At 38.0% G+C, this 115343-nt stretch carries 110 protein-coding genes, 2 tRNA genes, 3 rRNA genes and 2 pseudogenes (2 of these 117 cut by a window edge); 65 read left to right on the forward strand and 52 right to left on the reverse strand.

The window, feature by feature from the left end; all coding sequences use genetic code 11:
- From AA637_RS05780 to AA637_RS05800, 5 genes are all read right to left on the reverse strand, one after another.
- Positions 1 to 182, reverse strand: the start of a protein-coding gene (locus tag AA637_RS05780; RefSeq protein WP_446684265.1) for a CapA family protein. It extends 1018 nt beyond the left edge of the window; the window shows 182 of its 1200 coding nt (coding positions 1–182); its start codon is at positions 180 to 182; its stop codon lies beyond the left edge, outside the window.
- Between the two features lie 59 nt (positions 183 to 241).
- Positions 242 to 988, reverse strand: a complete 747-nt coding sequence (locus AA637_RS05785) for a YebC/PmpR family DNA-binding transcriptional regulator (protein WP_446684266.1) — start codon at positions 986 to 988, stop codon at positions 242 to 244.
- 359 nt (positions 989 to 1347) lie between these two features.
- Complete coding sequence (locus tag AA637_RS05790) at positions 1348 to 2658, reverse strand: hypothetical protein (protein ID WP_446684267.1); 1311 nt, start codon at positions 2656 to 2658, stop codon at positions 1348 to 1350.
- Between the two features lie 219 nt (positions 2659 to 2877).
- Positions 2878 to 4092: a tyrosine--tRNA ligase gene (tyrS, locus tag AA637_RS05795; RefSeq protein WP_446684268.1), complete on the reverse strand. Its 1215-nt coding sequence runs from the start codon at positions 4090 to 4092 to the stop codon at positions 2878 to 2880.
- Between the two features lie 125 nt (positions 4093 to 4217).
- A complete protein-coding gene (locus tag AA637_RS05800) occupies positions 4218 to 5552 on the reverse strand; it encodes a histidine phosphatase family protein (protein ID WP_446684269.1) in 1335 nt (444 codons plus the stop codon).
- A 177-nt stretch (positions 5553 to 5729) separates the two neighbouring features.
- On the opposite strand from AA637_RS05800, the gene AA637_RS05805 reads away from it, so the two are divergent.
- From AA637_RS05805 to AA637_RS05830, 6 genes are all read left to right on the forward strand, one after another.
- Positions 5730 to 6284 carry a response regulator gene (locus AA637_RS05805; RefSeq protein ID WP_446684270.1) on the forward strand — a complete coding sequence of 185 codons (555 nt, stop codon included), beginning with the start codon at positions 5730 to 5732 and terminating at the stop codon, positions 6282 to 6284.
- Between the two features lie 256 nt (positions 6285 to 6540).
- A complete protein-coding gene (locus AA637_RS05810) occupies positions 6541 to 7572 on the forward strand; it encodes an AI-2E family transporter (protein ID WP_446684271.1) in 1032 nt (343 codons plus the stop codon).
- A gap of 180 nt (positions 7573 to 7752) precedes the next feature.
- Entirely contained in the window at positions 7753 to 8685 is a 933-nt protein-coding gene (locus AA637_RS05815) for a LysR family transcriptional regulator (RefSeq protein ID WP_446684272.1), read from the forward strand.
- A gap of 153 nt (positions 8686 to 8838) precedes the next feature.
- On the forward strand, positions 8839 to 10650 hold the full coding sequence (locus tag AA637_RS05820) for an NAD(P)H-quinone oxidoreductase subunit F (RefSeq protein WP_446684539.1): 1812 nt from the start codon (positions 8839 to 8841) through the stop codon (positions 10648 to 10650).
- A 158-nt stretch (positions 10651 to 10808) separates the two neighbouring features.
- A complete protein-coding gene (locus tag AA637_RS05825; protein WP_446684273.1) occupies positions 10809 to 12242 on the forward strand; it encodes an NADH-quinone oxidoreductase subunit M in 1434 nt (477 codons plus the stop codon).
- Between the two features lie 273 nt (positions 12243 to 12515).
- Positions 12516 to 13808: a CO2 hydration protein gene (locus AA637_RS05830; RefSeq protein ID WP_446684274.1), complete on the forward strand. Its 1293-nt coding sequence runs from the start codon at positions 12516 to 12518 to the stop codon at positions 13806 to 13808.
- Between the two features lie 154 nt (positions 13809 to 13962).
- Here AA637_RS05830 and cobS read toward each other — a convergent pair whose 3' ends face one another.
- Positions 13963 to 14721 (reverse strand): adenosylcobinamide-GDP ribazoletransferase, encoded by a 759-nt coding sequence (cobS, locus tag AA637_RS05835; protein WP_446684275.1) that lies wholly within the window; start codon positions 14719 to 14721, stop codon positions 13963 to 13965.
- Between the two features lie 444 nt (positions 14722 to 15165).
- Here cobS and AA637_RS05840 point away from each other — a divergent pair, with 444 nt between their 5' ends.
- From AA637_RS05840 to AA637_RS05850, 3 genes are all read left to right on the forward strand, one after another.
- Complete coding sequence (locus AA637_RS05840) at positions 15166 to 15609, forward strand: hypothetical protein (protein WP_446684276.1); 444 nt, start codon at positions 15166 to 15168, stop codon at positions 15607 to 15609.
- Positions 15610 to 15712: 103 nt separating this feature from the next.
- Positions 15713 to 16810 (forward strand): tRNA guanosine(34) transglycosylase Tgt, encoded by a 1098-nt coding sequence (gene tgt, locus AA637_RS05845; protein WP_069791351.1) that lies wholly within the window; start codon positions 15713 to 15715, stop codon positions 16808 to 16810.
- A 363-nt stretch (positions 16811 to 17173) separates the two neighbouring features.
- Positions 17174 to 17464, forward strand: coding sequence for a hypothetical protein (locus AA637_RS05850; RefSeq protein ID WP_069791350.1), 291 nt, complete (start codon positions 17174 to 17176; stop codon positions 17462 to 17464).
- A gap of 53 nt (positions 17465 to 17517) precedes the next feature.
- Here the strand turns inward: AA637_RS05850 and larB are convergent, their stop codons facing one another.
- Complete coding sequence (gene larB, locus AA637_RS05855) at positions 17518 to 18288, reverse strand: nickel pincer cofactor biosynthesis protein LarB (RefSeq protein WP_446684540.1); 771 nt, start codon at positions 18286 to 18288, stop codon at positions 17518 to 17520.
- Positions 18289 to 18355: 67 nt separating this feature from the next.
- Between larB and AA637_RS05860 the strand changes: the two genes are divergently transcribed.
- On the forward strand, positions 18356 to 19267 hold the full coding sequence (locus AA637_RS05860) for a histone deacetylase family protein (RefSeq protein ID WP_446684277.1): 912 nt from the start codon (positions 18356 to 18358) through the stop codon (positions 19265 to 19267).
- Positions 19268 to 19460: 193 nt separating this feature from the next.
- Here AA637_RS05860 and dusA read toward each other — a convergent pair whose 3' ends face one another.
- On the reverse strand, positions 19461 to 20450 hold the full coding sequence (gene dusA, locus AA637_RS05865; RefSeq protein WP_446684278.1) for a tRNA dihydrouridine(20/20a) synthase DusA: 990 nt from the start codon (positions 20448 to 20450) through the stop codon (positions 19461 to 19463).
- Positions 20451 to 20552: 102 nt separating this feature from the next.
- On the opposite strand from dusA, the gene ebsA reads away from it, so the two are divergent.
- A complete protein-coding gene (gene ebsA / locus AA637_RS05870) occupies positions 20553 to 20933 on the forward strand; it encodes a type IV pilus biogenesis protein EbsA (protein ID WP_069790900.1) in 381 nt (126 codons plus the stop codon).
- Between the two features lie 15 nt (positions 20934 to 20948).
- On the opposite strand, the gene mreC is transcribed toward ebsA, so the two are convergent.
- Positions 20949 to 21689 carry a rod shape-determining protein MreC gene (gene mreC / locus AA637_RS05875; protein WP_446684279.1) on the reverse strand — a complete coding sequence of 247 codons (741 nt, stop codon included), beginning with the start codon at positions 21687 to 21689 and terminating at the stop codon, positions 20949 to 20951.
- A 232-nt stretch (positions 21690 to 21921) separates the two neighbouring features.
- Positions 21922 to 22962: a rod shape-determining protein gene (locus AA637_RS05880; protein ID WP_069790902.1), complete on the reverse strand. Its 1041-nt coding sequence runs from the start codon at positions 22960 to 22962 to the stop codon at positions 21922 to 21924.
- Positions 22963 to 23191: 229 nt separating this feature from the next.
- Between AA637_RS05880 and cysK the strand changes: the two genes are divergently transcribed.
- From cysK to petE, 4 genes are all read left to right on the forward strand, one after another.
- Positions 23192 to 24127: a cysteine synthase A gene (cysK, locus tag AA637_RS05885; RefSeq protein ID WP_446684280.1), complete on the forward strand. Its 936-nt coding sequence runs from the start codon at positions 23192 to 23194 to the stop codon at positions 24125 to 24127.
- 123 nt (positions 24128 to 24250) lie between these two features.
- Positions 24251 to 24943, forward strand: a complete 693-nt coding sequence (locus AA637_RS05890; RefSeq protein WP_446684281.1) for a DnaJ domain-containing protein — start codon at positions 24251 to 24253, stop codon at positions 24941 to 24943.
- 85 nt (positions 24944 to 25028) lie between these two features.
- The gene (locus AA637_RS05895; protein WP_446684282.1) at positions 25029 to 25478 is read left to right on the forward strand and encodes a hypothetical protein; all 450 of its coding nucleotides are present in this window, start codon (positions 25029 to 25031) and stop codon (positions 25476 to 25478) included.
- 149 nt (positions 25479 to 25627) lie between these two features.
- Positions 25628 to 25999, forward strand: coding sequence for a plastocyanin (gene petE, locus AA637_RS05900; protein WP_446684283.1), 372 nt, complete (start codon positions 25628 to 25630; stop codon positions 25997 to 25999).
- A 52-nt stretch (positions 26000 to 26051) separates the two neighbouring features.
- Here the strand turns inward: petE and AA637_RS05905 are convergent, their stop codons facing one another.
- Positions 26052 to 26756: a response regulator transcription factor gene (locus AA637_RS05905; protein WP_446684284.1), complete on the reverse strand. Its 705-nt coding sequence runs from the start codon at positions 26754 to 26756 to the stop codon at positions 26052 to 26054.
- A 222-nt stretch (positions 26757 to 26978) separates the two neighbouring features.
- On the opposite strand from AA637_RS05905, the gene AA637_RS05910 reads away from it, so the two are divergent.
- Together AA637_RS05910 and AA637_RS05915 are read left to right on the forward strand one after the other, a co-directional pair.
- On the forward strand, positions 26979 to 28214 hold the full coding sequence (locus AA637_RS05910; protein ID WP_446684285.1) for a lipid-A-disaccharide synthase-related protein: 1236 nt from the start codon (positions 26979 to 26981) through the stop codon (positions 28212 to 28214).
- 17 nt (positions 28215 to 28231) lie between these two features.
- Entirely contained in the window at positions 28232 to 29053 is an 822-nt protein-coding gene (locus tag AA637_RS05915) for a pentapeptide repeat-containing protein (RefSeq protein WP_446684286.1), read from the forward strand.
- 234 nt (positions 29054 to 29287) lie between these two features.
- On the opposite strand, the gene AA637_RS05920 is transcribed toward AA637_RS05915, so the two are convergent.
- The 3 genes from AA637_RS05920 to AA637_RS05930 are packed head-to-tail and all read right to left on the reverse strand — an operon-like array spanning position 29288 to position 31368.
- Positions 29288 to 30031 carry a hypothetical protein gene (locus tag AA637_RS05920; protein WP_446684287.1) on the reverse strand — a complete coding sequence of 248 codons (744 nt, stop codon included), beginning with the start codon at positions 30029 to 30031 and terminating at the stop codon, positions 29288 to 29290.
- Between the two features lie 49 nt (positions 30032 to 30080).
- Positions 30081 to 30542: a M67 family metallopeptidase gene (locus tag AA637_RS05925; RefSeq protein WP_446684288.1), complete on the reverse strand. Its 462-nt coding sequence runs from the start codon at positions 30540 to 30542 to the stop codon at positions 30081 to 30083.
- A 4-nt stretch (positions 30543 to 30546) separates the two neighbouring features.
- On the reverse strand, positions 30547 to 31368 hold the full coding sequence (locus tag AA637_RS05930; RefSeq protein ID WP_446684289.1) for a biotin--[acetyl-CoA-carboxylase] ligase: 822 nt from the start codon (positions 31366 to 31368) through the stop codon (positions 30547 to 30549).
- A 93-nt stretch (positions 31369 to 31461) separates the two neighbouring features.
- Between AA637_RS05930 and AA637_RS05935 the strand changes: the two genes are divergently transcribed.
- The 3 genes from AA637_RS05935 (at position 31462) to AA637_RS05945 (ending at position 33260) form a co-directional block, all read left to right on the forward strand.
- Entirely contained in the window at positions 31462 to 31932 is a 471-nt protein-coding gene (locus tag AA637_RS05935; protein WP_446684290.1) for a DUF3038 domain-containing protein, read from the forward strand.
- Complete coding sequence (cutA, locus tag AA637_RS05940) at positions 31922 to 32254, forward strand: divalent-cation tolerance protein CutA (RefSeq protein ID WP_446684291.1); 333 nt, start codon at positions 31922 to 31924, stop codon at positions 32252 to 32254. Before AA637_RS05935 ends, cutA begins: the two co-directional genes overlap by 11 nt.
- Positions 32255 to 32342: 88 nt before the next feature.
- Positions 32343 to 33260 carry a ParA family protein gene (locus AA637_RS05945; RefSeq protein ID WP_446684292.1) on the forward strand — a complete coding sequence of 306 codons (918 nt, stop codon included), beginning with the start codon at positions 32343 to 32345 and terminating at the stop codon, positions 33258 to 33260.
- Positions 33261 to 33321: 61 nt separating this feature from the next.
- Here the strand turns inward: AA637_RS05945 and AA637_RS05950 are convergent, their stop codons facing one another.
- A complete protein-coding gene (locus tag AA637_RS05950) occupies positions 33322 to 33684 on the reverse strand; it encodes a hypothetical protein (protein WP_446684293.1) in 363 nt (120 codons plus the stop codon).
- Positions 33685 to 33766: 82 nt separating this feature from the next.
- Here AA637_RS05950 and AA637_RS05955 point away from each other — a divergent pair, with 82 nt between their 5' ends.
- The 3 genes from AA637_RS05955 to AA637_RS05965 all read left to right on the forward strand — a co-directional run bounded on the left by AA637_RS05955 (position 33767) and on the right by AA637_RS05965 (position 37037).
- Positions 33767 to 34051, forward strand: a complete 285-nt coding sequence (locus tag AA637_RS05955; RefSeq protein WP_446684294.1) for a DUF427 domain-containing protein — start codon at positions 33767 to 33769, stop codon at positions 34049 to 34051.
- Positions 34041 to 35228, forward strand: a complete 1188-nt coding sequence (locus AA637_RS05960; RefSeq protein ID WP_446684295.1) for a DUF58 domain-containing protein — start codon at positions 34041 to 34043, stop codon at positions 35226 to 35228. The genes AA637_RS05955 and AA637_RS05960 overlap by 11 nt, the downstream gene beginning before the upstream one ends.
- Positions 35229 to 35381: 153 nt before the next feature.
- A complete protein-coding gene (locus tag AA637_RS05965; protein WP_446684296.1) occupies positions 35382 to 37037 on the forward strand; it encodes an iron uptake porin in 1656 nt (551 codons plus the stop codon).
- 70 nt (positions 37038 to 37107) lie between these two features.
- Here AA637_RS05965 and AA637_RS05970 read toward each other — a convergent pair whose 3' ends face one another.
- The gene (locus AA637_RS05970) at positions 37108 to 38217 is read right to left on the reverse strand and encodes a metallophosphoesterase family protein (protein WP_446684297.1); all 1110 of its coding nucleotides are present in this window, start codon (positions 38215 to 38217) and stop codon (positions 37108 to 37110) included.
- Between the two features lie 218 nt (positions 38218 to 38435).
- Here AA637_RS05970 and AA637_RS05975 point away from each other — a divergent pair, with 218 nt between their 5' ends.
- From AA637_RS05975 to rimI, 7 genes are all read left to right on the forward strand, one after another.
- Complete coding sequence (locus AA637_RS05975) at positions 38436 to 39287, forward strand: sulfurtransferase (RefSeq protein ID WP_446684298.1); 852 nt, start codon at positions 38436 to 38438, stop codon at positions 39285 to 39287.
- Positions 39288 to 40213: 926 nt separating this feature from the next.
- Positions 40214 to 40738 (forward strand): LabA-like NYN domain-containing protein, encoded by a 525-nt coding sequence (locus tag AA637_RS05980; protein ID WP_069790930.1) that lies wholly within the window; start codon positions 40214 to 40216, stop codon positions 40736 to 40738.
- A 281-nt stretch (positions 40739 to 41019) separates the two neighbouring features.
- Positions 41020 to 41361, forward strand: coding sequence for a ribbon-helix-helix domain-containing protein (locus AA637_RS05985; RefSeq protein ID WP_446684299.1), 342 nt, complete (start codon positions 41020 to 41022; stop codon positions 41359 to 41361).
- Positions 41362 to 41404: 43 nt separating this feature from the next.
- Positions 41405 to 42928 carry a stress-responsive protein Ycf46 gene (gene ycf46 / locus AA637_RS05990; protein WP_446684300.1) on the forward strand — a complete coding sequence of 508 codons (1524 nt, stop codon included), beginning with the start codon at positions 41405 to 41407 and terminating at the stop codon, positions 42926 to 42928.
- A gap of 146 nt (positions 42929 to 43074) precedes the next feature.
- On the forward strand, positions 43075 to 43425 hold the full coding sequence (locus AA637_RS05995; protein WP_069790924.1) for a DUF1257 domain-containing protein: 351 nt from the start codon (positions 43075 to 43077) through the stop codon (positions 43423 to 43425).
- A gap of 122 nt (positions 43426 to 43547) precedes the next feature.
- Positions 43548 to 44444 (forward strand): ABC transporter ATP-binding protein, encoded by an 897-nt coding sequence (locus AA637_RS06000; protein ID WP_446684301.1) that lies wholly within the window; start codon positions 43548 to 43550, stop codon positions 44442 to 44444.
- A 67-nt stretch (positions 44445 to 44511) separates the two neighbouring features.
- Positions 44512 to 44976, forward strand: a complete 465-nt coding sequence (gene rimI, locus AA637_RS06005) for a ribosomal protein S18-alanine N-acetyltransferase (protein WP_446684302.1) — start codon at positions 44512 to 44514, stop codon at positions 44974 to 44976.
- A gap of 17 nt (positions 44977 to 44993) precedes the next feature.
- On the opposite strand, the gene rpsR is transcribed toward rimI, so the two are convergent.
- Positions 44994 to 45209: a 30S ribosomal protein S18 gene (rpsR, locus tag AA637_RS06010; RefSeq protein WP_069790927.1), complete on the reverse strand. Its 216-nt coding sequence runs from the start codon at positions 45207 to 45209 to the stop codon at positions 44994 to 44996.
- Positions 45210 to 45267: 58 nt separating this feature from the next.
- Positions 45268 to 45462: a 50S ribosomal protein L33 gene (gene rpmG / locus AA637_RS06015; protein WP_071891713.1), complete on the reverse strand. Its 195-nt coding sequence runs from the start codon at positions 45460 to 45462 to the stop codon at positions 45268 to 45270.
- Between the two features lie 220 nt (positions 45463 to 45682).
- Between rpmG and AA637_RS06020 the strand changes: the two genes are divergently transcribed.
- From AA637_RS06020 to rrf, 7 genes are all read left to right on the forward strand, one after another.
- On the forward strand, positions 45683 to 47152 hold the full coding sequence (locus tag AA637_RS06020; RefSeq protein ID WP_446684303.1) for a TldD/PmbA family protein: 1470 nt from the start codon (positions 45683 to 45685) through the stop codon (positions 47150 to 47152).
- A gap of 134 nt (positions 47153 to 47286) precedes the next feature.
- Positions 47287 to 48144 (forward strand): carbohydrate ABC transporter permease, encoded by an 858-nt coding sequence (locus tag AA637_RS06025; protein ID WP_446684304.1) that lies wholly within the window; start codon positions 47287 to 47289, stop codon positions 48142 to 48144.
- 439 nt (positions 48145 to 48583) lie between these two features.
- Positions 48584 to 50073: ribosomal RNA gene (locus AA637_RS06030) — 16S ribosomal RNA — on the forward strand.
- Between the two features lie 74 nt (positions 50074 to 50147).
- A tRNA-Ile gene (locus tag AA637_RS06035) sits at positions 50148 to 50221 on the forward strand.
- A gap of 5 nt (positions 50222 to 50226) precedes the next feature.
- Positions 50227 to 50299: transfer RNA gene (locus AA637_RS06040), tRNA-Ala, on the forward strand.
- A 117-nt stretch (positions 50300 to 50416) separates the two neighbouring features.
- Positions 50417 to 53194: ribosomal RNA gene (locus AA637_RS06045) — 23S ribosomal RNA — on the forward strand.
- 60 nt (positions 53195 to 53254) lie between these two features.
- Positions 53255 to 53372, forward strand: a 5S ribosomal RNA gene (gene rrf / locus AA637_RS06050).
- Together the 16S, 23S and 5S rRNA genes with 2 tRNA genes alongside form the textbook arrangement of a ribosomal RNA operon.
- A 50-nt stretch (positions 53373 to 53422) precedes the next feature.
- On the opposite strand, the gene AA637_RS06055 is transcribed toward rrf, so the two are convergent.
- Positions 53423 to 54115 (reverse strand): response regulator transcription factor, encoded by a 693-nt coding sequence (locus tag AA637_RS06055; protein ID WP_069790581.1) that lies wholly within the window; start codon positions 54113 to 54115, stop codon positions 53423 to 53425.
- A 513-nt stretch (positions 54116 to 54628) separates the two neighbouring features.
- On the opposite strand from AA637_RS06055, the gene AA637_RS06060 reads away from it, so the two are divergent.
- Positions 54629 to 54847: a chlorophyll a/b-binding protein gene (locus tag AA637_RS06060; protein WP_069790582.1), complete on the forward strand. Its 219-nt coding sequence runs from the start codon at positions 54629 to 54631 to the stop codon at positions 54845 to 54847.
- 108 nt (positions 54848 to 54955) lie between these two features.
- Here AA637_RS06060 and AA637_RS06065 read toward each other — a convergent pair whose 3' ends face one another.
- A complete protein-coding gene (locus AA637_RS06065) occupies positions 54956 to 55879 on the reverse strand; it encodes an NAD(+) kinase (protein WP_069790583.1) in 924 nt (307 codons plus the stop codon).
- Positions 55880 to 56074: 195 nt separating this feature from the next.
- Between AA637_RS06065 and ovoA the strand changes: the two genes are divergently transcribed.
- On the forward strand, positions 56075 to 57406 hold the full coding sequence (ovoA, locus tag AA637_RS06070; protein WP_446684541.1) for a 5-histidylcysteine sulfoxide synthase: 1332 nt from the start codon (positions 56075 to 56077) through the stop codon (positions 57404 to 57406).
- Positions 57407 to 57433: 27 nt separating this feature from the next.
- Here the strand turns inward: ovoA and AA637_RS06075 are convergent, their stop codons facing one another.
- On the reverse strand, positions 57434 to 58654 hold the full coding sequence (locus AA637_RS06075) for a glutathione S-transferase family protein (protein ID WP_446684305.1): 1221 nt from the start codon (positions 58652 to 58654) through the stop codon (positions 57434 to 57436).
- 202 nt (positions 58655 to 58856) lie between these two features.
- Here AA637_RS06075 and AA637_RS06080 point away from each other — a divergent pair, with 202 nt between their 5' ends.
- Positions 58857 to 61031 (forward strand): glutamine synthetase III family protein, encoded by a 2175-nt coding sequence (locus tag AA637_RS06080; protein ID WP_446684306.1) that lies wholly within the window; start codon positions 58857 to 58859, stop codon positions 61029 to 61031.
- Positions 61032 to 61198: 167 nt separating this feature from the next.
- On the opposite strand, the gene AA637_RS06085 is transcribed toward AA637_RS06080, so the two are convergent.
- Positions 61199 to 61771, reverse strand: coding sequence for a redoxin family protein (locus tag AA637_RS06085; RefSeq protein WP_446684307.1), 573 nt, complete (start codon positions 61769 to 61771; stop codon positions 61199 to 61201).
- A 233-nt stretch (positions 61772 to 62004) separates the two neighbouring features.
- On the opposite strand from AA637_RS06085, the gene AA637_RS06090 reads away from it, so the two are divergent.
- The gene (locus tag AA637_RS06090; protein ID WP_446684308.1) at positions 62005 to 62427 is read left to right on the forward strand and encodes a Fur family transcriptional regulator; all 423 of its coding nucleotides are present in this window, start codon (positions 62005 to 62007) and stop codon (positions 62425 to 62427) included.
- Between the two features lie 65 nt (positions 62428 to 62492).
- Positions 62493 to 62897, forward strand: a complete 405-nt coding sequence (locus AA637_RS06095; RefSeq protein WP_446684309.1) for a DUF1824 family protein — start codon at positions 62493 to 62495, stop codon at positions 62895 to 62897.
- A gap of 60 nt (positions 62898 to 62957) precedes the next feature.
- Here AA637_RS06095 and AA637_RS06100 read toward each other — a convergent pair whose 3' ends face one another.
- Together AA637_RS06100 and AA637_RS06105 are read right to left on the reverse strand one after the other, a co-directional pair.
- Positions 62958 to 63260 (reverse strand): DUF1232 domain-containing protein, encoded by a 303-nt coding sequence (locus AA637_RS06100; protein ID WP_446684310.1) that lies wholly within the window; start codon positions 63258 to 63260, stop codon positions 62958 to 62960.
- Positions 63261 to 63400: 140 nt separating this feature from the next.
- A complete protein-coding gene (locus tag AA637_RS06105) occupies positions 63401 to 63805 on the reverse strand; it encodes an NIL domain-containing protein (protein WP_069790593.1) in 405 nt (134 codons plus the stop codon).
- 57 nt (positions 63806 to 63862) lie between these two features.
- On the opposite strand from AA637_RS06105, the gene AA637_RS06110 reads away from it, so the two are divergent.
- Positions 63863 to 64423, forward strand: a complete 561-nt coding sequence (locus tag AA637_RS06110) for a thioredoxin family protein (protein WP_446684311.1) — start codon at positions 63863 to 63865, stop codon at positions 64421 to 64423.
- A 376-nt stretch (positions 64424 to 64799) separates the two neighbouring features.
- Positions 64800 to 67079: a glycosyltransferase 61 family protein gene (locus AA637_RS06115; protein WP_446684312.1), complete on the forward strand. Its 2280-nt coding sequence runs from the start codon at positions 64800 to 64802 to the stop codon at positions 67077 to 67079.
- On the opposite strand, the pseudogene AA637_RS06120 reads toward AA637_RS06115, so the two are convergent.
- From AA637_RS06120 to AA637_RS06135, 4 genes and pseudogenes are all read right to left on the reverse strand, one after another.
- Positions 67076 to 68085 (reverse strand): annotated as a pseudogene (locus AA637_RS06120) (sulfate/molybdate ABC transporter ATP-binding protein). The gene AA637_RS06115 and the pseudogene AA637_RS06120 overlap by 4 nt on opposite strands.
- 64 nt (positions 68086 to 68149) lie before the next feature.
- Positions 68150 to 68967: pseudogene (gene cysT, locus AA637_RS06125) on the reverse strand (sulfate ABC transporter permease subunit CysT).
- Positions 68968 to 69239: 272 nt separating this feature from the next.
- On the reverse strand, positions 69240 to 69425 hold the full coding sequence (locus tag AA637_RS06130) for an NIL domain-containing protein (protein WP_446684313.1): 186 nt from the start codon (positions 69423 to 69425) through the stop codon (positions 69240 to 69242).
- A 140-nt stretch (positions 69426 to 69565) separates the two neighbouring features.
- Complete coding sequence (locus AA637_RS06135; protein ID WP_446684314.1) at positions 69566 to 69898, reverse strand: substrate-binding domain-containing protein; 333 nt, start codon at positions 69896 to 69898, stop codon at positions 69566 to 69568.
- Between the two features lie 92 nt (positions 69899 to 69990).
- Here AA637_RS06135 and AA637_RS06140 point away from each other — a divergent pair, with 92 nt between their 5' ends.
- Positions 69991 to 70746 (forward strand): sulfite exporter TauE/SafE family protein, encoded by a 756-nt coding sequence (locus tag AA637_RS06140; protein ID WP_446684315.1) that lies wholly within the window; start codon positions 69991 to 69993, stop codon positions 70744 to 70746.
- A gap of 115 nt (positions 70747 to 70861) precedes the next feature.
- Positions 70862 to 71650 (forward strand): Crp/Fnr family transcriptional regulator, encoded by a 789-nt coding sequence (locus AA637_RS06145; protein ID WP_446684316.1) that lies wholly within the window; start codon positions 70862 to 70864, stop codon positions 71648 to 71650.
- A gap of 123 nt (positions 71651 to 71773) precedes the next feature.
- Here the strand turns inward: AA637_RS06145 and speA are convergent, their stop codons facing one another.
- Genes speA through AA637_RS06160 form a run of 3 tightly spaced genes read right to left on the reverse strand, consistent with a single transcriptional unit; the run spans position 71774 to position 75330 of the window.
- The gene (speA, locus tag AA637_RS06150; protein ID WP_446684317.1) at positions 71774 to 73699 is read right to left on the reverse strand and encodes a biosynthetic arginine decarboxylase; all 1926 of its coding nucleotides are present in this window, start codon (positions 73697 to 73699) and stop codon (positions 71774 to 71776) included.
- Between the two features lie 55 nt (positions 73700 to 73754).
- Positions 73755 to 74783: a 23S rRNA (adenine(2503)-C(2))-methyltransferase RlmN gene (gene rlmN, locus AA637_RS06155; protein ID WP_446684318.1), complete on the reverse strand. Its 1029-nt coding sequence runs from the start codon at positions 74781 to 74783 to the stop codon at positions 73755 to 73757.
- A 13-nt stretch (positions 74784 to 74796) separates the two neighbouring features.
- Positions 74797 to 75330 (reverse strand): SH3 domain-containing protein, encoded by a 534-nt coding sequence (locus AA637_RS06160; RefSeq protein WP_446684319.1) that lies wholly within the window; start codon positions 75328 to 75330, stop codon positions 74797 to 74799.
- A 527-nt stretch (positions 75331 to 75857) separates the two neighbouring features.
- Between AA637_RS06160 and AA637_RS06165 the strand changes: the two genes are divergently transcribed.
- The 5 genes from AA637_RS06165 (at position 75858) to AA637_RS06185 (ending at position 79758) form a co-directional block, all read left to right on the forward strand.
- Positions 75858 to 76181, forward strand: coding sequence for a thioredoxin family protein (locus tag AA637_RS06165; RefSeq protein WP_069790605.1), 324 nt, complete (start codon positions 75858 to 75860; stop codon positions 76179 to 76181).
- Between the two features lie 122 nt (positions 76182 to 76303).
- Positions 76304 to 77494, forward strand: a complete 1191-nt coding sequence (locus AA637_RS06170) for an LL-diaminopimelate aminotransferase (protein WP_446684320.1) — start codon at positions 76304 to 76306, stop codon at positions 77492 to 77494.
- 97 nt (positions 77495 to 77591) lie between these two features.
- Positions 77592 to 77720: a photosystem II protein Y gene (locus AA637_RS06175; RefSeq protein WP_069790607.1), complete on the forward strand. Its 129-nt coding sequence runs from the start codon at positions 77592 to 77594 to the stop codon at positions 77718 to 77720.
- 203 nt (positions 77721 to 77923) lie between these two features.
- A complete protein-coding gene (gene mnmE, locus AA637_RS06180) occupies positions 77924 to 79300 on the forward strand; it encodes a tRNA uridine-5-carboxymethylaminomethyl(34) synthesis GTPase MnmE (RefSeq protein WP_446684321.1) in 1377 nt (458 codons plus the stop codon).
- 212 nt (positions 79301 to 79512) lie between these two features.
- On the forward strand, positions 79513 to 79758 hold the full coding sequence (locus AA637_RS06185) for a DUF7219 family protein (RefSeq protein ID WP_446684322.1): 246 nt from the start codon (positions 79513 to 79515) through the stop codon (positions 79756 to 79758).
- On the opposite strand, the gene AA637_RS06190 is transcribed toward AA637_RS06185, so the two are convergent.
- From AA637_RS06190 to AA637_RS06205, 4 genes are all read right to left on the reverse strand, one after another.
- The gene (locus tag AA637_RS06190) at positions 79686 to 80069 is read right to left on the reverse strand and encodes a hypothetical protein (RefSeq protein ID WP_446684323.1); all 384 of its coding nucleotides are present in this window, start codon (positions 80067 to 80069) and stop codon (positions 79686 to 79688) included. The genes AA637_RS06185 and AA637_RS06190 overlap by 73 nt on opposite strands.
- 111 nt (positions 80070 to 80180) lie before the next feature.
- A complete protein-coding gene (locus AA637_RS06195) occupies positions 80181 to 81050 on the reverse strand; it encodes a phycobilisome rod-core linker polypeptide (RefSeq protein ID WP_446684324.1) in 870 nt (289 codons plus the stop codon).
- A 484-nt stretch (positions 81051 to 81534) separates the two neighbouring features.
- The gene (locus AA637_RS06200) at positions 81535 to 84030 is read right to left on the reverse strand and encodes an EAL domain-containing protein (RefSeq protein WP_446684325.1); all 2496 of its coding nucleotides are present in this window, start codon (positions 84028 to 84030) and stop codon (positions 81535 to 81537) included.
- Between the two features lie 235 nt (positions 84031 to 84265).
- Positions 84266 to 85360 carry a class I SAM-dependent methyltransferase gene (locus tag AA637_RS06205; RefSeq protein ID WP_446684326.1) on the reverse strand — a complete coding sequence of 365 codons (1095 nt, stop codon included), beginning with the start codon at positions 85358 to 85360 and terminating at the stop codon, positions 84266 to 84268.
- A gap of 275 nt (positions 85361 to 85635) precedes the next feature.
- Here AA637_RS06205 and AA637_RS06210 point away from each other — a divergent pair, with 275 nt between their 5' ends.
- Entirely contained in the window at positions 85636 to 86439 is an 804-nt protein-coding gene (locus AA637_RS06210) for a S1 family peptidase (RefSeq protein ID WP_446684327.1), read from the forward strand.
- A gap of 90 nt (positions 86440 to 86529) precedes the next feature.
- On the opposite strand, the gene AA637_RS06215 is transcribed toward AA637_RS06210, so the two are convergent.
- The 3 genes from AA637_RS06215 to accD all read right to left on the reverse strand — a co-directional run bounded on the left by AA637_RS06215 (position 86530) and on the right by accD (position 90943).
- Complete coding sequence (locus AA637_RS06215; protein ID WP_446684328.1) at positions 86530 to 88335, reverse strand: SLC13 family permease; 1806 nt, start codon at positions 88333 to 88335, stop codon at positions 86530 to 86532.
- A 454-nt stretch (positions 88336 to 88789) separates the two neighbouring features.
- Positions 88790 to 89929, reverse strand: a complete 1140-nt coding sequence (locus AA637_RS06220; protein WP_446684329.1) for a glycoside hydrolase family 10 protein — start codon at positions 89927 to 89929, stop codon at positions 88790 to 88792.
- A gap of 81 nt (positions 89930 to 90010) precedes the next feature.
- The gene (gene accD / locus AA637_RS06225; protein WP_446684330.1) at positions 90011 to 90943 is read right to left on the reverse strand and encodes an acetyl-CoA carboxylase, carboxyltransferase subunit beta; all 933 of its coding nucleotides are present in this window, start codon (positions 90941 to 90943) and stop codon (positions 90011 to 90013) included.
- A 236-nt stretch (positions 90944 to 91179) separates the two neighbouring features.
- Between accD and AA637_RS06230 the strand changes: the two genes are divergently transcribed.
- The gene (locus AA637_RS06230; protein ID WP_446684331.1) at positions 91180 to 92235 is read left to right on the forward strand and encodes a CobW family GTP-binding protein; all 1056 of its coding nucleotides are present in this window, start codon (positions 91180 to 91182) and stop codon (positions 92233 to 92235) included.
- A gap of 95 nt (positions 92236 to 92330) precedes the next feature.
- Here AA637_RS06230 and fumC read toward each other — a convergent pair whose 3' ends face one another.
- Entirely contained in the window at positions 92331 to 93737 is a 1407-nt protein-coding gene (gene fumC / locus AA637_RS06235; RefSeq protein ID WP_446684332.1) for a class II fumarate hydratase, read from the reverse strand.
- Positions 93738 to 93838: 101 nt separating this feature from the next.
- Complete coding sequence (locus AA637_RS06240) at positions 93839 to 93985, reverse strand: hypothetical protein (protein ID WP_446684333.1); 147 nt, start codon at positions 93983 to 93985, stop codon at positions 93839 to 93841.
- 87 nt (positions 93986 to 94072) lie between these two features.
- Here AA637_RS06240 and AA637_RS06245 point away from each other — a divergent pair, with 87 nt between their 5' ends.
- Positions 94073 to 95425 (forward strand): (Fe-S)-binding protein, encoded by a 1353-nt coding sequence (locus tag AA637_RS06245; protein WP_446684334.1) that lies wholly within the window; start codon positions 94073 to 94075, stop codon positions 95423 to 95425.
- 182 nt (positions 95426 to 95607) lie between these two features.
- On the opposite strand, the gene AA637_RS06250 is transcribed toward AA637_RS06245, so the two are convergent.
- Both AA637_RS06250 and AA637_RS06255 read right to left on the reverse strand, forming a co-directional pair.
- Positions 95608 to 96897 carry a M16 family metallopeptidase gene (locus tag AA637_RS06250; RefSeq protein ID WP_446684335.1) on the reverse strand — a complete coding sequence of 430 codons (1290 nt, stop codon included), beginning with the start codon at positions 96895 to 96897 and terminating at the stop codon, positions 95608 to 95610.
- Positions 96898 to 96979: 82 nt separating this feature from the next.
- The gene (locus AA637_RS06255) at positions 96980 to 97435 is read right to left on the reverse strand and encodes an SH3 domain-containing protein (protein ID WP_446684336.1); all 456 of its coding nucleotides are present in this window, start codon (positions 97433 to 97435) and stop codon (positions 96980 to 96982) included.
- A gap of 265 nt (positions 97436 to 97700) precedes the next feature.
- Here AA637_RS06255 and AA637_RS06260 point away from each other — a divergent pair, with 265 nt between their 5' ends.
- The 3 genes from AA637_RS06260 (at position 97701) to AA637_RS06270 (ending at position 99542) form a co-directional block, all read left to right on the forward strand.
- Positions 97701 to 97991 carry a phycobilisome linker polypeptide gene (locus AA637_RS06260; RefSeq protein WP_446684337.1) on the forward strand — a complete coding sequence of 97 codons (291 nt, stop codon included), beginning with the start codon at positions 97701 to 97703 and terminating at the stop codon, positions 97989 to 97991.
- A gap of 43 nt (positions 97992 to 98034) precedes the next feature.
- Positions 98035 to 99246, forward strand: coding sequence for a ferredoxin--NADP reductase (petH, locus tag AA637_RS06265; protein WP_446684338.1), 1212 nt, complete (start codon positions 98035 to 98037; stop codon positions 99244 to 99246).
- Positions 99247 to 99353: 107 nt separating this feature from the next.
- Entirely contained in the window at positions 99354 to 99542 is a 189-nt protein-coding gene (locus AA637_RS06270; protein ID WP_446684542.1) for an NAD(P)H dehydrogenase subunit NdhS, read from the forward strand.
- A gap of 100 nt (positions 99543 to 99642) precedes the next feature.
- Here AA637_RS06270 and AA637_RS06275 read toward each other — a convergent pair whose 3' ends face one another.
- From AA637_RS06275 to AA637_RS06290, 4 genes are all read right to left on the reverse strand, one after another.
- Positions 99643 to 100812: a pyridoxal phosphate-dependent aminotransferase gene (locus tag AA637_RS06275; protein ID WP_446684339.1), complete on the reverse strand. Its 1170-nt coding sequence runs from the start codon at positions 100810 to 100812 to the stop codon at positions 99643 to 99645.
- A gap of 134 nt (positions 100813 to 100946) precedes the next feature.
- Positions 100947 to 102428, reverse strand: a complete 1482-nt coding sequence (locus tag AA637_RS06280; RefSeq protein WP_446684340.1) for an alpha-amylase — start codon at positions 102426 to 102428, stop codon at positions 100947 to 100949.
- An 81-nt stretch (positions 102429 to 102509) separates the two neighbouring features.
- A complete protein-coding gene (locus AA637_RS06285; RefSeq protein ID WP_069790624.1) occupies positions 102510 to 102788 on the reverse strand; it encodes a YiaA/YiaB family inner membrane protein in 279 nt (92 codons plus the stop codon).
- A gap of 189 nt (positions 102789 to 102977) precedes the next feature.
- Positions 102978 to 103310: a hypothetical protein gene (locus AA637_RS06290; RefSeq protein ID WP_446684341.1), complete on the reverse strand. Its 333-nt coding sequence runs from the start codon at positions 103308 to 103310 to the stop codon at positions 102978 to 102980.
- A 60-nt stretch (positions 103311 to 103370) separates the two neighbouring features.
- On the opposite strand from AA637_RS06290, the gene aat reads away from it, so the two are divergent.
- Entirely contained in the window at positions 103371 to 103943 is a 573-nt protein-coding gene (gene aat, locus AA637_RS06295) for a leucyl/phenylalanyl-tRNA--protein transferase (protein WP_446684342.1), read from the forward strand.
- Between the two features lie 177 nt (positions 103944 to 104120).
- Here the strand turns inward: aat and trpA are convergent, their stop codons facing one another.
- From trpA to ndhL, 3 genes are all read right to left on the reverse strand, one after another.
- Positions 104121 to 104915 (reverse strand): tryptophan synthase subunit alpha, encoded by a 795-nt coding sequence (gene trpA, locus AA637_RS06300; protein WP_446684343.1) that lies wholly within the window; start codon positions 104913 to 104915, stop codon positions 104121 to 104123.
- Between the two features lie 68 nt (positions 104916 to 104983).
- Entirely contained in the window at positions 104984 to 105274 is a 291-nt protein-coding gene (locus AA637_RS06305) for a DUF3007 family protein (protein ID WP_446684344.1), read from the reverse strand.
- A gap of 18 nt (positions 105275 to 105292) precedes the next feature.
- The gene (gene ndhL / locus AA637_RS06310) at positions 105293 to 105544 is read right to left on the reverse strand and encodes an NAD(P)H-quinone oxidoreductase subunit L (protein WP_069790631.1); all 252 of its coding nucleotides are present in this window, start codon (positions 105542 to 105544) and stop codon (positions 105293 to 105295) included.
- Positions 105545 to 105696: 152 nt separating this feature from the next.
- Between ndhL and petG the strand changes: the two genes are divergently transcribed.
- From petG to AA637_RS06325, 3 genes are all read left to right on the forward strand, one after another.
- Positions 105697 to 105813, forward strand: a complete 117-nt coding sequence (gene petG / locus AA637_RS06315) for a cytochrome b6-f complex subunit V (protein WP_069790632.1) — start codon at positions 105697 to 105699, stop codon at positions 105811 to 105813.
- Positions 105814 to 105933: 120 nt separating this feature from the next.
- The gene (glgA, locus tag AA637_RS06320; protein WP_446684345.1) at positions 105934 to 107358 is read left to right on the forward strand and encodes a glycogen synthase GlgA; all 1425 of its coding nucleotides are present in this window, start codon (positions 105934 to 105936) and stop codon (positions 107356 to 107358) included.
- Positions 107359 to 107434: 76 nt separating this feature from the next.
- A complete protein-coding gene (locus AA637_RS06325) occupies positions 107435 to 108037 on the forward strand; it encodes an L-threonylcarbamoyladenylate synthase (RefSeq protein WP_446684346.1) in 603 nt (200 codons plus the stop codon).
- A 23-nt stretch (positions 108038 to 108060) separates the two neighbouring features.
- Here AA637_RS06325 and AA637_RS06330 read toward each other — a convergent pair whose 3' ends face one another.
- Positions 108061 to 108777, reverse strand: a complete 717-nt coding sequence (locus AA637_RS06330) for a WecB/TagA/CpsF family glycosyltransferase (RefSeq protein ID WP_446684347.1) — start codon at positions 108775 to 108777, stop codon at positions 108061 to 108063.
- Positions 108778 to 108965: 188 nt separating this feature from the next.
- On the opposite strand from AA637_RS06330, the gene fbp reads away from it, so the two are divergent.
- Entirely contained in the window at positions 108966 to 110006 is a 1041-nt protein-coding gene (gene fbp / locus AA637_RS06335) for a class 1 fructose-bisphosphatase (RefSeq protein WP_446684348.1), read from the forward strand.
- A gap of 248 nt (positions 110007 to 110254) precedes the next feature.
- The gene (gene mgsA, locus AA637_RS06340) at positions 110255 to 111544 is read left to right on the forward strand and encodes a methylglyoxal synthase (protein WP_446684349.1); all 1290 of its coding nucleotides are present in this window, start codon (positions 110255 to 110257) and stop codon (positions 111542 to 111544) included.
- Positions 111545 to 111603: 59 nt separating this feature from the next.
- On the opposite strand, the gene AA637_RS06345 is transcribed toward mgsA, so the two are convergent.
- Entirely contained in the window at positions 111604 to 112284 is a 681-nt protein-coding gene (locus AA637_RS06345; protein WP_446684350.1) for an ATP-dependent Zn protease, read from the reverse strand.
- A 203-nt stretch (positions 112285 to 112487) separates the two neighbouring features.
- Between AA637_RS06345 and AA637_RS06350 the strand changes: the two genes are divergently transcribed.
- Positions 112488 to 113378, forward strand: coding sequence for an alpha/beta fold hydrolase (locus AA637_RS06350; protein WP_446684351.1), 891 nt, complete (start codon positions 112488 to 112490; stop codon positions 113376 to 113378).
- Here the strand turns inward: AA637_RS06350 and AA637_RS06355 are convergent.
- The gene (locus tag AA637_RS06355; protein ID WP_069790640.1) at positions 113375 to 113944 is read right to left on the reverse strand and encodes a DUF3611 family protein; all 570 of its coding nucleotides are present in this window, start codon (positions 113942 to 113944) and stop codon (positions 113375 to 113377) included. The genes AA637_RS06350 and AA637_RS06355 overlap by 4 nt on opposite strands.
- Before the next feature lie 331 nt (positions 113945 to 114275).
- Between AA637_RS06355 and tig the strand changes: the two genes are divergently transcribed.
- Positions 114276 to 115343, forward strand: partial view of a trigger factor gene (tig, locus tag AA637_RS06360; protein ID WP_446684352.1) — the 5' portion only. 315 nt of this gene lie beyond the right edge of the window; only the first 1068 of its 1383 coding nucleotides appear in the window; the start codon lies at positions 114276 to 114278; the stop codon falls past the right edge of the window.

Raw genomic sequence — 115343 nt, forward strand, 5'->3', positions numbered from 1 at the left:
CTTATATCGATAAAATTATCTGCTTTTGTACTATCTAGGGGTATGGGGGCAAGATTTTTTTTGGGATTTTGAGCGAATACATCGGTTTGATTGATATTGGGTTTGACAGACTCTGCTTTTACGTTACTACTAAAGCTACTAAATAATAAAGCAATACAGATAAAAGAAAATTTTTTAATCATCTTAGTGAGGTATTTTTTTGAAGCAAAATATCCCTTATTCTAAGCAAAATTTTCGATAATTATTCATCATCAATTAATTCAAAATTAGCGGTCACATTTTGGATATCATCTAGGGATTCTAAAGCATCCATTAATCTTAATAAATATTTCGTTTGTTCGGGATCATTTATCTCTACAAAATTATTAGGTATCCAACGTAATTCTGCTTCTTTGACTAAAAAATTATCCCTTAATTGTTGATTAAGATTTTCTAAATTAGCTACTTCAGTAAAAATTTCTGCCCCTTGATAATCTTCCTCGTCAATGATTTCATAACTTTGGGCATCAGCTTCGAGGGATACTTCTAATAGTTTATCCTCGTCAATTTCTCCTTCCAATAGTACCACCCCTTTATGGTCAAACATCCAACTCACACAACCCGTTTCCCCTAAGTTGCCCCCGTTTTTACTAAAGGCTTCTCTCACATCCGCTGCGGTGCGATTACGATTATCGGTTAGGGCTTCAATTAGTACCGCAACGCCCCCAATGCCATACCCTTCGTAGCGGATTTCCTCTAGGTTGGCTTCGCCATCATTATAAGTACCAGCACCCTTGGCGATCGCCCTTTCAATGTTATCATTAGGTATCCCTGCTGCCTTGGCTTTTTCTACCGCCGTGCGTAGCTGAAAATTACCATCAATATCAGCAATGCCGTTACGGGCTGCCACAATAATCGCCCGAGAAAGTTGGGTAAAAGTCTTACCCTTTTTTGCATCTACCCTTGCCTTTTGTCTTTTGATATTTGCCCACTTACTATGCCCTGCCATAACTATTTAACTATTAATTTGAATAACATTAAAAATGGATAATTAACTATTAAAAATATTATTTCATATATTATTCATCTTTCAAACTAGAATAATAATCTTGACTGTTTAATTTTAAAATCAATAAAAAGTCAAAATATTATTAGCTAAAATTCTGATAAATAGGAAAGGTAAAATTTAAAATAGTTAAGCACTTTAAGTAAAATTATTATTAACGCACCACAATTAATTTTATCAATTAATGGTAAATAGGTTGGTGAAATTAATTATAGATTTTATTTCACTCAGACTTTTATAAAGAAGGGCAAGGGGCTTATGTTCCTTATTATTCCTTGCCCAAATCGATTTAATTATAGATGCTACTCGAGTGTCTCATCACCATTAGAAACTACCTCCATTTCCTGATCGTCAACGGGTGGCACATCAATAATTTCTTCGGTAATAATTTCCTCTAAAGATTTATTTTCTTTTTCTGGATTAACTTCATTCTCTTCACTTAAAACATTATCAATTATTTCATCAACAAAATCCTCTACTTCTGTATTTTCTTCCCCTAATGTTTCCTCCTCAGAAATAGCATTATCTTCCTTTGAAACTGTATGTTTCTCTTCTACTTTTTCATCTTCAACCTGTCCCTGTTCAATTATAGAATTAGCTTCATCCTCTTTACCTTTTACTTTCTCCGAAATAGGTTCATCTTTTGCAATGTTTTGTTCAACAATTTCATCCTCTTCTACTATAGATTCAGGAGATGGAACATAAGAAGGAATAGTAATAACTTTTGCCTTATTTAAACTAATTTTATCGGTCATTAATTTAGATAAAGTATCCTTAATTTTAGTATCATAATTAATTACTCTTACAGTGCTATTAAAAGAGTTTTTAATCACATCACCACGGTCATCAATAAACTCTAATTTTACCCAGTTTTCCCCCTTATTAAAACCAGTTAAATAAATAGGTTGCCATGTATCTAATAAAAAAGTTTCCCCATTGACAGTTACCCGAATACGCCAATCTTGAATACCATCATCCTGACTTTCTTGGGCTACTAGGTGTAAAGGGGCGTTGGTAAGATAAAAGTCAAGCATAATAGGCTCTGCACCATAGTTTCCTTGGGGACGACTGTAGGTTAAGAGGGGTTGACTACCAGAGGGGTTATTGTCTTCTGTGGGGGTAAAAACATGGAAGGTAGTTTGGGCATAGGCCTCTGAATTTTTAAAACTTTCATGCCATGGGCGAGAAGCAAAAACCCTAATGGTATGGGTGCCGGGGGCTAAATCAGACAAAATTAGAGGCTCATCGATATTATATACGGCTTGATAGGGTTGATCATCAAGGAAAAAGTGTAAATGGGGCCCCATCTGCAATTCTTCATTTTTAAAAATATCTAACCCGTTTATTTCTAGTTTTACCTCAGCGGTAGTGGTGGAAAGAATTTGGTCATTACTAGGGCTAATGATACTAACTTGGGGTTGTTTTGAGAGGAAAGTTTTGTTTAATTCTTGAATTAATTTTGGGGGGGCAACCTCGGCTATATTATCAACTTTGGGAATGGGAGCATTGTTGGTGTTAAATGCTTGGACGCTATCAATAGTATCGTTACAACTGCTGAGCATGATACTGAGGAAAAAAATGATCAAGCAGGATAATATTTTTTTAATAACCATATTCCATATATATATTAGTCTTCGCTTCTATAATAATGCCCTGTTTACCATGTAGCGAAAATTTTACTTTTTTTTCATTAACTAGAATTCTTCGCCAATCTATCGTTAAGATTAACGATAATTTAAGTTTTTTGATAGAAAATATTTATTTTACTTAAAGCAAAAAATAATAATAATTCTTGTTTTATAGGGACTTAGAATATTGTGTCCCTATGTTTTTTATTTAACTAAACGAATAAACTTTTTCTTACCTACTTGTAAAATTTTGTTTTCCAAATCTTGGCTATTTTCTACTGTTAAATTAGGGTCAGAAATGCGATCGCCCTCTAGGCGTACACTACCCCCCTGAATCTGTCTTCTACCATCACCGCTACTACTTACCAACCCAGCAGCATTAAGGATATAAAACAACTTAGCAGGGAATTCTACCGAACTAAGGGAAAACTCAGGCACTGCTTCGGCGTTCGCCATATTTTGCTGTTTTACCAAGTCCACTGCCGTTTTTTGAGCCGCTAAAGCCGACTCCCTGCCGTGATATTGAGCCACAATTTCCACCGCCAACATTTTTTGTGCCTCCCGTGGATTTTCTGGAATATCACTCAAAGATAAATCTGTCAACAACTCAAAATAATTTTGTAACAAAGAATCAGGGGTTTTTTCCAACTTAGAATACATCGATAAAGCATCCTCCTTTAAACCCACATAATTATTTAAAGATTTAGACATCTTTTGCTCCCCATCCGTACCAATTAAAATCGGTAAAAGTACCCCAAACTGAGGTTTTTTACCAAAATATTTTTGCAAATCGCGACCCACTGCAATGTTAAACTTTTGATCAGTACCCCCCAATTCCACATCCGCATCCACCGCCACAGAATCATAACCCTGCATCAAAGGATATAAAAACTCATGGAGATAGATAGGAGTTTCTTGGGTATAACGATTATTAAAACCCTCTTTTGCCAACATCTGCTGTACCGTCATAGTAGCCAAAAGCTCTTGAATTTTGCCCAAATCAAGGCCAGAAAGCCACTCCGAATTGTAACGAATCTCCAAACGCCCGGAAGTATCAAAATCAAGGATAGGGCGTAATTGATTGAGGTAAGTTTCCGCATTTTCCTTCACCTGCTGAGGAGTTAACTGCTTTCTTACCTTATCTTTTCCCGTAGGATCTCCAATTTGAGCGGTAAAATCCCCTATAATTACAACGGCGGTATGTCCTTGATCTTGAAAAGCCCTTAACTTACGAAAAGGGATACTATGTCCTAAGTGTAGATCCGTTCCTGTGGGATCAATCCCTAATTTTACCCGCAAAGGATTACTAGATTTTAAACATAATTGTTCTAAATTATCATCCATAGAATCAGAATCAGGTTGATTAGGAAAAACATCACTAACCCCCCGATGTAACCACAAAAAATTATCAGTCGTCATTATCTATATATTTTTTCTATAAAATTTCTACACTTCAAAACTCATATAAATTGGGCTTTGTTACCTCCACCCAACTTACCAATTATCGATTAATTGTCAATTATCCATTATCAATTATCAATTAATTACAGCGCCCCTGCCGCCGTTTGATCAAAAACACCCCCCAAATGGTTAGTTAAATTAACAGCCTGTAAAACAGGCATACCATCAACCCCTTGAGGATAATCCACCACCGTCACAGCGCCATTACCCTGCTTAATATTCCAGAAATTACTCGCCTGTAAACCCAAAAGATAACAAATAATCACCTTATTAATAGCATCATGGGCAACGACAATTCCTGTCTTACTCTGACTAGCATCTAAATTTTCCCTAACAACTTCTTGCCAAGCCTCAATAGCCCTATCCCATACCTGTTGTAAATTTTCTCCTTCAGGCATCTGCACCGTTTCAGGCTTATCCTTCCACTCTTGTAATAAGCCAGGATAATCCGCCTCAATTTCGGCTTCTAGTTTTCCTTCCCATAAACCATGGGAAATTTCCTCAAGATCTTTTTTAGTACTTAAATTAACATCAGGGTGGTGTTGTAAAATAATTTCCGCAGTTTCCTTGGGGCGAGAAAGAGGGCTAGTCACCCCAAAATCAATGGATACATCCTTGAGAAACTCCCCAGCTTTTTGGGCTTGTTTTTTACCATTCTCATTAAGAGGAATATCCTTAACCCCTTGGAAACGAGACATTCTATTCCATTCCGTTTCCCCATGACGTACCAACAACAAACGTAAAACCGCACCTTCTTGGGGACGAAAATCAGGAATAGGAGTACCCAAATGGGCAGTTTGATTTAAAGATTCTAATTGAACAGGATCTCCAAAATTACCTGTAAAATTAAGAACATTAATACAACAATTAGACTGCTGAATACTGTGATAATGACTAGCAGGAATACCCAAGGCACTCATTAATAAACAACGGTTAATGCCATTATGTGCCGCAATAAAAATAGTTTCTCCTTGATGCTTGGGAATAATCACTCGCCAAAATTCTTGGGCTTGAGCATATAAATTCAATACAGGATAAAACTCCTTCCCATCAACCTCCATTTTCAACTCATGGGGTTTTTCTTTCCAAGTTTTATATTCTTCGGGAAATTGTTGTTTAACATCTTCCTTTTTCCATTTTTCCCAAAGGGGTAGATTAATCTCTTTTAATTTTTCTAATACAGTCAAACTGGGATTATGTTCATTGGCTTCCCTAATAATATTAGCGGTTTCGGTTGCTCTTTGGAGGGGGCTACTATAAAAACCGGCAAAATTAACTTTACTAAGAGTTTGTCCTAGTAATTCAGCTTGTTTACGTCCTTTTTCTGTGATGACTGATTCATCACAGCGCCCCTGAATCATCCTTTGTGCATTGTAGCTACTTTGCCCATGACGAACTATGATTACACGAGTAGTCATTACTATATTATTTTATGTATATTGAATAGGTTGATTGTTAGTCAGTGGCTATTATATAGCAAGGACAACCACGGTAAAAGTTAAATGCTCAAGGATTTAATTGTGTTTTGTCGCTCTGGTTTTTGATAAACTTAATAAAGTTTGAACATAGCTATCAAAAAAAGGAGTTCAGTTATTGTGGCAAATCGTACAATTTTAGTCATTGATGACAGTATGGTAATTAGACGTACTGTAAAGGATATGTTACCTCCAGGAAAGTTTGATGTGGTTGAGGCAAAGGATGGTTTACAGGGTATGGAATTGTTAAAAACCACGAAGCCTCAAATAATTATGTTAGATTTTTTCTTACCTAAAATGAGTGGTTGGGATGTGTATCAAGAAATTCAAAAAAACCCTCATTTCAGAGCAATTCCTCTTTTGTTAATGTCTGGAAGAAAGGACGAAGTAACTGACAAAATTCCTGAACCTTTTGAATATTTTGCCTTTTTAGAAAAACCTTTCGACCAAAAACAGTTGGTACAAGGTATTCGGGATTCCATGGAAAGATCTAAAAAATTGGCTCAAGTATTGCAACAGTCAGCACCTCAAAAGTCTTCCACTGCAACGGATTCTGGGGATGATGCAGATACAGCCCAATTAAATGCACGAGTTGCCCATTTAGAAGCGGAAGTCGATAAGTTGAAAAAACAAATTAATCAGTTAGTAGGATTTATTAAGAAAAAATTAAGCTAATTTTTCATCTGATTTGATGATATTGTGTTTGACGATGTTTAATTTTATTCACCCTAACAATGACTTTTAATAACTCCTTTTTTTTCATTCTGAAGGTATTTGTAATTTCTGGGATAATCTCATTTATTATTAAATATGTTCTCAGTAATTTCGATTTACTTAGTCAAACACAGTTCGCTTTACCCATAGTTTTTGTCCCTACTATCGTCGTATTTTTGCTTTTAGTTTATCGAACTATAAATAAAGGTTAATAGCCATGAATTTTGCAAAATGGGTAAGTTTTTCCCTTGTTATTATTTTAATTTATATTATTTGGCAGGTTAAACAATTACTCTTGTTGGCATTAACCGCAATAGTTTTGGCAATTAGTCTTAATATTTTGATAATTCAAATGGGACGTTTTGGCTTAAAAAGAAAATATGCTGTCCCTTTATCTATTTTTTGTTTATTAGGAACTATTTTTTTATTTGGTAGTTTGGTTGTCCCTTCTTTAATTACTCAATTTGAGGAGTTATCTAAGTTAGTTCCAAAGGGAATTGATAAGTTAATATTAGAGTTAAATAATTTAAGAGATAGTCTTTCTTTAGATGTTGTTAATGCTTTACCTAATTTAGACCAGCTTTTATCTCAATTACAACCCATTTTAAATGAGTTAATAAGTAGAGGGTTTAATTTTGTTTCAGGATTTTTAGGGATTTTATTAAGTAGTTTGTTATTGTTAGCTTTAACTTTAATGATCTTGGTAGAGCCTCTTCCTTATCGTAATGGTTTTATTCGTTTATTTCCTCAATTTTATCGTCATCGTATGGATAAAATTTTGATCTATTGCGAGAATGATTTACAGGAGTGGTTAACGGATACTTTAATTAGAATTTTTAGTGCTATTATTTTAAGTTCTTTTGTGCTATTTATTTTTGGTATTCCCCTTGTTTGGGTTCAAGGTTTTTTGGCTGGTTTTTTGGTTTTAATTCCCTATGTTGGCCCTAGCATTAGTGTAATTTCTCCCATGGCGATCGCATTTATAACATCATCATGGAAACCATGGTTTATCCTAATATTTTATATTATCATCTATCAAATAATTGAATATACAATTTTACCTAAAGTAAGAAAACATAGAGTTATATTATCTCCTGCAAATGTCATTATTGGAGAGGTTTTTTTTGGCAGTTTGTTAGGTATATTGGGTTTATTTTTAGCCTTACCCCTCACCATTATTTCTCAAATTTTTGTCAAAGAAATTTTAATCAAAGATATTTTAGATAAAATTAATCACTCAGATTCTTAAGCCATTAAGTCAAAATAATTACTCACCCCCATCACTACAAGTTTTCATCACATTTTACATATCAATTTTCTTAATCAGTAGCATCATAAACAAAAATCTATTTGAAATACACTACCATTGACAAAAATCTATCGTAACCATTATCATTGACTTATATTATTAAAGGTTTGGAGGATTATTTTGATTCATGCAACCTTGCACCAATTAGAAGTCTTTGAAACCGTTGCCCGTTTGCAAAGTTTCACCAAGGCAGCCGAGGAATTGTCTATTAAACAACCAACGGTATCAAGTCAGATAAAACAGTTAACTCAAACGGTAGGATTACCATTATTTGAGCAAATAGGAAAACAACTTTATTTGACAAATGCTGGGGAAGAATTATTAAATACTTGCCATGAGATTTTTGCAAGACTTGATAATTTTGAGATGACAGTGGCTGATTTAAAGGGTGTAAAGGAAGGAAAACTATGTTTAACAGTCGTTACCACAGGAAAATATTTTGTTCCTCGTTTATTAGGCTCTTTTTGCCAACTTTATCCTCATGTAGATATATCTTTACAAGTTACCAATCATCAACAAATCCATCAAAGAATGTTGGACAATAAAGATGATTTATATATCCTCAGTAAACCCCCTGAAGATATTGATTTGGAAAGATATGCTTTCTTAGATAATCCTCTGGTGGTGGTGGCTCCAAAAAATCATATTTTAAGCAATCAAAAAAATATTTCTTTAGAGGAATTACAACCTTTTCCTTTTATTTTAAGGGAGATTGGTTCTAATACTAGAAAGGTAATTCAAAAAATATTTGATGATAACAAATTGAATATTCAAGTACGCCTAGAATTAGGCAGTAATGAGGCTATTAAACAAGCTATTATGGGCGGTTTAGGGCTTTCAGTGCTTTCTAAGCATACTTTAACTTCTAGTTGTTATGAAGAATTATGTATTTTGGATGTGAAAAATTTTCCCATTCAAGAAAGTTGGTATGTCACCTATTTATCAGGCAAAAAACTATCAGTAGTAGCTAAAACTTTTTTAGATTATCTTATTGCTGAAAGCATTAATTATACTGCTGAAAAACAATTTAATTTAGCCCACACTCATGGTTAATAGCTTTCTTTATTAAAGTAATGTATAGCGTTTATTTTTTATTTTTTAAATGGCAAAAAAAGTAAATAAAATGACACCTATTGCATGATAAGAGTTTTTAATTTATAGACTAAAAATTGTTAAATATTATTTTCAAAATTTATAACTACTAACATCATGGACTTTTTCAAGGATACTATTTGGTTTATTCCTTGCTATACCCTTATAGGGGGAATTGTAGCTTTATTGTGGTCACCTGGTATTATTCGTCAAACAGGTTCGCGCCCTGCCGGTTATGTGAATTTGTTAATGACTTCTTTGGCATTTCTTCACAGTGTCATCGCTTTGTATCAAATATGGGATATTCCGCCCCAAGATATTCGTTTTGTGTGGTTACAGGCGGCAGACTTAACTATCTCTTTTGATATACGGGTGTCTGCTGTCAGTGTGGGGGCTTTGGTGTTAATTACGGGGTTGAATGTATTATCGCAATTGTATGCGGTGGGATATTTGGAGATGGATTGGAGTTGGGCGAGATTTTTCGCTTTGATGGGATTTTTTGAGGCGGGAATGGGTGGTTTAGCTTTATGTAATTCTCTGTTTTTCAGTTATGTATATCTGGAAATTCTCACCCTCGGTACTTATTTGTTAGTGGGTTTTTGGTTTGCCCAACCTCTGGTAGTTTCTGGGGCAAGGGATGCTTTTTGGACAAAAAGGGTAGGGGATATTTTACTATTAATGAGCGTAATTGCTTTGTATCCTCTCTCGAAAACATGGAATTACACTGATTTAGGCATCTGGGCAAAGACGGCAGATATTAACCCTACTATCATAACTGTACTATGTTTTGGTTTGATCGCCGGACCTTTGGCAAAATGCGCCCAAATCCCTTTACAGTTGTGGCTTGATGAGGCGATGGAAGGGCCTTTACCTGCTTCTATTTTGCGTAATTCTATCGTAGTGGCGACGGGGGCTTATGTATTGATTCAGTTACAGCCTGTGTTGGAGTTATCTCCCATTGCTTCGGAGACTGTATTAGTAATTGGTAGTGTGACGGCGGTATTGGCGAGTTTAATTGCGATCGCACAGGTTGACCTAAAAAGAATCCTGTCCTATACTGTAAGTGCTTATATGGGCTTGGTGTTTATTGCGGTAGGTACAGACCATCCTCAAACTGCTTTACTGTTGATTGTGGTATATGCGATCGCCATGGCGCTATTATATACCAGTATGGGGGCGATTATCCTCAATAGTATCACCCAAGATGTTACTCAGTTGGGCGGTTTGTGGTCCCGTCGTCCTTTTTGTGGTATTGGTTTATTAGTGGGAATGGTAGCGTTAACCTCCATGCCACCTTTTGGGGGATTTTGGATACTAAGTCGTTTGGCGGTGGAAGTAAGTTTTCCCCTGATGGTGATAATTGCGCTGGTAAATGGTTTGACGGCTTTTAGCTTGATGAGGGTTTTTTGTCTTGTTTTTCTGGAAGAAGCAAAACAAATGTCCATGCGTAGCCCAGAAGTTTTATGGCCGATGATAATTCCTATGATGATTTTAATGGGGTATGCCTTACATTTACCCTTGATTTTTGATCAATTTAACTTAATTACATTGAATCTCAATACAGGGATTACTTTAGCTATTTTTACTATCATTGGTATTATTTCTTCCGCTGTTATTTACACCAGAAAATCATCTGATTCTATTATTAATTTAGTACCCCAATCAATCCAAAAATTATTTGCTAATGATTTGTATATTCAAGACATCTATAAAGTAACCATTATTGCTCTGGTAAATTCCACCGCAAAAGTGGCTAGTTGGTGTGATAAATACATTGTGGATGGGGTTGTTAACTTAGTGGGTATTACCACCCTTTTCGGGGGACAAACTTTAAAATACAGTACGTCTGGACAATCTCAGTTATATATATTTTCTATCCTTTTAGGATTGGTATTTGTCGCCCTTATCTTTGGTTTATCAGTTTAAGACCCCCTAACCCCCCAGAATTGATTTATAAATATCACAACTTTTCTAGTTATTAGTGACAATTTTAAATTAAGTTCCCCCCTTATTAAGGGGGGCTAGGGGGGATCAAAATCTTTCATTATCCATTATCAATTTGAAATTATCCATTAATAAAATCCATGTTAAACTTATTAGTAATAATTCCCATAATAGGGGCGATCGCCCTTGGAATCTCAGCAAATATATTCAAAGGAAAACAGAGCCAAAATATAGCTTTAATTTCCGCCATTATTACCTTAATAACCAGCCTTTATATTGGTTATAATTTCGATTATGCTAGTAACCAATTACAATATCAAACCCTATATGAATGGTTGCCCTTTGTCGGCTTAAATTACGTAAGTGCGATCGATGGTTTATCATTACCTCTAGTAATCTTAAACTGCCTTCTAATCACCCTTGCCATCTATAGCAGTGAATCAGGTACAAAAACCCTCACCAAACCCACCCTATATTATATCCTCATTCTACTCCTCACCTCCTGCGTCAACGGTGCATTAATCGCCCAAAACCTACTCCTATTCTTCATCTTTTATGAAGTCAAATTAGTACCCATTTATTTATTAATATCCATCTGGGGAAACAAAAAAGGAAGCTACGCAGCAACAAAATATCTACTTTACACCGCCTTTTCAGGTATTTTTGTATTAACAGGCTTCCTTGCCCTTGTATTCCTTAGCGACATCAACAGTTTCGACTACAACAACATCCAAACTAATCTTCTGCCCCTCGCCAAACAAATCATTATCCTCATTACCATTGTTATCGGCTTCGCCATCAAAATCCCTATTATTCCCCTCCATACATGGCTGCCCGATGCTTACACCGAATCATCAACCCCCGTATCCATGTTACTAGGGGGTATCGTCTCCAAACTAGGCACCTATGGCTTAATCCGTTTTGGCTTAGGATTATTCCCCGAAACATGGGTAAATATTACCCCCTACCTTGCCATCCTCGCCGTCATTAGTGCCATTTATGCCTCCCTCATCGCCATCTCCCAAACCGACATCAAGAGGATGATAGCCTATGCCTCCATCGCCCATATCAACTTTGTTGTTTTAGCTATCGCTGCCGCTACCGACTTATCCATCGTAGGGGCAATTACTCAAATGTTTGCCCATGGTTTAATCGTCGCCCTCCTTTTCCACCTAGCAGGAATCCTCGAAGACAAAACCAACACCCGTGACATTAACCAACTCCATGGCTTAATGAATCCCTACCGAGGTTTACCTTTTGTGGGAGGTTTGATGATTACCGCTGTCATGGCAAGTGCAGGAATCCCCGGCATGGTAGGATTTGTGGGCGAATTTCTTACCTTTCAAGGTAGTTTTAGTGTCTTCCCCATCTATACCCTTATCTGTCTCATTGCCACTGGTTTAACCGCCGTTTACTTTGTTATTCTCCTTAATCAAGTCTTTTTTGGACGTATGGATAACACCACAGGCTACCTCGCCAAAGTGCAAGTTAGTGAAAGAATCCCCGCCCTCGTTTTAACCGTTTTAATCGTTTTTTTTGGCATCAATCCCACATGGCTAACTATGCTGAATTAGAGTAATTGATAATTGAGAATGGATAATTACTTTGTTAGACATTTTCAATACTTTTAATATCTTAAAATCCCTGATAATTCTATGTTCTGACTTGTTTAGCATTTCTCAATTAAACTTTGTAAAAAGTCCCCCAATAACTGATTACTCGGATTTCATATAACAAGGGGCTTAAGCCCCTTGCCTCCTACCTCTTGCCCCTTGCCCATTGCCCATTGCCTATTCCCCATTGTCTACCCTAACTAAAACATTACAAAAATAACCGAAAAAATAACCATGAATACCATCAACCAAACTAAACTACCACCATCCAATCATCCCTTTGCGGAAATTGTCCATCGCTTAGAAGCAGGGCAATCCATGTTACCCGATACCCCAGAAAACCTAAAACAAATTATTGGTATTTATAAAGCCTACGCCATTCCCATGGACTTTTATTGGCGGGATTTATTGTATATTGCCGAGAAAGTTTTTCTTAATCCTTTTCCCTTTTTTAAATACTTTATATCTAAAGAATATTTAGATATGCCCAATCATTATGCAGGGGAAAAAGCTGATTTACAAGTATGGCGAGGAAAGGCATCAGCTCACCCAGAGTTACTCGATTTTATGAGTAAAGGTAAGACTACTAAAATGCCAAAATTATTTCATCATTTATTGCACGATCGCATTAATATGGAATTTGCAGAAGCCTGTATGAGAGCCATGTTTTGGCATGGAAAAGATATGAATATGGGAGGTTTTGATGCTTATTTAGACACCGAAGAATATCGCAATAATGCAGATATAGCTATTAAGGCTTACTTTAAATCTAACCCCGTTATGTTAGGTGTATATAAACTATTTCCTGACATGTTTTTGGAACAGGTAAAACAACTATCTTATTATTCCAATTTAGGATTATTTTGGGAGGTAATGTGTCCAGTATTTTTGGAAATGTCTGATTTATATGATGAAGGAAAAATGACGACGGTAAAAGAAGCCATGGACTTTTTAGTTAATGGTATTTTTGCCGTGGCAAGTCGCCCCATTTATCATCATGCCTATATTGGCGGTAAATGTTACGAAATTATCCCCAAAAGTAAAGGCTTTAACTGGTTAAATGATGCCGCCTTACCCTATGTGGAATCAGTATTTTATCGCACCTCCCCCTTCCGTGGTACTAAATCCTACAATGCCCAAGCCCGTCAAGTGCCACAAAACCAAAAAGAGTTTCACTATGGTATTTTATACGCAGATGTTTTTCCTGTAGGTGGTGCTGGTATTCCTCCCACTCTCTTGATGGATGATATGTTGCATTTCTTGCCCCCTTATCTGGTGGATTATTACCGTCAACATTGCCGAGGAGAGGAAGATATGTTGATTCAATTGGGGGTAACATTCCAGCGCTCGATGTACAATGTAACTTCTGCGGTAATTCAAGCCCTACGCACGGCAACCTGTCATCCTTTGGATGATGAAAACCCAGAGAATTTATTAAAAAATCGTCAATTTTACGAGCAACAATTGGACAGATTTTTGCGCCCTGAAGCCCGTTTAAGGGATATTCAAAGCCCTGACTATCGTTAATATTTTAATCCCCCTAATTCTCTTTTCCTGTGAGTAATGGGGGATTATAAAAAAAATTACTAAAAATTTAAGATACTAAAATCTTTAAGGAAAAAACGATATATCATTACGGTTTACCTAATCAATAAGTCATCTTTAACAAATATTAAAAAGGTTAAGCAAAAAAGATGGTTAGACTGGATAATATAAAAACTTCTGTCCATTCTACCGTGGCGCCATAGGTGTCTCCTGTATGCCCTTTTAGTTGCCAGTTAAACCATCCTCCCACAGCCAAAGCAATGGTTAAACATAAACAGTTGAGGAATAAAATAGTTTGCCATGGTTGATGATATGTAAAAATTTGTAACAAAATAAGGGGGATGATAAATAGACTACCTAGAAGCCAATCTTGGGGAATATTTAAGGATTGTTTGAGAAATTTTCCTTTGCCTTTTTCTTTTAGATAAGGGTAAAGTGCGATCGCACTTAATTGAGCCCAACGCCCCCAAGAAGTAGCCAAAAGTATTGCCAGATAAACCATAGAAGTCATTTCACTTAGGGCAAATATCTTCAAACCGAGGACAAAAACACCAGCCATCACCCCATAAGCCCCCGTAGCACTATCCGCCATTACTTCTAAACGTTTTTCCGGGTTTTGGGTTGCCAAACCATCCGCCGTATCCATCACCCCGTCTAGGTGTAACCCTCCTGTAATATACACCCATGCCCCCACCACCAACGCAGATTTGGTCAAGGGAGGAACAGAAATGGCAGATAAGAAATAATCAACTACAATGAGTAGTACGCCGATGAATAAACCAATCCAGCCTAACCATAAAGGTATTTTCTGAAAATTTAAATTCAGCCCCTTAGGAATTGGGATTATGGTGTAAAAGGCGATCGCACTTAGAAAAGAATTAAGAATTATTATCATTAAGGGTAAATAATTTCAAGAAAACTAAAAAAAAACGTTAAAATACCTGAACAAAAATGATATTTTAAGTTAAGATTGTGTCGTAGCATACCGTAAAAAATAAAAACATCTGATCTAAGAAAAGATCAAAAAGAGAAATCTTAAGACGGTGGATGAAAAAAATTAGGCTCATTGGTAAACCATAAAAATAAAACAGACAACTGATCTGTTTTTGCCAAAGTCAGAAAAATTAAGGCGACCATAGACAACAGATAACCCTGTCAAACATAAGTGGCGATCGCCCTTTCATCATAACCATAAACACAATGATTAAATAAAAAGAAAATTGTGTCAACTTAAGAAAGAAAAAATAGAATTAAGTCAGAGTTTTTATTTATGTGTTAAGACATAGATTAATTGACTACCAAACAATATAGTAAGAGCGAAAAAAAAGGGTTAACAATTATGAAAAATCATCAGAACTATTGTCCACTACCAGCACCATGTATTATTGAGTCTGGCATTCTAGTTAACAAAGAAGACATCAAAAAATTAATAAATGACTTAACCCAAGTTCGCTATATTCACACCCTCGATGGCAAAGTACAAAACCAAGGAAAAGGATGGATACTAGAAGTATTCAACGATGCCACTCAAGCCACCATGGTAGTCAACAGCAGTCTCTACATAAACATTCAAAGTTTTGACTACTTACAAATCAATCAAATATCTCCCCAAGAAGCTCATTTTAACCTAGTCCAAGACAATCGCACCCTTACCCTAATTCCCCTCGTAGCCGCCAGTCAAGACTCTTGTGCGGCAAAAGATTTCAGTTTTGAAAGTTTAGAAGCAATGCTCAACGAAGTTTTAGCAGCCAAACTAGACGTACAATTGGACGATGATTTTTAACCCGAAACTGTCAAGAAAAGTAGCACAGAGGGATAATTGACAATAAACCATGGACAATTGACAATAAAATAGAATTATTCTATTAACCATCCCGAAACACATAGTGAACTTTTCATACACCTCCGTTGCCTCTTGCTCTCATACCAAAGCTCGTGCAGGAATATTTCACACCCCTCACGGCATTGTTGAAACCCCCAAATTTATGCCCGTGGGTACGGTGGGTACCGTAAAAGGTATTACCCCCGCCCAACTAAAAGATGCCCATGCTCAAATGATTTTGGGTAACACTTACCATCTTCATATCCGTCCAGGGGAAGACATTGTCAGTAAAGCAGGGGGGTTACATGGTTTTATGAATTGGGAGCAACCTATTCTCACGGATTCAGGTGGTTTTCAGGTATTTAGCCTTGCCAAAATGCGCAAAATTAGCGAAGAAGGGGTTAAATTTCGCTCTCCCAAGGATGGACAAATTATCAACATGACTCCCGAACATTCCATCCACATTCAAAATGCACTCGGTGCCGATGTGATTATGGCGTTTGATGAATGCCCCCCCGCCACCGCTACAAGGGAGGAGGTAATTACGGCCACCGATAGGACTTACCGCTGGTTAAAACGCTGTATGGATGCCCACCAGAAGCCCGATACCCAAGCTCTTTTTGGTATTGTGCAAGGGGGAATTTTTCAAGATTTACGCAACCAAGCCGCCCATGATTTGGCAGGGTTAGATTTACCTGGTTATGCCATTGGGGGGGTAAGTGTGGGGGAAAAACCTGAGCTTATCCATGAAATTGTCCGTCAAACCACACCCCTTTTACCAGTCCACAAACCCCGCTATTTAATGGGTGTGGGTACTTATAAAGAGATGGTAATTGCGATCGCCTCTGGTATCGATTTATTCGATTGTGTCATTCCCACCCGAGTCGGCAGACATGGTGCAGCTTTGGTGCAAGGGGAGCGCTGGAATATCAAAAACGCCCGATTCAAAGAAGATTTTGGTCCTCTTGATCCAGAATGTAGCTGTTATACTTGTAAAAATTTTAGTAGGGCATATCTTAACCACCTCCTACGCGCCCACGAAATGCTTGGTTATATCCTCATTTCTCTCCACAATATCCACGAAATGATCAACTTTACCAATAAAATTCGAGCTTCTATCATTAACGATACTTTTCTCGAAGAATTTGGTCACTGGCTTTAATGTTAGAGGACGTAAAATTTTACGTCCATACAGGATTAAGTTGAAATATTCGTACACAAAAAGTTTCATTATTCATTGTTCCCACCATTTCCTAGTCTGAGTTTTTCATCAAGCCCTAAGTAATCTTTTTATCGAAGAATAAATAAATTTTTGTGGGTGAATAATCATAATTAAATTAAGTAATAAAATCCTAGAAAACAACTAGAAAAAGATAATAGATCAACATTAACCAAGATATAAATGGACGAATATAGATAAAATCAAAGAATAAAATTGTTCCAATTTGAAAAGAATGTTTTATCATGACATTAACGTTATCTAAACAAATCAGCAAACTGTAGCAATTTTTACTATTATAAAATTATGAACGAATCTTATAATAACGCCTTAGAAGAGCAGTCTCTAAATCGTGATGAAAGAGTAAAACAACTCAAAAATACCATCGACACTTTGCACATTGCTGAACAAATTTCCCGTAATGGATATTTGATCACTAGCTCAGAGTTAGCTGATTTAATGGATATAAATGCCAGTGCCGTTACCAGTAGGGGCGAAGAATGGGCTTGGCGCAATTGGATTATTTCGAGGGTTAGGCGTGAAGGCAACCAAATTTTATGGCAATTAGAAAGGGTAGAAAAAATTTTAGATGATTAAATTCTCGTCAACCCAGACTCTATCATTAGAAGGCAATAGTTTGCCTTCCTTTTTTATTTGCTCAATCGATTAGCTAGTCGTAGGATTTGCCCTGCCAACATGGCGGCTCCGAAACCGTTGTCGATATTTACCACTCCCATTCCCGTTGCACAGGAGTTTAACATAGTTAGTAAAGGGGCTACTCCCCCAAAACTTGTGCCATAGCCGATGCTAGTAGGTACGGCAATGACAGGACAGTTTGCCATGCCAGCCACCACGCTAGGTAATGCCCCCTCCATTCCTGCTACCACAATCAGCACGTCAGCGTTATCGATAATATGACGATGACTCAGGAGTCGATGGATTCCTGCTACTCCCACATCCCAGAGTCTTTCTACTTCAAAACCGCACAATTCGGCGGTAATAGCAGATTCTTGGGCTACGGGCAAGTCTGCGGTACCTGCGGTGAGGATGGATATTTTTCCTTGGTATTTTTGTTCTATCTGCCCGATCGCCCCTATTTTTGCCATGGGATAATACCGTAGATTAGGCACTTCGAGGGAGATAATGTCTGCCACTTCTGGCTCTAACCGAGTGGTCATAATTAAAGGGCTACCGTGCGATCGCATGGCGTTCATAATTTGAATAATTTGGCTAGGGGTTTTGCCCTGACTCCAAATCACCTCGGGGAAACCCGTACGCAATTGACGATGATGATCAATTTTGGCAAAATCTTCTAAGGGTTGAAAACTTAAATACTGTAGCTTTTCTAATCCCTCTTGGGGAGATACTTCCCCTTGGGCAATAGCCTGTAATAATTGTTCCAAGGAAGTGCGATCGCTCATTATAGCCATTCTCAAAAATTTAACTACCCCTATTATCAATTATCCACTATCAATTATCAATTACTAGATGAGTTTACCTGTCGTCTATCACCCCAATTATGTAACCCCTCTGCCCCAAGAGCATCGCTTTCCCATGCCCAAATTTAAGTTGCTCTATGAATTGCTACTCCATGATGGTATCACCATCCCAAGCCTTACCTATGCCCCCACCATGGCCACTGCCGAGACTTTACAATTAGTCCATCACCCCGACTATGTGCAGAAATATTGTGATGGTACATTAGATCCTAAAGCCCTACGACGCATAGGCTTACCGTGGAGCGAAGGGCTAGTAAAAAGAACCTGTACCGCCGTAGTAGGGACGGTTTTAACCGCTCAATTAGCCCTGAAATATGGTTTATGTTGTAACACCGCAGGAGGTACCCACCACGCCTTTCCAGAGTACGGTTCGGGGTTTTGTATTTTTAATGATTTGGCGATCGCCTCTCGTCATTTATTAGAAACTAAATTAGTGGAAAAAATTTTGATCGTTGATTTAGATGTCCACCAAGGAGATGGTACCGCCTACACCTTCAAAAATGAACCGAGGGTGTTTACCTTTTCTATGCACTGTGAAGCCAATTTTCCCTACCGTAAACAAACCAGTGATTTAGATATTCCCCTGCCCGTGGGCTTGGATGATGACGGTTATCTACAAATTCTCGCCTCCCATTTACCCTCTCTTTTGCAAGAAATAAAACCTGATTTAGTCCTCTACGATGCCGGTGTAGATACCCATAGGGGCGATCGTCTCGGCAAACTTTGTCTTACGGATACGGGGATATATAGACGGGAAATGCAAGTTTTAAGCACCTGCCTAGCCCAAGGTTATCCTGTCGCCTGTGTCATTGGAGGGGGTTACAGTAAAGATATTCATGAGTTAGTTTATCGTCATTCTCTCTTGCATCGTGCCGCCCAAGAATGTCAAAAATTACTGTAAAGTGGGCGAGGTTGGGGCAGGGAATGGGGAATAGGCAATGGTGAGAATAATTGATAATTAACAATATTTTGACTTAGAAAACTGTCTTTACTAACTTTTGATGGCTTATCGATGATTCTATTTTACGAGGGTTTTGACTTTACAGATAATATATTGATGTTCAACCTAATGCCTACCACCTAACCCCTAAAACCTAATTATTAACTAATTCCCTCAAAGATAATGCTTCCCTCACTAACTGAGAATCAGCATCAGGGTTATAACCATTTTCCGTGAGGTGACGTTTCCATATTTTTGTCCCTGGTTGCCCTGCAAAAATTTGCAACAGGTGGCGCATGATAGCATTTAATTTTACATGGCGATCGCCCCAAGAATCCACATACTCTAAAACACTCTCAATAACTTCCTCTCTGGTTTTAATAGGGGTATCATCCCCATAAATTTCTTGATCAATACTAGCTAAAACATAGGGATTATCACAGGCAACCCTCCCTATCATCACTCCATCAACCATGGGAAATTGAGCCTTAATTTGTTCAAGGGTAGTAATACCGCCATTAATTTCGATGGTGAGGTGAGGAAAATCCTGTTTAAGACGATATACATCCCCATAACGTAGGGGAGGAATATTACGGTTTTCCTTGGGGCTTAAACCCTGTAACCACGCTTTTCGAGCATGAACAACAAACCTTTGACATCCAGCTTGGGCAACAACTTTAACAAAGTTTGCCATATGTTCATAACTATCTTGCTCATCAATACCGATGCGATGTTTTACCGTAACAGGAATATTAACCGCCTTCGTCATGGCTTCGATGCACTCGGCAACCTTTTGTGGTTGTGCCATCAAACAAGCCCCAAAATTTCCACTTTGTACCCTCGAACTAGGGCAACCCACATTAAGATTAACTTCGTCATAGCCCCAATCCTCCACAATTTTGGCACATTCTGCCAGTTGGGCAGGGTTATCTCCCCCTAGTTGTAGGGCGACGGGTTTTTCAGCCAAGGAAAAGTCTAACAATTTCGGGCGATCGCCATGTATAATAGCTTGAGTATTAATCATTTCTGTATAGAGTAGGCTTTTTTTGGTCATCTGACGCATAATGTAGCGAAAATGGCGATCGCTATAATCCATCATCGGTGCTACACTGACAAGATAACGAGGGGGAGAAGAAATGACCATAATGTAATGAAAAAGTTAAAGAATAAGCTATTTTGACCCAAAGAAAAGGGTACAATTAAGGATTGATAACTTCCATGATCGTATTGTTACCCAAAAAAGTCTATGGCTACCATTGAAAAGTTACAACCTGCCACCAAAGCCGATACCTTGATGTATCAACCCTATTATTCCAGAGAACAGCAGGAAATTCTACCCTATGCTCTCGCATTATATCAACAAGGATATTTAGAAGGGGAAAGAATTATTGATGGCGGTGATAGTATTCCTTTTGTAGCAATTTGGTATGTTTCTCGTTTACCCTCAGAGTTGACTAGATGTCGTTTACAGTTTGATGGCAGTGCTGATTTAAGTTATGAAATTAATTTACCTAATTCTGAATTTTTACAGTTTTTAATATTATTAATAAAAGAGTTTCAATCTTCCCGTAAAACAGATTTTTCTCAAAAATTTTATCGCAAACTATTACGTCTTGATGAAGAATGATTTAATTCTCAATTCCTAATTAGTTACCACCATCACCCAGTTTAGAAAGTCCACGGGGGCAGTAAATTCAATCTCTGCTTCGGGGGCTGGACTACGGTTAATATTAAGAGAAACAACTTTACCGATGGGAATATCAGGGGGGAAAAGAGTGCTTAGATTAGAAGTAGTAATCAAATCTCCTTCCTCCACATCGGTTACTTTTTCGTAAAATTCCATAATACCGGTTTGGGTAGATTGCCCTTTGATAAAACCTTGATAACCAGTGCGGTTGAGGGTGGCGCCCACACGACTATTATAATCACTAATGAGCAATACTCGGCTGGTATTAGGAGTAACTTGGGTAATTCTTCCTACCAAGCCACCAATGGCCATAACGGGATTATTCTCTTCGATGCCTTGATTTGCCCCAGCATCAATGGTGACAATTTGCCACCAAGAATCGGGGCTTCTGCCGATAATTCTCGTCGTTACTATGTTGTTTGGATTTTGGTTTTTATAATCTACTATTTCCCTTAATTGTCTGTTTTGGATTTGCAATTGGTTAATTTCGTTTTCTAATTGTTGTACAAGGCGATCGCCATATAGCCTTTCTTGCTCTACACTAATGTCATAACGGAAAATAGAAGATGCACCATAAAGGACTTCATTTATTAATGCCCCTTGGGTTTGATAAAATGCAAATGCGATCGCCAAAGCCACCAAACCCCAAATAAACTGACTACCTTTTTTGAGCCACCAACGCCGAATTATTCTCACAATACCATTAAATTTAGTAACAATTAAAACCTAAACTATCTATAACAAAAAATAATTTAAATCAACCTAAAACCTATTTTGCCTTACATATTTAAATATTTTCTATACTTAAAACTAGATAAAAATTTTATTTAAACAATGAGCAAATTGTTTATTATATAGCAACAAATAACTATAAAAAAATAGCTATTTAGCATATAAAAAAAAATCAAAAATAGAGTTTTTAAGTAAATTAAGATCTTTTGCGACTAGCCCTAGCCAACCTGTCATAATCTTCCAAAACCTTACCAGTACCATAAACAACACACTGCAAAGGATTAGGGGCAATGTGAGTAATGATACCCGTTTCATTAGTAATTAAACTATCAATGCCTCGCAACAAAGCACCACCACCTGCGAGCATGATTCCCCTATCAATAATATCCCCCGCCAACTCAGGAGGAGTCCTTTCTAGGGTTTTCTTGATAGCCTCAACGATAACCCCCACAGGCTCAGAAATACAACCTCGAATTTCCTCAGAGGAGATAGTAACAGTTTTGGGTAAACCACTTACCATATATAAACCCCTGATTTCCATTTCCTTCTGATCATGATCACCAGGATAGGCCGAACCTAATTCTATCTTAATTTGTTCTGCGGTGCGCTCGCCAATAATAAGGTTATAAACCTTCTTGAGATGACGGACAATAGAATCGCTAATTTCATCCCCCGCAACCCGCACAGAATCACTATAAACAATACCCTGATAACTCAATACCGCCACTTCCGTAGTACCACCACCAATATCCACAATCATACTGCCCACAGCCTCCTCCACAGGCAAACCAGCCCCGATGGCAGCCGCAATAGGTTCATCAATAAATTCTATATTCTCAATGCCCCCAGAGCCTGAACTTTCCATGGCTTCCTCCACGGCTTTTCTTTCCACAGAAGTAATACCACTGGGTACACCAATAATAATACGAGAACGACTTAAGGAATTATTACCCTTAACCTTCCTGATAAACTCCCTCAGCATCATCTCCGTAACCTTCACATCCGTAATCACCCCATCCTTGAGAGGACGGATAGTTTTTATAGAGGCAGGGGTGCGCCCTAACATATTTCTAGCACTTTCTCCCACAGCAACAGTGACTTGTTTTTCTATATCTACAGCAATCACAGAAGGCTCATTTAAGACAATATCTTTGCCTGGTACATAAATTAAGGTATTGGCTGTGCCTAAGTCAATGCCCATGTCTTGAGATTCAGAAAAACGATCAAAAAACCCCATTTTGCGATTAACTCCGAAATTTTATAACAATCAAGACAATATCTTAATCTAAATTCTAACTTTTTGTTTAATTCTAGGTGAAGTTACGTAAATTTAGGGAGACAGAAATTACGTCAAGGATAATCAGTAATGATTTTGTGAGAATTTAAGTTTATGAATAATTGGTATAAGTTACAGTTCTCGGTATGATCAATAATGTAGATACCACTGGATCATAAGTAAAAAAAAGATGAAAGTCGCTCAAAATATTACCGAATTAATTGGCAAAACTCCTTTAGTGAGATTAAACCGTATTCCCCAAGCAGAAGGATGTAGGGCGGATATACTGGTAAAACTAGAAGGAATGAACCCATCAGCTTCGGTAAAAGATAGAATTGGGGTAAATATGATAAATGCGGCCGAAAAAGCTGGACTCATTACCCCAAATGAAACTATTTTAGTTGAGCCGACTTCTGGAAATACAGGAATAGCCCTTGCTATGGCAGCTGCGGCCAAGGGTTATCAATTAGTTTTAACTATGCCTGAAACTATGAGTGAAGAAAGAAGATCTATGTTGAGGGCTTTTGGGGCAAAATTGGAGTTAACCCCTGGTAGTTTGGGGATGCGTGGTTGTATTTCTAGGGCACAGGAAATTGTGGAAACCATGCCCCATGCTTATATGTTGCAACAGTTTAATAACCCTGCGAATCCTGAAATTCATCGTCTTTCTACTGCCCTTGAAATTTGGGAAGATACTGATGGAAAAGTTGATTTTTTGGTGGCGGGGGTAGGTACTGGAGGAACAATTACGGGTATTAGTGAAGTAATTAAGAGTAAAAAGCCAGAATTTAAAACTGTTGCCGTTGAGCCTGTCAATAGTGCTGTAATATCGGGAAATAAACCTGGTTCTCACAAAATACAAGGAATTGGGGCTGGATTTATTCCAGAGGTTTTGAGGGTTGATTTGATTGATGAAGTGATTACTGTCACCGATGATGAAGCGATTAATTATGGTAGAAGGTTGGCAAGGCAGGAAGGTATCCTGTCAGGTATTTCCACTGGGGCAGCGCTTGCTGCCTCCATAAAATTGGCTCAAAGACCAGAAAATAAGGATAAAATTATTGTGATGATTCAACCTAGTTTTGGCGAACGTTATCTTAGTACTCCTTTATTTAAAGACTTTTAATAATTGACGCTTGAGTATTTGGGTGTTTATTTATTGTTCTTACCATTGCCTATTACGGGATTTTTTTATTGAAGTTTAATTATTTTAAATTGATTTCCTGACACTTTATTGAGATTTCCTTTTATGGACTATTACCAAATTTTAGAAATACAATCTTCTGCTTCTACGGAAGAAGTTAAACGGGCTTACCGTCGCTTGGTGAAAAAGTATCATCCTGATAGCCAAGAGGAAACGGCTAATCATGAGGAAATTATCAAGATTAATGCGGCTTATGAGGTGTTGGGAGATCAAAAAAATCGCTTGAATTACGATCGCACTTTAGCAGATAAACAATATAATTCGGTCAATTATCGACAATCTCAAAGTGAATCGGCTTCTCAATATTATCATGCTAACAGGCGATCGCACCAAGCCCAAGATATTTCTCAATTTGAATGGTTAGATAATGTTTATGCTCCTTTAAATTATCTCATTGAGCAGATAATTTACCCTTTAGAAGAAGAATTAGATGAACTATCTGCAGATCCTTTTGATGATGATTTGATGTCAATTTTTTGTGATTATTTAGATAATTGTCAAGGACATTATGAGCGGGGAAAATCAATTTTAAAATCTCAACCAAATCCGCCACGATATGCAGGGGTAGCGGCTAATTGTTACTATTGTTTGAATCATATTAGTGATGCCATTGAAGAATTACAGAGATTTACAATGAGTTACGATTACGATTGTTTACACACTGCCCAAGAGCTATTTAGATTAGCCATGGAAGTAAATGAGGAAGCCCGTTATATGGTCAACCAAACCAGTTATTAAATAGTAAATTTAGCTTGTGTTTATGAATAATTACCCTGATGAGGTCGAGATATTAATAAAACTTAAGTCAGCATACTTAGAGAAATTGACTAACATTTCTCAGGAGAGAAAGATTAGTCTTAATTTATTAGTAAATCAGTTAATTAACGACTTTTTAAGTAATAAAAATAACTGTTATGATACCCAAGAGTTAAACTATAACGAGCAACAAATTAATGAAATAGTACAAAGGGCGATCGCACCGTTAATTACCAGAATAGAAGAATTAGAAAATAATCATCTAAATAAGCAAAGAAAATCAAAAGCGAAAAATAGCAAAACACTACAACCTAGTAAAATAATTCCCGAAGAAAAAAGAAAATACTTACCCCGTCACGAAGTATGGCAAATTTTGAAAAAGACGAGCTTTGTCCAACACTCAGGGTACGATAACTTTTTGAAAGCTACCCCCCAAGAATTAGAAAGTTACGATATATTTTTCGATACCGACAAAAAAAGATTTTACATCGAAGAAAAAACCCTCGATAATAATTGAACATACCAGCGACGCTGCCCATTTAAACTAAAATTCGGATCTAAATTGATCAACCGCAAAATATTTGAACCCAAATAATTGACAACGGGTCAAACTTCATATTATGATCATGAGTAATAAAGAACCATTAAAAAAAAATACAAGCAAAAATGTTTAAGAAAATAGGATTATTTTTATCTTCCTTAGTATTAGCCATGATGGTAGTAATCTCCGCAACTGCCCCCGCTAATGCTGCCACCGTAGAGGTTAAAATGGGTGCAGATAGTGGAATGTTGGCTTTCCAACCTGCTGAAGTAACCATCCAAGCAGGTGACACCGTAAAATGGATAAACAATAAACTAGCCCCCCATAACGTAGTATTTGATAGCTCTGCCCCCAATGCAGCGGAATTAAGCCACAAAGGTTTGGCATTTGCCGCTGGAGAATCCTTTGAAGCTACTTTTGATGAGCCGGGGGAATACAGCTACTATTGTGAGCCTCACCGTGGTGCTGGAATGAACGGAAAAATTATTGTTCAATAGTATTTAGTAATAAACATACTATGGTCGAAACCCTCAATTATTTGGGGGTTTTTTAGTCTTCAAATTTATATCCTATCCCCACCACCGTTTTCAAAAAAATCGGCTGGGCTGGATTAATCTCAATCTTTTTACGTAAACGGCGAATGTGAGTATCTACAACCCTCTCATCCCCAAAAAAATCTGCTCCCCAAAGTTTATCAATTAATTGGGTGCGACTCCACACTTTATGAGGATAGCTGACGAAAGTGCACAGTAAATTAAGCTCAAGGGCGGTTAAATCCAATTCCTCAATTTTTTCTCCCTCTAATTGTCTTGTGGCAGTATGTTCATCTAAATTGACGCTAAAATGGCTAGTCTGATATATTTGCGCCTGTTGCATTGCCCCATGGCGTAAACTACGACGCAACAAAGCCCTTACCCTTGCCACTAATTCTCTGGTGCTAAAGGGTTTTACTAAATAATCATCTGCCCCTGTAGAAAGTCCTACGATGCGATCGATTTCTTCTCCTTTGGCGGTTAACATGAGAATATAGGGATCTTTTTCGAGGGGTTGATTTCGCAAACGGTTACACACTTCTAACCCGTCTAGTTTAGGTAACATCAAGTCTAAAAGGATTAAATCGGGCTGTATTTCCTTCGCTTTTTCGAGGGCTGATACGCCATCATAAACGATACTACAATGGAATCCTTCTCTAGTTAGGCAGGAGTTTATTAGTTGAGCGATTTCGTTTTCGTCTTCTACAATTAAAATTTCCATGGTTGATAATAGATTTTGAAAGATTGAGTGATAGCTAGTTTTTCATAAGCAATAATTTATTCTGCGTTAGATAGAAGAAGACACAGGGGCGATTTAAAACGGTGCTAATATTTGAAGTTTCATTGTCTATTGTCCTTTGTCGGTTGTCAATTTTTTGATTCTTTTTTCTTTTTCCTCAAAAATGCTTAATATTAATAAGCTATCAGCATATTTTGACTATAGATGAAATTATTAGTATTGAGTAATGGTCATGGAGAAGATACCATCGCCGTTAAAATCATTAAGGAATTACAGTTGATGGAGCCAGAAATGGCGATCGCCTCTTTGCCCTTGGTAGGGGAGGGTTTTGCTTATCGTCAAGCAAATATACCCATCATAGCCCCCGTAAAACAAATGCCTTCTGGGGGTTTTGTTTATATGGACAAAAAACAACTGTTAGGGGATATGAAACAGGGTTTAATACAACTTACCATGGCTCAACATAAAGCCGTCAAAAAATGGGCAAAGGGTGGGGGCAAAATCTTGGCAGTGGGGGATATATTACCCTTAATTTTTGCTTGGTTGAGTGGGGCAGAATTTAGTTTTGTACCCACGGCAAAATCAGAATATTTATGGAAAAATGAGAAGGGTTGGTTGCCCCATACCAATGGTTTGGATCATTTTTTTGGCAGTGTTTTTTACCCTTGGGAAAGATGGTTGATGAGTCATCCTCGATGTCAGGGAGTGTTTCCGAGGGATACCATTACCGCCCACAGTCTCCAAAACTTTAAGATTAATGCCTTTGATGTGGGTAATCCCATGATGGATGGTATCGCAGACCATCATTTTAACCTAGAATTTGATCTCTATGAAGATCATTTAAAAATAGTGCTTTTACCTGGTTCGAGAATGCCCGAAGCCCTAGATAATTGGCGACTTATTCTCAAAGCCGTGGATTATCTTTTAGAATCTACTAATTATCAATTTTTGTTCCTGAGTGCGATCGCACCTTCTTTGCCCTCTGAACCATTTATAGAAGCCCTTAACCCCCCGTGGCAAAGGATAGACAACCTTAAATCAGCTATTCCCATCAGAGATGAAAAAATAGTGAATTTTATTGCAAAACAAGGTAAATTAAGTATTAGTCAGGGTGCCTATGCCGATTGTCTTCATTATGGTGACATGGCGATCGCAATGGCAGGAACAGCCACCGAACAATTTGTAGGATTAGGGAAAAGTGCCATGGCAATTATGGGTAAAGGACCACAATTTAACCGTAAATTTGCCCAAAATCAAAGTTATCTCCTCGGAAATTCCATTCAACTACTAGAGAAACCCGAAGAAATAGTAAGTAAGATTAAAACAACCTTAGAAAATCCAGACTATTGGCAATTAGTAGCCGAAAATGGAAAAAAAAGAATGGGCAATCAAGGGGCATCTCGAAAAATAGCTCATCATCTAATTAACCAATTAATTTAATATCAAAAATATTCACTATGGACATTAAAGAATTAATAGAAAGATATGAAAAAGGAGAAACTAACTTTGAAAAATTAGATCTTCATGGTCAAGTTTTTATGGGTAACTTAAACCTAAGTCGTGCCAACCTCAAAGAATCCGACTTAAGCGGAGTGGAGTTTGTTAACTGCTCATTGACTGAAACCAACCTCAAAGGCTCTAACCTTCAAAATGCCACCATTCAAGGGGATTTAACAGGAATAAACCTAATCACATCTAATCTAACCAATTCTAACCTATCCAAATCTAACCTTACCGAAGCTAGTTTACGGGCGGCTAACCTCACAGAATCCAACCTTAGTGAATCAAAATTAATCTATGCCCTTCTCCATGACTCCATTCTCAAAGACGCAAATCTTAGTAAAGCTCAAATGACAAACTGTCTCTTGAGTAGGGCAAACCTCAGCGGTGCAAACCTACAGGGGGCAAATCTACAGGGGTGTAACCTTACCAATGCCCTTTTGCTCAATACTAACCTAGAAGGGGCAAACCTTTCTTTTGCTCAATTAAACAGCGTTAATGCTGTGGGTATCAATGCTAGTAAAGCCAATTTTAGCCATGCCAACCTCAGTGCAGGTAACTTTGCTAGTGGTATTTTTCATAGTGCTAATTTAACTGATGCCATGGTGACATGGGTGAGTTTACGTAGTGCTGATTTTACCAAGGCAAACTTTTCTGGAGCTAAGTTATCATGGTCTAATTTTATGAGGGCTAATCTTACTAATGCGAATTTAATTGATGCCCAAACTAATAATACTAATTTTGAAGGGGCTATCCTTGAGGGGGTGGTTTTAAATTAACTGGGGAATTGAATAGTAGATAATTAGGGAACAAATCAAGAGAATAATCGATAATTGAGGGAAGAGGAAAAAGATAATAATTAAAGTTAATTACCTTATGTTGTTATTACCTCTACTTCCCATTGTCATTTGCCTAAAACCTAAAATTTAAATCCAAACTAAACTGAGGTGAGGTTTTATGTAGTTTCGGGGAAGTGCTGATTCGTTCATTTAAACAAAAAATAGCTTTAAAAGTTAAAAACTTTCCCCTACCCGTAAACTCAATGATTGACTATTACGATTAATAATTACTTCGTTATCGTAGATACCTCCTAATGTCCATCCCGTAGAGGCGATCGCACTTCCCACCGCTACTCTTTCGGTGATATTATTAACATTAAATAGAGCAAATCCGCCCCCATCTGGTAGTTGAATCACACCAACTAAACCATTTTTTTTCTGACTATCTACCGATGAATTTCTTACCCCATTATCAACAGAAGAGTTTGTGGGCGGTGGTGGTAAACTATCTCCATTCAAAATTGGCACCGTTTCTGGACGACTGGGGCTTATGGGAGTCGGAGGAGGGGGTGTCGGTAAAGATTGAGGATTTTGGTCTGGAATTTTTATATTCGACTCTAGCAAAGGTGGTGGTGATAAATCTACGGCACTGGGTAAAGGAGGGGGTGTGGGAATTGGTAGAGCAGAAATTTCTGGGGGTAAATTATTTTCCTGAGAGGGTAAGGGGGGAATTTCTCCAGGATTAAGGTTTATGGAATTTTCCAATAAGGGATTATTATCTCCCACATTTTTTTGTGTGGAGTTAACATTTTCTTGGTTAGTTTCTGTCAATGCTTGGTTATCAATAATGACTGATTGACGGTGTTGTCTATACAGCCAAGCGCCAACCAAGATTAGGTAAGTAGTCGCCCCCAAAAAGATTATCCTATCAACATAGGGAGGATATTTTATTTTCGTTTTGAGTCTTAATTTATTCATTCCCTCTTCCTCATACACCACAAAACTATAATAATCAATTTTTCTGTTTTTATTGATCGATAATTATAGTTTCTTCTTTAAATTGACTATTTTCTTCTAGTTGCCAACAATATAATTCTTTTATTTCTTTTTCCACCACTGAAGTAATTATATAAGAATATTCCTGCCATGCGATCGCCCTGTCAAACTCTGAAGGAATAGCAGGATGATTAGGGTGGGAGTGATAAATGCCGATAATATCCAGATTTTCCCTTCTTACTTCTTTTTGTACTTGTAGCATGGTTTTAGGGGCGATCGCAAAATTTTCCTTCATGCCGTAATCAGGTTTATCCATGGCTTCCTTCAATAAATCCCGTTGATTTTCCCAATCATTAGCCGTAGGAATTACCCTAACTACTACCTTAATTTCTTTCTCTTTTTTTCCTATCAAAAAACCACAACACTCGTAAGGATAATGTAAAATTGCTTCTTTTTTGATCAATCCCAAATCAATATTTTTAATCTTAATCATTATATTATGTAAATCGCTCAAAAATTTTACTTATTTCACTCTCATTATAAGGAGTAATTCCATATTCAATAGGGGAAAATATTACTCGACTACTAGCCCCCTTGGAAGAAAATTTAACTATTAAATTACCATTTTCATCTATCCCTAAGACAAATCCTTCTATACCTTCATAAATAACGGGTTTACCTTGATAAACTAAATATTGGTTATACTTATCTATAAAAATATGTCCTCCTTTTTCAATATAATCATTATAGCCAGTAAAAATGCCCTTTATGATTATGTTTAATAGGTCATTATAAGAATTAATTAAATAATTTTTAGTCTTTTTTATATAACTATCAAGACTAACACTATTATCTAAATATATTTGATTTTTCCAATTGATACCTACCCCAATAATAGCATTATTTATCATACCATTTTGACTACTTACTTCTGATAATATACCCCCTACTTTTTTATTATCCAAAATTAGATCATTTAACCATTTAATTTGAATCGGCACATTATATTTATTTAATTCCTCCGCAATACCAACGCCACAAAAAAGAGTTAAATGATTTATATTAGTGAACACCATTTCAGGAGACAAAACCACTGTCAAATACAATCCTCCCAAGGAAGACTGCCAAGAATTACCCCTTTGTCCTTTTCCTGCAGTTTGTTGTGTTGCTACCACTACAAAAGGTTTCTCAATATTTTTTTTACATAATTCCCATGCTTTAATATTAGTTGAAGTTACAATATCGTATATGTAACATCTAATTTCATTAAAATGTCGAGAGTTAGTATTACAAGATAATTTAATAATAATTTCTTCCATGAACTATAGGTAAACTAATATAAGGAATGCCAAAAAATATTTATTATTTTTTATATTGATGAGATAAAATCAATTTATTTACCATTAAATCATATGTCAACTGAACCACAAAATATATCACCAGAAACTTACAATTCATTAGACAACTATTTACAACTAATATATACAGGTTTATTAGCTTTAGATATTGAACATAAATTAACAACTTTTCCTAAGAACAAAACAGACCTAAATTTTGTAATTACATCTATCATCAAAATAATCAAAAAAAATGATGAATTAATTCATCGTGCCGTCTCTCTTTTCGAGCAAATAGAAACCTCTGATGATAAAGAATATTATGGAATAGTACAAAGCTATTTTAATACTTTTAATAAACTGGTAAAGGATAGTGATACATTTCAAAATAACTTACAAGAGGAAAGAAATCAATCAGTTATTGCTACCAAAATATTAATAGACTTATTATTTTATAGTAGTATATCTGGGGAAAGGTTATTGAGAGATAAATTAGAATCATTATTTAATACAAATTTTAAGGTAGAGGAAGATAATGAAATTTAAAGATTTAGGCATAATTTTGGTTAGTGCTTCATCCGAGGAAGAAGCTCATAAAATAGCATCCATATTGATTGAGTCTCAATTAGCTGCCTGTGTCAGTTTTTCCCCTGTAACGGCGGTTTATACTTGGGAAGATAAGTTAAATTGTGACGAAGAATGGCAGTTGATTATTAAAACAGATTTAACAAAATTTGATGTGATTGTTACTAAGATTCAAGAGGCACATTCCTATGACATTCCGGAAATAATTGCTTTACCTATTGTAAAAGGCTCTTCTCGTTATCTGGGTTGGATGGTAGAAGAATTGACAAAAGAGGTGGAATAATTAATAATCATTAAGGAAGTTTTTTCTTTTTTAAAAAGCAAATTTAGAAGTGTTTTGACAATTTTTCAAGTTTTAATATAAAGGTTTTATGGGCTATATTATCAGCACGGTAAATATGAAGGGAGGAGTGGGTAAAACTACTTTGACGGTTAACTTAGCTACTTGTTTAGCTAAAAATTTTAATAAGAAAGTTTTGGTGTTAGATTTGGATTCCCAAATTAGTGCAACCCTTAGTCTTTTGGCACCCCAAGAGTTTAGTAAGTTACGCAAAAAAAGAAAAACTTTAGCTTATTTAATTGATAATATTATCCAACCAAATCCTTATGCTAAATTAACCATTGAAGATATTATCACTGATTCTATTTGTGGTTTAGCAAATTTATCTCTTTTGCCAGGAGATATAGAATTATATGACGAATTTTTGGTATCAGAAATGATGCACCAAAAGTCTGTTAATTCCGATAATACGGATAATTTTGATGAGGTGTGGAATAATTTTGAAAGGGTATTAGTAGAACAAATTGTTCGCCCTATCGCTCCCAATTATGATTTTATTATTATGGATTGCGCCCCAGGATATAATTTATTGACCAAAAGTGCGATCGCTTCTAGTGATTTTTATTTATTACCCGCAAGACCTGAACCTCTTTCACTGGTGGGGATACAGCTATTGGAAAGGAGAGTTAGAAACCTGAAAAAAGTACATGCTAAAATAAACCCCCTTAACCTAGATTTACTGGGTATCGTGTTTATCTTATCAGAAGGAGGACTTTTTGGACGCTACGATCGCTATTATTCCCAAGTAAAAAGGAGAGTAGAGCGAGATTTCAGTTCAGAAAAAATGTTCCCCACAGATATTCCTATGGATGTAAATGTGGCTAAATCTTTAGATATGTTTATGCCTGTAGTAATGTCTGCCCCTAATTGTTTGGCATCTAAAGCATTTAATAAATTAACGGAAGAATTTTTACAAAAAATAGCCCACTGTAAAACTAATAATGGCTAGAAACAAACAAGAGAGAATTAATAATTAAAAATCCGTTTAGTTCTCTTGTTTTAAATTATATTTAAACAATATCAGAAGAACTATGATTAGATTTCACCCCACGATATTGGATATTTTTTTTAGGGATATTAAGGGCGGTTTGCTCAGGAGAATTATAATTTGAACCTCGATATATCATACTTCTAAAAAGGCCATTACCTTCAGTTTTTTCTAGCTCTACTTTCTCTATTTTTTCTCTATTTTTTTCTTCGACGACATTAGTATCAGAAGTAGTCAATTTATCAATGGATTTTTGAGTAAACATCATTCCAATGACTAAAATACCTAGCAAAATCGGAGTGGGTGCTGAGACTAAACCTACAATCAAAGCTATTACTAGACTGAATACAGACACAGCCAGTCCGAAACAAATAATTAATTCCATGATGTATATAATTGAAAATGTATAGTTAACATTAATAATATATATAACTATATTAGAACATAATTGAACATAGGATAGGGAAATGGCAAAAGCAACTTGGAATGGGGCAACACTTGCCCAAAGCGAAAACTGCGAAATTGTTGAAGGTAATTATTATTTTCCCCCCGACAGCATCAATCAAGAGTATTTAAAACCAACGGAAACCCATACTACCTGTGGCTGGAAAGGAGTCGCCAGTTATTACACTGTGGCGGTAAATGGAGAAGAAAATAAAGATGCTGCATGGTATTATCCTCAACCCAAAGAAAAAGCGGAAAACATCAAAAACTACGTTGCTTTTTGGAGAGGAGTAAAAGTTGAATCTTAATTCTAGTCATAAGTCTTTTCTCCCAAAGGATGCTTTTTCTGGTTTTAGTAATTGGTGGCACAACCACTTACCTAGCCCATCTTATGGTGGTTGGGTACTTTTGGGCATCGCCCTGAGTTTTTTTGGGGCGGCTACTAATACCATGGCTGGATGGTTATATGTACTCAGTGGCACTTCATTGGCTTTGACGGGGTTAAATATTTTTATATCTTCCCAGACGGTTAAAAAATTGAAGATTAAACGTCTTCCCATAGAGGCTATTAGTGCGGGAGACGAGTTATTAATAGAGTTAACAGTGACAAATCCTACCAAATCTGGAAAAAACTTTGTGGAAATAGTAGATCACTTACCATTTCTTTTATCTAAGCCTGTTAATAGCTCCATAGAAAGCCTTGCTCCCGAAGAAACAAAAAAAATAACCTATTATGCTAATGCTCAAATTAGAGGCATTTATCATTGGCATAGTTTAGATATTAAAAGTGCTGCTCCCATTGGTTTGTTTTATGCTCGAAAAAGACGTAATATAGAAACAAGGGCGATCGTCTATCCTCAGATTCTACCTCTTAAGCAGTGTCCTCTCATCGATCACATTGGCAACGAGCAAACCCAACAACAACAGAGCGAAAAACTATATCAGAATGCTACTGAAGGAGTTACAAAAGCCATTAGACAGTATCGATATGGAGATCCCCCACGGCTTATCCACTGGCGTAGTAGTGCTCGTTTTGGTGAACTACAGGTAAGGGAATTAGAAACTATAACAGGGGGACAGGAAGTAATTATTTGTCTTGATAATAGTCAATCTTGGAATCAAGAATTATTTGAAAAAGCAGTAATTGCAACGGCATCTTTGTATTTTTATTGTAGTCGTCAGCAACTAGATGTTAAGTTATGGACTCCTAAAACTAACACCATAAAAGGTAATCATGTGGTCCTGGAGGCGCTCGCCGCCATACAGCCTATGGAAAAGAAGGAAGATGTGCAAATTCCCCCTAAGCCTTTAGTATGGCTGTCTAATAATCTCAGTAGTCTTTCCTCTTTACCTCAAGGCAGTCGATGGATATTTTTCCCTGAAAATGATGATATTAGTGGGGAACAAAATATTTCTACCTCTGGTCTTAGTTGTCAATCAAATATGAACCTAGAAAATTTGTTACAGAAAACACTTAGATTATAAAAAAATCAATTTTCTTCTGTGTTTAAGGAAAAGTTAAGGAAATTTAACAAATAGTCCCAACTTTAGTAGAAAAAAAATATAATTAGTGTTAGGATAGCACTCAGGATAAACAAGATTCAGTTTAAGTCCTATATAAAATGTGTGAGGAAAACAATGAAAAAAATCTTTTGGAAATCTTTAAAAGTAACTCCAGCCCTTTTAGGTGCTAGTTTACTCGTAAACGCTCAAGCTCAAGCTAACGAAGACTTTACCGTTTCTCAGTCTTTTGAAAGCAACAGTGAAATTATTGACCAATTAGACCAATACAATGCTGAGGGAGTTTCTAATTCTCAAGGTCAGGTAACTTCCGTTAACCAACTCAGTGACGTTTCCCCTACAGACTGGGCTTATGAAGCACTACGTAGCCTAGTAGAACGTTATGGTTGTATTGTCGGCTATCCTGATCGCACCTTCCGTGGAAATCGTGCCTTAAGTCGTTACGAATTTGCCGCTGGTTTAAACGCCTGTATGCAATCCATTGAAAGACTAATCGGTACTGGTGGTGTAGGTGACGAAGATATTGCTGCCCTCAGAAGATTAATTGCAGAATTTGAAACAGAATTAGCCACTCTAGGTGCAAGAGTTGACAACTTAGAAGGCAGAGTGGCTTTCTTAGAAGATCACCAGTTCTCCACCACCACCAAACTAAATGGTGAAGTGATCATGGCTTTAACTGGTTCTGACAATGACAATCAAACTGTTTTCGGTAACAGATTTCGCCTAGCGTTAGAAACTAGCTTCACTGGAAGAGATACTCTCGTTACCCGCTTAGCTGGTGGTAATCTTTCCACCTTTAGTGGCGGAAATTCTGTCATTGGAGATGCTGGTGGTACTTTAAATCAAACTTTTAACCTTGGCGAAAACGGAAATAACGTTGACCTAGATTGGTTAGCTTATTATGCTCCTATCAGTGTTGGTGACAGAGATATACAAACTTTTATCGCTGCAGCTGGTGGTATCCATAGTGACTACGCCGCAACTACTAACCCTTTCTTCGAAGATTTTGATGGCGGTAATGGTGCATTATCTACCTTCGCGTCCTCTAGCCCTATCTACAGAATTGGTGCAGGTGCAGGTGCCGGTTTATCAATTCCTTTCGGACAAAGATCTAACTTGACTGTTGGTTATTTAGCAAGTAATGGTAACGAGCCTAGCCCTGGAGCTGGTTTATTTGATGGAGATTACTCGGCCTTAGCTCAATTAAACTTCGGCTTTGGTGAAAACTTAGACCTTGGCTTAACCTACGTTCGTGGTTTCCATAAGGCTGGTTCTCCTCTATTTGGTGATATTACTGGAACTTTGGTTGCTAACAATCCTGTTCTTACAGCAAGTCAGTTCTCGGATTACGAAAGTGATTCTTTTGGTGTTCAAACCGCTTTCCGTCTAAGCCCCAGAGTAAGTATCAGTGGTTTCTTTAACTATACTGATGTTAATCTTTCCACTGATAACCCTGTCATTTGCCCAGATAGTAACTGTAACGACAACATTTACAGCTATGGTGGTGGTGTTGCATTCTTAGACCTTGCAAAAGAAGGTAGTGTATTAGGTATCTTTGCTGGTGTTCAACCCTATAGCACCAGAGCTCAAGACTTTGTTGATCCCGTTGGTGAGCGTCCTTTAAATACAACACCTTTCCACATTGAAGCATTCTACAAATACCCTGTAAACGATAATATTTCTATCACTCCTGGGATCATTTACGTAGATTCTACTGATCAAACCAACAACAGTAGCTTCATTGGTACTCTAAGAACAACTTTCACTTTCTAAGATTAGCTTAGTTTTGATAATAAAGCCCTTCTCTCAATAAAGAGAGGGGTTTTTTATTGAAGATTCAAGATCAATTTTCGCAAGTATATGGATTTAAAGGATATTTAGCTAGACAAGCATTTTTTTCTGAGGTAGATAAATTTTGAACATTTACATCTCTCCTGAGAATCATACCGTTATGAGCCATTAATAAACGGGGTAATTGACTATTATTAATAACCTGTAGGGTTTTCATATCATAGGTGGTATAAGTGGTTAAATCAGGATTATCAAAGTTTATATCTACAACAGTTAAATTTTTCATGGGCTGACTGTTTCCTGCTATTAATTGACGAGCACCCCCACCCAACACTCCAGCGTGTAACATTTGTAAATTTCTTTTGTGAGCTGGATAATAAGCGTGATGATGACCACTAATATAGGTGTGAACATCATTTAATTCCAAGAAATTTTGCAAAAATTCTGCTTCGTCTAATACTTCTCCCTCTCTATCTCTACCAGTAGCAACTCCATAAAGGGGTAAATGCCCGATCGCAATGCGCATTTTAGCCTGTTTAGCTACAGGAGATTGCAACGCTTCCCCTGCCCATGCCAATTGTTGAGACGAAATATTACGAAAGGAAGCATCCCACACCAAAAAGAAAATATCCTTTTCCATAAAGGTATAGTAAAAGGGAAAGTGAGTACGATCAATAAAATTGACCTTGGGATTATGATTTTGCCAATACTCTTTTGCTAAATCTCGATCTCTTTGATGAAAAAATCTGTTTTCCCGAGAACTAAAACTTCCTGAGCCATCGTGATTGCCTATGGTAAAACCAAAAGGTATATCTAAATCTCGCAGGGGTTTGGCAATTTGAGCATCAAAGCTATTCCACATCGCTTTTACTTCTGCATTGCTGAGAGAAGCCTTTTGCCCTGCAATCATATCTCCCCCAGATAAAACCACATCAGGACTCCAAAAGGGTACTAATTTTATGGCTTGATGTACTTCCTGTTCATATTCCGTAGAGCCATAGGCACTATTTAAATCACTGATCACTAATAGCCTTACATCTCCCCTAGGAGGTTGATAAATCTGTTGTTGAGATATTTCTGTGGGTGTATTAAAGGCATAACTACTTAATGACCATAAGCAGAAAGAGGCGATCGCCCATAGTAAAAATATATTTTTTTTCATAAAATTAATATCATCCTTAATTATCTACTCATCATACTCGGCTAATCATCAAGATAGAGGACATATTTAGTCTTTGGGATATATCTTCTCAGAAATTATCCATTGTTCATTGTTAACAGATCCATTACTATAGTCATAGGGTTAAATTAAACAAAACCCACTATATATTTATCTATTTATATTTAAACTAATTATCTAATTGTTATTAACTTACAAAAATGGGTCAACATCAGAGCATAGTCTCGGCAGAATGGCTCAAAGATAACCTAAACAATCCCGACATCAAAATTATTGACTGTCGCTTTCGTCTTCCAGACGCTAACTGGGGTTATCAACAATATAATCACAGCCATATTAAAAATGCCTATTATTTAGACTTAAATAATCACCTTTCTAATACAGTTACTGACCATGGGGGTAGGCATCCTTTACCCGATAATAAATTATTAGCCACCAAATTCGAGCAAATTGGCATTATTAAGAACAAGACAACCGTAGTTGTTTATGATGATTCTCGCTTTGCCTTCTGCGCTCGTCTATGGTGGTTATTACGTTTTTTAGGACATCATCAGGTTTTCATTCTCGATGGTGGTTGGCATCATTGGCAACAGCTTAACTTTCCAACGGATAACGTTATTCCTTCTGATGGTCAAGGTTCATTTATTCCTGAGCCAAACTTTGATTTAACTGTTGATATTCAGCAGGTAAAACAAGCTCAAACATCCCCCACCGTAGCAACCATTGATGCTCGTTCGGGCGATCGCCATTTAGGAAAAACAGAACCCATAGATCCCATTGCAGGAAGTATTCCTCATAGTCATAATGTTTTTTGGCAACAAAACAGCACCCCAGAAGGATTTTTACAATCCAAATTAGACTTAGAAACCATCTGGCAAGCATATCTAAAATATCCTGAAATAATCGCCTACTGCGGTTCAGGGGTGACTGCCTGTGTAAACATCTTTGCCCTAGAAACTATTGGTTATCATAACTGTAAATTATATGCAGGAGGATGGAGCGACTGGTGTTCCTATCTTCAAAAATCAGAAAATCTCATTTCTCATAATTGAGGTTAATTTTTATCAGGACCTTAATTAAAAATAGATTTTGAATAAATAAAATATTACTAATTTAATTATTATTTTTAGCAATATATATTGTTTCATTAACTTATTTATTACTTAGATCAAAAACTAAATTTATTTTATAAATAAAAAAATGTTGTACTTAATACAGTTCAAATATGAATAACTAAATTTAATAATAAAAAAAGTACCATGCCAAATATTTAATTGCAAATTTACAGCTTTAAGTTTGCTATGTCTTTTTGTACTCATTAATCTTAGAAACTTTTGTTATGAATACTAACTCGTACATAAAGCAAAAATATTATGTTATTAATAATAAAGTTTAACTTTTAAACTTTTATTTTATCCTATATTTTGCTTTTTCTAGTAGGACTAAAATTTTAAAAAATCAATAATGGTTTGCTTAATATGACTTGTCATCTTTTCTAATTTATGGGTCTAAATAAATTTAATTTGGATAGAAACTAATATATTTATCCACTCAAATTAGTAAGAAATATAACTATCATTATTTGTTAAGACTTAAATATCTATATTAAGAAACTGTAGAAGTTTATTTTTTTTAAATTATTTAAAACAGCTATAGAAATTATTATTTTAACTTTAAAAGGTTAAAAACTTTATTTATAAAAACAATTATTATGACTAATTTTAACTTCAATAACGGAAAGTATAGTATCAATGACTATACTAATTTAAATGGTGTTAATCAAAATAAAGATTCGGAAAACGAGTCAGATAATGATCCCGAATTGAAACTAGAAACCAATGAAAATCCTATTCTTAATCCTCGTCCTCAACTAATACCAAGACCTGAGTATAATCCAGAACCACAGGTAAATTCAACTACTATAATTGCTCCTAATTCAGAAATAAATAATACTAATCACTATAACTATGTAAATAACATAAATAACCATCGTTTACGAGATAGAATTTCTATATTTGTTGATGGTAATAATATGTTTTATGCTCAACAGAAAAATGGTTGGTTTTTTGACCCTCGTAAAGTCATTGACTATTTTTCTGAAGAATCGGGATTTATGTTAATCAATGCTTTTTGGTACACGGGTTTAAAGGATTCTCAAGATCAGCGGGGTTTTCGAGATGCTTTGATTAGCTTGGGTTATACCGTAAGAACAAAAATACTGAAGGAATATTATGATGATAGTTCTGGTCGATTTTCCCAAAAAGCTAACCTTGATATAGAAATTGTTGTCGATATGTTTAATACCGTTGACCAGTATGATCGAGTTGTTTTATTTAGCGGTGATGGTGACTTTGAAAGGGCGATTGAGCTTTTACGCTCCAAAAATACCCACATAACAGTGGTTTCCACAGAAGGCATGATTGCCAGAGAATTGCGTAATGCCACTGACCGCTATTTGGATTTAAATGAAATTCGTCCTTGCATTGAAAAACGAGATTTTTGAAAATTTGTCTAACTATTCATATATTTTTTTTTGGGGGCATGACATTTATCAGCCCCTTTTTTTGTAAAACACGAGTAATGTAAACTTTTGCTTTGAATATTACGCAAATGCTCTAAATGTTTGATATATCTACCCTAGAAGGTTTTTTATCCATTAAAATCACCTAATAATTGTAAAGAAATGTAACAATAATGCCGTTAAAATGGGATAACGCCTTGACAGTAAAAAAGAAAATAGTTAAAGTAATTCATATAGCACTTGGGCATATCAAATAAGCCAATATGCAAGAAAAGCAAAAAGTTACTCTCTATTTACCACCAAACCTACATCGACAGTTAAAAGTTAAAGCAGCTATCGACACTGACTCTATGTCAGCATTAGTTGAGAAGGCAGTTAGCTTTTATCTAAAACATCCTGAAACAGTGGAAGAGGTCGAAGCAGGTTATGGTAAGACTCACCAAATCCATGTATGTCCAGAATGTGACACTCCCATGTTGATGCGTGATGGTGAAATGGTCTCGTTGAAAAATCAACCCACTGTTGTGGATGAGGAATTTCCTCTAGTCGGCGATGGTGTACAGTTAGAAGATTCATCTGACCAAGAAGAGTTAATTCCCTGTTAGGACACTTGAGTACACTGAGAAACTAATATCGAGGTTCGGCATCATGAAAGAAGAGTTAAACATTCTCATCAAAGCTCAATATCCTTTGATTTATTTGGTTACTTCTGAAGAAGAAAGAGCCGAAAGTGCGATCGCCCGTATCGCTAAAGATCAAGAAACAAAAGAGCAAAAAAGCCGAGTCTTTGTGTGGACAGTGACTCACGGCATTGTAGAATGCAATAGCCAAGGTCGTCAGGGAGTACAACACAACACAGTTTCACCAGAAGCTGCCATTGAATGGGTAGTCAGACAAAAAGACGATGGGGTTTATATATTCAAAGATTTACATCCCTACCTGGACTCTCCCCCTGTCACTCGATGGTTGAGGGATGCTATCTATAGCTTTAAAGGCACAAACAAAGCAATAATTTTGATGTCGCCTTATCACAAAATACCCATCGAACTCGAAAAAGACGTTGTTGTATTGGATTTTCCTTTACCCCAATCCTCAGAGTTAGAAGCAGTATTAGAAAAAGCATTACAGCAATCTCGCCAGAAAAAACTTCTTCCCCAAGTCAAAGAAAAATTGCTCCGTGCAGCCCTTGGCTTAACCATCGATGAAGCTCAAAAAGTTTATCGGAAAGCTCAAGTAAAAGCGGGACAACTCACCGAAGACGAAGTAGAAATCGTCCTCTCCGAGAAAAAGCAACTAATCCGTCGTAACGGAATCCTTGACTATGTAGAAGAAGACAAGACCATTGAGGCAGTGGGGGGGCTAGAAGAGCTAAAACATTGGTTAACCCAGCGTTCCGATGCCTTCAGCGACAGAGCCAGAGAGTATGGACTTCCTCAACCCAAAGGGATGCTTATTTTGGGCGTACCTGGTTGTGGTAAATCCTTGATTGCCAAAACAACCTCCAGATTATGGGGCTTACCCCTTCTCAGGTTAGACATGGGCAGAGTTTATGATGGTTCTACCGTAGGCAAATCAGAAGCAAATCTTCGTAATGCCCTCAAAACCGCTGAATCAATATCTCCCGCAATTCTCTTTATCGATGAACTAGATAAAGCTTTTGCTGGTAGTGGTGGTTCCGCTGATTCCGATGGTGGCACATCCAGTCGTATCTTTGGTTCATTTTTAACTTGGATGCAGGAGAAAACGTCCCCAGTATTTGTCATGGCAACTGCTAACCGCATAGAAAGATTACCCAGTGAGTTTTTACGTAAAGGTAGATTTGACGAGATCTTTTTTGTTGACTTGCCCAACGCCCAAGAACGACAAGCTATATATAAGATACATTTAACCAACCGTAGAAACGACATCGAAAGATTTGATCTCGGGCAACTAGCAAATGTATCAGAAGGTTTTTCTGGAGCCGAGATAGAACAGGCGATAATCGCTGCGATGTATGAGGCTTTCGCCCAAGAGCGGGAGTTTACCCAGTTAGACATCATTGCATCCATCAAATCCACCCTGCCTCTGTCCCGCACCATGACTGAACAGGTAACAGCACTACGAGACTGGGCTAGAAAAAGAGCCAGACCTGCTTCAGCTTCCGTCGCTGAGTATCAGCGTATGGAATTTTAAAGGCTTTCATCGGATGGGGGAGGAGTAGTCCCCCGCACTTCCGGGAAAGGCTAGTAATCCACTAGCAGTTTTAACAAAAGCACTCAAAGTGCATATCTTATCACATTTTTAAACAGTTGTCTTTAATCTCTTAGGAGGAAATATCCATGTCTCATTTTAGCACCCTACGCACCAAAATCTCTTCTGCTGAAATTCTCACCAGCTCTTTGCGGGATCTTGGCATCAACGTAAAAACTGATGCTGATGTACGTGGCTATAATGGCCAACGTCTCCGTGCCGACATTGTAGCCGTATTAGAAGGCGAGTATGATTTAGGTTGGTCTCGTAATGCTGATGGTAGTTTCGACTTGATTGCAGATCTTTGGGGCGTTGCTAAAAAACACAACCAAACTGAGTTAATTAACTCTATTAACCAAAAATATGCCGTGAATAAAACCCTTGAAGAGGTTAAACAACGTGGTTTACAGAATGCTAATGTGAAGTTAGTTCTTCAGTAATCCTCAACAATTTACCTAATAAAGTGTATTCTCAATCATTTGAGCTAGTTGGAATCTATCCAACTGGCTTTTTTTGTGAGAGCAGGTGCTATGATTGCAATGTTTATTTTCTCGGATTGATAATGTTGCAAATCAAAAATTTAACTAAGTTTTTCGGCAAAAGAGCGGTTTTACAAGATTTAAACCTCAATATTGAAAAAGGAGAGATATACGGTTTATTGGGAGCCAATGGTGCGGGAAAAACTACTACGATAAATATTATTTGTGGCTTGTTAAATTATGATGATGGCTTAGTAAACATTAATGGTGAAAATTTATCGGTAAGGAGTAAGTATTTGTTAGGGGTTGCTCCCCAAGAAAATTTATTATACCCGAGCCTTAGTTGTGCTGAAAACCTCTCTTTTTTTGGCAAGATTTATGGCTTAAAAGGTAGTAAGTTAAAATCGGCAATTTATGGCAGTTTACAGGGGGTAAATTTATTAGAAAGAAAGGATAGCCCTGTGGATACCCTTAGTGGGGGTATGCAAAGAAGGTTAAATATCGCTGTGGCTTTGATTCATAACCCTAAGTTGTTAATTTTGGATGAGCCGACGACGGGATTAGATATTGAGGCAAGGTACGAGGTTTGGCAACTTATTACCAGTTTAAAGGAGCAGGGTATGACTATTCTTTTAACTACTCACTTATTGGATGAAGCTCAAAAACTGTGCGATCGCATCGGGATCATCAAAAACGGTGAAATCATTGCGGAGGGAACATTAAAAGAGCTAAGGAAAAAAGTCCCAGCCCAAGAAATTATTATTATTAAAACTGATGAGGAAGAAAAAGCCATCCTCAAAGCTCAAGAAAAGGGTTTTGAACATCGTTATTATGGAGGAGATTTAGCTTTTCTATTACCTACCATCTTACCTTTGGAAGAATTAATAAAATATTTTGATCACATAAATCTAACTTCTATTACTCGTCAACCTGTCAATCTTGATCATATTTATCTCGAAGTTACTCAAAATATTGAATAGGGATAAAAATCTAGGGGCGATCGCCTTTACTAATAAATAATACAATTAAATTAAAAAGCATCTATTCATGTCATTAACAACCATAAAACTTCAACCCCTAACTGAACAACATTTATCAGAAGTTATCAAATTAGACCAACTTTGCTTCGGTGGATTGTGGAGTTTAGACGGTTATAAAAAAGAAATAGAAAGCCCCAATAGTACCCTATTGATTATTACCACGGATATAAAAAATGAAGAAAGAATAATCGGTTTAGGCTGTTTTTGGGCAATTGTAGAGGAAGCCCATGTGACCATTTTAGCCATTCATCCTGATTTTCAAAGACAGGGATTAGGCAAAATGTTATTAGAAGAATTACTAAAACAAGCAAAAGAAAAAGGGTTAGAAAGAGCAACCCTCGAAGTTAGTGAACACAATCAAAGTGCGATCGCACTATATGAAAAATTTGGTTTCGCCCTAGCAGGAAGACGTAAAAAATACTATCAAGCTACTGGGGCAGATGCCCTAATTTTTTGGAAGAAATTAACCTAACACTTAATACCCACAAACTAACCTTCCACGTTGATAAAGGGTAATAAAGCCAACAAACGAGCTTTTTTAACTTCTCTGGTTAATTCTCTTTGTTGATGGGCAGTTAAACCAGTAATACGGCGAGGCAACATTTTGCCTCTTTCAGTTACAAACTTGTGTAACAACTCTAAATCTTTATAGTCAATTTCTTGACTGGTGGGAATGGGAGATAGTCTTTTACGAAAATAAGCCATAATCTAATTTTTTAATACTTACTATTTACTTATGGAAAATACAAATTCAGAAACTAAATTATTTAATTTCTTTGTGGATAGTGTGCTTGTTGCAGTGAGTACAGAATTTTTTAAGTTCCATTCTGCCAGTGGTGTTACGTCTGTTTTTCATAGTGGTGTAACGAGACACACCTTTAGAGCGTTTGTCAGAATTTGTACGACACTCTGTACACTCTATGGTAATGATAATGCGAACGCCTTTTTTACTTGCCATGGTTTTAGCTGATAGTTACTATAACAGTAATTTTATACACAATCTACTATTATCTTATATACCTGACTCTTTTGACAAGGGGGTAAATAATTGACAGTGGATAATCGATAATTGATGATTAGAATTCCCAAGAAGTCGAGATGCTCTACCCTTATAACTCAACTTTTTCATAAGTCTGTAACTATATAATGGTATGTAACAAAGTCAGTTAAAGTAATCTATGTCACCAACACTCTTGATTTCCAAAGAAATACCTAACCTATCATATCAGCCCAAGGGCGATCGCTTCGACATTTCATGGCAGCAACCTCTATCAACCCTTTTAGGAATGGGAAGAGCCGCAGGAGCAGACTTTGTAGAATTTTTCCTTGAAAAATCAAACTACATCAACTGTTTAGCCGAAGACGATACCATCACCAGTATCACCCCCAGACTAGCCAAAGGGGCAGGGGTAAGAGTATTTAAAGGAAAAGCAGACTGTTACGTTAGTACCAATGATTTAACCTTCAACGGTTTAAAACAAGCCTTAGAGAAAGCCCTCTCCATCTTAGGATTAACTATTCCCCAAGGTTCTGCTTTTATTCCCGAAATTAACCTCGAACTATTCCGAGACTATGCCACTCTCAAAAATAAAGATATGTGGTTAAGTCAGTGCAGTAATATGCAGGAAATGGGGGATGTATTATTAAGTGCTAATCAATTTATTGAAAAAAAAGCATCTAAAGTGCGATCTCGCCGTGCAGCCTACTTCCGAGACTGGCAAGAAGTATTAGTCGCCTCCACCGATGGCACCTTCGCCCGAGACATCAGACTAACCCAATCCGTCGGCTATAACCTCCTGTGCGCCGACGGACAAAATCGCTCCTCCATTGGTAAAAGAGACGGAGACACCAGCAACCCCGACTTCCTACGCCAATGGAACTATCAAAATGTAGCAGAGGAAGTAGCCGAATCCGCAGGAAAAATGCTCTATGCCGACTACGTCGAATCTGGACAATATCCCATCATCATGGCAAACCAATTCGGCGGAGTAATCTTCCATGAAGCCTGTGGACACCTCCTCGAAACCACCCAAATCGAAAGAAAAAGTACTCCCTTTATTGACAAAAAAGGAGAAAAAATCGCCCACGAAAATCTCACTGCTTGGGACGAAGGACTATCGGACAAAGCCTTCGGTACCATCGACATGGATGACGAAGGAATGCCCCCCCAACGCACCCTCCTCATCGAAAACGGCATCCTCAAAAACTTTATCGCAGATAGAGCCGGTTCCATTCGCACAGGACATCCTCGCACAGGTAGCGGCAGAAGAAGTAACTACAGCTACGCCGCCGCCTCCCGAATGCGCAACACCTACATCGCCCCAGGAGAATACACCCTAGATAATATCTTCTCCTCCATAGATAAAGGAATTTATTGTAAAAAAATGGGCGGAGGCAGTGTCGGGCCTACTGGAGAATTTAACTTCGGTGTTGACGAAGCCTACCTCGTAGAAAACGGCAAAATCACCAAACCCCTAAAAGGGGCAACCCTCATCGGAGAAGCCAAAGAAATCATGAAAAAAATCTCCATGTCATCCCAAGACTTAGCATTAGCAGCAGGATTCTGCGGCTCAGTAAGCGGTAGCATTTATGTCACCGTAGGACAACCCCATATAAAAGTTGACTCCATCACCGTAGGTGGAAGATAGACTTCAGTTTAAAATATGCGTATAGTATTTACCCCCTTACTAAAGAATAAGAAAGGGGGGCTAGGGGGAATGTCCTGATAGTTTAGCCCCCCAAATCCACAAAATTTGAGAAAGTTGCAACTCTTAACGACACCATGAGCCTTAACAAACTAAAAACAAAAATCATCCCATGGTTATTCCTTAGCCCGGCCCTAATTCTTCTCACCATCTTTCTCTTTATACCCATTCTTTATCTTATTTACCTCAGCTTTACCAACGGAAGCCTCACCGCCACAAAATGGATAGGTCTAAACAATTACAAAAGACTAATAATAGATTCCGATTTTACACAAATTATAATTAACACTATTTACTTTTCCGTCACTAGTATCATTCCCAGTATCCTCATCCCCTTATTGTTAGCAGTTCTTCTCAACCAAAAAATAATCCTCAGAAGTTTTTTTCGTACCAGCTATTTTATCCCCTCCATAACCTCCCTTGTTGCCATGGGCTTAGGGTTTCGTTGGCTATTTCAAAACAATGGACCTGTTAATCAACTACTTCAACAAATAAATCTAACCCCTATTCCTTGGCTAAATAGTCCCCTTTGGGCAATGCCTGTTGTTATTCTATTTAGTACATGGCGACAAATTGGCTTCAACCTTGTTGTATTTTTAGCAGGATTACAAGCAATTCCCAAATCTCGCTATGAAGCCGCAGAATTAGACGGAGCAGATTCATGGGCAAAGTTTCTATACATAACCCTGCCCGGTTTAAAACCTACCCTAATTTTTTGTAGCATCACCACCGCCATATTTACTTTTCGCTCTTTTGAACAAATATACGTAATGACCAATGGGGGGCCTGCCAACAGCACTAATATTCTTGCTTACTACATATACCAAGAAGCATTCCGCCAATTTAACTTCGGTTACGCTGCTGCGGCTACCAGTATCTTATTACTAATAGCTTTTTTTTTGGTGTATATTCAAATCCTCATCACCAAAGAATAATCTCTCATACAAATAACTCCATTTAAAAGAAAGTCAAAACGGAAACCTGTCGCTTGTTGAGAAGGTTAAAACACAAAAGCCAAGACAAAAAAGGAGCAATCAAAAGAAAAAAGAAAAAAGATTGAAGGTCAAAAGCCTTATTGTGTAGTGATTGAGACAGAAGATTGAAAAAAGATGGTAGAAAAAGTTGCCATTTTAGAAAAGGTTAGTTATATTAGTATATGTGCGATTGAGGGCAACACGCCTTCCTGACACACCACGAACCTCGACAATTCAATAGTTTGAAAGCCATTTTTCAAGTATTACATATATCCTTGTCAAAATAACTTTATTTAAAAAACAAAAGTCTTAAACCTCGGTTTAAGCATTGCCAAGAAAGAGCAAGTAAAACTACTTCAAATCAAAAAGGAGTAAATCGCTTTAAAGTGATGGAAACTTTACAATGGAGAGTTTGATCCTGGCTCAGGATGAACGCTGGCGGTATGCCTAACACATGCAAGTCGAACGGTCACCTTCGGGTGATAGTGGCGGACGGGTGAGTAACACGTGAGAATCTGCCCTTAGGTCGGGGACAACAGTTGGAAACGACTGCTAATACCGGATGAGCTGAAAAGTAAAAGATTTATCGCCTAGGGAAGAGCTCGCGGCTGATTAGCTAGTTGGTGGGGTAAAAGCCTACCAAGGCAACGATCAGTAGCTGGTCTGAGAGGATGAGCAGCCACACTGGGACTGAGACACGGCCCAGACTCCTACGGGAGGCAGCAGTGGGGAATTTTCCGCAATGGGCGAAAGCCTGACGGAGCAATACCGCGTGAGGGAGGAAGGCTCTTGGGTTGTAAACCTCAAAACTTAGGGAAGAAGAAAGTGACGGTACCTAATATAAGCATCGGCTAACTCCGTGCCAGCAGCCGCGGTAATACGGAGGATGCAAGCGTTATCCGGAATCATTGGGCGTAAAGAGTCCGTAGGTGGCACTTCAAGTCCGCATTTAAAGACCGAGGCTCAACCTCGGGCAGGGTGTGGAAACTGAAGAGCTAGAGTACAGGAGGGGTAGAGGGAATTCCTAGTGTAGCGGTGAAATGCGTAGAGATTAGGAAGAACACCAGTGGCGAAGGCGCTCTACTGGACATGTACTGACACTGAGGGACGAAAGCTAGGGTAGCGAAAGGGATTAGATACCCCTGTAGTCTTAGCGGTAAACGATGGATACTAAGTGTAGCGGGTATAAACTCCTGCTGTGCTGAAGCAAACGCGTTAAGTATCCCGCCTGGGGAGTACGCACGCAAGTGTGAAACTCAAAGGAATTGACGGGGACCCGCACAAGCGGTGGAGTATGTGGTTTAATTCGATGCAACGCGAAGAACCTTACCAAGACTTGACATCCGATGAATCTTGATGAAAGTTAAGAGTGCCTTAGGGAACATCGTGACAGGTGGTGCATGGCTGTCGTCAGCTCGTGTCGTGAGATGTTGGGTTAAGTCCCGCAACGAGCGCAACCCTCGTCCTTAGTTGCCAGCATTAAGTTGGGGACTCTAGGGAGACCGCCGGGGAGAACTCGGAGGAAGGTGGGGATGACGTCAAGTCAGCATGCCCCTTACGTCTTGGGCTACACACGTACTACAATGGTTAGGACAAAGGGATGCGAAACCGCAAGGTGAAGCGAAACCCATCAAACCTAGCCCCAGTTCAGATCGTCGGCTGAAACTCGCCGGCGTGAAGGAGGAATCGCTAGTAATCGCAGGTCAGCATACTGCGGTGAATCCGTTCCCGGGTCTTGTACACACCGCCCGTCACACCATGGAAGTTGGTAACATCCGAAGTCGTTACTCCAACCCTTATGGGGGGAGGACGCCGAAGGTGGGACTAGTGACTGGGGTGAAGTCGTAACAAGGTAGCCGTACCGGAAGGTGTGGCTGGATCACCTCCTTATAAGGGAGACCATGTATAGTGGTCAGCAAGGAATGTGATGAAAAATGGTACTTCAAACTAGAGATTGGGTTCATGGGCTATTAGCTCAGGTGGTTAGAGCGCACCCCTGATAAGGGTGAGGTCCCTGGTTCAAGTCCAGGATGGCCCATAGGTGGGGGTATAGCTCAGTTGGTAGAGCGCCTGCTTTGCAAGCAGGATGTCAGCGGTTCGAGTCCGCTTATCTCCAGTGAGAAAACTTAGCACTGTTCGATGGAACAAATGCTGAGGAAAAAGTCTCAGTAAGAACCTTGAAAACTGCATAGAAAAAAAAGTAAGTAGGAAGTCTGTATTAAACAGATAATTAGGTCAAGCAATCAAGGGCTAATGGTGGATACCTAGGCACACGAAGGCGAAGAAGGACGTAGCAACCTGCGAAAAGTCTCGGGGAGTTGGAAGCAAACATTGAGCCGAGAATGTCCGAATGGGGCAACCCTAAAAACACACCTATAAAAAGGTGATGAGCGAACCCGGTGAACTGAAACATCTTAGTAGCCGGAGGAAGAGAAAACAAAAGTGATTCCCTTAGTAGCGGCGAGCGAAGCGGGAGAAGCCTAAACCAGTGTTTACGAATACTGGGGTAGTGGGACATCGATATCAAGAGTGGACGTTAGACGAACTAGCTGAAAACTAGACCAAAGAAGGTGAAAGTCCTGTAGTCGAAAACAGAAGTAATTGTAGGTGAATCCCGAGTAGCACGGTATAAGAGAAATCCCGTGTGAATCAGCCACGACCACGTGGTAAGGCTAAATACAAAGTGTGACCGATAGTGAAAAGTACCGCGAGGGAAAGGTGAAAAGAACCCCGGGAGGGGAGTGAAATAGAACATGAAACCATTAGCTTACAAGCAATGGGAGTCCGATAGAACGGATGACCGTGTGCCTGTTGAAGAATGAGCCGGCGACTTACAGGCAGTGGCAGGTTAAGACGGAAAGTCGAAGCCAAAGAGAAATCGAGTCTGAAAAGGGCGCTAGTCACTGTTTGTAGACCCGAACCCGGGTGATCTAACCATGTCCAGGATGAAACCCCGTAACAGGTGGTGGAGGTCCGAACCGACCAATGTTGAAAAATTGGCGGATGAGGTGTGGTTAGGGGTGAAATGCCAATCGAACCCGGAGCTAGCTGGTTCTCCCCGAAATGTGTTGAGGCGCAGCGGTGTGGAATGTCATGGGGGGTAAAGCACTGTTTCGTTGCGGGCTGCGAGAGCGGTACCAAGATGAGACAAACTCAGAATACCCATGATTGTAGCACTAGTAAGACGGTGGGGGATAAGCTTCATCGTCGAAAGGGAAACAGCCCAGACCATCAGCTAAGGTCCCCAAGTAAAGACTAAGTGATAAAGGAGGTGGGAGTGCAAAGACAACCAGGAGGTTTGCCTAGAAGCAGCCATCCTTGAAAGAGTGCGTAATAGCTCACTGGTCAAGCGCTCCTGCGCCGAAAATGAACGGGGCTAAGTCTTTCACCGAAGCTATGGACTCATATTGAGTGGTAGGGGAGCGTTCTCTATTGGGAGAAGCATTAGCGGCAAGCAGATGTGGACGATAGAGAAGTGAGAATGTCGGCTTAAGTAGCGAAAATTGAAGTGAGAATCTTCAACCCCGAAAGCATAAGGGTTTCTCCAGAAGGTTCGTCCGTGGAGAGTTAGCCCGGACCTAAGGCGAAGCGAATAGCGTAGTCGATGGCAAGCAGGTAAATATTCCTGCGTGGTTTTACAGGAGCTATTAAAGGGACCCATGAAAGATAAACTCATCCTAAGTGGATTGGAAGCAACTTCGGTTGTGAGAGTGTAAGGATAGTGGCAAGAAAAGCTTTAATAGTGTTGAATGTAGAATCCCGGTACCCGAAACCGACACAGGTATGCAAGTAGAGAATACTAAGGGGAGCGAGTTAACTCTCTCTAAGGAACTCGGCAAAATGACCCCGTAACTTCGGGAGAAGGGGTGCCACCGAGAGGTGGTTGCAGTGAAAAGGCCCAGGCGACTGTTTAGCAAAAACATAGGTCTCTGCAAACTCGAAAGAGGAGGTATAGGGGCTGACGCCTGCCCAGTGCCGGAAGGTTAAAGAAGTTGGTCAGTCTTAGGATGAAGCTAGCGACTGAAGCCCCGGTGAACGGCGGCCGTAACTATAACGGTCCTAAGGTAGCGAAATTCCTTGTCGGGTAAGTTCCGACCCGCACGAAAGGCGTAACGATCTGGGCGCTGTCTCGGAGAGAGGCTCGGCGAAATAGGATTGTCTGTGAAGATACGGACTACCTGCACTTGGACAGAAAGACCCTATGAAGCTTTACTATAGCTTGGAATTGTGTTCGGGCCTGCTGTGCGCAGGATAGGTGGGAGACGATGAGATTATCCTTGTGGGGATAATGGAGTCAATGGTGAGATACCACTCTCAGAAGGCTAGAATTCTAACTCTTAAATGAGGACAGTTTCAGGTGGGTAGTTTGACTGGGGCGGTCGCCTCCAAAAAGGTAACGGAGGCGTACAAAGGTTACCTCAGACTGGTTGGAAATCAGTCGAAGAGTGCAAAGGCAGAAGGTAGCTTGACTGCGAGACATACAGGTCGAGCAGGGTGGAAACACGGTCTTAGTGATCCGACGGTGCTGAGTGGAAGGGCCGTCGCTCAACGGATAAAAGTTACTCTAGGGATAACAGGCTGATCTCCCCCAAGAGTTCACATCGACGGGGAGGTTTGGCACCTCGATGTCGGCTCATCGCAACCTGGGGCGGAAGTACGTCCCAAGGGTTGGGCTGTTCGCCCATTAAAGCGGTACGTGAGCTGGGTTCAGAACGTCGTGAGACAGTTCGGTCCATATCCGGTGCAGGCGTGAGAATATTGAGAGGAGCCTTCCTTAGTACGAGAGGACCGGGAAGGACGTACCGCTGGTGTACCAGTTATTGTGCCAACAGTAAACGCTGGGTAGCCATGTACGGAGTGGATAACCGCTGAAAGCATCTAAGTGGGAAGCCCACCTCAAGATGAGTATTCTGGTGTAAGGTCACGGGAAGAACACCCGTTAATAGGCACAAGGTGGAAGTGCAGTAATGTATGGAGCCGAAGTGTACTAACAGACCGTCAGCTTGACCTATTCCAAACTTACTTATAATTATCTATGCAGTCTTGAGGGTTTTTTAACCTCATAATCTTGGCAGGTGTATCTAGCGTTGTGGAACCACTACGACTCCATCCCGAACTCGTGGGTGAAACACAGCAGCAGCGACGATACTACGGGGGTAGCCCCTTGGGACAATAGTTCTATGCCTGCCTTAATAATTACAAAAAAACCGCTCCATGGCGGCTTTTTTTTTACTTTTTTTTATATCTCAAATTTATAGCCTACTCCTCTGACAGTAAGAATAAGGTTAGGATTGTTGCAGTCTTTTTCTATTTTTTTACGAATTTGTCCGATGTGAACATCGACAACTCGGTTATCTCCGATGGGGTTGTTGTCCCATACATGGGTTACCAAATCTTCCCTACGCCATACTTTTCCAGGATTATTAGCAAGGAAATATAGTAAATCAAATTCAAGGGTGGTGAGGTTAATTAATTGTTGGTTAACTTTTACTTCTCTGGTTTCGGGGTTAATACTCAAGTTATCAATCGCAATTACATTTTCATGGGATGATTTAACTATTCTCTGTCTTTTTAAAATAGCTTGTACTCTGAATTCTAATTCTTCTAAATCAAAGGGCTTAGTTATGTAATCATCAGCACCTGTAATAAAACCTTTTTTCTTATCTTCCAAATCAGTGCGACTCGTTAACATAAGGACAAAAACATCACTGCTATTTTGCATTTCGGTGCATAAGTTATACCCTAAAGTATCTGGTAAATTAATATCTAGTATTACTAAATCAGGTTTAAATTCACCAAAAATTTCTATTGCAGTTTTGCCATCATTGGCATATTGAACAACATAGTCCTTTTTTTGTAGAAAACGACTAACTAGATTACCGATATTGACATCATCATCAACAATCAAAATTTTTGGACAAGTAACACTCATTTTATATAGTGATTATAGTTAGCTACCGAAAAAGATCTTATTTTTTTGCTTGGCAAATTATAAAAAATAAAAGTTTTATCTAAGAATGATTTTATTAAATTGTACCGTATATTCACTGAATATAAAGTTTCAACAGATAATCTTAACTTAAAGCTAAAGTGGAATTCATTTAAATTTTGTTAGAAAAAGCTCAATAAAAATCATTGAGTTATTTTTATGATAGTTTTTATGAAAACAGAAATGTAAAAATTCAAACTTCAAGTGATTTCAAGAATGTAAACAGAATATAAGTACAGACTTTTGAAAAAGCAACAAGGAAAAAGGATTAAAAAAATATACGTAAAATACTCTAGCAGAGAGTATTTGATTGATATGGAGGACCCACAAAAACAGCCATTTTTATTAATCAATTACGGTTGACCGACATAAAACCGAATGTCAACTGGTTGTTACAAAAATTCATATTGTGTTATAGTTACTAGTATAAGCACAAAACAAGAAATTATAACTTTTATGGATAGTCGCACTAATACATACGTAACAGAAGATCAAGGTCGTTTAAATAACTATGCCGTTGAACCCAAAATGTACGTTGACTCTAGCCAACAATTTGGCTTCAATAAATATGCTGAGAAATTAAACGGTCGCTTAGCGATGATTGGTTTTATTTCCTTAATCGGTTTTGAACTATTAACTGGTCAAGGTTTGATTGGTTGGTTAACCAATCTATAGAGGTAATTCCTCTTGACCATAGCTTTCTAGTAAGTCGCAATTATACACAATATTTAAACACTACATTAACGAGAATATGAGGAGCTTGAGAGATGCTCCTTATTTTTTTTAGTTATGGCGATGGTTGTTATCAGAGGGAATCCTCGTACCTGTCCATTGTAGTTTTTCTCTGATAGTTTTGTAAAAAGAGTGAGATTCTCGCAAGATAATAAAGTTAGCAAAACACTCTGCCATGGTAACAGATATCCATTGCCCGGGCCAAATGGTGGTACTTAGGGCGCCATCCATCCACAATTTATTATTCAATTCATAGTCTCCTAATGTCCAGACATTAACCACTGACCCTGCGGGTAATACGAGAGGGCGACTCGAAAGACTTAGAGGGCAAATGGGGGTAACGGCGATCGCACTCATGGCAGGATGAATAATAGGCCCCATAGCCGAAACCGTGTAACAAGTAGAACCTGTAGGAGTAGAAATAATCAAACCATCACCATGGTACTGATCTACTACTTCCCCATCAATTTCCATTTCTAACAGAGAAGTAGGCATTCTATCCAAACAAGCAGGTTTAATACACATTTCATTAAGACAATAAAAATCATCACTCACTGCCTCTTGTTGTCCCCGATTCAACTCAAAAACCCGTGCCTTTAGCATCATTCTTCTTTCCACCGCATACAAATCTTTGGATAACCTATCCCAGATATGCTCAGTATCTTTAAACAAAGAAAAAGGCTCTGTTAAAAAGCCTAGATGCCCTCCTACATTTACCGCCAACATCGGGATGCCTTCTGGGGCGAGGTGTCTTGCTGCCGCTAAAACTGTACCATCTCCCCCTAAAATAATCCCCAAATCAATTTTTCCTGTAGCAGAAGCCAAAAAAACAGGATAGGGATTATCTTTTACTCCACTAGGGCCAAGTAAAACTTTACAACCTTTTGCTTCTAAATCCTGAGAGCATCTTTCAGCCCATTTTTTACTATCTTTATCCCCTGCCTTATACGCAATGATTACTTGTTGTAACTGCACAATTTTTGATTGATCTATTTTTTTTCATTGTACTGATATATGTGAAGATTAAAAATTCTAGTTGGTGACAAATTTTACAGTTCATGGAAAGCCAATATCTTGTTAAAGTTTCATCATTGAGGATATATTTTTTAAATTTTTACTATGGTGATGGAAGACATAGAATAGAAGAAGGACATAAAAATTAAAGTAATGATGAATACCGAGATAAATAATCTTGTACTATCCCTTAATGGTTGTACTAAAGAAGATATCATTAACTATCTTGATTGGGGATGGTGTCGGGAAGATATTTTATTTAAAAGTATCTTAAACCGTGATACCTATTATCTTAATCCTGATCCCCTTCGTAATCCTCTTATTTTTTATCTCGGGCATTCCGCCGTATTTTTTATCAATAAATTAATGATGGTGGGGTTGCTACAAAAAAGGATAAATTCCGATTATGAAAGACTTTTCGAGATGGGAGTTGATCCAGAATTCCCCGATGAGTTACAAAAAACCCTTAATAATATTCGTCAACAATCCTTAGAAGAAGTTTGGTCATATCGTAATGAGGTTTATCAAACAGTCATCAAGGTAATTAATAACACTCCCTTATCTTTACCTATTGAGATGGATAGCCCATGGTGGGCTATTGTGATGGGTATTGAACATCAAAGAATTCACATTGAAACCTCATCGATGTTGATTAGGCAGTTGCCTCCCCATTTATTACAAAAGCCTGATCGCTGGAATTATGCCCCTTCTTTGGGTAAACCTCCTCAAAATGAAATGATTGCAGTAGATGGAGATACGATCATTTTAGGTAAAAAAGATGATGACTTTTTGTATGGTTGGGATGTGGATTTTGGTAGTAGGGAGGAGGTAGTTGATAGTTTTTTGGTTAGTAAATATATGATTACTAACTGTGAGTTTTTAGATTTTGTGAATGAGGGGGGTTATGAAAATAAAGAATTTTGGGATGAGGAAAGTTGGGAATGGCTACAAGGGGAGAATCGCAGCCATCCTAAATTTTGGGTTAGGGATGGAGAAGGTTATCAATATCGGGCAATGTTTGATCAATTTGACTTGCCCTTAGATTATCCTGTAGAGGTTAACCATTATGAAGCGATCGCATTTTGCCGTTATTTAGGTCAAAAAAAAGGTAAAAAATATGGCTTAATGAGCGAAGCCCAATGGCATTTAGCATCTAAAGGCAACAATGATATAGATAACTACAACCTCAATCTCCATTATCAATCCCCTACCCCCGTGGGTAGCATCAAAACCGCCCACAGTGATGCAGGAATCTATGACTTAAGGGGTAACGTCTGGGAATGGTTAGGGGATAAATTTACTCCTCTATGTGGATTTAAACCCCATTTTCTTTACCAAGATTATTCCCAAGGGTTTTTTGATAATCGCCATTATCTCTTGGTGGGAGGTGCATGGATTACTAACGGTATGGAAGCCACACCTTATTATCGTAATTGGTTTCGCCCCCATTTTTATCAACATGCAGGATTTAGAATTGTTGAAAAATAGAAGTTATTTTTTAGCAGTAAAATGCAGTTATTTCTCACTCACGACTCCTCCTCGAAAGTTGAGGGGATTTTGATCACGACGATGGCGGATGGGTAAGGGGTCTGGTTGTATGTTACTATCCAAACTAGCGGTATATTCTAATGCCTGTCGTAGTCTTTTTCCTGCATAGATGGACATATCTCGAGGTACATTTATCCTATCGAGTAAATATCTTAATCCAAGGGCAGATTGGGCAGGAGGTTTACAATCTTCCCCTGTCATCATTTGGGTTAAGGCACAGCGCAAGGCTTGGTCAAATAATTGATTATCTGCGGGATTAACTTCAATAATATTTTGACGATGTTTTAAGACTCGGTGGAGGGCTTCTTGGCGGGAATTTTCTGGCTCAGGGTAAGCTACATCGGGTAAGAAAAACCAATCTCCTCGATCTACTTTTTCTTGATTTTGTAAGGTTTGGGATTCACCGTTACTATAACATCCTCCCATTTGGGGCGGTAAGTCGTGGGCATGGGTATGAAAATCACTTTGGGTCCCTCGGTAGGTGGGGCGGGTTTCCATGGCATCAAACCAAGCAGAGAGTTGGGGATTTTCTTCTCGTAATGAATAGCCTTTGTAGTAATAAAGACTGGCATTCATTCTCTCTACATAGGGGGTAAAAATTACATCGGCGGTGCTAAAGTCTTCGAGAAAGTAAGGGCTGGGGGTTTGGGCGATCGCACTTTCAACTTTCTTAACTACTTGGATAAATTGTTTACGATTATTGGCTTCTTGTTGGGGGAGGATGGTGGGATAACATAGCCATGTACACCATGCCCTAAATAGTAGCCTTTCAAGTTTGCGCATGGGCAGTACGTTTTTCTCTTCCATGCCGAACTTTAGTACCCCAAAGGCTTGTTCTAGGGCGATTAAGATGTCATCACTTTCGGTGATAATTTTACCATCTAATTCGAGGGCAGGGAGCATTCCTGAAGGTACTTTTTGTTTATACCATGATTCTTTTTGACCATAACAAAACATGGTTACTTTTTTGATGCGGTAGGGGATTTGTTTTTCTTCTAACCACAGCCATATTTTTTGACAATAGGGACACCAAGCATGATTATCTCGATAGAGGGTTACTCTGACTTCATCTTCGGAGTGGTTGAAGAGTCTGAGGGTGCTTTGGGAGTTGGTGGGGCCGTTTACTCTATCGATATGATAATCCGTTAATTGTTCTAGTTCTTGCCAAGGTAAAGGTGCGATCGCCATTAGTCTTTTATAAGGTTTTATTTTATTTTGTCCTTATTTACATTTTAAGGCATTACTGAATGGAGAATTGACTTTTGGTTTCCGTAGGCAAAGAAGCATCATCATAATATTTTGGCAGGAAAAAATACAAAAGTGTTCACGATGAACTATTTAATAATTACATAATCATTATCCTGAGAGATTATCCTTAAAATAAAAGACTATGAGTGGAAATCAATCAAGGGTTCAAGCCATTTATCAAATCACCAACAGAGAGATAAAACCGTTCAACAGCCCCAAAAGATTGGAAGAAATGTGGGCAAAGGATGTGTTTACCCTCAGTAAAATGCAAGAATGCCTACCCAAAGACGTATTTAAATCCCTACAAAAAACTATCCAAACAGGAGAACCCCTCGACCTCTCCATTGCTGATGTAGTGGCTACCGCCATGAGAGATTGGGCAATTTCCAAAAGAGCTTTATACTACGCCCACGTATTCTACCCCCTTACCAACTCCACAGCAGAAAAACATGACGGCTTCGTATCTGTACAGGGCGATGGCTCAGTTATTTCTGAATTTGCAGGAAAAGTATTAGTAAAAGGAGAGCCTGACGGCTCATCCTTCCCTAACGGTGGCATTCGTACCACCTTTGAAGCTAGGGGATATACCGCTTGGGATGTGACTAGCCCCGCCTATGTGATGGAAACTGATAATGGTGTCACCCTTTGTATTCCTACCGTATTCGTTTCTTGGACAGGGGAAGCCCTCGACAAAAAAACTCCTCTCCTTCGTTCTAATGCTGCCCTCAACAAATCTGCCCGTCGAGTGTTGGAATTATTGGGACACAAAGACATTGCTCCTATCAACTCCAGTTGTGGTGCAGAGCAAGAATACTTCTTGGTTGATTCCAATTTCGCCCATAGTCGCCCCGATTTACTTTTGGCAGGTAGAACCTTATTTGGTAAACCATCGGCCAAAGGACAAGAATTTGATGACCACTATTTTGGTGCTATTCCTGAGCGGGTACAAGTCTTTATGCAAGATGTAGAAGAATCTATGTACCGTCTCGGCATCCCTGCCAAAACTCGCCATAATGAGGTAGCCCCCGGACAGTTTGAATTAGCACCCTTCTTTGAAAGTGCTAACGTAGCAACAGACCATCAACAATTAACCATGACCATTTTAAGAAAAATGGCGAAAAAACATGGTTTTGTCTGTCTTCTCCATGAGAAACCCTTCGCAGGAATTAACGGCTCTGGAAAACACGTCAACTGGTCTGTAGGTAATGCCACCCAAGGTAATTTATTAGATCCGGGTGATACTCCCCACAGTAATGCTCAATTCCTTCTTTTCTGTGGTGCTATTATCCGAGGAGTTCACAAGTTTGGGCCTTTGATGCGGGCCGTGGTTGCCACTGCTAGTAATGACCATCGCCTTGGTGCTAATGAGGCTCCCCCTGCTATCATGTCTGTATATCTTGGCTCTCAATTAGAGGATGTGTATGAGCAAATTCGCAAAGGGGAAATCACTGGTTCTCAATTGGCTCAAACCATGAATATCGGTATTGATACTTTACCTATTATTCCTAAAGATCCGGGCGATCGCAATAGAACCTCTCCTTTTGCCTTTACTGGTAACCGTTTCGAGTTCCGTGCGGTGGGTTCTAGTCAGTCAGTAGCAGGTCCTTTGGTGGCGATGAATACCATCTTAGCTGACTCTTTACAATGGATTGCCGAAAAGTTAGATGCTGAGTTAAAACAAGGTACTGACCTTAATGATGCTATCCAAAAAGTTCTTCAAGAAATCATGGAAAAACATGGTGCTGTGGTCTTTGGTGGCAATGGTTATTCTGAGGAATGGCATAAAATGGCTGTGGAGGAAAGAGGTTTAGCGAATCTACGTACCACTGCTGATGCTTTACCTAGTCTTAAATACAAGGAAGTAGAAGAACTATTTGACAAAATGGGAGTGCTTTCCCCTGTGGAGTTAGAAAGTCGCTTTGAGGTGTACGCCGAGCAGTATATTCTCTCCCTTGAGGTGGAAGCTAAGTTAGTGGTTAGCATGGCAAAAACTACCATTTATCCTGCTGCTATTAATTATCTATCTAAACTTACCAGTACCATGGCTAGTTTAAATAATATCGGTATAAAACTCGATACCTGTGCGATCGAAAAAATCGCTACTTTGGTAAATCAGTTGATCGCAGAAGTGGAAAAACTCAGTGAAGCCCTTCATAAAGAAGACTTTGCCGATACAGAAGCTCATATGAAATATTTTGCTCAAACCATTCTTCCCATAATGAATGAAGTACGCAAATATGCCGATGCCCTTGAGGGTGAAGTTGATGATGAGTTATGGCCTTTACCTACTTATCAGGAAATGTTGTTCATTAAGTAAAGTTAGATTGTCGAGGACGTAGCATGCTACGTCTGTACAGGCGTTAAGTAAAAATGCTTGAAACTTATCTGCTTTATGATCAACAATTAATGAAAACATCATAAATAAGCAATAAAAAAAGGGTGTACATGTACACCCTTTAAAAATCATATTTTTTTCATTACCAATTAACCGACAAATTCCTTCACAGGGTCACACACACCAGCGGGGGCAGTACCTTTGAGGTAGGCTAACATGGTATCAGCGTCAGACACTTCAAAAGGATCAGCAGGACAGTTATCTTCGTAACCAGGTTCTACAAAGATTTTTTCGATCTTACAGTCGTTAACAAGCATAGAATAACGCCAAGATCTTAGACCAAATCCGAGGTTAGATTTCTCTACTAACATACCCATTTTGCGGGTGAATTCAGCGTTTCCATCGGGTAATAAGAATACATTTTTAGCACCGATTTCTCTGCCCCATTTAAACATTACGAAAGCATCATTTACAGATACACAGATTACTTCATCAACTCCTTGGGCTTTAAATTCTTCATATAACTCTTCGTAGCGAGGAAGGTGATTAGAAGAACAGGTAGGGGTGAATGCTCCGGGTAGGGAGAAAACCACTACTTTCTTACCGCCGAAAATGTCTTCAGTGGTTTTGTCTTCCCAACGGTAAGGGTTAGGTCCTTCTACAGATTCATCACGGACACGGGTTTTAAATACTACACTAGGTACTTTTTCTATAACAGCCATGTTTTACCTCTTCTATAATGGTTAATAAAACTTTACGTTTTTTAAAATAACGTTTGAAGACATTTTTTATTTGCTTCTATCTCAGAATAACTCTTATTTAAGAATTTGTCAACAACAATAATTATTCATTTTTGTTAAGGTATAGTTAAGACTAGTTCATTAATGGTTGAAAATTCATTATTAATGGGACTAGAGTTTTGTAATATTTGGACTGAGATTACTTTCACTTTGTCATGGCAAAAAAAGCAGATGAGATTATCAATGTACTAAAGGCAAAAGGCTTGAGGGTAACACCCCAACGCTATGCTGTGTATGCAAATCTATTGAGTAGAAATGATCATCCCACGGCGGAAAATATCTTAACGGATTTGAACAAAGATGCCCCGACTTTATCTCAGGCGACAATTTATCTCTCTTTACAAACCCTGCGAGATGTGGGCTTAATTCGTGAGGTGTTGTTGCAGGAGGGGGTGTGTCGATATGATGCCAATGTTTCTCCCCATCATCATTTCCGCTGTAATTGCTGCGGAAAAATCGAGGATATTCCTTGGGAAACGTTTTCTAGTCTTTCTATCGATAAGTTGCGCTCGGGGTTGAAAGTTGATCATTATGAGGTGATTGTACAGGGAGAATGTAATTCCTGTGCTGAAAATTAAATACTTGCTTTGGGGTTTGTTTTTGGGCTACGGTTGAGATGATTTTATTTTGTGGATGTAGTTAAATGAATTCTGAAGTAAGTTCTGCTTTACAGGTTTTGAAGGAATATAGTGGTATTGAGACTAAAATTCCCGCTTCTGAGGAGGAGAAAGTTAGGTTACAAAAGTCTCTTTTGTTGATAGTGGCGGAGGCGGATTATTTTAATTTGGGTATTTGTGCATCTAGTTATGATGAGGGTTTTTCTGCCCTGGGGAGTTATTTAAGAGCTTTTGATTATGAGTTTGATATAAGTCGGGATGAAGTTGATAATGATGTACCGATTTATATTAAGTTTAATGGGGAGAAGTTGTCTAAAATAGTTTCTGAATATTCTGGGAATTATCGTGGGGTGTTGGTAACTATTTTTTGTGAGACTAATGAGTCTATTTTAGGAACTTATGGACATTTACCTTTGTTTTTGTTTGATTAGTTTTTGCTCATAGTTTTCAATGATTTTTGTTGGGTTTGATGGTTTAACCCAACTTAGTTTTTATTTTTCGAGGGGAATGGCTTCTACTTCTACGGTGTCTGTGTTGTTGTCTCCATTGTCGAGGTTATCTTTGTCTAGTTTTCTGTTTTTCATGGCGCCTAGGAGTAGTTGAGATATTTCGGATAACATGATGGATACGATGACAAAGTCGTCAATTTGTCCTGCGATGGGTATGATGTCGGGGGAGATGTCGATGGGGCTGATGAGATATACTAATGTACCAAGAATTACCCACAGGCGGTATTGGGGGTTACGAATGCCGTTGGTGTACCAGGTGTACAGGGAGCGAAGGTTGAATTTCATGATGTTTGGAAAGTGTTGCTATATTCTTATTTTATTATGGTTGATGGTTTTTTATATGTAGGTTTTCCGTACTTTTTTCGGTAGTGTTGATCAATGGGTTTTATGGGGTTGTCAAAAACATTTTCTAATTTTAGTCCTGATTATAAGTTTGTGGTGATGGCTTGGACGGGGCAGGTGGGAATACATTGCTCACACACGATGCAGGTTTGTTGGCGAAATTGTAGTTTATAACTGCTGGGGTTGAGGGTGAGGGATTCGGTGGGGCATACTCCTGTACATAGTCCGCAATGGACGCAGGTTTCTTCGTCGATGATGATTTCTCCTGTGGCGGATGAAACTTTGATTTCTTGGGATTTCATCCAGTCGATGGCGATTTCTAGTTGATCAATATCTCCTAATAATTCTACGACTAATTTTCCTACTTGGTTGGGGGCGACTTGGGCGCGGATGATGTTGGCGGCGATGTTAAATTCTTTGGCGAGGCGATAGGTGACGGGAATTTGTACCATGGTGCGGGGAAAGGTAAGGGTTACTCGTTTTTTCATAGGTTTGAGGGATAATAGGTTTAGAGATAACTATTTATAGTGTAGGGAATTATATTTATGTCTGAAAATACTTCTTCTAGTTTTGGGGTAAATCGACTTAGAAATTTTGTTATTGGTATAGTGGCGATCGCCCTTAGTCTTACTTTGGTGTTAGGATTACAAACAAGTGTTAATTCGGAGTCTTTGGAGGCACAGGCACAGGGGGCTACTCCTCTGGAGGTAGCTCTTAATAATGGGAAGCCGACTCTGATGGAGTTTTATGCTAATTGGTGTACTAGCTGTCAAGCCATGGCGGGGGATATGGCGACTTTGAAGCAGGAGTATGGCAATGATGTTAATTTTGTGATGCTCAATGTGGATAATACTAAGTGGCTTCCTGAGGTTTTAAATTATCAGGTGGATGGTATTCCTCATTTTGTTTTCCTTGATAATGGGGGAAGTGCGATCGCATCTACCATTGGCGAACAACCTTTATCAATTTTTGAACAAAATTTAACGGCTTTAGTGAGCAATAATCCTCTCCCTTATGCCAACTCTCAGGGAGTCACATCTCAAATAGAAACTTCTAATCCTGCGGTTGATGGTAATCAAGATAATCCCCGTGATCATAGCAATTAATTATTTTGTTTTTACTGTCTTTTTTGCGATAAACAATTATCAGTAAACTTGTTTTAAATATAAGTTTTTATACTTAGCTTAATGTCTTAATATTTTTCTTTTAAAAACTTGAGAAAAAGCCCTAAAAAACTTGTCATTTAACTTTGATTATGTTATAATAAGAGTGTATCAAGTATAGCCACCTTTTCTTGACCCTTTGCGGTCGGGGAGGGGTGGCTTGTGTCTTTTTTTAGTAGCAAAAAAATCCCTGATTTAGATAAAATAAAAGTATATAATAGCGGCATAAAAGATAATTGAATTAGTACAAGCATTTGAAATATAACTATCATAGCCCATCTATATTCAGTAATACCCTTTAAATAAGTGCTATCAAAGTATGAATAATTGGTTAGAAATTAAATCACAAATAAAGGCTTTTTGTAGTCAAAATAATGACGAACAATTAAAAATATATTTAGAGTCCTTGTTGGATGTTGATAGTTCTAATCCTTTACTTTTGGCTTATGGTGGCGTTAGTTATATGTTAGTTGGTGAGGGAGAAAAGGCGATCGCCCTTTGGCTAGATTGTTTTCTTTTGGCTGATGATCAAGAGTTGGAAAACATTGCCGAAAGTTTGGCAGAGTTGGCAGATTTACATTTGAAAAACCATCAATACTATCAAGCATCTCTCATTTATCAACAGGTATTAGAATTTAATGCTTTTCATTGTCAAAGCTATCTTAATTTAGGTTACTGTTTATTATTTTCTGGTAATTTCGATGATGCTATGGAGGTATGGAAAAATGGTTTAGCTATTAACTCTTCATGGGCAGAATTATCTCTCAACATTGCCAAAGAATATCAATATATTAGAGAATATCATCAAGCTATTAATTACTATTTAGAAGCTCTTAATTTTTATCCTAACAATAGTCACATTTACTATAATTTAGGTCTTTGTTATGGAGGAATTAATGAAGTTGATACAGCTATTGATTATCATCATAAATGTTTAAAACTTAATCCTAATTTGCTTTCCGTTTATGGTGAGTTAGGTTATCTTTATTTGCTAAAAGGTGAGATAAAAAAAGTTAAGGAATATTGGCAGGTTTTACTTAATCTTAATTTTAATATATTTGCAAGTTATCTTAATTGGAGTGATGGTGATAATAGTAAAAATATTTCTTTAAATAGGCAATTGATTTCTAGCTTATTAGAAGATAATAATTTGCTCGAACTAGAAGTAAATATTGCTAACTTACTTTTTGAACAAAAACAATATAGCCTTGCCATTAAATATTATCAACTGGTGATAGATTTTTTACTACTAAAAACAGAAGCAAAATCAAGTATCAATAAAGCAAATGTTAATCTTTATAAGACTTTTAAAAATATAATTATTTGTTTAAAGGATAGAAACTTAGATGATGACATCGAAATATACCTAAATATATTATCTAGTCTTGACCCAATAAATGCAAAAAAAATAATTAAAAAATTAAAACCAATATGGACTGTAAATAATTTACAAAAAACTGGTTTTGAGAAAAATAGTGTCAATAATTATTATGAGACAGCCCAAGAGTGGGTAGTAAAAATAAATCAAATAGAAAATTATCAATTGATTTATGATAATAATAAACTTAAATTAAACCGCCCCGAGAGTATTGATAATAAAATTCATCCTAGTTTCTATTTTCCCCCTGATTTCCCTTTACCTTCTAGCTTTGTAACTACCGTTAAAAAAGGTAGATTTTGGCTACGGCAAGACGAGGGGAGTAGTGCCATCATTACCCATGACAATTATTTACTTGGGGATATTTCCCCCGAATCTCCTGCCCTTAGCCCCAATCATCCCGATAAACATCCAAGTTATCATTCCCTTTTAAAAAGTTCTTCTCTCCCTCCTGTAACGATGATAAAAGGCAGAGTGGTTGTTTTGGCTGGTTTATTAAACAATATCTATTTTCATTGGTTATTTGATATTCTACCCCGCATTCATTTACTAGAAAAAGCCTCTATTGATTGGGATGATATTGATTCTGTAGTCGTGGATAATCGTTGTCAATTTCAACGGGAAACCCTTGATATATTTGGTATTCCTGCTTCTAAAATAGTTCCTCTTTCCTTTCCTACTCACATAGAGGCGGATGAATTGATTGTACCTTCTTTTCCCAGTGCGATCGCATGGATGCCCCCTTGGAGTTGTCAATATTTACGCACAAAAATAATAGGGGATAATCTGAATAAAGAAACACCCCATAAAAAAATTTATATTAGTAGAGCAAAATCAAGTAATCGCCGATTAATTAATGAACTAGAAATAATTACTATATTACAACAATACAACTTTGAAATAGTTAATTTAGAATTACTTTCCGTCAGGCAACAAGCAGAATTACTAAATCAAGCAAAAATTGTTATTTCTCCCCACGGTAGTGGATTAAGTAATCTAGTTTTTTGTCAACCAAATACTAAAGTTATTGAGATTTGTTCCCCTAATTATGTTTACCCATGTTATTGGTTGGTTAGTAATATTTTAGAATTAGAATATCACTATATTTTAGGAGAAATTTTTGGTAGTAAAAGCGTTGATAATTTTCTATACCCTGATAGTCGCTTTGAAGATATTTACATTAATCCAGATAATTTAAAAGTATTTTTAAATGGTATTTAAGCAAAAGTTTTGATGCGATGGGGCTTAATAAATACAACCTGATCTTTTTAAGATTTAAAGAAGTAAATTGTTGTCTGCTCAAGTGAGCAATAATTGGTAAATTATTTTCTAAAGATAATTCTATTTGCACCTCAGCCCCTAAGTGAGTGATTCTTTTAATCGTGGTTTTCGTACTTTCTTTATCATCATCCGTTAATAAAATATCAACCTCATGGGGGCGCACAAACACTTCAGACTGTAAAAATTAGTCATCATGATTGACATTAACAAAAAGAGGAGTATGACTAGGTAAAATATTTACCTCCCCAATAAATTTCATCACAAAAGGTGAGGCAGGATGATCATAAATTTGGGCAGGAGTACCGATTTGTTCAATAACGCCATGATTCATCACCACAATTTCATCGGCTACTTCCATAGCTTCTTCTTGGTCATGGGTGACAAATACACTGGTAATATGGACTTCATCATGTAGCCTTCTTAACCATGCTCTCAAATCTTTTCTCACTTTGGCATCTAACGCCCCAAAGGGTTCATCCAATAATAATACCTGTGGTTGTACGGCTAAAGCACGGGCAAGGGCTACTCTTTGTCTTTGCCCTCCTGATAATTGGGATGGGTAGCGATCGCCCAAACCCTCTAATTGAATCAAATCAAGCAATTCAGCCACTTTATGTTTAACTTGATTTTTAGGTGTTTTACGAATCTGTAAACCAAAGGCAATATTTTCCCTAATGGTTAGATGTTTAAAGAGCGCATAATGTTGAAATACAAACCCAATATTACGTTTACGAATATCAAGATTAGTTGCATCTTTACCATTGATAATTACCTGACCACTATCAGGATTTTCTAACCCTGCAATTACTCTCAAAAGAGTTGATTTTCCTAAACCAGAAGGACCTAATAAACCTACCAAGGTATTAGGTTTTACCTCTAAGTTAATATCTTTTAGAGCCTCGAAATTACCGAAATTTTTGTTAACTTGATTGATAATAATACTCATTTTTTTGTTTTATATTGAGAGTTAAAGTTTTTTGTTTTAAATAAATGATCGTGTTAAAGGGGGATCAAATCTTGGTAAAATGTTCCAAAATTTCCTTAGCAACAAGAGTTACCACCGCCAACAACACCAACACCACCGAAGCCGCAAAAGCCGATTGACTTTGATAATTGCTATAAGCCAGTTCCACAAAAATCGGTAGGGATGGCGTTTTACCAATAATGTTGCCAGAAACAACGGCGATCGCACCATATTCCCCCATAGCCCTAGCATTAGTCAGCAAAACCCCATAGAGTAAACCCCAACGAATACTAGGAAGAGTAACCCGCCAAAAAATCTGTAAATCATTGGCTCCCAAACTTCTCGCCGCATCCTCCTGCTCACTACCAATCTCCTCCAATACAGGAATTACCTCCCTTGCCACAAATACCCCAAAGGTGAAAAAGTAATCTGAATACCAAAAGGAGTAAAAAACTGACCAATCCAACCATCCTCGCTATATACCGTTGCCAAGACTAAACCCGCCACTGTGGTAGGTAAAGCAAAGGGTACATCGATGGTGGCATCAATGATTTTTTTGCCCCAAAAGTCGTAACGCACCAATACCCAAGCAGTTAAAGTACCCATAACAGCGTTAATCAAAGAAGCAGCTAAGGCAGTACCAAAGGTAAAAATATAGGATGCCACAGCAACCTCCGCCGTTGCTTCCTGCCAAAAGTTTTCCCATCCTAAACTCGCTGACTCAAGTATTAACGCCATCATGGGAATGATCAAAATTACGGCAAGAAAGATGATTGTCACCGCCCAGGGGATGGAGAATTTGCGTAGAATATTTTTGATCGTGTCTTGATAATTGAATGGTGGTTGTTTTAAAGAACTAATCATGATTGTTTTTAGGGGAATAGTTTTCCATCGAAAATGTTTAATGGTTAATTTCCCACTCTCCCAAACTCCAAGAATCTTTTACTATTTGTTGACCGTTTCCTGTTTGACTCCAAACTTCTATATTTAAATCAGATAAGTAATTCAAAGCATTTTGAATTGCAGTTTTTTCCCCTGACAAGATATAGTTACTCTAAATGAAGATGAAACACTACCAGATTATAAAAGATTTATAGAATAGGGATTTTAGCTGGTGAAACTGTCTCAAAACTCACTTAAGTAACTATAAGGTTAAACCAGCCATCTTTATCCGCATATTCCCCTAACATGGCAGAGGTGATATTGACTTCTAAATTGTGCTTAGAAGCGAGGTCAACAATGATCGGTTTATCATGGTGGTTTGGGGGAATATGGATAGAAATTTTGATGGATTTTTTATCTTGAATATCTTGAGTCGTCATGGTTACTTTTCCTTAGCTGTAATGAAATTTGTAATTATTCCTGCCGAATTTTCGGCATACTGGTAGAGTCAGAATTTCGTAATTGTCCATTGTCAATTGTCCATTGCCCCTCATGACTCCCCTTTATCAACAACCTTGAACTATCTTCCCAAAAGAGCTTGATCAAAAATTGCCCCATCATCGAAAAATTCGGGCTGGGCTTGACTCCAACCGCCAAAGTCTTCAATGGTAAATAGATTTTCTACTACGGGGAAGCGATCGCCAAATTCCGCAAAAACTTCCTCATTAACAGGGCGAAAACCTGCCTCGGCAAAGGCTGTTTGGGCTTCGGGGGTGTAAAGAAATTCCACAAAAGCCTCTGCTACTTCCCTTGTACTTCGCATCCAAGCCAGATATGTTCGTTCATTGGCTAAATGATCTCTGATGCGCGAGGGATTTAATTTTGATTGTTTTTTCTCTGACAATCTGCTCATTTTTTTTGACGTATTTTTGGTTTGCGTCTGTCAATTGCAATAGAAATCATATACAATTCATTTACAATATTTTTTTGTGGAGAGATTTTAAGTTGACAAATATAGAATTAATTTCTTTAATCGCTATTTTTTTCTTTACTAGCGTCGTTGGAATAGTGACGGGCAGTAATTCTTTAATTACTGTACCTGCTATGTTGGAGTTTGATATTGATCCCGCAAAGGCGATCGCAACGAATATGTTTGCCTTAATATTTATGAGTATCGGCGGTACTATCCCTTTTCTAAAAAGTGATGTTTTAAAACGCCCAGACTTACCCCTGCTATCAGTTTTAACCGTTGTCGGCTCAATTTTGGGGGCTTTACTCGTAATTATCATTCCCTCTGATACCATGCCCTTACTCATCTCCATTTTCATGATTGCCGTTACCGTTTTCTCTGTTATTAACAAAAATAAAGGCATCGAAAAAATAGAAAAACCTAGCCCCACAGCTTTAAAAATCGGCTACGGTTTAACCTTTGGCTTAGGTATCTATGGTGGTTTTTTCAGTGGCGGTTACGTAACTACCTTAACGGCTAGTTTTATCGGCTTTTTTAATATGACATTTATAGAAGCTATTGCCATAACAAAGGTTTTGAATATCTTTTCCTCCATCATCGCTACCTTAATTTTTATGACTCAAGGATTAGTTGATTATCAACTAGGGATAATTTTGGGCATAACTATGTTTGTTGGAGCCGTTATTGGCGCTAAAGTCGTTACGAAAATGAGTAATTTATGGTTGCGGAGAATTTTTTTGGTGGTAGTAATCTTTTTGGCAGTGCGCAATTTATTGCAATGGATAAGTTAAATTTACGAAGGGAGATAACTGCATTTTATTTTGACATTAATTAAAATTCAACGCTGAATAGTCTGTAACTGTGGGAAAATATAGTTAGAAGATTAAATCAACTTATCGGGCAACAATGGCAAGAAAAAATTCTAGTGAATCAAACATCATTACTTTTTTAATCAATGACTCCTATTTGTTTAAAGGGTTAGATGAAAAAGAATTAACCTCCTTTTTGCCCCCTGAGAGTCTCATTAGGGAAAAATTATTTTCTAATCGCCCTGTTTTTACGGCATTTTCCCCTGATGAAGATTTGGATGGTCTTTACATAGTTTTGGAGGGTGGCCCTATAATATTACGTAGTAATCCCCTCGATCGCATTTTATCTATTACCTATAGTGGTGGGTGTTTTGGGATGCGTAGTTTACCATTTAGTTACGGTTTGGCTAGTAAAAGTTTTCCCAGTCTAGTGGAGGCTTATAAAACCACCTATGTAACCAAAATTCCCCTTGATGCCCTCAAACAAATTTATAATCACTTTGAAATAGTGGGCGATCGCTATGCTAAACTTTTTGAATTAAGGGAAAAATTTACTTATCACCTTCTCAACTGTAGTAGTTATCCTCCCCAAGCAGTGGCATCCCTTCTCAGAGCGTTAATTTATCAAGAAAGAGAATTGGAGAATCAACCCAATGAGAAAGATATTTATGTCCTTGACTTGGCAGTGGAGGTTATAGCCAAAGCCTGTCAGCTAAACCAGCGCACTGTGGAACAAGTTTTGAAAGGAATGCAGAAAGAAGGATTAATTAAGTTAGATAAAAATAACAGCACTTCTGATGATGTGATACACATTTTAGAACCAGAAGAATTAAAAGAAGTTTATAGTGCTACTAGGGATAAAGTTTCTTGGTGGCCTTTAAAATAGCAGAGAGGTAAAGCAAAGTTAATGGATGTAAGCAAGGATTTAAAACCCCTTGTTATAGTCATTTAACATAAAAATAGATAATAAAAAAAAGGGTTATACAGGGCAAGATATGCCCCTATAAAACTATTGTAAATAAGTATAACTTCTTAGATTGTGATCATAATTTTTGAGTAATAACTGTGATTGTTCAATGGTTAATTTATTCTCCATTAAAGCTGACTCAGTCAGACGACGTAATCTTTCCTGTAGCTCATCTGCTTTATATTCTACATATTCCAAAACATTGGCAACATTATCCCCTTTAACAATATACTGTAGCTGATAATTATAATCTTCATTGGCTAGATGAACTACATTTATATCCCCAAAAAGGTTATGTAAATTACCCATAATTTCTTGATATGAACCTACCAAAAACATCCCTAAATAATAGGGTTTATAATGGGGATTCTCTTGGTTATTATTAGTATTTTCTAACTTATGCAATTCTAAACTTTTTTTAACATCTAATAAGTCAATAAACTTATCTATTTTGCCATCACTATCACAGGTTAAATCTGCTAAAATTGCTTTTTCTGTGGGTTTTTCATCAAGACGGTGGATAGGCATAACAGGAAAAAGTTGGTCAATTGCCCAAGCATCGGGTGCTGATTGGAAGACAGAAAGATTGATATAGTAGGTAGAAATCATTAAATCAGCTAATTCCTCTAAGTCATCACTAACATAGGATTGATGCTTTGTGATGTCATAAATTTTGTGACCACAAGCCCAGTATATTTGTTCTGCTCTGGCTCTTTGGGTAAGGGTAAGATAACCAAAGTTGAATAGGCTGATAGCTTCGTCTTTAAATTGCACCGCATCATGGTACATTTCCTGATAGTTTTCTTCGTCAATGGATTCGTAGGTTTCCCACAGATTACGGATGAGGAGATGTTCTTTTTCTTTGACGGGTTCGGGTAATTTATAAGGGGGAGTGTTGCTGTTTACTACATTAAAGATTAACACGGAATGGTGAGAGGCGATCGCCCTTCCACTCTCACTAACCAAAATAGGAGGATGAATATTAGCCTCATCACAACAGTCTTTTATTCCTGCCACGATGTCGTTGGCGTAGTTTTGCATATTATAGTTTTTGGAGGCATAAAAGTTGGTTTTTGAGCCATCATAGTCCACTGCCAAACCTCCCCCTACGTCTAAATATTTCATTCCTGCACCCATTTCACACAGTTGTACATAAATTTGCCCTGCTTCCCTGATAGCGTCTTTGATGACGGCAATGGAGGAAATTTGTGAGCCGATATGGAAATGAAGTAGTTTAAGGCAGTGTAGTAAGTCTTTGTCTTTGAGGGTTTTATATACTGTTAAAATTTCAGGAATAGTGAGTCCAAATTTGGCTTTTTCCCCTGTGGAGTTACCCCAATGTCCACTACCTTTGGTTTTTAATTTTGCCCTCACCCCAATTTGAGGCTTAAGGTTTAATTTTTCTGATAACTCGATGGTAATAAAAAGCTCTTTTATTTGTTCGACAACGATAATTAAATTGTGTCCTAATTGTTGAGCCAAAAGGGCAGTTTCTAAATATTCTTTGTCTTTATAACCATTACAAATTAATAAGGTTTCCCCTGTTTTATCAATGTCAAGGGTAGCTAAAGCAATCATTAATTCTGGTTTTGAGCCTACTTCTAAACCAAAATGGTAGGGTTTTCCATAATCAACAAGGGCTTCTACCAACTGCTTATGCTGGTTACATTTAACGGGATATACACCCCTATATATATTGGGATAGTTGTAACGGGCGATCGCCTCGTCCATACATTGATGTAATCGGGCTAATCTATCAGCTAAAATGTCCGAAAAGCGAATTAATAAGGGTAAATTAACATCTCTTTTTTTGAGGTTTTCTACTAACTCAAATAAATCTAATTTTTTCTCATCTCCTCGGGGGGATACGGTGACGTTACCCGCTTCATTAATGCCAAAATAAGGATGTCCCCATCCTTCTATATGATATAGCTCAGAGCTATGGGCGATCGACCAATTTTCTGTCATTCTTAATATTTTTTTGTGCAAAAAGCCTTCTATTTTAATTGTCAATTGTCTATGGTTAATTGTCAATTTTTCTTGATTTATTACTGCGCAACTGCCCACAAGCGGCATCTGCTTCCAAACCACGGGAATAACGGACACTAACAGCGATTTTGTGTTGCTCTAGTATCTGGGTAAATTCCTTAATTCTTTCGGGGCTAGGGCGTTGATAATCGGCTTCGGAGATTGGGTTATAAGGAATCAGATTCACATGGGTTTGAAACCCCCTTATTTGCCTTGCTAATTCGTGGGCGTTTTCGGGTAAGTCGTTGACTCCTGAGAGCAAAATATATTCAAATGTTACCCTTCTTCCCGTGGTGTTTACATATTCCTTACAATCGGCTAACAGTTGACTGAGGGGATAATGGACAGCCCCGGGGATTAAACTTTCCCTTAGTTTTTGGTTAGAAGCATGGAGACTAACGGCGAAGGTAATTTGCAGTTTATGCTCGGCTAATTCCAAAATTTTGCGGGGTAAACCCACGGTGGAAACCGTCAAGTTACGAGCGCCGATACCCACATCTTGATTAATGGATTCAATGGCTTTGATGACTTCAGGAAGGTTTAATAATGGCTCACCCATGCCCATAAAAACCACATTAGATACCCTTTGCCCAAAGTCTTCTTGGACGGTTAAAATTTGGTCAATGATTTCATGGGCTTTAAGGTTGCGGGTAAATCCTTCTTTTCCTGTGGCACAAAAATCACAGCCCATCACACACCCTACCTGAGAGGATACACAGACGGTGAGACGTTTAGCGGTGGGAATACCTACGGCTTCGATGATTAAGCCATCTTTTAGTTTTAAAAGGTATTTTCTCGTACCGTCGGGAGCAGTATTGTAATAGTCAATGTGCGATCGCCCGATGTCGTGATTTTGATTTTCCTCGCGCCATTGTTTAGGAAAAACAGTAATATCTAAAAGTGACCTTGCCCCTTTTTGGTATAACCACTGATACAATTGTTTTCCACGATAGGATGGTTGTCCCTGTTGTTGTACCCAATCCGTAAGTTCGGGTAAAGATTTTCCTAATAAAACTTCTGTCATCGATTTTGACTATTTAATAACAATCCAAATAATTAGCATTTACCCACCCAGTACGATTATTTACCGCACTATTGGGGCCATTAACCACAGTCACTAAATACCAAGGACTATTACCCCTGATATATTGAACCGTATTACCATTGTTTAAACCTGCAAAGGATTCTCCTCCGGGGGAATGTCTTACCGCTAGTTGTCCTGTCCTAATATTAGTAACATAACATAGTCCAGCCCTAACCCCTGATCCTCTATGTACATTTTCAAAACGGATTTGACTATGGTGAATATACCCTGTTGTACCACAAGCGTCTGTGACATACCAACCGTTATTTTCTCCATAGATATTAATAACTCTGATGTTTCTGACTCTACAAATTATTCTACCATTGGGGGTTGCTCTTACGTTAGAAGGAGGAGCATTTACTACGGCTCTGTTATTTTGTGCGAGGGCGGGAGGGTTGAGTTGAATGGCATTGGGCAACAACAAACCTGCGAGGGCAGTGGTTGATATTAATGCTGTTTTAAGAGTTGCTGAGAGAATTTTATTCATGACCAAAATGTCTCCTGATACGATGGATGGAATATGATGTTTTTTCTACTTATCACCACGGCTAGAAACATATTTTTGGGTCATTTTATTTTGTTAAAAGGGTGTCAAAACTTTTACTAATCATCTTGTCTAAAATTTAGCTTTTCTCTCTTAATGGTGATTGAGATGGTCAATATTTAAATTTTTGCCCAAAAAAAACTTTTGTTGTGATAATAAATAAAAAGCACAAAATATGTAGTATTTTATTTATTGAATAAAAACTAACTATACTACCTTTATTAGTATAACATTTGTTCGTTGATAATACTTTGTTATTACAGTATTTTCATAAAAATTTAATTATTTTAACCATAATATTAGTATTCCCATTAATTAAACCTTTATTTAAGAAAATAACAAGATTAAATTGCTTTCATGTTGATTCTCAATCCATGGTAGCGATAAGATAGGAGATGTTCTGTTATCTTAGATAGTCTGCTATAGATAAGATTATCTTTTCAATTTATTGTTATTATTTTTAGAAATTTATGAGTAAAGTAATCGAAATTCAAGACTCTCAGTTTAATGATGAAGTGGTTAAGGCTGATGAGACGGTTTTGGCTTATTTTTGGGCATCTTGGTGTGGCCCTTGTCAGTTGGTTTCTCCTTCAGTCAGTTGGGTGGCTGAAAACTATAGCGATCGCCTCAAGGTGGTAAAATTAGAGGTGGATGCTAGTCCTGATAGTGTGGCAACCTGTAAAGTTGAGGGGGTTCCTGCCCTGAGAATTTTTAAAGAGGGTAATATTGTTAGCTCTTATGAAGGGGCTATTGGTAAGCAGAAGTTACAGGAATTTGTGGACTCTGCTGTCTAATTTTTGTTGATAATCTGTCGCTAACGTTTGGAAATATTTAGACAAGGGGTTTAAACCCCTTGTTAGGGTAAAGGTATATAGATAAAGTAACCTAATTTAAATCTTAAAATCATCACAAAATAATGGAATTAGCTAAGAGGATTAAACCATTAAAGAGCAATGTTTTTGCTGATATGGATAGGGCGAAAACAGAAGCCATAAAAAATGAAAAAAAATTAATTGATTTGTCTCTTGGTTCGGCGGATTTACCCACTCCTAAACATATTTTAAAGGCGATCGCCTCTTCCCTCAATAATGGTGCTAACCATGGTTATTTATTACACCGAGGAACCCTAGAATTTAGGCAGGTAATAGCTCAATGGTATGAGCAAAGATTTGGGGTAAAAGTTGATCCAGATATGGAAGTTTTGCCCCTCATTGGCTCCCAAGAAGGCACAGCCCATTTACCTCTAACCGTATTAAATGAAGGAGATTACGCCCTTGTACTAGATCCTGGTTATCCTTCCCACGCAGGGGGAGTGTATTTAGCAGGGGGACATATCTATCCTATGCCCCTCTTGGCAGAAAATGACTTTTTACCCCAATTTGAGGAAATTCCTGCGGATGTTTTGTCTCGCTCAAAAATGATGATTTTGAGTTATCCTCATAACCCCACAAGTGCGATCGCCCCTAAAAGTTTTTTTGAAAAAGCCGTTAATTTCTGTAAGCAAAATAATCTAGTGTTAGTCCATGATTTTCCTTATTTAGACATTTATTTTGAGGATAAAATTCCTCCTTCAATCTTAGAATGTGACCCAGAAAAACAAGTTTCTATTGAATTTTTTACCTTTTCCAAATCCTATAATATGGGAGGATTTAGAATTGGTTTTGCCATCGGTAACAGTGAACTAATTACCGCCCTAAGACAAGTAAAATCTGTGGTGGATTTTAACCAGTATAAAGGCATCTTAGAAGGCGCCATGGTAGCCCTCACATCATCCCAAGAATGTGTCCAAGAAACCGTTGATATTTACCGCCAGAGGAGAGATTTTCTTGTCAAAGCCCTCCATAAAATTGGTTGGGAAGTAAATAGCCCCAGTGCAACCCTTTATCTCTGGGCAAAATTACCCTCTCCTTACGAAAAAGACTCCATTAAGTTTTGCGTTGATTTAGTCAAACAAACAGGGGTAGCCCTTTCCCCTGGGGCGGGATTTGGGAAGCAAGGGGAAAGTTATGTAAGGTTTGCCCTCGTGCAATCTTTAGAGGTTTTACAAGAAGCGGTAGATAGAATCGGAGTTTTCCTTCACACCATGGACAAAAGCAAATTATTGTGAGATCATGGAGGAAGAATAATTTAAAAATTCGTCTTAATATTATGGGACGATAATATCGATTTAATACATTTATAACAAAAAACTGGAGAAAGTAAAAATGGACTGGAGAATTGTTGTTGTATTGTTACCTCTAGGAATTGCTGCAGGTTGGGCTGTTTTTAACATTGGTGCCGTGGCTATTAGTCAGTTACAAACCATACTTGCTAAACGCAATGAGCAAGGCTAAGTAGATAATTGAGCATGGATAATTGAGAATGGATAATGAAATTCAATTTTTTGTTTATTCTTAGTTGTCCATATAATTTTTAAAGTATCAATAAATTATTGAAATTAAAAAAGTTTAAAACTGACAAGGGTTATGAGAAAACTTTATGACCATTGATAAATATCACCATTCCCTGTTGCCTATTCCCTATTCCCCATTTGTTTGTGAAAAATATAATTCAACAAGATACCATAGTGGCGATCGCCTCGGCGGTAGTACCAAATCAAGGTAGTATTGGTATAGTAAGATTGAGCGGTGTTGATGCCCTAGACATTGCTCAAAAAATATTTAACCCCCAAGGGAAAACAAAATGGCAATCCCATCAAGTCATTTATGGTTACATAAAAAACCCCCTTACCGATAAATTAGTGGACGAAGCATTATTAATCTATATGCAGTCTCCTCGCTCGTTTACTCGGGAAGACGTGATAGAGTTTCATTGTCATGGGGGCATTATCCCCGTGCAACAGGTATTAGAATTATGTTTAGAATATGGGGCAAGGTTAGCCAATGCGGGGGAGTTTAGTTTACGGGCTTTTCTCAATGGTAGAATTGACTTAACCCAAGCCGAAAGTATTGCCGAAATGGTGGGGGCAAAATCTGCCCATGCTTCCCAAGTTGCCCTCGCAGGATTGCAAGGAAAACTAGCCCAACCCATTCGAGATATGCGTCACAATCTTCTCGATATTTTGGCGGAGGTGGAAGCAAGAATTGATTTTGAGGACGATTTACCCCCCCTCGATGAAGGGCAAATTATTAAGGATGTCGAGAAAAATTTAACGAAGATAAAACATATTTTAGCCACCAAAGACCAAGGGGAATTGTTACGTAGTGGTTTAAAGGTTGCCATTGTCGGGCGCCCCAATGTGGGTAAGTCTAGTTTGTTAAATGCTTGGAGTAAGAGCGATCGCGCCATAGTCACCGATCTACCTGGAACCACCAGGGATGTGGTAGAATCTCAGCTAGTGGTAAATGGTATCCCTATCCAAGTATTAGACACCGCAGGAATTAGGGAAACAGAAGACACAGTGGAAAAAATCGGCGTAATGCGCTCTCTCAAAGCCGTAAATCAAGCTGACTTGGTACTTTTTACCATCTCTGCCGAAACGGGCTGGGTAGCCGAAGATGAGGAAATTTATCAACAAATAAAACACCTCAACCTTATTCTGATAGTTAATAAAACAGACATTACCACGGAAAATTTACAATATCCTTCCGAAATAAAACAGATAGTTAAAACCGCCGCCACTATCAATCAAGGCATTAGTGACTTAGAAAACGCCATCATCAATTCTGTAGAAACAGGAAACACCCAAGCCCAAGATTTAGACATCGCCATCAACCAAAGACAAGCGGCAGCCCTCACCCGTGCCAAAATTGCCCTCTCTCAGGTAGAAGAAACCATCAATAATCAACTACCCCTCGATTTTTGGACTATTGATTTACGCATCGCCATCCAAGCCCTAGGGGAAATTACTGGGCAAGAGGTGACAGAGTCTGTTTTAGATCGAATTTTTAGCCGTTTTTGTATCGGAAAATAAGTAGGGTTTGATAATTAGGAATTAAGAATAATGAGGTTTATTCAGCCTACCCCAGCTACTTAAACCCATTACCTAGCAACTAACACCTATTAAGTTTTAATTCATATCATTTTCATCCTCAGTTATCTTAGGTTAAGATTAGGTTAAGGAATGGTTCAGGATAGATTAATCCAAAATTAACCTTAAAAGATAGTAAGAAGGTAAAGTCAATTATGAAAAATCTTTCCAAAACTTCTCAAACTGATTTTCTTTGTCCAAAAACTCCATACCATGGACAAGATTATTTGCAAGGGTTTATCTTTAACAATAACTTGCAGGAGTTTACCCACCGAGTAGGTTATATCTCGGCATTACATAGCAATGGTAAACTATCATCTCAACAAGCCTATCGGTATATTGAGCAACTTTGGGAAAAAGTAGAGCTTTCATCCCCAAAGCCCCGACGCTCATCAAAATAGGTGTAGTTGCAACCGTTTTCTTTCCAATAATCCCTTAAGTCATGGTGAGGGGTATGAAGACTTGCTTTGGCTTGATAAAGGATTACTTTGCGATGGTTGCCAATAAATATTCTTTTGCTAGAGTCAACGGTAATCAGTGTGCCTCCTAATACTCTGATGAAGGTTTCAAATCTTTCTATCATGGAGTATTCAACTGTTTCCAGAATAAAAAAACTTCCGCTACAAATCAGATGTTTACTTTTTATCCATGTTTGTAGTTTGCGGATTGCTGTGGATTGACTAATTTTTTTATCCTTATTCGAGACTCTCATTATGATAGGTTCAATTTTTTAAATGCTAGGTTACGAAGATTAACTAGGGAAAAATAGGATAATCAATAATTATTTATCATCAATTATCAATTATCCTTAAGTTACACAAGGTTAGTTTATAGGGGTAATAGATGCGATCGCAGCACCTTGTTTATGAATTCTTTGATACAATTCAGATAACTGACTATAAGAAACCATGTGAACTTTATTAGGACGAGAGAATTTAGGTATCCGATTAAAGGTTTTAGCACGGTAGCCAGTCACTTCTACACGGAAAATTCTGCCGTCTTCATCGGCACCCACTCCTTGACGGGTAGCTGAATCAAGGGGAGTGTCTTGGTATGCCCAACCAGCGCCTGCAGCACCCCCAGAAGGAGGAATCACAGATATGGGGGTTTGGGTTAAAACACTTTTATGAATAATGGCAGAGTTTAGATTAGTACCATAATCACTACTAGCTACCCCACGATTCATGGCAAAACTGTGGGTAAATTCTACCATGGTGCGATTATTGTCGGTTTTGTAGCCACGGAAGTAAGGCACGATGTCATCCCCAAATGCCTCGGAATATTCTGGACTATCGATATAAGCGTCAATATCTGCCTCATATCCATAGTTATCGAGAATATCGCTATGGAATCTCATTTCATCTTGGTTTTCAGGGGTGCGCCCTAAAAGATGTTTGAAGTTTAACTCCGTAAAACGATAGCGGGGGCAGGTTTCAAAGAAACGACGACGATAAGCGTCAGAATTGGCGATCGCCCGTACTAAGTCTCTGACAGTCAATTGGCGATTGCGAAAACGAGACTCGGCATTCACCACTCGCTCACTTTTCATCACATAAGAATTACCTAAAACCTGACGATAAACGGCATTAATAATTTGTTTAGTGCGCTCATCAGAATCATTAGGCTTTCTTTCTATAATGTTGTCTTCTTCGTAAAAACTTAAGCCTAAGTTAGCACTTCTTTCTAAAGACATTTATCTTTCTCCTGTGTGTGTGGATTAATATGTTTTTAAGTTTTGTTACAAAACTTTACATCTTAGCCACAAGTATCTGTTTAATTAGTTGTTTACTAATCAAAAAAAGACCTTGTAAATGGGTAGATAATAAAAGGTTGTAAGCCTCTATATATAAAGGTAATGGTTGATTTTACCATTCTATATTTTGGCGAATAAAGGTGTTTTTGCTATATGTTCAGTTTTACAAACTGACAAGTCATTTATACAATGAATTGATTCTTTTTATTATCAAGAATTGTAAATAACTTTACAAAAAAAAATCGATTTTTGGTGGTTATCCTCGATACTTTTGGCAAAACTTAACATTCCCTTAGTATTTCTTTACAAAAACCTAGGAATAGGGAGCGATGATGATAATAATTGAGAGTCAAAGTTGTTTACAAATAACTAGGGTGCGCTGAATAAGCAAAGATAGCAAAACCTCATTATTCTCAATTCCCAATTACTCTAACCCCTTGGCTAAAAAAGAAGTAGCATCCTTTGCATTCATGGGTTTACCAAAGTAGTAACCCTGCATCGTGGTGCAATTCAAATCAACTAAAAGTTTTAGTTGCCCGGGAGTTTCGATGCCTTCGGCAACCACTTGCAAATTCATTCCCTTACCGAGGGTGACAACCGCAGAAATGATGGCCAAATCTTCTTGTTTATTTTTTAATTCTCGGACAAAACTTTGGTCAATTTTTATTTTAGAAAAAGGAAATTTTTTTAAATATCCTAGAGAAGAATAACCCGTGCCAAAATCATCCATAGCCACGATGATTCCTAATTCATTTAGTTGAGTTAGTATAGTTTTCGCTAAATCAGGATTTTGGATAATACTACTTTCTGTGATTTCTACCTCTAAAAATCTAGCAGATAAATTATTTTTTTTGAGGATTGTGGCAATGGTATAAACTAGATCTTGTTGCTGAAATTGTCGAGCTGAAATATTAACAGCAATTTTAAGGTCAGAGTATCCTAAATCATGCCATTTTCGATTTTGCTGACAGGCTTTTTCCATTACCCATTCTCCAATAGGACAAATTAACCCTGTTTGTTCGGCAATAGGTATAAAATTATTAGGGGCAACCCTACCAAGGAGAGGATGATTCCAGCGAATTAGCGCTTCCATGCCTACAATTTTTTTCTTGACAATGTCTATCTGGGGTTGATAATACAATTCAAATTCTTGATTATGGAGAGCATCATATAAGTAACTTTCTATTTGTAACAACTCGGTGTGTTGTTGATTCATGAAAGGTTGGTAGTATTGATAGCCATTCCCTCCTAATTCTTTGGTGCGATAGAGGGCTATATCGGCATTTTTTAATAGGGTATCAGGGTTGTCTCCATCTTGGGGATAAACAGAAATACCAATGCTGAGACTGGCATAAAGTTGAAACTCTAAAATCTGGAAGGGTGTTTTCAGGCTGTCTAAGACTCTTTGGGCTACCCTTGCTACTTCTGCATTAGTTTCTATGTTGGTGATGAGGATTGTAAATTCATCTCCTCCCCATCGGGCAATGGTATCTACGTTTCTCAGACATTTTTGTAATCTTTCGGCTACGTTTTGTAAAAATTGATCTCCAATTTGATGTCCTAGGGTATCATTTATATTCTTGAAACGGTCTAAATCGATAAATAATATGGCTATTTTTTGTTCATAAGTACGGGCATTGGCGATCGCCCTGTACAATTGGTCATTAAAGAAATTACGATTGCCCAATCTCGTCAATAAATCATGGGATGCCTGATAACGCAACATCTCTTCAGATATTTTTCTTTCAGTAATATCCCTCACTGCATAACAGATAATCTCTTTGGCACTATAAAAAATCATACTAATGTTGACTTCCACAGGAATCAAATTACCGTCTTGACAACGGTGGAGAGACTCCTGCACCAAATCCAATCGATTATGGTAAATTTTATCGATAATACTATCGGTAATATCCTTGTCAACGGCAATCAAATCATAAATCTTAAGGTTTAAAATTTCTTCACTGAGATAACCCGTTAAACTACAATAGGCACTATTTGCTTCTAAAATCTCCTTTGTGATAGGATCAACTAAAATAATCCCTTCTGATATTTGTCTTACCACTGCCCGATATTTTTCTTCACTTTCCTGTAGGGCTTTTTCTACCTGATTATGATTGGTAAAATCAAATATGTGACTAACAATATTGTCATTATCACTTACATAAGCTGATTGAGTATATCCATGATTATCATAGTTTACTTCACGAATTAAAATATCTTCTTGAGTTTTGGTGACTTCTTCTAAAAGATTAGTTAAAAAAGGATTATCTTCTGGATTGAGTAAAAGACTGGGAAAAAACTCTTGAAAAAAGCCGTTTGTTTTAGTAATCATTCCCTCCAAATCTATTTCAATGATGGAATGGGATAATCTTTCTTTTTCGTTATGAATTAACTTCAATACTTCCTTGATTAAATATAGTCTTTCTTTTTTAAAATTAGTGGGGGTAGATTCATAATCATTGTCTGTTATTAGGGTATCTTGAGAAGTGATTTCATCGTCATCATCATCATCCTGAGAAGTAGTTACTAAAGGTTGTCTTTCATCCTCATCTTGATTATCATCTAAGTTTATTAATTTATAGGATAGTAGTACTTTTTGCCCCCCAATAGATACTGTATCTCCCGATTGCAATTCATGGGATAAACATTTTTTTCCGTTTATGTATAAACCATTGGCACTTCTGTTTCCCTTCAAGTCTCCGTCAATAATCCAGAATACTTTTTTATCTTTACTTTCCTTGTATTTTACGGGTAATATGGTGCAGTGATACCGAGAAATAGTAGAGTCATGAATTACGATAGCATTGCTAGAATGACGACCAATAGAGTAAACTTCATTTTTTAGAATGATTGATTTTTGTTGATTGTTATATTCTATGGTTACTAGATGTTGAGAGTCTTTACTTAGGGCAATCATAATAAATCTATCGGGGAAGGTTTAGTGGTTGTTTCAACATAAACGATTCGTTAACATGACAAAAAATAATTAAAAATATATTAAATTAATCTTGATGAGATTAACTGACATTAAATACAGTTTAATTGATATTTTGTTTAATAATTTTAGGGTTATTTTTGATTTAATAATAAAAGGAATATAATTTTATTTTATTTAACTTTTACAAGACAAAATACGATAACTCAAAGATTATTTACAATGCCATAGAAAATTGGGAATCCGTAAAACCTTTGAGGGGGGTTTGTTTTTCTCTGTCACTGAGATTTTTTCCTTGTAATAATATCCCAAAACCTCCTAAACCTTGAGGATTTATTAATTCGTGGAGTTGATTACGCCGTTGCCACAATTCTGATAGTAATATTTTATCATTGGATAACCCATAAAGGCGATCGCCCAGTCCTAAGCCCATTAAAAATAATGCCTGTTGGGTAAAGCCTATCTTATCTAAACTAAAAATTTCCCCTACTTTTTTTAGGGCCGTAAAGTTAACATGGCTAGTAATATCTTGACATCCAACATTGACATAAGGATTATTATGATGACGATGTTGATAATAACACTTCAAAGTACCCTCATATCTTTGGGGATGATAATACTTTTGGGCATCATAACCATAATCCACCGTTAAAATATAGCCTCGTTGGAGTTTATGGTTAATTTTTTCTAAAATTTCCAAAGATAACAGATTAACTTCTGTTTGATAATTATGGGGGTAATTATCCCCTCTCAAATCAACCTGAGTCATCGTTAAATATTCTTCAATCTTATCACTAGAAAAATTATCATATATTTCCTCTAGTTTCCCGTCATTAACAGTTACAAAAATTTCCTTCAATTCATCCCCATGTTTAATGATACGGTGAATAGGCAAAGCGTCCATCAATTCATTACTAATAAAACAACCAACAATAGATTCTGATTCAATTTCTTGCCAGTTTTTCCACAATACAGGATATTTTTCTGGGCTAATAATTTGTTGTTGTTTTTCTTTTAAGCTATCTGATTTTTCAATAATAAGATATTGAATATTTTCATAAAAAATATTATTTTCTTTTTGTAGATAATCCAAAATAATTTTGGCTAATATCCCTTCTCCTGCACCCATTTCTACCAGTGTAAATGGTTTTGGTTGTCCTAAAACTTGCCAAAACTCCTCTAGTTGTCTAGCTAATAATTCTCCAAAATCCGCAGAAATAGAAGGGGAAGTAAAAAAGTCTCCGTCGGTGCCAATGGCGATCGCCTTTGAGCTATAATAACCATATTGCTTGTCATACAGACACATATCCATATATTCAGCAAAAGTTATTTGTTTGTGTGGGGAAGTATTAATCTGAGCGATAATTTTGTCAAGCAACAAAGAATTATGGGAATTTTGCAACATAAAACATGGAAACACTGAAGAGTCAACGAAGAATAAGAAAACGTTACTTAACTTACACTCATTGTAAAGGTAATTTTACCAAAAAAACCATCATAATTTATTAAATTAATAAGGACTTTATATTTCACCCTAATCTTCAATCGTCCATGGTACATTATCCATGGTTAAACATTTTACTTCCTATGACACGGAAAATTAAAAACAAGAAAAAAACTTTAAAAACTTATTTCTTTCTTTTCTCTATAACAACCATTTCCCTAATAGGATATTTTTATGTAGAGTCAAAACTGATTGCACAAAATACCGCAGAAGAATTACAACAGGCAAAGATAAAAAAAATAGCTGAATCTGTAACCGTTACCATCTCTCCAGTTAATACTAATATGAATATTGGAGGCTCAGGAGTATTAATAAATCAAGAAAATGATAGCTATTATGTAATTACCAATAACCATGTCGTCGAAGATATAACCATCCCCTACCAAATCAAGACTAATCAGGGCAACACTTATTCCGCACAAATCATCGCCCAAAACAATGAAGATTCTATGGTGGATGATTTAGCCCTGCTCAAATTTTCCTCCGCCATCAAGTATCAACCAGTCACCCTGAGTGAAGATGAAGATATTACTAACAATCAATTAATCATTGCCAGTGGATTTCCCTTTAATGAAAAAGGAATTCAATCACCGCAAATAAAACATACCATCGGCACCATAAAAATTATCCTCAATCAACCCCTAAAAGGAGGTTATCAATTTGGTTATACCAATGAGATAAATAATGGCATGAGTGGGGGGGCAATTTTAAATAGTAACGGTGAATTGATAGGCATCAATGGTTTGGGAAAATATCCCGCCATTGGCAATCCCTATATTTATCAAAACGGTGTAGAAATTACTAATATTGCATGGGAAACTATGAGCGAAATGAGTTGGGGTATTCCTATTAAATCTATCAAACTATTCTTCTCTCAAACAAATTAATTTTAATAAGTAAGTCGGCATAATTAACAAGGGGCCTCGCGCCCCTTGCCCCTACCTTGTATATTTCAGAGGCTGCAACTTATTATTTCTCTAGCTAATGCCATATAACTTGATAATGAGGAGAGGAATTAAAAAAGTAAAACAAATCGTTAATGGTAAACCCACTCGAGTATAATCGAGAAACTTGTAACCTCCAGGGGCATAAACCATAGTATTAGTTTGATAACCAATGGGGGCAAGATAACTATTAGAAGCCGCAAAAGTTACCGCATACATAAAAGCAAGGGGATTTAAACCCACAATTTCTGCAACCTTAACCGCAATGGGAATCATCAACACCACCGAAGCATTATTCGACAATACTTCCGTTAATAGACAAGTTGCCAGATAAAACAACACTAAAATCCAATAACCAGGTAAACTACCCCCAATATTTAATAAATTATCTGCTAACCATTCATTGGTGCCAGAATTATCCATGGCAATACCCAGAGGAATTAAACCTGCCAAAAGAAAAATAATATCCCAACGCACTGCCCCATAAATTTCCCCCGGCTTCAGACAACCAGTGATAACCATTAATACTACCCCCGTTAAACTGGTAACCAAAATAGGTGCTAAGTTTAACCCGGCGATCGCAATTACCCCTACAATAATAGTAAGGGCAATACTAGCCTTATCAGTGCGTAAACCTTCCCTATCTTTTTCCTCCAAAACCAATAACTCTCTAGTGGTTTGTAAACCGATAAAACTTTCCTTGGGCGCTTGCACTAATAATAAATCACCAAATTTGAGAGGAGTTTTCCCCAATCTTTCCCTAATTAATTCTTGCCCTCTTCTGATAGCCAAAACAGTGCCATTATAACGTTGTCTAAATCTTAAATCCTTTAAAGTCGTACCAATCAAACGAGAATTTGAAAGTATTAAAACTTCAGCAATTTTTTCCTCTTGAATAGAGTCATCATCCTCTAATTTATTAGAGCTAAATTTAAAGTCAGCTAATATTTCTACCCCCCTTTCATCCTTAATATTAAGTAAATTAGTACGACTACTTCTTACCAGTAAAATATCGCCCACCGACAAAACTTTATCCGCCAAAGGAGGGGCAAAATGAGTGTCATTACGGATAATTTCTAACACATCTAAATCAAACTTTCTTTGAATTTGACTACCCCGTAAAGTCTGCCCAATTAAACTAGAATTAGGAGGAATAATCATCTCACTTACATATTCTTTGATTTCATAATCATCACTCAAAGATTCTCCTCCAGGGGGTTTTCGAGCGGGTAAAATTCTAGGGGCAAAAATACTCAAATAAGTTAAACCGATAAAAAACACGGGTAAACCTAATTTTGTAAACTGAAAAATAGTAAATTCAGGATACCCCAATTGTACGGCTACCCCACTGGCTAAAATATTAGTAGAAGTACCAATTAAAGTAATTAATCCTCCTAAAATAGTAGCAAAAGAAAGGGGGATTAATAGTTTTGAAATAGATACTTTTGTTTGTTTACTCCACTGTTCAATTATCGGTAAAAATATCGCAACTACTGCAGTATTATTAATAAAAGCACTGATGGAGCCTACTATGCCACCCATGACAAAAATCTGTCGAGAAGGATGATTTCCTCCCCATTTTATTAACCAATCTCTTACAATATTTAAAATTCCTGTCCTAGTAATTCCTGCACTTAAAATAAACATTGCCATCACCGTAATGGTAGCAGAATTGCCAAATCCTGATATTCCTTCATCGGGAGATACTAAGCCGAATAACATTAAAATAATGGCAACGGAAAGGGCTGTCAAGTCCACGGGCAACCACTCGCAAATAAATGCTGTAAGAGTTAAAATCAAAATACTAATGGTTAGGAATATCGGTGATATTTCGGGCATTTTATTATTTATTTTTTGTAGGTAATTAGCTATTAAGAATTGAGTTAAAGCGTTTAATAGTGTCTATGAAAGTTTTTTAAGTATTTCATATTAGTAATAATTTAAATTAGTTATCATATATTATTTATATAAAAAACAACTATATTTTAAACAAATCATATATATATAGCAATTATCATGGTTACGGGGTACAAAATGATCCCCCCAAATCCCCCGCAAATTCGGGGGACTTGAGAATAATAAATGTATCTCATAATTATAAAAAACGCTATAGGTAATGACTGTTAATGTTACATTATTAAAATATTTTACTCAAAAAAATGAGAAAAACTTTCTTATCCTTGTTAAATAGACATAGATATAACTCTATTTTTGGGTTTTGTTCCACCCTTTGCAAAATGCAATGATATTATAACCAATTAGTTAAAATATTCGCAAAAAAAACAAATTTATGTTATGAGAAAATGTCTTTAAAAAACTTAATTCTTTCCTCTTTTGATTCTGGTCCAAAATTCCATAAACTTTCATAAAAAAAGAAGGAAACCCCCCAATAATTTTCTGCACGGGTACTATTAATTTGTTGTTTTATCATGTCTAATGGCACTTGTCGCCCTTTTAAACCGCTCAAAAGTGCGATCGCACTGGGGATATTATTTTTAGCATTTTGGATGTCTTTTTGGAGAATTTCTCTGTTAAAAGCAATCATATTATCCCGATATACCTGCAATAACAACTCATCAATCAAGCCCATTTTTTCCCATGTTGCCCAATCTAGTAAATATTGTTCGAGGGAAAATTCTTGGGGATTAGGAGAAATAGAGATAACTACATCAGGTTTAATCGCTTTAATTTGACTATGAAGAGTTTGCAGATACTCCGTTATCTTATCCGCACGCCACTGTATCCATTCAGCATTAAGGGCATTGGGAGGGGGCAACTTGCCATTATGCTCTTGACGGTATAATCTGACTGTATAAGGATCATAACCCAATTCCGAAGGATAGCCAAAATGATCATCGAATTGGATACCATCAATGTCATAGTTGCGGACAATTTCCAACACTAAATCACTGATAAACCCTTGTACTTCAGGATGGAGAGGATTTAACCACACCCTCTCATGCACTCCCCCTTCTAACCATATCTCCGTTTTGTCAATGCGTCGGGTAATCCAATGGGGATGTTTTTGGGCAAGAAGAGAGTCAGCAGGTGCCATAAAACCAAATTCAAACCAAGGAATTACCCGTAGTTTCTTTTCATGTCCTTCGGTTATAATTTCCTGTAATACATCCCTATGCTGTAAGCCCTCCGTAGGATCTAATTTTACCCCTGTGGCTTGTTGGTTAACCTCGCTAGGATAAAGGGTGTAGCCCCAATTCCAGACGGTGGGATAAACAGTGTTAAAGTTGGCATCCGCCAAAAGTGCGATCGCCCCTTGGGTATTTTCTGCACTAAATAAAACATCACTATCGATATTAGTTAACCATACCCCCCGAATTTTATCCTCGGATATAGACTGAGAATAAACCCCCAAAGGCATTATCACAGATAACCACAACGCACATAAAAACAAGAAAACTGACTTTAGCTTCATAAAAAATACATACTCATTAAGTCAGGGAAACAATCAATAATTAACTTATTTTTACCATTCCCCATTATCCATTGCCAATTTTTAGATAGCATTCACATTGGCTAAAGTTTCAGAGACAACAGAATTTTCATAATGTGCCGAAGCATTAACAGGATAAAAAGGTTGATGGAGACTAATTAAATTAGCAAGGGTTTTTTTCAACTGAGTGCGAGGCACAATGGCATCCACAAAACCATGCTTTAATAAATATTCAGAAGTTTGGAAATCATCAGGTAACTTCTCTCGTAAAGTTTGTTCAATTACCCTTCTTCCAGCAAAACCAATAGTAGCGCCAGGCTCTGCCAAAATCAAATCCCCTAACATGGCAAAACTTGCGGTAACTCCCCCCGTAGTAGGATGACTGAGAATGGGGATATATAATAATTTCTTTTGTTTATGACGCTCTAGCGCCCCAGAGATTTTCGCCATTTGCATCAAACTTAACATACCCTCTTGCATCCTCGCACCCCCAGAAGCACAAACGATGATTACAGGTAAACCGTTGGCGGTGGCATACTCAATCAAGCGGGTTAATCTTTCCCCTACCACAGAACCCATACTGCCCCCCATGAAGCGAAAATCCATCACCCCTAGGGTAAAAGGTAAACCGTCAATTAAGCCCTTTCCTGTCTGCACAGCATCGCTTAGATTGACCTTTTGTTGTAGTTCCTTGATGCGATCAGCGTATGCTTTGCGATCGACAAAATTTAAAGGGTCAGTAGGTTGTAAGTGATGATTCAAAGGTTCCCAAGTATTAGGATCAACTAATTGCTCGATCCTTTCATTACTATTAACCATCATATGATGACCACATTCAGAGCATACCATATTATTGCCCTGTAGATCCTTCGTATAACTTAAAACACCACAACTAGGGCATTTTGTCCATAAACCATCCGCAATCTCTCTTTCCTGCTGGGGTTTTATCTCAGGTTCGGATTTTCTCAAATTATCAAACCAATCGAATAATGACATTTAACAACAAATAATAACGATAATAATAATATATCCTACCGCACCATAATGTAATGTAAGGATAAACTCACCTCATACAAAAGGAAATTTATCGTAACAATTGTCCTCGCACCTAAACGATTGGTAATGGTTTCTTTCTCAATCAATTAGGATTCCCATATCTCCCAAGGAATAACGATAGGATATGATCAAAACTAGGTCAAAAAAATAAAACTTAGTTCCCATTTAGTTTATATATGAGCGTAGTAGAACAAAACAACCAACCTTCCTCCCCATTAGATGCCCCCAAAAGAGGATTACCTGTAACAATTATCACAGGATTTTTAGGTAGTGGAAAAACAACCTTATTAAATTATATTTTAGAAAATCAACAAGGAGTAAAGACAGCCGTTTTAGTCAATGAATTTGGCGAAATTGGCATTGATAATGACTTGATTGTTTCTAGCGATGAAACCATGATCGAGTTAAGTAATGGTTGTATTTGTTGCAATATTAATAATGATTTAGTGGATACAGTTTATAAAGTTTTAGAAAAGGACGAAAAAATTGATTATTTAGTAGTAGAAACCACAGGAATTGCGGATCCTTTACCCGTTGCCATGACTTTTTTAGGCACAGAATTAAGGGAAATGACAAGGTTAGATTCTATAATTACTTTAATTGATTGTGCTAACTTTAGCCTTGATTTATTTAACAGTGAAGCTGCCTATAGTCAGATTGCCTACGGTGACATTATCATCCTCAACAAAACCGATTTAGTTTCCCCTGATGCGGTAGATAACCTCGAAAATCGACTCAAGGAAATGAAAACTGATGCTAGGATGATGCGCACCACTAACTCAAAAGTGCCTTTACCTTTAATATTGAGTGTTGGTTTGTTCGAGTCTGACAAATATTTTGACACGGAGGAAGAAAAAGGGCATAATCATGATCATCATGACCATGATCACGAGCATCACGATCATAATCACCATGATCATCATTCCCATCACTTAGATAATGATGGCTTTACCTCTGTTTCTTTTGTAAGTGAGAAACCCTTTTATATTCGCAAACTGCAATATTTCCTTGATAATCAATTATCTGCCAATGTTTTCCGTGCTAAGGGTATATTATGGTTTCATGAAAGTGCAGATCGTCATATTTTCCATCTTAGCGGTAAAAGATTTACCATTGAGGATGATACTTGGAAGGAAGGACAAAAAAAAGGTAATAAGCTCGTTTTTATCGGTCAAGATTTAGATCATGATTTGATTAAACAACAGTTAGAAAACTGTCTGATTAGTGATTAAATCAATGAATTTATAATCGTAATTTATCCTAATCTCTAAAACTTAAAAAGTATATGGTGTATGCAAGGGGTTTAAACCCCTTGTTAAGAATTTAGTTATTGATGAGGATAAGCCATTTTATTTAAATCAATACAATTATCAAACTCCTCTGCACTCAAATAACCTAGTTTTAAAGTGGCTTCCTTGAGAGTTAAATTATCATGGTGGGCAAGGTGTGCTATCTCCGAGGCTTTGTCGTAGCCAATGACAGGACTAAGGGAGGTTACTAACATTAAAGATTGATTAACTAATTGATTAATTCTCTTCCGATTGGGTTGCATATCTTTAACGGTAAAGTCAGTAAAGTTGTTGCAACTGTCGGACAAAATTTTGATGGACTGAATGATGTTATAAATCATCATGGGCTTATATACATTCATATCCAGATAGCCACTAGCCCCTGCAAAACTAACGGCCGTATCATAACCCATCACCTGCACTGCCACCATGGCTAAAGCCTCGCACTGGGTGGGGTTTACTTTACCAGGCATTATAGATGAACCGGGTTCGTTGGCGGGTAATTCTAGCTCGTTTAATCCTGCCCTTGGGCCACAGGCAAGTAAGCGTATATCGTTGGCGATTTTGTAAAGGGAACAAGCAAGGGTTTTGAGGGTGGCACTTAACATTACCATGGCATCATGGGAACCCATGACGGTAAATTTGTTGGGGGCGGTGATGAAGGGTAATCCCGTTTGTTGGGCGATGTAGTGGGCAGACTTTTCGGCAAAGCCTTTGGGGGCGTTTATTCCTGTACCTAGGGCGGTGCCTCCGAGGGCTAGTTGATAGATTTCGGGTAGGATGTTGTTAAGGCGTTGTAGGTTATCACCGAGCATCCCTACATACCCTGAAAATTCTTGTCCGAGGCTCAGGGGTACGGCATCTTGGAGGTGAGTTCTACCGATTTTAATAATGTCTTGCCATGCTTGGGCTTTTTGGTGTAGGGCATCCCTTAATTTAGTTACTTTGGGGATTAAACGGTTATTAAGAGCGATCGCACTGGCGATGTGCATAGCCGTGGGAAAGGTATCATTGGAAGACTGGGACATATTAACATCATCATTGGGATGGATGGGATTTTTTGACCCCAATTGGCCCCCAACCATTTGAATAGCACGGTTAGCGATAACCTCATTGACATTCATATTTGATTGAGTGCCACTGCCCGTCATCCATACATATAAGGGAAAATGATCATCCCATTTCCCTGCCAAAATTTCCTCACAGGCGATCGCAATTAAATTCGCCTTTTCTTTATCCAAACAACCCAAATCACAGTTAGCTGAGGCAGAGGCTTTTTTGAGGATAGCAAACGCCCTAATTACTTCCATGGGCATCATATCTTCCCCGATAGAAAAATGGTGTAACGAGCGCTGGGTTTGCGCACCCCAGAGGCGATCGCACTCTACCCGTACTTCACCCATACTATCTTTTTCAACCCGAAAATTATTACTTGCCTCTGCCATCTTTTTTTAATTGATAATTGAAAATGGATAATTAAACCAATTCAGAATATATAACATTCTGAAATCATAGGTAAGAATTGTAAATAATAAAAAACCATTGCCTATTCCCCATTGCCTATTCCCTGCTTTAACCAAGAAGATAAAGGCTCATCATGAATATCTAACCGTAAAACTCCAGCCACAAAACCCCCCACAAAAGCCACAGGTTGCTTAGAGGCTTCCTCACAAACAAAAAATAACTCTTGCAAAAACATAAGATACCCCAAAAATACAAACATCACTCGATATAATTAATTTAAACACATTCCCAGCCAACCACTGTGAAAAAATCATCCATGAATGTAAGCAACCCCTCACAAATTCCCGTCACCAACGACAAAAATTTACCAGGATTTGACTACAAAAACCCTCCATCCCAAGAATTAATCGATCAATGCGTCCATTGTGGCTTCTGCCTTTCCACCTGCCCCAGTTATCGCATCATCGGCAAAGAAATGGACTCCCCGAGGGGTAGAATTTATCTCATGGATGCCATAAATAAAGGAGAAGCCAGTTTAAATCAAGCCACCGCTCAACACTTCGACAGTTGCTTAGGTTGCCTTGCCTGTGTAAGTACCTGTCCATCAGGGGTACAATACGATCAACTTATCGCCAAAACTCGCCCCCAAGTAGAAAGAAATCAACTCCGCAACCCATGGGAAAAATTTCTGCGTTTCATCATTTTTAACCTTTTCCCCTACCCCAAAAGACTAGGCTTTTTCTTACCTCTATTGTGGCTTTACCAAGTATCAGGATTACAAACCCTCGTCAGGAAAATTAAACTCCTCAAACCTTTTCCCCGCATCGAGGCGATGGAATCTATTTTGCCAAAAATAAGTCTCAAAACCATTAATAAAAAATATCCCTATGTCATCCCCAGTCAAACAGAAAAAAAATATCGGGTAGGAGTTATCTTAGGCTGTGTGCAACGACTCTTTTTTGATTCCGTCAATGAAGCCACGGTGAGAGTTTTAACCGCCAATGGCTGTGAGGTAGTTATTCCCCCATCTCAGGGATGTTGCTCTGCCCTTCCAGCGCACCAGGGCCAAGAAAATCAAGCCCAAGCCTTTGCCCGTCAGATGATTGATAGTTTTGCCGATGCTGATGTGGACTACATTATTATCAACGCAGCAGGTTGCGGACATACCCTCAAGGAATATGCCCATATCTTAGCTGATGACCCTGAATATTTACCTAAAGCCCAAGAATTTGTCAGTAAGGTTCGGGATGTGCAGGAGTTCCTCGCAGACATTGATTTTATCGCCCCTCTCGCCCCCATTACGGAGGATAAATTCACCCTAGTATATCAGGATGCCTGTCACCTGTTACATGGTCAAAAAATTAGTTTACAGCCCCGTAAATTACTTAATTTGATCCCCAATATTGAGCTAAAAGAACCCCTAGACGCCGCGCTATGTTGTGGTAGTGCTGGTGTTTATAATATGTTACAACCTGAGGTTGCAGACGAATTGGGAGAACAAAAAGTGCGCAATTTGCTTGATACGGGGGCACGGGCGATCGCATCTCCTAACCCTGGTTGCGCCTTACAAATTACTAAACATTTGGCAAAACAAGGGCATAATATCTCTGTTTTTCATCCTATGGAATTGCTAGATAAATCCATTCGAGGAGATAAGGTGATGAAATGATAAGGATTAGGGGTTATAAAATTTTGGGTAGTGCTTAATTAGGGGATAAAAATATAGTTGAATTATTCAAACAACTTAGTATTTAACATATTATCACCATTCCCTATTCCTTGCCTCCATGAAAAATCATTTATAAAATCAGCAATTCTAAATTTTTATTATCAACCATCCATTATCCATTATTAACGACCATGTACTTCACACGCCGCATAATATTGAGGACAAAGATATTGGGAAGCGTAACATTTCAATTGTTCTGGAGTTAAATTCATTAATATGTCTGGATATTGAAGGGCTAATTTAGCATCTTTTAAAACATGATAATAGCCATATAACCCTGCTAATTGTTCGGGGGTTTCGGTGGAAAATATATAGTCATGAATTAAGGATTTTTTAAAGTTGGCTATTTCTTTTTCTTGCATATTCGTAGTTTGTAACTTATAAATTTCTTGGCGGATAATTCCCTCTACTTTATTAAGATTTTGAGGAAATAAATAAGCAGAAATAGTAAACAAACTAGAGTCTTTTTGTAAGGAAAAATCACAGCTAATATCTAATACTAATTGTTTTTCTTCCCTTAGTTGTCGAACTAAGCGGGATGTTCTACCCCCTGCTAAAATCATCGAAATCAGGTCAAGGGCGATCGCCCCTTCAAGATTATCAATACCAGGGCCACTCCAACCCATAATTAATCGAGACTGCTCAAGACGGGGAAAAAATAACTGTTTACGGCGAATATCCACCATGGGCGGCTCACTATCAAAAACCACTGGAGGGCATTCCGAGCGCACCCCAAAATTACCAAAAGAATCTTCGATAAGGGCGATCGCATCTTTTTCTCGAATATCCCCCACCAACACCACCGACATCCGCTCAGGCTGATAATGGGTTTTATGAAAACAACGCATCTGATTAGGAGTATTTTCTAACAATAAACCCTCCTCCCCCAACACCGAACGACCATAAGGATGACTAGGATAAATTAAATTAGAAAGACATTGAAAAGCCAACCAATCATAATCATCATTACTCGCCCTCAACTCCTCCAACACCACATCCCTTTCCAAATAAAACTCCTCATCAGGAATCTGAGCCTGTAACAAAATCTCTCCCAAATAAGGTAAAGTCGCCCCCACGTACTGACTCGCCGTCACCAAAAAGAAATGAGCATAATCATAACTCGTGGCCGCATTAGCAAAACCCCCATTATTCTCCACCACAAAATCAAACTCCCCAGGTAACACATTCAAAGAACCCTTAAAAATCATATGCTCCAAAAAATGAGCTATCCCAAACCAACCCACAGGCTCCTTTGTTATCCCCGCATCTACCCAGACATCCGCCACCACCACCGAACTATGGGGCATATCATGATGAACCACCCTCAAACCATTAGACAAAGGAATGACATTCACAGAACCATTATTGATTAACTTTAGTGAGTTTGAGTTACTACTTGCAGATAAAACCATGGATGAAGAATTACGTATCTTTATCCCATATTAGCCTTAAGCATCCCTTAACCATCACAATTATCCATAAATCATTACATGACTAATCAATACGGTTAACATTTCCCGCCTTAACCCATGCCTCCTGCCCAGTAGTCACAACCCTTACCCTTTCCCAGTTATTATCATCACTCCTGCCCAAAATAATCAACTCCTGATTATAAGCAACACCCCCAACCCGCTCAGCCGTTTCCGTAGGCTCTCCCCTTAAAATTAATCCCGTATTCCAAGTTACCGTGGCACGATAAGCCCCTGCGGGTAAATCATCTTCCTCTTCAGGCTCAGGCTCCGGTTCAGGTTCGGGTTCGGGCTCTGGCTCTTGGGTAATAGTTGCATCATCTTCAGGAGGTTGTTGGCTTTCAAAGGACTCCAGAGGATTATTCGGCTCTCCCGATACCCTTGTCAAAAAATAATAAGCACCCCCAGCAAGTCCTCCACCAAACAAAACCATGCCGATAATAAAGCCTAGAATAAATTGAAAACAGCCCGATATGTTCATAGTAAATTACAAGGTTGGTATGCCAGAATTTGTAGGAATAATTATAACAACCCACGGCTATCAATGGTAATCAATACCAACCCATGGCAAAAGTTATAACCTCAATAACTCTCAACATTTAAGCTCCACAAATTTTGGTAAAATTTAATACAAGCCTAAAAATATCGAGATAAAACTACTTTATAATGTAGTGAAAACTTGACATAGTAAGCAATTTAAGACAAACTTTAGATTACTTTAATAACATCAGGAGTATATTAAAGATATGAGAAATACCAAGGTTGTAAAAACTTTTGCTAAAAATGCCGCCGTTGAAGAACGCCGCTTTTTGTTTGAAGTTTCTGGGATTTCCCAACAGGGAGATAACAACTTAGAATATGCCATTCGTAAGAGTGGAAATTCTTTTTTAGCAGTTCCCTATTCTCGTATGAATCAGGAAATGAACCGTATCAACCGTCTAGGCGGTAAGATTGTCAATATCTCCCCTATTGGTGTAGTAGCTCCTGTGGCAGGAAATACTGAGCCTCAAGAAGCACACCAAGAAACTGATGACTAATAAAGAAGCAAAATCAGCGTAAGGAGTTTAGCAATCGCAATCAATGAAAAAATTTAATACAGTAAAAACCTTTTCCAATAATTCTGTCATCGAAGAACGTCGTTTCCTCTTTGAAGTTGTTGGAATTTCTCAACAAGGAAGTAATAATTTAGACTATCCTATTCGTCAGAGTGGAACAAGTTTTATTACAGTTCCCTATTCTCGGATGAATCAGGAGATGAATCGGATTAATCGCCTTGGAGGGAAAATTGTTAACATTACCCCCATCGGTATTAATACCCCTGTTCAAGCTCAAGGTCTAAGTTCAAGTTCTGAAAAAACTACGAACCATAAACCCATGACTCAAGCTCAAGAAAAAAAAGAAAAAAAAGAGGTAAAAGTACCTGTCAATATATATCGTCCTAAAAATCCTTTTGTGGGCAAGTGTATTGAAAATTACGAACTTGTTGCCGAAGGCGGTAGTGGTACTGTACGCCATTTAACTTTTGATCTTTCTGATGGTGATTTACATTATTTGGAAGGTCAAAGTATTGGTATCATTCCCCCCGGAGAAGATGAAAGAGGAAAACCCCATAAGTTACGCCTTTATTCCATTGCTTCGACTCGTCACGGTGACAAGTTAGACGACAAGACAGTTTCTTTATGTGTTCGTCAATTAGAATATCAAAACGAAGAGGGAGAAACCGTACAAGGTGTATGTTCCACTTATCTTTGTAACCTAGAAGAAAACGCTGACGTAGCTATTACTGGCCCTGTGGGTAAAGAGATGCTCTTACCTGATGATGAAGATGCAACCATCGTTATGTTAGCTACTGGTACTGGTATTGCTCCTTTCCGTGCGTTTTTATGGCGTATGTTCAAAGAAAGAGAGTTAAACCCTGATTATCAGTTTAAAGGTTTAGCTTGGTTAGTTTTCGGCATTCCTTACACTCAAAACATTCTTTATAAAGAAGAGTTGGAGAAAATGGCCAAGGAATATTCTGATAATTTCCGTTTAACCTATGCCATCAGCCGTGAGCAAAAAACCGATGACGGTGGAAAAATGTATGTTCAAAGCCGTGTAAGCGAGTATGCTGACGAGTTATTTGAATTAATCCAAAAACCTAATACCCATGTTTATATGTGTGGTTTGAAAGGTATGGAGCCTCCTATTTCTGATACCTTTACCGCTGAGGCGGAGAAAAGAGGTATGAATTGGGATGAGATGCGCAAACAGATGAAAAAAGAACATCGTTGGCACGTTGAGGTTTATTAGGTGGTAAAGGACGTATCATACTACGTCCTTGTAGGTGTTAGGTTATGGGTGACAGTGGTTTAAGAGCTTCTGTTACCTTTTTTATTGTTTATGGAGGATTTATAGTTATGATTATTTTACCTGGTTCTTTGGTTAAGGTGAATAGCCCTGATGATATTTACCATGATTTTCAAGGGTTGGTACAGAGGGTTTCTGATGGTAAGGCTGCGGTTTTATTTGAGGGGGGTAATTGGGATAAGTTAATTACTTTTAGGTTATCTGAGTTGGAAATTTTTGACCCCAAGGCTAGTAAGTAATATTATTTTGGTGACAAGGGACTGGAAATTATTTATTTTGCTGGCAAGGGGTTTAAACCCCTTGTTTTAAATTGTTTTTAGGGAGTAGGTGGAATTATTTTTAGGTTAGCCTTTTAACAAATTGAGCAAATTTATCTAATCCTTTATTGATAGATGTCATGTCGGTGGCGTAGGAAAAACGAATACATCTATCTTCACCGAAGGCTATACCGGGGATGGTGGCAACGTTTTCTTCTTGGAGCAGTTTTGTGCAAAAGTCAAGGGAAGTTAGTCCTGTGGCGCTAATATCGACAAATAGATAAAATGCTCCTTGGGGCATGGGGGCGCTGATGTGGGAAATACTAGCAATGGCTTGGGACATGACTTTTCTTCTTTGGGTGAAGGCTTCTAACATGCTAGCTACACAGTCTTGGGATGAGTTTAAGGCGGCGATCGCGCCATATTGAGCAAAGGTACACACGTTAGATGTACTATGGCCCTGAACTTTTACCATGGCTTTAATAATTTCGGTGGGGGCGGCTACATAACCAACCCGCCATCCCGTCATGGAATAGGCTTTGGCAAACCCATTACTGGTGATGGTACGTTTAAATATTTCTTCATTCACTGCCCCAATGCTTAGATGGGTTGCACCATCATAAAGAATTTTCTCGTAAATTTCATCGGACACCACCAAAATGTCATGGTCGATAATTATTTGAGCTATGGTCTTGATTTCTTCTGGGCTATACACCGCCCCTGTGGGGTTAGAAGGGCTGTTGAGGACAAATAACTTAGTTTTTGGGGTAATAGCTTGTTTTAACTGATCTGGGGTGATTTTGTAATTGTTTTCAGCGGTGGTAGGAACAATAACGGGTTTTCCCCCTGCCAGAGTGACCATTTCGGGATAGCTCAACCAATAGGGGGCAGGAATAATAACCTCGTCTCCTGCTTCAATTAATACCATCATTAGGTTGTATAAGGAGTGTTTGCCTCCGTTGGTGACGATGATGTTTTCTGGTTGATAATTTAGATTATTGTCTTTTTGGAGTTTATGGGCGATCGCCTCTCGTAACGCCAACTCACCAACCGCCGCTCCATACTTCGTTTTGCCCTCATCCAGAGCCTTTTTTGCTGCCTCCTTAATGTGCGCTGGAGTATCAAAATCAGGTTCCCCCGCACTAAAACTACAAACGTCCAAACCCTGAGCCTTCATCGCTTTAGCTTCCGCCGTGATTGTTAAAGTAATAGAGGGATTAACCTGAGCAATTCTTTGAGCTAATTTAATCATCTTTTATTATAAAAATTTATCTTTTCACCATTTTAAATATTAAATAGTGTGCAGGGGTTAAAAAAATAACAAACTTCAGCTTTGTTACAAAACGTAAATAATATCAATAATTAAGGTGCGCTGGAAAACTGGATTTAGGAAACAGGTATCCACACAGAAATTGAACCAGGGGGGCAAGGAAAATCAGCCCAACCATCATCATCCGTCGTAACCCGTTGCTCAATATGCTCTGTTAGATCCATATATTCACAATTAGATTGTCCCACTTCCATCCTTTTAAAACCCTCTTCCCCATTCGTTAACACCACCGCAACTCCCCCCGGATGTTCTTCATCCCCCAACCTTGTCCAACCGATGGTATTAGGATGATCAAAATAGTCATATTGCTCCCCATAAGCACAATTTTGGCGTACCCACAAAAACTTATCTATTAACCATTTGTGACTTTCTAACCATATTTCATATTCTTCCCCATCATTACCCCTATCTTTGTAATGGGCGCCGTAATAGTCAGCATGGAAAATACAAGGATAACCCTCCCTTCTAAGCAAAATTAGGGCATAGGCATGGGGTTTAAACCAACCTTCCACCACCGACTCCAAAGATTGTAAAGGTTGAGAGTCATGGTTATCAACTAAAGTAACCGCTAAAGACGGTTCATTTTTTACCAAGGAATTATCAAAAATTGTAGTTAAATCATAATCGCTTCCCTGCTTGCTAGCCGCTGCAAAATTGTAATGTAAAGGGGCATCAAATAACGCCACATGACCATCCGTAATGGTTATAAAATGGTGTAGTGCCTCCACTTCATAGGACCAATACTCCCCCACCGCAAACAAATCTTGTTTTGTATATCCCCGTAAATGATTTAACCACTCGGCAAAAAACGTAGCTTCAACGTGTTTTACCGCATCAAAACGAAAACCATCCACCCCCGTGGTGTCCATATACCATTCACCCCATTTTTTTATATCTTCCCTCACCTCTTCGGAACTAAAATCTACATTACAACCCATCAAATAATCATAGTTACCATGCTCTAAATCAACCTCCTCATCAAAAGATTTACCTTCAAATACATAAATGGCATTATCATCGTCACCTTCGTAGGCGTTGTAATCTACTGAGTCAAAATACCACCAATGTAATTCTGCATCAGAGTATTTGCCTTTACGACCGGGAAAAGTAAAATGAGTCCATGCTTTAATGTTTCTCTCCTCTCCCATGGCTTCATAGCGATTTTGGGGGTTGTAGGGGGTTGCGTTGACTTCCTCAGATTTATCTGCCCCCAGACGATGATTAAAGACCATATCTGCGTAGATATGCACCCCAGCGGATTGAGCTTTTTTGATGGCGTTAAGATATTCTTCTTTGGTGCCGTATTTTGTTCTTACGGACTGTTTTTGATCAAATTCTCCTAAATCGTATAAATCGTAAACTCCATAACCCACATCATAACCTCCTGCAACTCCTTTATAGGCGGGGGGTAACCATAGGGCAGTGATACCTACGTCGGCTAATTCTTGAGCTTTTTCGGCTACTTCTTTCCACAAATTTCCATCAGGCTCTGTGTACCAGTGGAAATATTGCATCATTACGCCATTAGTTTCACTCATAATTTTTTTTATCTTAAAGATAGGTTCCTACATTATGAGTTAATTTTTTTTATTTTGTGTGTATTTTTTATTAAGAAAAAATTAGATGTTGTTATTATGCTCTGCCAAAATTCTTTCTACCTTAGCTTCTTCTAGTTTAGAGATTATTCTGGTGGATTCATGAATGTCTCTTTGGGTTTTTGTCAGACTAACGGTGGAACCTACAGAAAATAAAAGTCCCATGCCCATGAAGGCTTTTATCCAAGAGTCCACGGGCATATAAAAAATTCCCACAGAGGTTACACCTACGGAAATTATAAATGATAACCATGTTTGAATTACCCAAGCAGAACTATGGCTTTGTGTTACTTGTTCTTTCATTTTTTACCTTATTTCTTTATGATTAATGGAATTTTTTTATTTTAGAAAAAGGTTATTTAATTTTTTTTTATGGTGTGACAGTATTTAAATTGTCTTAGGTTATAACTCTTGAAAAACGCAAAAAATTAGTTTTATCGAGCTTTATCAACGGATATTGGCGATCGCCCCTAAGTATTTCATCTAAAAAAATCAATTGTTACCACAACAGGTATCAATGCCCAAACTCCTAAGAATTAAATCACTGACAGCATTGGCGATCGCAAATTCACTATAAAAACTTTTCTGAAAATCAAAAGACTGCATCTCAGTAACAATAGCAATTACCAAAGAACCTAAATCATTTTCTCCCTCAAGACGATGACGAATAAAAATCTGAGAAGCACGATAAGCAATAGTTTCATTAATAGTCTCCGGCAAAAATTCCTCATTTAACCATTGATGAAGATTCTGCCGTAGCCAATTGGCTTCTACTTCAACATTTTCGATAGGAGGTAAAACAATGGGAGGAATAGGTTGAGACATGATTAAATATTACAATAGATAAGTTGTCTTAATAATGATTATATAAATATTTTCCATCCTATGATAGATATTAGCTCCATTATTCAAGGCTATGCCCATGGTAATTTTTTGATGGCTGATGATTACGATAATTTGGGGTGGTATTCTAGCAACGAGCGCACCCTAATCCCCCTAGATGAACGCTTCCGCTATCCAAAGTCCCTAAAACGAGTTTTAAACCAAAATAAGTTTTCCGTAGCCATAAATAAAGATTTCAAGGGAGTATGTCTAGGATGTGCTAATCGAGAAACTACTTGGATTTCTAAGGATTTAATGGAAATATATCTTAAACTCAATCACGCTGGGTGGGCGCACAGTTTCGAGACTTGGCAGGGGGATAAACTGGCAGGGGGAATCCTTGGTATCGTTATCAAAGGGGCTTTTATTGGGGAATCGATGTTTTTTAATATTCCCGATGCTTCTAAGGTGGCCATGGTTAAATTGGTACAGCATTTACGTTCTCGCCATTTTGTTTTATTTGATGCTCAAATGCAAAATCCTCACCTTGCCCGATTTGGCTCTTATATTATCGAAAATCATGAGTATATTAGGTTATTAAATCAGGCTTTGGATCGTCCTTGTAAATTCGATTAAAATTAGGTGTCAGGTTTTAACTTTAAGGAGAAGAAAAAATGATCAATTTACTTTTCCAGTTTTGACAAATCCTGTTCTACCACCGTCTAAACTTCTTCTAAATCTTTTCTCAAATAATCATCAATTAAATCGAATTTAGTATGTATTAATATGGTGGGCAATGCCCACCTTATGGGGTTATTTTATCGCTTGTTTTAATTCGGCACAAAAATCTGCGATCGCCTTTAAACCCACTTCAGGCTCTTGGTTTGCCAACCTTTTAACAAAAGCACTACCCACAATTACTCCATCAGCACCCCATTCCCTTATCTGGGTAGCCTGAGAAGGTTCGGAAATACCAAAACCAACTCCAATGGGTTTATCCGTCGCACTATTTAACTGCACAATCAAATCTTTTACCCTCGTTTGGATTTCATTTCTCATGCCTGTAACCCCCGTCACACTGACAAGATAGATAAATCCTTGGGACTTAAGGGCGATCGCCTTTATCCTCTCCATGGGGCTTGTGGGCGCTACCAATAGAGTCACTTCAATACCATTAGCCTGGGCTAACTGCAAGAAACTTTCCGCCTCCTCTAGGGGTAAATCAGGCACCACCAAACCCTTAACCCCCGCTTCGGCAATCTGACTTAAAAAATTTTCTGCCCCACGATAAAAAATAGGATTGTAATAGGTAAACAAAATAATGGGCGTAGATACCTTCGTTACCACCCTTTTGACCAATTCCAACACCTGATCCAAATTAACCCCTTTTTGCAACGCACGGGTAGCCGCAGCTTGAATCACAGGGCCATCAGCCAGAGGATCAGAATAAGGCACTCCCAACTCAATCATATCAGCACCATTTTCCGCCAAAAGGGCGAGCGCCTTTTCCGTAGTAGCCAAATCAGGATCACCCGCTGTAATAAAAGGAATTAAAGCACATTCACCCCGTTGCTTGAGGTTTGCAAAACATTGAGAAACAGAACTCATTTAAACTATTAATATAAAAATTTTCTTAGCATTAAAATCATACATTAAGCTGAGTTGCCTATGGATATTTATTGCTTGTCACCCATCAACTTTTCAATCTCTTCAGGAGTCATCTTTTCTAGCTGTTTAGCAAAAAAAGCATCGTCATAATCCTTTACCTGCTTATGATAGGTCATATCATTGGTAAACACTCGAATCACATAAGTTGATACCCAACCAATTAAACCCAACACCAAAATTACCTGACTCCAGATACCAGCATCCGCCGCATCCAAACCCACTACCTTAAAAGCAACATAGATAATACCCCCAGTCAAAAAGAATCCAAGGGCGATTAAAATAGCATCAATCCTTCTCATAGTAATAAAAAATTTTAGTTAATTTAACTCTCGACGACGGGGACGGAAATTAAGGAAAGGACTAAATAACAACATTCCAGGGAAAGAGAAGAACACAAGAAAATACATAAATGCTCTCTCAAAAGAACTAGCTACATACCAGCGTTTATTAAGATAAAAATAAACCCCCGCAGGAAGAATCAACAAGTATAAGCCACTTAGACTAAGATATAAAGCCGCTGTGATAATTGTTTCTAGGTCAATGTTTTCAATACTTAACAGATTTTCCATCACTAAATTTAGATACTAGATAAAATTACTTACCGTGTACTACGGCTCACCCCATTATAAAACAAACAGACCATAACTCAATTGACAATTAACAATGGACAATGGACAATTAAAGTTAATATGAAAAAAAGTTAACAAACTAGGAGATAAAAATGATTGAACCCTTATTACTAGGCATCGTGATTGGACTAATTCCTGTTACCTTAATGGGATTATTTTTTGCTGCATATCGTCAATACAAACGTACCAATGAAATTGGGGTAGAGTAGGTAGATATTAGGGGTTTAAGGGTTAGGTATCAGACTAACAAAAAATAATTTGGCATAGGTGCAAAGATTGTGTCACAATCACCCTAGTCAATAAAGAAAGCACATCTAGTCTGAATCACTATGCGAATTTTATTTGTGGCGGCGGAAGCGTCACCCATAGCTAAGGTTGGGGGTATGGGGGATGTTGTGGGAGCATTACCCAAGATACTAAGGAAATTAGGTCATGATGTCAGGATAATTATGCCTTATTATGGCTTTTTACCTGATAAAGTAGATATTCCCATTGAGCCTGTGTGGTGGGGCGATGCCATGTTTCAAAAGTTCGCTGTATATGAAACCCTTTTGCCTGAAACTGATGTCCCTCTCTACTTATTTGGACATCCTTGTTTTTCTGGCCGTAGTGTTTATGGTGGTGATGATGAATATTGGCGTTTTACTTTCTTTGCCAATGGCGCCGCAGAGTTTGCTTGGAATTATTGGAAGCCTCAAATTATCCATTGTCATGATTGGCATACGGGGATGATACCTGTGTGGATGAGTAATTCCCCTGACATTAGCACTGTTTTCACTATTCATAATCTAGCTTATCAGGGTCCCGGTCGTGAGATGTTGGAAAAAATTACATGGTGTCCTTGGCATATGCAGGGGGATAATGCCATGGCAGCGGGATTACAGTTTGCGGATGTGGTAAATACGGTTTCTCCTACCTATGCAGCACAGATTAAGACTCCTGAGTATGGGGAAAATCTCCATGGTTTGTTGTCTTGGATTAGTGGTAAGACAAGGGGAATTATTAATGGTATTGATACGGAAAAATATAACCCTGCCACAGATAGATTAATTGCTCAGAATTTTACCCCTGAAACCATCGAAAAACGTCCTTTAAATAAAGTTAGGTTACAAGAAGAATCGGGGTTAGAAATTAATCGTAATGCTTTTCTAATTGGTATGGTTACTCGTTTGGTAGAGCAAAAGGGTATTGATCTTGTTTTACAAACTTTAGAGCGATTTTTGGCTTATACTGATGCTCAGTTAATTATACTGGGTACGGGCGATCGCTTTTACGAAACCCAATTATGGGAAATTTCTGCCCGTTATCGAGGGAGAATTTCGGTACAGTTACTCCACAACGAAACTATCTCCCGTCGGGTATATAGTGGCATAGATGCCTTTTTGATGCCCTCTCGTTTTGAGCCTTGCGGTATCAGTCAGATGTTGGCAATGCGCTATGGTGCCATTCCTATTGTGCGTAAAACAGGGGGCTTAGTGGACACTGTGCCATTTTTCAAACCCACCGAAAATGAGGGGTTAGGGTACTGTTTCGATCGTTATGAGCCTCTGGATTTATATACTTGTATGATTAGGGCTTATGAAGGTTTCCGCTTTAAGGATGCTTGGCAGAAGTTACAGGTTAGGGCTATGAGTCAAGACTTTAGCTGGTATCGCTCCTCGGAAGATTATATTAAAATGTATCGTGAGGTTATCGGTGAAGCCCCTGAGTTGACGGCTAAGGAACAAAAAATTATTGCTCAAAAAGTAAAGTAATTTTTCTTCATCCCCAAGGGGTTTTAACCCCTTGCCTTACCAAATAATTTCATTCTTTATTCTCAATTACATTCCCATGGCTCTTGTTTCCCAATCTGATTTAGTACAAAGTGCGCGCTGCGAAGCAGATCCCTGCAGGATCGCCCATTATGTGGTCAGTTTCCCTACGGATACGGTGCCAGCTTTGGCAGTTGCCCCTCATCGGGCAGAGTTGATTTTTGAACTTAAGCAACGCTCCCAAGAAAAACCCCTTATCTTGATGACAGGGGAAATTGAAGATATATGGGAATATGTACAGGGTAGCCATGGAGAGTTGAAAATTTGGCAAGAAATGGCTTACAAATATCTCCCTGGGGCGCTGACGATGGTTTTACCAGCCTCGGTGAAAGTGCCTTCTACCATGAATCCCCTTAACCCCACCAGTATTGGGGTAAGAGTGCCAAATCATGCCATTGCCAGAGATATTTTACGGCAAACAGGACCATTGGCTACTACCAGCGCCAATTTATCAGGGGAGGATGCTTTAACGGATATGAGTGCGATCGCCCTTAAATTCCCATCCGTAGCAGTATTAGACTATCAAAATAATATCACCGAAGCAGTCCCCTCCACTGTCATTAAATGGACAGGAAAAGATTGGCAAGTACTAAGACAAGGAAAAATAGTAATTGATAATTGATAATTGATAATTTAACTTCTGGCTTATCCCTTATAAAATAAAGACTTGACGAAAAAATGGGGTAATACCATCATCCTCTTCCAGCGCCAAGGCTCTTGATAAAGACGATATAACCACTCTAAATTATTATCACAGAAAAACTTCGGCGCCCTTTCCTTTACTCCTCCCCAAATATCAAAACTACCACCCACCCCAATCCAAACAGCATTAGGGGCAAGATAACGATGTTTAGCAATCCATTCCTCCTGACGGGGTACCCCTAAACCCACCAAAATTAATTTTGGTTGTACTTCCTGAATTTTTTCATACCATGCCGATAAATCAGCACCCTTTAAGAAACCATGGTTATTGATGATATGTATATTTGGCACCATAGCCCGAAACTTGTTTACCGCCTCATCAGTAACTCCTGGAGAAGCACCATAAAAACAGATGGGACAGTCTTTTCTTTGTTGCCCCAACCGTTTTACCAAAGATTCTGCCAACTCAATTCCCGCCACCCTTTTTTGTTTCTTCCCCCTTTGTTTTAAATATAAAATAACCCCAGAGCCATCAGGCACTACCAAATCAGCATTTTGAATGTTTTGTTTAAGCTCATCATTTTTCTGTGCCATCATTGCCATTTCCGAATTCATGGTGACAACATGGGTACCCATATTGCTGTAAATGCGATCGCACAGCCATCCCTCATAATCATCACTCAAGTGAATCGGTAAATCAAAAACAGAAAAAGTTTTCATCACATTAAAAAAAAGTAGATAACCAAACCCAAAAATATTATCGCAAAATTACACCATCTGAAATCAAAGATCAAGAAACATTTTTTCCACATCACCCAAAGCAAAATAACCGAGGTAAAAATTTTAGTTAACGGTAGTACAAGAATAAGAGGTTAAGATAAAACCGTAACTCCAATAGTAAATAGATTATGACCTCTACTCAAACCGAAATACATATTCCAGAACATAGCCTAGACAGAGATTGTACTACCCTATCCCGCCATGTATTACAACAACTACAAAGTTTTTCCCCCGATGCCCAAGATTTAAGCTCTATCATGAATCGCATCGCCCTAGCAGGAAAACTCATTGCCCGTCGTCTCAGTCGTGCAGGATTAATGACAGGGGCGCTAGGTTTAACAGGAGACACCAACGTACAAGGCGAATCCGTCAAAAAAATGGACATGTACGCCAACGAAGTATTTATTTCCGTCTTCAAGCAAAGTGGCTTAGTGTGTCGTCTTGCCTCCGAAGAAATGGAAAAACCCTACTATATCCCCGAAAACTGTCCTGTAGGACGATATACCCTATTATATGACCCCATCGATGGTTCTTCCAACGTTGATATAAACTTAAACGTCGGTTCTATTTTTGCCATTCGTCAACAACAAGGGGAAGACTTGGACGGAGAAGCCAAAGACTTATTAACCGATGGCTCAAAACAAATTGCCGCAGGTTATATTCTCTATGGTCCTGCCACCGTATTAGTATATACCATGGGTAAAGGAGTTCATTCCTTTTTCCTCGATCCTAGTTTAGGAGAATTTATCCTTGCCCAAGAAAATATCCAAATGCCCGACCATGGTTCAGTATATAGTGCCAACGAAGGTAACTTTTGGCAATGGGAAGACCAAATTAGGGACTATATTCGTTATGTTCACCGCCATGAAGGGTACACAGGGCGCTACAGTGGTGCTTTAGTGGGTGATCTTCACCGCATATTGATGCAAGGGGGAGTTTTCCTCTATCCAGGTAGCGTGGACAATCCCGATGGTAAACTAAGACTATTATATGAAACTGCACCCCTAGCAATGATTATGGAACAAGCCGGGGGCAAGGGTTCTACGGGACAACAAAGAATTATGGATTATATTCCTTCTAAATTACACCAGCGCACCCCAGCCATTTTAGGGAGTAAAAAAGATGTGGATTTGGTGTTATCTTTTATCAACGATAAAGGTGATAAATAGTTTATTTTGTGCTGTTTTTTCAAAATTAAGTAGAACAATAATATTTTGCTCAAGTTTGTTTACTCATAAAAGAATGTAAGCACATTTTTGTTCAATTTATTAAACCTAATATCCTTAGCCGTGTAATTCATTACACGGTGAGCCAATGACCAAAACTAATAATATTATGATCTCAATTATGTTAAACAGAAAAAATCAAGATTAAAATAAACGAATAAAAAATTTATTTAATCAAAAGTTATCCTACGATGACCAATAGTATTGCTCTAATAGCCCATGACAACAAAAAAAATGATTTAGTTAGTTTTGTTCAACAACATAGAGATTTTTTTTCTCGCTATCATCTCATTGCCACAGGCACGACAGGAGAAAGAATTGAACAAGAAACTCAGTTACAGGTAGAAAAAATGGCATCAGGGGCGCTCGGCGGAGATGTACAAATTTCTGCAAAAATAGTGGAAGATGACATTGGCGCCGTTATCTTTTTAATTGATCCACTTTATGCCCAACCCCATGAGCCAGATATAAAGGCACTCTTACGAATTTGCGAAGTTTATAATGTTCCCCTTGCCACTAATTTAGCGACAGCTAAAGCCATTATTCAATCTCTTAATAAAGTAAGGGTTGGTCACCTAATTTTTAATCCCGTGGCGGGGCAAGGCAACTCAGAGCAAGAATTGGATCAAATCAAAAATTTATTACAGTCTGAAGTACATCTAAATATTACTTTTACTAAAGCTGATATTAGTGTTACAGAGCAAACCAAAGAAATAGTCAAAAAAATAAAAGAGCAAATTGAAATGGACGATCATTTTATCATTGCTTCTGGGGGTGATGGTACTGTTTCTGAGGTGGCAGCGGCTATGATTGATACGGGAATTCCTTTAGGAATAATCCCTCGGGGTACCGCTAATGCTTTTTGTGGGGCCCTTGGTATTCCTTCGGATATTGTGGAGGCTTGTAATATTATCTGTCGGGGGGTGTCTCAGGTGGTTGATACTGCTTTATGTAATGATATTCCTATGCTGTTGTTGGCAGGGGTTGGTTTTGAAGCGGAAACTGTGGCTAAAGCAGATCGAGAAATGAAAAATCGTTTAGGGGTAATGGCTTATATTTTTGCGGGTATTCAACAGGCAAAAGAGCAAAAGTTATTTGAAGCGGAAATAGAAATTGATGGGGAGGTTAACACCATTGAAGCTAGTGCTATTACCATAGCGAATGCTGCCCCTCCCACTTCGGTGTTGGCACAGGGGGCAGGAGATGTTGATTTTAGTGATGGGTTATTGGATATTACTATTGCTAGTAGTCAAAGTGCTTTACAAGGCATTGGAGTAATCACCAGTTTATTTACTTCTGGGTTGGTAAAAAATCCTAGCAATAATGATAATGTGGCTCATTTTCGAGCGGAAAGTATTAAGGTAAAAACTGAACCAGAGCAAAGGGTGGTGGTTGATGGAGAAATTATTGGTAGTACCCCCATTGAGATAAGGTGTGTTCCCAATAGTTTAAATTTATTGGTACCTATCGAAAATCCGTAGTTTCCAATTGATTACAGTTTTGACAATTGGGGTGTGGTGGGCGATCGCCCACTATACTATTAAGAAGATGCAATGGCTTGATCTAATAAATCCTGACATTCTTCTACGGATTTTCGTTGGCGCATAAATTCAACTAATTCTAAATAAGCCTCTGAGTGGGTTTCAATCATCGTTGTTGCTTGTAAAATTGCTAATCTTTTACGCATTTCTAAGTTTGAATTAGTCAGGGTAATAGGAGCATGAATTTCTGTAAATTTTACTAAGTCTTCTTGTCCTCCTTCACTATTTTTATATCTGAATTTTTCGGCCGCAATTCCTCCCATTAAAACCACCCCAAAACGATCAATCATTAAATTAAATTCTCTAATATTTTTAGTTTTATCTGCTAAAAAATCCGTTTCAAAAATAACTCCTCCAGTTCCCCCATTCCTTTTTTTTAAGGTTTCCCATGCTGTCAGGGTATAATCTTTTATGGGAATATTAAATAGGTGCGCAGTTAAAAAATGACCCGCTTCATGATAGATTACTCGCTCTTTTTGCTCGGCGGAAGCGAAAATGTTAATTAATAGATTAACTCCTTTATTTTGCCAATTCAAGGTATCAACAGTAATTAAACTTAAGATGATAAATGTTCCCCCTGCGGGAATATAAGGAGAGATATTTAAAAGAGGTCCTAATAAAACCGATAATGTTATGGTAAAAATGCTAATTGCTAATATATTTAGTCCTGTTTGTTGCATAGAAAATAAAAAACTCTATTTATTATTAGTTTAACAGTATTATCAACAATTTTTAAATCACTATAATATTTTAAAATTATATAAAGGTTTATGGGGATTACAATGTTATAATAGTATGATAATTATTCTATTTTTTATAGAATTTTCTCTAACTAACATTTAAGAATAAAATTAACTTTATCCTTGTTTTAAATAAAATATTAATGCTTTCTTCAAATATTAATCAATCGGCAAAAAAGTTAACTGAACAATCTTCTATCGAGCTTTTTAACAAAATTAAATTTGTTAACTTACCTTCTAATTTATCTACCCAAGAAATTGCCAGTAGTTACGCTATGGAAGGAGAAAGTGATACTCCCATGGTCTTACTTCACGGCTTTGATAGTTCTTTGCTCGAATATCGTCGTCTTTTTCCCCTTTTGACAGACAAATATCAAGTGTGGGCATTAGATTTATTTGGTTTTGGCTTTAGCGATCGCACCGTAGAACAATCTTTTTCCCCTGAAAGCATTAAAACACACCTACACAGTTTTTGGTTAAAAATGATCAACAAACCGATGATTTTGGTGGGGGCTTCCATGGGAGGGGCAACAGCCATTGATTTTTGCCTGACTTACCCTGAGGCGGTGGATAAATTAATTCTCCTTGATAGTGGTGGCTTGACAAAAAAACCGATTATGAGCAAATTTTTGTTTCCTCCCCTTGGTTTTTTGGCTACGGAATTTTTGCGTAATTTGAAAGTTAGACAGAGTATTAGTGAAACAGCCTATTGCGATCGCACCTACGCTAACCCTGATGCCCTCATGTGTGCCGCCCTGCACCTAGAATGTGAAAATTGGAACAAAGCATTAATATCCTTCACCAAAAGCGGTGGATATGGCTCATTTGCCTCTAATCTTCTCGATATAAAAGCGCAAACCCTAATAATTTGGGGAAAAAACGACAAAATTTTGGGAACCAAACCAGCCCATAAATTTGCCCAGATGATCCCCCATAGTAAACTTATCTGGATAGATAACTGTGGTCATGTCCCCCACCTAGAAAAAGCAGCCATCACAGCCCAACATATTTTAGACTTTCTGGAATGCTCCTAATTACTGATGCGATTGAGCAAAAATAAAGAAGTAGCAATACCAGCAAAATGAGCACCGATAGTGTTTGTATTAGCTTGAATAATTAACATATCAAGGGAATTAACAAATTGCTCAGGATTAGGACCAATTAATTGAGGAGCAAGAGTTAATAACTTTGCCAAGCTAATGCCCACCAAAGCCTGTGCTCCCACGATGGCAAACATCATCCCCACCAAATTTAAAACCAATCCTACCCGAATCAAATTTAACGTATCCGACTTTTTCGGACGCATGGCAGGATCTTTATTTTCCACCCTTTTACCGATTTTCCCATAACGATAGGCAATGACAAGGGCTGCCGTCAACAATACAAGAGCCACAAAGGCAGAAAAAACGCCAAACTGCTCAGCTTGTAAAGAGCGATCGCCCTGAAAAATAGCAGGAGTTGCAAACAAAAGAGTTACCGTAGAAATAACACCAAATACTAACTGAGTCCAAAAACCCCAAAAACCCCATCTTTTGAGGTTAGTTGACACTTTCTGAACCACAGGGGGCAAAGGTTCGCTTAATTGACTGTTTCTGGTCATACTTTCACAGGGGATAAAAAAACTGGTGGAGAATATTTTTGCTTGGGGAAAATTTCAACAATCATATCTAGTATAACTTACACCATAGGATCATTTTTTCATCAAAACCCCGAATATCATTCAGAAAATGACATTACTTAATCATGGCATGAAATATAATTGAGTAGCCGTTAACTACCACACACCAAAATATTATTACGGTTCTCTGTTCTCTGTTCCCCATTCCCTAATTAATGATAAACTTGTCAGGTTGAGTACAAGTTGCATATAGTAACCGAATATACTTATCATTGTTAGAGCGAATCTATAGAGAATAACAACATTAATTTTTATGAAAATTACTCAGGAAAAACTTCCTGCTAGTCAAATCGGTTTAGAAATCGAAATCCCAGCAGAAACCTCCAAAAAAACCTATGAGAAAGTAATTACACAAATTGCCAGAACTACCAATATCCCTGGTTTTCGTCAAGGTAAAGTTCCCCGTCCTATTCTGTTACAACGTTTAGGTCACGATAGAATTAAGGCGGCGGTATTGGAGGAGTTAATTCAGGATAGCCTAAAAACAGCCATTGAACAAGAGTCCATCGAGTCTTTGGGTAACTATTCTTTACGCTCTGAATTTGAGGAGTTAGTTAATAATTATCAACCTGGAAATGCCTTTGTATTTAAAGCCGCCGTTGATGTTCCCCCCGAGGTTACTTTAGGTCAATATCAGGGCTTAAAGGTTCAAGCAGAAGAAATAAAGTATGATCCTGAAGCTGTTAATGGTCTAATTGAGGAGCAAAGACAGCGTTTAGCTACCCTTGTACCTGTGGAAGACAGAGCGGCTCAAATGGGCGACACTGCGATCGTTGATTTTGAAGGTCGTAAACCTGCTGAAAATGAAGGGGAAGAAGGTGAATTGATTGAAGGGACTAAGGCTGAGGAGTTCCAAGTTGAGTTAGCCGAAGGCAAGTTTATCCCCGGTTTTGTAGAAGGCATCGTGGGAATGAATATTGATGAGAGCAAAAAACTTGATCTAACTTTCCCTGAAGATTATCCTCAAAAAGAATTGGCTAGTCAACCTGTAATTTTCTCTATCACTCTCAAGGATTTGAAGGAGAAGGAATTACCTGAAGTGGATGATGAGTTTGTGAAAGAGGTTAGCGAATTTGAAACCGTTGCCGAGTTACGGGAATCTTTGGAAAAGCAGTATCAGGAAAAGGCTGAAAATGATACTAAGCTAAATATTCAAGGGGCTTTGGTGGATGAGCTTTTAAAACATACTACCATCGAAATTCCTGAGACAATGATGGAGGAGGAAGTACAAAACCTCTTGATGCAAACTGCCAATGAAATTCAGCGTATGGGGGTTGATGTTAATCAATTCTTTACCAGAGAAATGGTTGGTAAAATGCGT

It is taken from the genome of Cyanobacterium sp. HL-69 (genome assembly GCA_002813895.1).
Lineage (GTDB): Bacteria > Cyanobacteriota > Cyanobacteriia > Cyanobacteriales > Cyanobacteriaceae > Cyanobacterium.

Coding starts and splice junctions, on each gene's coding strand:
- AA637_RS05785 (WP_446684266.1), bottom strand. CDS start 988: ATGGCAGGGCATAGTAAGTGGGCAAATATCAAAAGACAAAAGGCAAGG.
- AA637_RS05790 (WP_446684267.1), bottom strand. CDS start 2,658: ATGGTTATTAAAAAAATATTATCCTGCTTGATCATTTTTTTCCTCAGT.
- tyrS (WP_446684268.1), bottom strand. CDS start 4,092: ATGACGACTGATAATTTTTTGTGGTTACATCGGGGGGTTAGTGATGTT.
- AA637_RS05800 (WP_446684269.1), bottom strand. CDS start 5,552: ATGACTACTCGTGTAATCATAGTTCGTCATGGGCAAAGTAGCTACAAT.
- AA637_RS05810 (WP_446684271.1), top strand. CDS start 6,541: ATGAATTTTGCAAAATGGGTAAGTTTTTCCCTTGTTATTATTTTAATT.
- AA637_RS05825 (WP_446684273.1), top strand. CDS start 10,809: ATGTTAAACTTATTAGTAATAATTCCCATAATAGGGGCGATCGCCCTT.
- AA637_RS05830 (WP_446684274.1), top strand. CDS start 12,516: ATGAATACCATCAACCAAACTAAACTACCACCATCCAATCATCCCTTT.
- cobS (WP_446684275.1), bottom strand. CDS start 14,721: ATGATAATAATTCTTAATTCTTTTCTAAGTGCGATCGCCTTTTACACC.
- AA637_RS05840 (WP_446684276.1), top strand. CDS start 15,166: ATGAAAAATCATCAGAACTATTGTCCACTACCAGCACCATGTATTATT.
- AA637_RS05850 (WP_069791350.1), top strand. CDS start 17,174: ATGAACGAATCTTATAATAACGCCTTAGAAGAGCAGTCTCTAAATCGT.
- larB (WP_446684540.1), bottom strand. CDS start 18,288: ATGAGCGATCGCACTTCCTTGGAACAATTATTACAGGCTATTGCCCAA.
- AA637_RS05860 (WP_446684277.1), top strand. CDS start 18,356: ATGAGTTTACCTGTCGTCTATCACCCCAATTATGTAACCCCTCTGCCC.
- dusA (WP_446684278.1), bottom strand. CDS start 20,450: ATGGTCATTTCTTCTCCCCCTCGTTATCTTGTCAGTGTAGCACCGATG.
- ebsA (WP_069790900.1), top strand. CDS start 20,553: ATGGCTACCATTGAAAAGTTACAACCTGCCACCAAAGCCGATACCTTG.
- AA637_RS05880 (WP_069790902.1), bottom strand. CDS start 22,962: ATGGGGTTTTTTGATCGTTTTTCTGAATCTCAAGACATGGGCATTGAC.
- cysK (WP_446684280.1), top strand. CDS start 23,192: ATGAAAGTCGCTCAAAATATTACCGAATTAATTGGCAAAACTCCTTTA.
- AA637_RS05890 (WP_446684281.1), top strand. CDS start 24,251: ATGGACTATTACCAAATTTTAGAAATACAATCTTCTGCTTCTACGGAA.
- petE (WP_446684283.1), top strand. CDS start 25,628: ATGTTTAAGAAAATAGGATTATTTTTATCTTCCTTAGTATTAGCCATG.
- AA637_RS05905 (WP_446684284.1), bottom strand. CDS start 26,756: ATGGAAATTTTAATTGTAGAAGACGAAAACGAAATCGCTCAACTAATA.
- AA637_RS05910 (WP_446684285.1), top strand. CDS start 26,979: ATGAAATTATTAGTATTGAGTAATGGTCATGGAGAAGATACCATCGCC.
- AA637_RS05915 (WP_446684286.1), top strand. CDS start 28,232: ATGGACATTAAAGAATTAATAGAAAGATATGAAAAAGGAGAAACTAAC.
- AA637_RS05920 (WP_446684287.1), bottom strand. CDS start 30,031: ATGAATAAATTAAGACTCAAAACGAAAATAAAATATCCTCCCTATGTT.
- AA637_RS05925 (WP_446684288.1), bottom strand. CDS start 30,542: ATGATTAAGATTAAAAATATTGATTTGGGATTGATCAAAAAAGAAGCA.
- AA637_RS05930 (WP_446684289.1), bottom strand. CDS start 31,368: ATGGAAGAAATTATTATTAAATTATCTTGTAATACTAACTCTCGACAT.
- AA637_RS05935 (WP_446684290.1), top strand. CDS start 31,462: ATGTCAACTGAACCACAAAATATATCACCAGAAACTTACAATTCATTA.
- cutA (WP_446684291.1), top strand. CDS start 31,922: ATGAAATTTAAAGATTTAGGCATAATTTTGGTTAGTGCTTCATCCGAG.
- AA637_RS05945 (WP_446684292.1), top strand. CDS start 32,343: ATGGGCTATATTATCAGCACGGTAAATATGAAGGGAGGAGTGGGTAAA.
- AA637_RS05950 (WP_446684293.1), bottom strand. CDS start 33,684: ATGGAATTAATTATTTGTTTCGGACTGGCTGTGTCTGTATTCAGTCTA.
- AA637_RS05955 (WP_446684294.1), top strand. CDS start 33,767: ATGGCAAAAGCAACTTGGAATGGGGCAACACTTGCCCAAAGCGAAAAC.
- AA637_RS05965 (WP_446684296.1), top strand. CDS start 35,382: ATGAAAAAAATCTTTTGGAAATCTTTAAAAGTAACTCCAGCCCTTTTA.
- AA637_RS05970 (WP_446684297.1), bottom strand. CDS start 38,217: ATGAAAAAAAATATATTTTTACTATGGGCGATCGCCTCTTTCTGCTTA.
- AA637_RS05975 (WP_446684298.1), top strand. CDS start 38,436: ATGGGTCAACATCAGAGCATAGTCTCGGCAGAATGGCTCAAAGATAAC.
- AA637_RS05985 (WP_446684299.1), top strand. CDS start 41,020: ATGCAAGAAAAGCAAAAAGTTACTCTCTATTTACCACCAAACCTACAT.
- ycf46 (WP_446684300.1), top strand. CDS start 41,405: ATGAAAGAAGAGTTAAACATTCTCATCAAAGCTCAATATCCTTTGATT.
- AA637_RS05995 (WP_069790924.1), top strand. CDS start 43,075: ATGTCTCATTTTAGCACCCTACGCACCAAAATCTCTTCTGCTGAAATT.
- AA637_RS06000 (WP_446684301.1), top strand. CDS start 43,548: ATGTTGCAAATCAAAAATTTAACTAAGTTTTTCGGCAAAAGAGCGGTT.
- rimI (WP_446684302.1), top strand. CDS start 44,512: ATGTCATTAACAACCATAAAACTTCAACCCCTAACTGAACAACATTTA.
- rpsR (WP_069790927.1), bottom strand. CDS start 45,209: ATGGCTTATTTTCGTAAAAGACTATCTCCCATTCCCACCAGTCAAGAA.
- rpmG (WP_071891713.1), bottom strand. CDS start 45,462: ATGGCAAGTAAAAAAGGCGTTCGCATTATCATTACCATAGAGTGTACA.
- AA637_RS06020 (WP_446684303.1), top strand. CDS start 45,683: ATGTCACCAACACTCTTGATTTCCAAAGAAATACCTAACCTATCATAT.
- AA637_RS06025 (WP_446684304.1), top strand. CDS start 47,287: ATGAGCCTTAACAAACTAAAAACAAAAATCATCCCATGGTTATTCCTT.
- AA637_RS06055 (WP_069790581.1), bottom strand. CDS start 54,115: ATGAGTGTTACTTGTCCAAAAATTTTGATTGTTGATGATGATGTCAAT.
- AA637_RS06060 (WP_069790582.1), top strand. CDS start 54,629: ATGGATAGTCGCACTAATACATACGTAACAGAAGATCAAGGTCGTTTA.
- ovoA (WP_446684541.1), top strand. CDS start 56,075: ATGAATACCGAGATAAATAATCTTGTACTATCCCTTAATGGTTGTACT.
- AA637_RS06075 (WP_446684305.1), bottom strand. CDS start 58,654: ATGGCGATCGCACCTTTACCTTGGCAAGAACTAGAACAATTAACGGAT.
- AA637_RS06080 (WP_446684306.1), top strand. CDS start 58,857: ATGAGTGGAAATCAATCAAGGGTTCAAGCCATTTATCAAATCACCAAC.
- AA637_RS06085 (WP_446684307.1), bottom strand. CDS start 61,771: ATGGCTGTTATAGAAAAAGTACCTAGTGTAGTATTTAAAACCCGTGTC.
- AA637_RS06090 (WP_446684308.1), top strand. CDS start 62,005: ATGGCAAAAAAAGCAGATGAGATTATCAATGTACTAAAGGCAAAAGGC.
- AA637_RS06095 (WP_446684309.1), top strand. CDS start 62,493: ATGAATTCTGAAGTAAGTTCTGCTTTACAGGTTTTGAAGGAATATAGT.
- AA637_RS06100 (WP_446684310.1), bottom strand. CDS start 63,260: ATGAAATTCAACCTTCGCTCCCTGTACACCTGGTACACCAACGGCATT.
- AA637_RS06105 (WP_069790593.1), bottom strand. CDS start 63,805: ATGAAAAAACGAGTAACCCTTACCTTTCCCCGCACCATGGTACAAATT.
- AA637_RS06110 (WP_446684311.1), top strand. CDS start 63,863: ATGTCTGAAAATACTTCTTCTAGTTTTGGGGTAAATCGACTTAGAAAT.
- AA637_RS06115 (WP_446684312.1), top strand. CDS start 64,800: ATGAATAATTGGTTAGAAATTAAATCACAAATAAAGGCTTTTTGTAGT.
- AA637_RS06130 (WP_446684313.1), bottom strand. CDS start 69,425: ATGACGACTCAAGATATTCAAGATAAAAAATCCATCAAAATTTCTATC.
- AA637_RS06135 (WP_446684314.1), bottom strand. CDS start 69,898: ATGAGCAGATTGTCAGAGAAAAAACAATCAAAATTAAATCCCTCGCGC.
- AA637_RS06145 (WP_446684316.1), top strand. CDS start 70,862: ATGGCAAGAAAAAATTCTAGTGAATCAAACATCATTACTTTTTTAATC.
- speA (WP_446684317.1), bottom strand. CDS start 73,699: ATGACAGAAAATTGGTCGATCGCCCATAGCTCTGAGCTATATCATATA.
- rlmN (WP_446684318.1), bottom strand. CDS start 74,783: ATGACAGAAGTTTTATTAGGAAAATCTTTACCCGAACTTACGGATTGG.
- AA637_RS06160 (WP_446684319.1), bottom strand. CDS start 75,330: ATGAATAAAATTCTCTCAGCAACTCTTAAAACAGCATTAATATCAACC.
- AA637_RS06165 (WP_069790605.1), top strand. CDS start 75,858: ATGAGTAAAGTAATCGAAATTCAAGACTCTCAGTTTAATGATGAAGTG.
- AA637_RS06170 (WP_446684320.1), top strand. CDS start 76,304: ATGGAATTAGCTAAGAGGATTAAACCATTAAAGAGCAATGTTTTTGCT.
- AA637_RS06175 (WP_069790607.1), top strand. CDS start 77,592: ATGGACTGGAGAATTGTTGTTGTATTGTTACCTCTAGGAATTGCTGCA.
- AA637_RS06185 (WP_446684322.1), top strand. CDS start 79,513: ATGAAAAATCTTTCCAAAACTTCTCAAACTGATTTTCTTTGTCCAAAA.
- AA637_RS06190 (WP_446684323.1), bottom strand. CDS start 80,069: ATGAGAGTCTCGAATAAGGATAAAAAAATTAGTCAATCCACAGCAATC.
- AA637_RS06195 (WP_446684324.1), bottom strand. CDS start 81,050: ATGTCTTTAGAAAGAAGTGCTAACTTAGGCTTAAGTTTTTACGAAGAA.
- AA637_RS06200 (WP_446684325.1), bottom strand. CDS start 84,030: ATGATTGCCCTAAGTAAAGACTCTCAACATCTAGTAACCATAGAATAT.
- AA637_RS06205 (WP_446684326.1), bottom strand. CDS start 85,360: ATGGATATGTGTCTGTATGACAAGCAATATGGTTATTATAGCTCAAAG.
- AA637_RS06210 (WP_446684327.1), top strand. CDS start 85,636: ATGACACGGAAAATTAAAAACAAGAAAAAAACTTTAAAAACTTATTTC.
- AA637_RS06215 (WP_446684328.1), bottom strand. CDS start 88,335: ATGCCCGAAATATCACCGATATTCCTAACCATTAGTATTTTGATTTTA.
- AA637_RS06220 (WP_446684329.1), bottom strand. CDS start 89,929: ATGAAGCTAAAGTCAGTTTTCTTGTTTTTATGTGCGTTGTGGTTATCT.
- accD (WP_446684330.1), bottom strand. CDS start 90,943: ATGTCATTATTCGATTGGTTTGATAATTTGAGAAAATCCGAACCTGAG.
- AA637_RS06230 (WP_446684331.1), top strand. CDS start 91,180: ATGAGCGTAGTAGAACAAAACAACCAACCTTCCTCCCCATTAGATGCC.
- fumC (WP_446684332.1), bottom strand. CDS start 93,737: ATGGCAGAGGCAAGTAATAATTTTCGGGTTGAAAAAGATAGTATGGGT.
- AA637_RS06245 (WP_446684334.1), top strand. CDS start 94,073: ATGAATGTAAGCAACCCCTCACAAATTCCCGTCACCAACGACAAAAAT.
- AA637_RS06250 (WP_446684335.1), bottom strand. CDS start 96,897: ATGGTTTTATCTGCAAGTAGTAACTCAAACTCACTAAAGTTAATCAAT.
- AA637_RS06255 (WP_446684336.1), bottom strand. CDS start 97,435: ATGAACATATCGGGCTGTTTTCAATTTATTCTAGGCTTTATTATCGGC.
- AA637_RS06260 (WP_446684337.1), top strand. CDS start 97,701: ATGAGAAATACCAAGGTTGTAAAAACTTTTGCTAAAAATGCCGCCGTT.
- petH (WP_446684338.1), top strand. CDS start 98,035: ATGAAAAAATTTAATACAGTAAAAACCTTTTCCAATAATTCTGTCATC.
- AA637_RS06270 (WP_446684542.1), top strand. CDS start 99,354: ATGATTATTTTACCTGGTTCTTTGGTTAAGGTGAATAGCCCTGATGAT.
- AA637_RS06275 (WP_446684339.1), bottom strand. CDS start 100,812: ATGATTAAATTAGCTCAAAGAATTGCTCAGGTTAATCCCTCTATTACT.
- AA637_RS06280 (WP_446684340.1), bottom strand. CDS start 102,428: ATGAGTGAAACTAATGGCGTAATGATGCAATATTTCCACTGGTACACA.
- AA637_RS06285 (WP_069790624.1), bottom strand. CDS start 102,788: ATGAAAGAACAAGTAACACAAAGCCATAGTTCTGCTTGGGTAATTCAA.
- AA637_RS06290 (WP_446684341.1), bottom strand. CDS start 103,310: ATGTCTCAACCTATTCCTCCCATTGTTTTACCTCCTATCGAAAATGTT.
- aat (WP_446684342.1), top strand. CDS start 103,371: ATGATAGATATTAGCTCCATTATTCAAGGCTATGCCCATGGTAATTTT.
- trpA (WP_446684343.1), bottom strand. CDS start 104,915: ATGAGTTCTGTTTCTCAATGTTTTGCAAACCTCAAGCAACGGGGTGAA.
- AA637_RS06305 (WP_446684344.1), bottom strand. CDS start 105,274: ATGAGAAGGATTGATGCTATTTTAATCGCCCTTGGATTCTTTTTGACT.
- ndhL (WP_069790631.1), bottom strand. CDS start 105,544: ATGGAAAATCTGTTAAGTATTGAAAACATTGACCTAGAAACAATTATC.
- petG (WP_069790632.1), top strand. CDS start 105,697: ATGATTGAACCCTTATTACTAGGCATCGTGATTGGACTAATTCCTGTT.
- glgA (WP_446684345.1), top strand. CDS start 105,934: ATGCGAATTTTATTTGTGGCGGCGGAAGCGTCACCCATAGCTAAGGTT.
- AA637_RS06325 (WP_446684346.1), top strand. CDS start 107,435: ATGGCTCTTGTTTCCCAATCTGATTTAGTACAAAGTGCGCGCTGCGAA.
- AA637_RS06330 (WP_446684347.1), bottom strand. CDS start 108,777: ATGAAAACTTTTTCTGTTTTTGATTTACCGATTCACTTGAGTGATGAT.
- fbp (WP_446684348.1), top strand. CDS start 108,966: ATGACCTCTACTCAAACCGAAATACATATTCCAGAACATAGCCTAGAC.
- mgsA (WP_446684349.1), top strand. CDS start 110,255: ATGACCAATAGTATTGCTCTAATAGCCCATGACAACAAAAAAAATGAT.
- AA637_RS06345 (WP_446684350.1), bottom strand. CDS start 112,284: ATGCAACAAACAGGACTAAATATATTAGCAATTAGCATTTTTACCATA.
- AA637_RS06350 (WP_446684351.1), top strand. CDS start 112,488: ATGCTTTCTTCAAATATTAATCAATCGGCAAAAAAGTTAACTGAACAA.
- AA637_RS06355 (WP_069790640.1), bottom strand. CDS start 113,944: ATGACCAGAAACAGTCAATTAAGCGAACCTTTGCCCCCTGTGGTTCAG.